Here is a 103,404-nt window from a genome sequence, read left to right on the forward strand (position 1 = left end):
CCATTTCGGCAAATAGGGCGTTTTCTGATAAGAACCCATAACCTGGGTGAATTGCTTCAGCACCCGTTAATAGGGCTGCCGTCACAACATTTTTCATGTTTAGGTAAGAATCAGCAGGCTTTGGGCCACCAACACAGATGGCCTCGTCTGCTACTTGAACGTGCAAAGAATCCTTATCAGCCGTTGAATAAATTGCAACCGTTTGGATGCCCATTTCCTTCAACGTCCGGATAATCCGCACGGCGATTTCGCCACGATTGGCTACCAATACTTTTTTAAACATCTTAATCTCCAACAATAAATGTCAATTCAGCGGTTGTTGCCTTCTTACCATTCACCCAGGCAATTCCTTTTCCTGAACCAACAGGGCCACGCAAGCGATCCAAAACGACTTCTAAGCGCAATTGGTCCCCAGGACGAACCATTTGACGGTAACGGGCCTTCTTGATGCCACCAAAGTAAGCTGTCTTACCCTTGAACTCAGGCATTGAAAGCAAAGCAACGGCACCAGCTTGGGCCAATGCTTCAACGGTCAAAGCCCCTGGGAAAGTTGGGTTACCAGGGAAGTGTCCTTGGAAGATTTCTTCGTTAATTGAAATGTTCTTGATGGCCACGCAGCGCTCACCAGGTACTAATTCCTCAACCGTGTCCAACATCAACATTGGGTAACGATGTGGAAGAATTTCTTGAATTTCCTTTGTGTTCAATTGGGTCATAGCTCTTCTCCTTTTAGCTGTCTATGTATATCCAAGCAGCGCTTGGACAAGACGATCGGCCGAAATAGCCGTCTAATCTCTTAATCAGTTGTGACACGGTAAAGTGGCTTATCAAAGTCAACCACTTCTTCGTTATCAACCAAAACTTCAGCAATGGTACCAGAAACGTCTGACTTGATTTCAGTCATCAACTTCATGGCTTCAATGATGGCAACTGTTTCGCCCTTTTCGACGTGGTCGCCAACATTCTTAAAGTTTGGTTCACCTGGCTTTGGTTGGAGATAAACCGTTCCGACCATTGGTGCCTTGATTTCTTTTCCAGCGGCTGCTGGTGCAGCTACTTCAGGTGCAGCGGCCTGAGCTGCTGGCGCTTGGTTCACAACAGGTTGTGCTGCGGGTGCACTTGGCGCTACTGGCGCTGGTGTGTTACCGCCTTGAACCTGTTCGTTCTTAGACAAGTGCAATGAAAATTCACCATCTTGGATGTAAACATCGCGCAGGGTAGACTTTTCCAAGTCTGCCATCAATTCACGAATTTCTTTGACATTTAAATTCATTATTGAACTTCCCTCTTACCACTTCTTGAAGACAACAGCTGCGTTATGACCACCAAAACCGTAGTTAGCAGACAAAACATATTCAGGAGCCGTATTCTTGTTCGTTTCGTTAACCAAGTTCACCAACTTTGTGTGCTCATCTGGTTCATCAAAGCCAACGTTAACTGGCAATTGACCACGGTCGATGGCACCAACAGAAGCAACGGCTTCGATGGCACCAGCGGCACCCAAAAGGTGACCAGTCATGCCCTTAGTTGATGAAACCAAGACAGAGTTTGGACCAAAGACAGAAGCAACAGCTTCGGCTTCACCTGAATCGTTTGCACCGGTAGCAGTACCGTGGGCGTTCAAATAAGTAACGTCTTCTGGCTTGATATCAGCATCCTTCAAGGCTGCCTTCATTGCCCGAGCAGCTCCTTCACCGTCAGGGGCAGGAGAAGTCATGTGGTAAGCATCTGATGATGCACCGTATCCGACAACTTCGGCCAAGATGTTGGCACCACGAGCTTCGGCGTGTTCCAAAGACTCCAAGACAAGGATTCCTGAACCTTCGCCCAAGACGAAACCATGACGGTTCTTGTCAAATGGCTTTGATGCTTGTGCAGGGTCTTCTTCCTTTGACAAAGCAGTCAAAGCGGCGAAACCAGCAATTCCGATTTCGTTAACAGTGGCTTCTGAACCACCAGTCAACATCACGTCTTCACGACCTGATTGGATGCGCCAGAAGGCTTCACCAATGGCGTTCGTAGCTGAGGCACAAGCCGTTACAACTGTGAAGTTCACGCCACGAGCGCCAAAGCGCAATGAAACGTTTCCTGAAACCATGTTCGGAATTGATTCAGGGACGAACAATGGTGAAACGCGTTGTGGTCCCTTTTCGTGCATCTTAATCACTTGTTCTTGGATAGTTGTCAAACCACCAATTCCGTTTCCCAAGATCACACCAAAGCGTTCTGAGTTAGCAACCTTTGACTTTGCTTCTGAACCTTCGTCAGGCAACAAACCTGCTTGGTCCAAGGCTTGGTAAGAAGCATCGATGGCATACTGTGAGAACAAATCCAACTTACGTGCATCACGCTTTCCTACGCGCAAAGCTGGATCAAAACCGTCAACTTGTCCGGCAACTGAAATACCAGTTTCAGTTGCATCAAACTTCGTGATTGGCTTAATTCCTAATTTTTCATCAAAAAGGCCATCCAAGAAGGTCTTTGTATCGTTTCCTAATGGGGTAACAGCCCCCATCCCAGTAATTACGACTCGTGTCATTGCCGCTTCCTTTCTAATCTAAGTAACTTAAAATGAACGATGTTTATTAAATATAAAGGCCACCGTCAACGGTAATTGTTTGTCCAGTCATGTAGTCATTGCCGGCTAAGAATAGCGCAACATCGGCCACATCGTCGATTGAACCAAACCGTGACAAAGGAATCTCATTCAAAATGGCTTCACGCGCCTTGTCTGACAAAGCATCCGTCATATCTGAAACAATCATCCCAGGGGCGATGGCGTTTACGCGGATATTGCGCTTCGCCCCTTCCTTAGCCAAAGACTTTGTCAACCCAATGATACCAGCCTTTGAAGCGGCATAATTGGCTTGACCAACATTACCCATTTGGCCAACAACAGAAGCCATGTTCAAAATCACACCGTGCTTTTGTCGAATCATCTTCTTGAAGACGGGTTGTGTCACATTGAACGTTCCATTCAAGTTTGTGTTCACAACCTGGGCAAAATCAGCTGGGCTCATCCCCATCACTAACTGGTCCTTGGTAATCCCGGCATTGTTCACCAAGATATCAATGCCTTCAAAGCCTTCTTGCTTGTACAAGTCTTTGAAAGTTGCTTCCACTGTTTCGGCATCGGCAACGTCAAATTGCAACGTCATTGGCTTTTGCTTGAAGGAGCTGATGACTTCTTCTTTAATAGCAGAACGACCATGCAAGATAACGCGGGCACCCGCATTATCAAAGGCGTGAGCAACGGCTAAGCCGATTCCTCGTGATGACCCAGTTACCAAAACAGTTTGATTAGTAAAGTCCATGGATTCTTATCCTTTCTCTGCGTTGATGGCATCAACGACTTTTTGATAGGAAGCAAAGTCCGTCACCGTGTACTTGGTAACATCCTTTGGCGCAATTTTCTTCGCAAATTTGACGAGAGTGGCAGCAGGACCGATTTCAACCAAAGTATCAACTCCGGCATCCACCATCTCCTGCAAGCATTGTGCAAAGTAGGTTGGCGAAACAATCTGCTTCGTCAAGGTATCCTTGACGGTCTCAGCTGTAAAGGCTTGCTTCGTCGTATTGGAATAAACAGGGTAAGTCCCCACACCAAATTTTTCTCCTGCCAAGCGTGTTGCCATCTTTTCAGAGGCTTCGTTTAGCAATGGCGTGTGGAAGGCACCAACAACTGGCAACTCGACCTGCTTCTTCACACCGGCTTCTGTCAATGCCTCAACGGCCTGGTCAACATCGGCTTTGACACCGCCGATAACCAATTGTGAAAAGGTATTAAAATTAGCTGGGTAAACTTTTAGGCCATTTTTTTGCAAACCTTCAACAACCTCAACAATCATGTCTTGGTTATCATCCAAAACCGCAACCATCTTGCCGGGGTTCTTGTCGCCAACCTCCTGCATGTATTGACCGCGGTCTTTAACCAAGGCGATTGCTTGTTCAAAGGTCAGAATGCCATTGGCAATCAAGGCTGGATATTCACCTAACGAAAGGCCCAAACCAGCAACCACATCGGTTAAGCCGGCATCCTTTAATGAAGCAGCTAAGGCTGCATCCATTGCCACGATGGCCGGTTGTGCGTACTGTGTTTGTCGAATTTTTTCTTCGTCTTGGTCTAACTCATTTAAGTCATAACCCAAGATGGCAGAAGCCTTGTCGATATAAGCCTTGTAGCCTGGCAAGTTTTCATAGAGGTCTGTCCCCATGCCCGCTTGCTGTGATCCCTGACCGTTGAATAGCAGTCCTACTTTCATTAGAAACCTCGCTTATTTTGCCTTGTTTTCAATGCCCATGATGTCCGTTGCTTGTGCCCAAATTTCAGCCAAAATTTCAGCAACAGGCTTTTCATCATTGACCATTCCTGAAATTTGACCAGCCATGAAGGCCCCACCGTTCTTGTCACCATCGACAACGGCGGCACGCAAGGTTCCTGATTCAAGCTTTTCAACTGTTTCGTAATCAGGCTCTGGCTTACCGATTTCTTCCACTTCGCGCTTCACGTATTCCTTGGCCATCTTATTCTTCAAGACACGGACACGTGAACCAACAATGTTACCAGTGATAATTGTATCAATATCACGGGCCTTCAAGACCTTCGCCTTGTAGTTTGGGTGAACTTCAGATTCAGTAGCAGTCAAGAAACGAGTTCCCATTTGGACCCCTGAGGCACCCAAGGCAAAGGCAGCGGCAACACCGCGGCCATCACCGATTCCACCAGCGGCAATAACGGGAATATCAACGGCATCAACAACTTGTGGTACCAAGGCCATTGTTGTCATTTGACCAATGTGGCCACCTGATTCCATTCCTTCAGCAACCACGGCATCAACACCCTTACGTTGCATCATCTTGGCCATTGAAACGGATGGTACAACAGGGATAACCGTTACGCCTGCAGCATGCAATTCTTCTAAGAATGGTGATGGATCACCAGCGCCAGTTGCCACAACCTTCACGCCTTCTTCCAAAATCACATCAAAGACTTCACGAATGTGACGAGACATCAACATCACGTTGACACCAAAAGGCTTGTCCGTTAATTCCTTAGCACGACGAACTTCACGACGAACGTCGTCACCGTGCCAGTAACCAGTTCCGATAAAACCAAGTCCACCAGCTTCAGATACAGCGGCAGCTAAGGCACCTGTACCGGCCCAAGTCATCCCACCTTCAACGATTGGGTACTTCATCCCTAATTTATCAAAAATGGGGTTGTCAATTTTAAATGTCATAATCTCTGCCTCTTTATTTTATCTATCTGTATGTATGCGGTTAAAAACCGCCTGATGCTTACTTCTTGTCAAGTTGGTCCTTGATCTTGTTAACCAAGTCTTGAACAGTCTTAACTTCTTCAGTTTCTTCCAACTTGATGTCGAAGTCGTCTTCGACACGGTTCAAAACTTCGAACAAGTCCAATGAATCGGCATCGATGTCATCAGTCATGTTAGTAGTCAATGAAACTTCTGAATCTTCCAAATCGAATTGGTCGATCAAAATTTCCTTAACCTTGTCAAAAATTTCTTCGTTAGTCATGAGCATGCTCTCCTATATAGATGTTCGTATTGCAATACGTTGGATTTTTACGGTGCAGTCTACTACACCGCAATTCTGATTTTTATTGTTTAATTATAGTTGCCAAATTTGGACGCCAATCGCCAGACCGCCGCCAAAGCCGACAAAGGCAATCTTCATGCCAGGCTTAATCTGACCACTGCGACGCAATTCATCGAGCAAGATGGCCGTCGAACCGGCAGACGTGTTGCCATATTCTTCCATGTTGGTTGGGAACTTGTCCATTGGTTGGCCAAAGTTCTTCGCCATGGATTCCACAATGCGCTTGTTTGCCTGATGTGCCAAATAAAAGTCCACATCGTCGGCTTCAAGTCCTGCTTTTTCCAAAGCCTTCTTCATAACCTTCGGCACTTCACGCGTAGCAAAGCTATAGACGCTTCGACCGTCTTGGTGGAAGTATGGATCGAGTGGTGAAATTTCACCAGCAAAGGCATTCTTGTTGGCAAAACGGCCAGTCAAGATTGCTTGACCTCGGTCCCCAAATGACTGCAATTCTTCTGCAATCAAGCCAACGGGTTCGTCCGTCTTCTCAAGCAAAACACCACCGGCACCATCGCCGAATAAGACAGAAACCGTCCGGTCTTTCCAGTCAACGAGCTTTGACAGCACTTCTGCCCCAATAAACATCCCCTTCTGGTAACGACCAGATGAAAGGAAGGATGAGGCAACGGACATTCCGTAAACAAAGCCGGAACAAGCCGCATTTAAATCAAAGGCAAAAGCATTTGGTGCTTCAATATTTCCTTGAACAATCGCAGCTGTATGGGGTGAAAGGGCATCGGGTGACATGGTCCCCACGATAATAAAGTCCAAATCAGCGACATCCCACCCCGATTGTTCCAATAACTTTTTGGCAACACTAGTTGCCAAGTCTGATGTATTTTCAGTTGTCACAACATGGCGTTGGTGGATACCGGTTCGTGGGTAAATCCACTCATCACTGGTATCCATCAATTCCGTTAAGTCATCATTTGTCACCACTCGTTCTGGCACTTGCATCGCCGTGGTGACAATCTTAATGTTTTCCATAATTTTTCACAATCCCGTTCGCCTAACTATCAATTAAGGCCTTCAAATAAGCTTGTAAGTTATGTACCGCCCGTTCCATCGCCAATGCCTCTTCACTGGACATATCGTCCAACAAAGCCTTAGTCACCTTAAAATGAAACGCTTGGTGCGCCCGGTATAAGATTCGCCCCTGATGGGTCAAACCTAATTTCACCACCCGCTTATCTTCCTTTGACCGGCGGCGCTCGACATATCCCTTATCAACCAAGCGATCGATGGCCGTGGTCATCGCACTTGGACTCAGGTGAACAGCCTTAGCCACCTGCGAGGCAGTCTTTTCCTCGTACATGGAGATAGCGTAAATCGTGTGCACTTCTTTGACCGTCAAGGCCGAAAAAGGGCTCTGTTTGAGTTCGTACTCTTCTACCCAAACAACATTGGCAAACATCTCCATCAAATCATGATTGATTTGCTTGACGTTGACCTGCTGGTTAGCCAGCTCAGTTTTGCTCATCAGGCGCCACCACGAACATTAGTTCCGCGCTGGTTGCGACCTTATCATTGACCTTAGCCGTGACCGTAACGGTCCCCATGTTCTCTCGAACCTTGCCAAATGTAGCATGTAACTTCAAAACATCACCAGGAACAACCATCTTCTTAAACTTGGCATTATTGATTCCTGTCATGTAGGCTGTCTTCCCCTTAAACTGAGGTGATGACAAAATCAAAATCGACGCTGCTTGCGCCAATGACTCGATAATCAACACACCAGGCATTACTGGGTTACCAGGAAAATGTCCTTGGAAGAATTGCTCATTAATCGTCACATTTTTCACAGCAACGATTGATTCGTCAGGAACCATTTCTTCAACGTAGTCCATATAGATGATTGGGTAACGGTTTGGAATGAGGTCCATAATTTCAGTCGTAGTCAGTACTGGCATTAGGGTTTCCTTTCTAAATGGCCGAGAATGGCCCTAGTTAACTTTGATTCACAATAAAAATAGTCTAACAGTTAATACTTCGATAGTCAAACTATCAGCGTTTCTCAACTCATTTTAACACTTTCTACCTATATTAATTATTAAAAAATCAGCCCGCTTCTGGCCCTGCAATTAATAGCTTAGATTCAGATTGAAAAGCTTAGAAAAATCAACCTAATAGCCTCAAACGTCTAAAACAATCAAACGATTTTGCCACTCCGTCATAAAATCATGACTAAACCATTCCTTGACCCGACGAGTCCGGTAGCCAACCGAAGCGTTATAAAAGGTCGTTTGCTGAATGGGCAACGCCTGAACATGGAGATGCAAGTGACCAGAAATCGCAGCCTGAACCTGATTGGCTACCGCTAAATCACCAACGGCCTGACTACCTAAAAAGGACCTCAGCACATCAAGCCGCTCCATGCGAAATGGCATTTGATCAATAAAGGCCTGTTCCTGGGCAAAATGGTTAATTAAGATTGGGGTTTTCCCCATCTTCTTTGCCTCTTTAATGTCTTGTTCCATCTGATTTAAGTTAATAGCCAATCTTTCAGGATCAGTCATCGGTTGCTCAATCCGTCGATCGTACCAAAATTCACGCTTAAACCGAGTGATTTTTTCAACACTATGCTGGTTTTGGTCAAAGCTATAATCATACCAGCCATTATTGCCAATTAAGCGAGCCGAACCAATATCCAGCGTTTTATGATGAAAATAAAGGTCATCCACCGGACTTTCGAGTTCCTGGTAACTGACTCCCGCCCCCATTTCATGATTGCCCGCCAAAAATCGGACCGCCGTCGCCGACCCTAACCGTCGCTGCAGATTGCGAGCAAAGTCTAATGTTTTGTCAAAGCGATTAAACAGATCACCGGCGATGACATAAACCGCAATCTGATTTTTTTGCAGGTAGGCGGCTTGTTGCTCCAGCGCCCACTCTGTTTCAACCTTATTTAAATCCAAATGATTATCTGACGAAATGGCAACTTGCATCTTTGTCCTCTTGTTCTTCTTGTTCGTATAACCCAGTCTACCACGAGAGGACGAGCAAGGTCGGTTGCTGGTAGCTGATTTTATAATTAATCAATCAAAAAATGCACAAAAAAGAACGCCGAAGCGTTCTTCCTTTATATAAATGATTATACGTTTGCAAAGTGCAACAAAGTACGGATCATGTTTGAAGTGAAACCGTATTCGTTGTCGTACCATGAAACAGTCTTAACCAATTGCTTGTCACCGGCTTCGACGATTTGCGTTTGAGTAGCATCGAAAGTAGCACCGTGTGTGTCACCAATGATGTCTGATGAAACGATTTCGTCTTCGTTGTAGCCAAATGAGTCAGATGAAGCTGCCTTCATAGCTGCGTTGATTTCGTCTGCTGAAACCTTCTTTGACAAAACTGAAGTCAATTCAGTAACAGAACCATCAACAACGGCAACACGTTGTGCGTGACCGTCAACCTTACCCTTCAATTCTGGAACAACAAGGCCGATAGCCTTAGCAGCACCAGTTGAGTGAGGGATAGTGTTTACAGAAGCAGTACGGTTTGAACGGAACTTCTTTGACTTAGGTCCATCCAAAATCATTTGAGTTGAAGTAAAGGCGTGGATAGTAGTCATCGTTGCCACTTCAACACCGAATTGGTCTTGCAATACACGAGCCATTGGAGCCAATGACTGTGTAGTACATGAACCAGCTGAAACAATCTTGTCGTCAGCCTTCAAGATGTCTTGGTTTACACCATAAACAACAGTTGGTACATCACCAGCTGGAGCTGAGATCAAAACCTTCTTAGCACCTGCGTCCAAGTGGGCTTGTGACTTTTCGGCTGAAGTATAGAAACCAGTAGCTTCCAATACATATTCAACGCCATCGTTCTTAACCCAAGGAATGTTCTTTGCATCGCGTTCTGCATAAACAGTGTAGTGCTTACCGTTAACCACGATACCAGTTTCATCAGCAGAAACTTCAGCATCCAAAGTTCCATGAGTTGAGTCATACTTCAACAAGTATGCCAACATTGATGGGCTAGTCAAATCGTTGATGGCTGCAACTTCAACATCAGCTGCTGAGTCGCCAAGTTCCAAGATACGACGGAATGCCAAACGACCAATCCGACCGAATCCATTAATACCAATCTTCACAGTCATGTGTGTAGACCTCCAATTAATTTTTTGACTTATGTCAACAAGGACATTATAACACAAAGGCTAGAAACCAGTGCAAGTCTTCACTAGAAATTGTTTGGAAAATTAACCATACCATTTACTGATTTTGTCGGATAACTGAAAAGAAACTGTCTTTTTTATTCATTAGAATTCTTGCTATAATATTCCTATTATTTAAATTCACGGAGAGACGATTATGAATAAATATTTTACTACCAAGACCATCACGACTTTGGCCGTGATTACTGCTTTAAACCTCGCCCTTTCTTATGTGGTGCGCATTCCAACGCCAGGTGGCTACGTCAACTTAGTCGAAGCCGGCATTTTCTTAGTGGCGCTCCTGGGTAGCGCACGTTCTGGGATGATTGTCGGTGGTTTGTCAGGCTTGCTCTTGGATCTTTTAGCTGGCTACGCAGCCTGGGCTCCCTTCTCTTTGGTCATTCACGGCTTGGAAGGTTACTTGGCCGGGTTAATTGGTGCTAAAAAATCAGTGATGAGCCAAACAATTGCCGTTATCGTGGCTTCCTTTGTCATGGTTGTCGGCTACTTCTTTGCCACAGCCTTCCTTTCACACAGCTGGGCCACCGGCTTTGCTTCAATCGTCGGTAACATCGCTCAATGTGCCTTTGGTCTAATCATTGCTCTAGTCGTTCGTCCTGCTTTGTCGAAGCGTGTGACCTTAAACTAATAGCAAAACAAAAAAATAACAAAATAAAAAGCCTTGACCAACTGATGCGAAACCCAAGTTTAGGATAACGAAACTGTGGGGCCATCTGCTAACGTTGGTCGGGGCTTTTTTCTTTACCCTTTATCTTTACAGGTTCTTTTGATTTATTGAAGTCATGAGCTAAACATGTAAAGAAAACGACAATTTGGTATAGTTTAAATTTCATTTCCAAAAGAAACTGTGAGATAATCGTATTAAGCTTTCAACTTAGGAGGAATCTAGAAAATGACAGCATACGATTACGACGTTTTGTACCTTGGGGCCGGCCACGGTGCCTTTGATGGTGCACCGCTTTTGGCTCAAGCCGGTAAAAAAGTCGCCTTTGTCGAAAAAGAAAAGGTCGGCGGAACCTGCCCAAACTGGGGTTGCAACGCCAAAGTTATCCTGGAAAACGCAGTTTCCTTACAACGTGAACTACGTGCTTCAAATGGCATTGTTTCAGGGAGCGGCGACATTGACTGGACCAAGAACATGGCCCGCAAAAAGGAAATCATCGCCATTTTCCCAAACGCCATCCAAGGTGGTATGGAAGAATTAGGCATCAAGTTTTACTTTGGTGCTGGCCACTTAAAAGACGCTCACACCGTGACAATCGGTGATCAAACCGTTACGGCCGAAAACATCGTAATTGCCACTGGTATGCACTCTAACCGCCTGGACATCCCCGGTGCTGAGTACCTCCATGATTCCAAGGACTTCTTGTCACTAGACCAAGCACCTGACAAGATGGTCATTATTGGGGCGGGCTATATCGGCCTCGAAACGGCTTCAATGATGAACGCCGCTGGTGCTGACGTAACCGTTATTCTTCGTTCAGACCGCGCCTTGCCTGAATTTAACCAACGCTATAGTGACGCTTTAGTGCAAACCCTTGAAAAGCAAGGCATTACATTCGTCAAGAATAGTCAAACTGAAAGTGTCGAACAAGTTACTTCCGGTTTTGCCGTCAAGACATCAACCGGTACCTATGAAGCCGATTACGTCATGGATGCTACCGGTCGCACACCAAATACGGCCGACCTTGGTCTGGAAGATTTGGGAATCGAATTCGACAAGGCCGGGATTGCGGTTAACGAATACCTCCAAACAGCCGTGCCGAATATTTATGCAACCGGTGACGTAGTGAAGAAGGATCAACCGAAGTTGACCCCAACGGCAACATTTGAGTCCCAATATGTTGCCAAGCGCCTCTTAGGCCAAGATGACAAAGCCATCAACTACCCAGCCATCGGGACAACGGTCTTCACCACGCCTCGTTTGGCCCAGGCGGGCGTGACGCTCGATGAAGCCGCCGCCCACCCTGATAAATATGATGTCGTTGAAAAGGACGTCATGGATGATTGGTACCGCATGGTCGACTATGAAAAGGAAGGCCACCTGTCATTAATTTATGACAAGGAAAAGCACTTGGTTGGTGCAATCGAAATTTCAGAACATGCCGAGGACATCATCAACGCTCTCTTGCCTGCCATTGAATTCGCCTACACACCAGCACAACTGAGCCGCTTGGTCACGATTTTCCCAACAATCGGTTATTCTGCCATCGGCGACCTCCTTTAAAATCAGAACTGATTTTTTAAGTCCAAAGGAAACATTCCTTCGGGCTTTTTTTAAAATAAATTTGTCGAAAGTCGACAGATAGTTTATACTTTCATTAGTCATTAATTGGTTCAGAGAAGCCAGATGATTAACTTACGCTTAATTTTTAACACAATAAGACTATTCTCTGGACTTTTTTAGAGAATAGTCTTTTTTCTTGCCCATGAAGGAGAGTAACCATGGAAAAACCACTGATGATTGCCTTGGACTTTGACGACTTAGCCGCCGTCACAGCTTTTTTGGATCGTTTTCCTGACCCCAGCCAATTAACCGTCAAGGTCGGGATGGAGCTCTTCTACCAAGCTGGGCCAGCCATTATCACTGATTTGAAAAAGCGCGGTTGCGACATTTTCTTGGACCTCAAGCTCTTTGATATCCCCAACACCGTCCGCCAGGCAATGGCTCAAATTGGCCAACTCGGTGTTGACTACGTAACCGTTCATTCACTGGGTGGGTCTGCCATGCTAAAGGCCGCTAAGGAAGGCCTGGAAATCGGTGCAACAAAGGCCGGTGTCCACGTACCCGCCCTCCTGGCAGTGACAGAACTGACTTCTATTTCTGACGAAGTCCTCAAAAACGAACAGCACGCAGCCCTGCCAATGCAAGACCAAGTCCTGGCCTTAGCCCAAATGGCAGACCAGGCCGGGTGCGATGGCGTTATCTGCTCCGCCTTGGAGTTGATCACACTCAACGCCCATTTGCGTCCTGATTTCCTCTTCGTCGTCCCTGGTATTCGCATGCAAGAAGATCAAACGGGTGACCAAGTTCGTGTTGCCAGTCCCGACCAAGCAGCCGCAGATGGCGCCAAGGCCATCGTTGTCGGTCGGCCAATTACCAAGGCGAACGACCCGGTTGCTGCCTGGCGCCGCTACCAAAGTGCTTGGCAAGGCTGATTTTTACCAATCAAAACATTAAAAGAAAAAATGAAAGGTTTTACCCATGACAGTTTCAACTGAAGCAATCCTCCAAGACTTAATCGATCACAAAATCGTCCAATTAAAGGTCGACGACACCTTTACCTTCGCCTCTGGCATCCAATCACCAATTTATACCGACTTGCGCCAAACGATTTCTTATCCCAAAACACGGCGTGCCATCACAAAGGCCTTGGCCGCGTTGATTAAGGAACAGTACCCACAAGTGTCAGTGATTGCCGGCGTTGCTACCGCCGGGATTCCCCAAGCAGCCTTAGTTGCCGCCGAATTAGACTTACCAATGGTTTACGTTCGTTCCAAGCCAAAGGACCATGGTACCGGTCGCCAAGTCGAAGGGGTTATCCAAGCAGATGACCAAGTGGTCTTGATTGATGACCTGATTTCAACCGGCGGCTCCGTCCTTGGTGCTGCGAAGGCTGTTAAAAACGAAGGCTTCAACGTGGCTGGTGTGGTTTCCATCTTCTCGTATGGTTTCCCCGATGCTGACAAGAACTTCCAAGAGGCCGGTTTTGCCTTTGCCCCACTTTTGACTTATACCGGCCTCATTAAGCTATTGGCCGACCAACAGGTGATTAGTAATGAAGACCATGCCCGCCTAGCCAAGTGGCACCAAGACCCATGGGCTTGGCCACTGAAGTAAGGCCTTATTGTTCGGTGGCTAACGATTCCACCATTCTTAATCTGTTTTTTCATCTCAAGTGTTTCCTCAAACAAACAAAAAAAGGTGGTTGCTCACGCAACCACCTTTTTTACTGATTTTTATTCAATTCCGGAACCAGGTTCAATGACTTCTGGCAAGACCGAAACGGTCACAATGCCATTCTTCTCAGCAGAAAGAATCATTCCTTCTGATAGTTCGCCAGCCATCTTCCGTGGTGCCATATTGGCCACAATCGCCACTGTCTTGCCTAACAAGACTTCAGGCTCTGGATACCATTGACGAATTCCCGACAAAATCTGACGCGGCTTGTCAGAACCGTCATCCAAAGTGAACTTAATCAACTTCTTTGACTTTTCCACAAATTCAGCAGCTGTAATCTTTGCCGCCAAAATTTCGACCTTATCAAAATCGTCGTATTCAATCAAATCCTTATGTTGGATTTCTTCGCTCACTTCTTGCTCCTTTGCACCTTGCTTAGCGGCTTCCTTGACTGCCCGACCCTTGCCCTTGGTGTCCTTTGAAACCAATGAGGCAATGTAGGCAACTTCTTCTTCCACATCCAAACGAGGGAAGATTGGTTCACCCTTGGCAACCACCTTCGTACCTGCTGGTACTTGATCGATAGCAAGATTAACCAATGAGACGCCCTTTTCAGGATATTCCAATCCCAATTGGGCAAACATTTGCTGTGGTGCTTCCGTCATGACCGGTTGCAACATCGCTGCAACCGCACGGAGTGCTCCCGCCAAGTGAGCCAAAACAGATTGTAACGCTGCCTTGGCGTTTTCGTCCTCACCTGACTTCTTGGCCAAAACCCAAGGTTCTGTTTCATCGATATACTTGTTGGCACGACGGACAACACCCCAAACAGCTTCAAGGGCGTCGGCTGTATGAACAGAACCCAAGTGTTGGTTGTATTCTGTAATCTGCTTTTCAACAACCAGGTCCAAGTCCTCATCAAAATCAGTCTTGCCGGTCGTAAAGGCTGGAATCACGCCATCTTCATATTTGTTAATCATGGCCACTGTTCGATTCAAGAGGTTGCCCAAGTCGTTAGCCAAATCAAAGTTCACGCGTGACACAAAGTCCTCAGGTGAGAAGACACCATCGTTGCCAAATGGCATCGAGCGCAACAAGTAGTAACGAACAGCATCCAAGCCATAACGGGCTGTTAAGTCTTCAGGATAAATCACGTTTCCCTTTGACTTAGACATCTTACCATCCTTCATCACAAGCCAACCGTGGCCAATGATTTCCTTTGGCAATTCCAAACCAAGCGCATGCAACATAATTGGCCAGTAAATAATGTGGAAACGAACAATTTCCTTTCCAACCAATTGTACGTTGGCCGGCCAAAACTTCTTCAAAAGTGAATCGTCAGCTGAATCGTAACCCAAGGCGGTAATATAGTTGGCCAAGGCGTCAATCCAAACATAAATCACGTGGCATTCATCACCAGGGACGGGAACACCCCAGTTAGAAGAAGTTCGCGTTACGGCCAAGTCTTCCAAGCCCGGCAAAATGAAGTTTTGCAACATTTCATTCATTCGTGCATGTGGTTGGACAAAATCAGGATGTGACTTGTAGTAGTCAACCAACCAGTCGGCATACTTAGACATCTTGAAGAAGTATGACTCTTCTTGAATCTTTTCAACTTCATGACCTGAAGGTGCCTTACCACCAATCATCTTGCCATTTTCGTCACGGTAAACTTCAGCCAATTGTGATTCCGTGAAATACTCTTCATCGGAAACAGAATACCAACCTTCGTATTGGCCCTTGTAGATGTCACCCTGGTCCAACAATTGCTGGAAAATCTTCTGGACAGCCTTTTCGTGCCCTTCATCAGTCGTTCGAATAAACTTGTCATATGAAATGCCCATCAATGACCACAGGTCCTTGATATCCTTAATCATCTTGTCTAAGTATTCGATTTCGCTTGTACCGGCTTCGTTCGCCTTCTTTTGAATCTTTTCCCCGTGTTCATCGGTTCCAGTCAAAAAGAAGACGTCTTCATCTAAAAGACGATGGTAACGAGCAGCGGCATCCGCCAAAACTGTTGTATAAGTATTTCCCAATTGCAGCTTTCCTGATGGATAGTAAATTGGGGTTGTGATATAAAATGTTTTCTTGTCTGACATATGAGTCCTTTCTGGCCAAATGATGGCCGATACCATGGTTTCATTATAGCAAAAGCCAGCAAGCCCGACCAGGTCGTCCTACCAGCGTCCCGGTAGACTTTCCAGTAAACCATTTTATAAAAATCAGCAATAAAAGCCGAACAATCGCTTTTAACCGACTATTTTGAAAGTAAACCAATTTTGTCTTTTTTGGCAAAATCAGTTCCATTCTGTTGACAAAGTTTTCTTGTCCCGTTACACTGATAAAAAGAAATCGGAGAAGATTAATGTTAGCTAAAAACTTAACTAACAACCCAAACATGACTGCGGTAAAGTGTTACTTACCGCTTTTTTAGGGTGGGTCTATCTGATTTACAGACGTAAAAACCGCCCTTGGTGTACACTAGGGGCGGTTTTATTTTGCACTGTTTTACCTAATTGAGGAGAAGAAGTAAGATGAATAAGAAAGTTTTGATTTTACTGGCCGGGATTATCGTGGTCATCGGCGCTATCTTTGGTTTTGCCCAGCTAAATCAACCAAAAAAAGACGAAACCATTAAGCAAGGAACTTTAACTGTTGGTCTCGAAGGAACCTATGCACCATTTTCTTACCACGATGATTCTGGTAAATTGGTCGGCTACGAAGTCGACATGGCCAAGGCCATCGGTAAGAAATTAAACATGAAGGTCACTTTTGTTCAAACAAAGTGGGATTCTTTGATTGCCGGTCTTGGTTCAGACCGTTACGATGCCGTGATTAACAACATCGGTATCCGTCCCGACCGCGAAAAGAATTACCGAATGTCAGAACCTTACCTCTACTCAAAGTCAGTCTTGATCAAGCGTAGCGGTGAAACTGATTTGAACTCATTGGCTGATATCAAGGGCAAGACGATGGCCCAATCATTGACATCCAACTACGGTCAAGTTGCCCAACAAAAGGGTGCTAACATCAAGGCCGTTGCCGGTATCGTTGAAGCCATGAACTTGATTACAACTAACCGTGCTGATGGTTCTTTGAATGACCAAGGTGCCTTTGCTGCTTGGAAGAAGGCTAATCCAGACGCCGATTTGACCACAGTTGATATTTCAAAGGATATCCAATCTGTACCAACCGGTGTTTTGATGAACAAGAAAAACGCCGCTTTGCAAAAGGACATGAATAAGGCCATCTCTGAATTGAAGAAGGATGGCACTTTGACAAAGCTTTCAAAGAAATACTTTGGAATGGACTTGAGCCACGACTAATTAATAGAAGTAAAGAGGAACTCTTTCATGACAGATTTTATCAATCTGGCAATCAAATACTTGCCAAGACTGTTAGTGGCGGCTTTTCAATACACCCTGCCGTTGACGGCCATTTCCTTCTTCTTTGGGATTATCTTTGCCATCACCACTGCATTGATTCGCGTTGCTAAGGCACCGCAGAACGAGTGGGCTGATGCCGCTTTGAAAATTTTAAAGGGTGTTGCCGCTACCTATGTCTGGTTTTTCCGTTCAACGCCAATGTTGGTCCAATTGTTCATTGTTTTCTACGGTTTGCCAAACGCCCACATTGCCCTATTCCAATCAGCCTGGGTTTCGGCCATCACTGTCTTTTCTCTGAACACCGGTGCCTATGCTTCCGAATCCATTCGGGCAGCCATTTCATCGGTTTCCGAGGTGCAAAAACAGGCAGCCGAATCGCTCGGGATGACAACCACACAGGTTTACCTCTACGTTGTCCTGCCACAGGCGGCCCGCATTTCAATTCCGCCTTTGTCCAATTCGCTGATTTCCCTGTTAAAGGACACGTCGCTAGCTTCCGTGATTACAATTGTGGAAATGTTTTACCTGTCCCAACAAATTGCCGCGACGAACTATAAGGTCCTTTCGATGTACATCCTCGTAGCCATGGTCTATGCCCTCTTTACGTCGATTCTCTCGATTGGTCAACACTACCTAGAAAAGTACACATCGAGGTTTGCCCAATGATTAAAGTTGAAAATTTAAGCAAAAAGTACCCCGATAAAAATGCCCTGGATGACATTTCAGTTGCCTTCCCAGCTGAGGAAACGACCGCTATTGTTGGCCCTTCTGGTTCTGGAAAATCAACCCTCTTGCACTCGCTCAATTTGCTTGAACGACCAACGAGCGGACGATTGATTGTCGATAAGCTTGACCTGGATCTCGATAAAACGCTAACTAAGGCGCAGATACTTGATGTCCGCAAGCACTTCGGGATGGTCTTTCAGGAAAAAGCCCTCTTTACTCATTTAACAGTTCTCAAAAATTTGACTGAGGGACCAATTAAAGTTAAAAAAATCAGCCAAGATCAAGCCTTGAAAAAGGCCCACGACCTGCTCAAGCAGTTTAATATGGAGGAGTTAGCCAACCGCTACCCCTATCAGTTATCCGGCGGTCAGCAACAACGAGTGGCCATCTTAAGAGCGCTGGCAATGGAGCCCCAATATCTCCTTTTAGATGAGCCCACTTCCGCTTTGGACCCCGAGCTGGAAGCTCAAGTCCTTCGTGTGTTACGCGAATTAGCCCAAAAAGAAACCTCCATGATTATCGTCACCCACAACATGGCATTCGCCCAACAAGTAGCCGATAAAATCGTCTTTATCGACAATGGTCACGTTGGCTATGATGGCAAGACAGAAGATTTCTTCCATTCAAGTGATCCACGAATTAAACAATTCTTAGGAGCAATGACTTTCTAATGACAAAAAAACGTTCTTATAAGCGGCGGCCCAACCGGCCCAAGCACTTTGGTTCGGCCGTCACAGCCTTAATTTTGGTTGTGGCGGTTTTGTCGTTTTTACCAGGTAAAAACGGCCACAATCAAAGTTACCAAAAAACGAACACAACAACCGCAAGCCAAAGTCTCAACCGGTTAAAGACCGCTCCCCGGCCAGCCGCCACAACTAATTCCGACCAAGACCTCTTAAAGATTAAATGGGACGGCACGCTTGACGGCGACATCGTCCACATTAACCAAAATCAGGCCACCTTTACCAGCCAGGAATTGCAACAAACCTTCCCAGCTCAAAGCGGTAACAAGTTACGGCCAACCAACGGTTTAGCCTTGTCCGCTCTTGATTCGCTCGGTCGGTCTGGCCAAGCAAACTTTGTCGCTACCAAAGCCAGCATGGATGCAGTCACTAAGCGGCCCGCCCGCATTCCCGAAAGTGTTCGTCCTTCCGGTTGGTACATCAATGACCACTTTACGGGAAGTGCCTGGGTTGGCGGTTATCATAAAAATCCACAAGTGAACCTTGGTGGCAGCAAACAAGCTCTTTGGAACAAATCTCATATTGTTGGCTACCAATTCTTCGGAATGGCCACCATGGTGACCGAAAATATGACAACGGGAACTCGGGTCGAAAACGCCTATCCCGGGCAGTTGGTGCCAGAGGATGACATCCGCAATGCCCTGAAAACCAACCCTAATATCAGCATTCGCGGCCAGGTCACGCCGCTATACAATGGCACTGACCGCCTGCCACAAGGTGTCCACTATATGGCCAAATCAGTTGAAGACAACGGCAAGACTTTGAACCTGAACTACTGGATTTTTAATGTCGAGCCTGGTGTTACCATCAACTACCAAACCGGCGATGCCCAGGTGAACTAATCAATATTCGAATCACTACAAAAAGACCGTTAACCATGGTAACATGGCAACGGCCTTTTTTTCGGTTATTTGGACAAGAAAAAACAGCTAACAATGTTAGCTGTTTGCTCTCATGAATGCCCTCGGTGGGAGTCGAACCCACACGGTGTTGCCACCACTGGATTTTGAGTCCAGCGCGTCTGCCAATTCCGCCACAAGGGCAATGCTGTATTTCACAACTATATTAGTATATCAACGGCAGACAAATTTGTCAACAAAAATCTTCATTTTCTTTGATTAATTTTATTGATGTTTTTCCTGGGATTCGGCTTGCTTCCCAGCAACCGCTTCCTCGTGACTCATTTGCCGTAACACATGGTCCACGTGATGCTCGGCATTATTGAGCAGGGTTAAGATATGGGAATCGTTCAGTTGATAGTAAACAGATCGCCCCACTTTTTCAACCGTCACGACCTGTGCTTCTCGCAGCATTTGTAGCTGATGGGAAACGGCAGACTGCTCCATTGAGAGCTGATCCACGATTTCAGACACCGAACAGGGTTTATCGCGCAACAAAGCCAGAATCGCCAAGCGCCTTTCCGACCCCAGCAACTTGAAAATTATACTCAATTCATGTTGGACATCTTTTTTCATATCCCTATTATAACAAGGAAAGTAAATGTGTCACTGTTCCAGCGTCAAATAAAATATAAATTCCTAAAGTCACATAAATCAGCAATTGCATTAAGTCACCATACCGTTCGAAAAGATTTTGAACCTTCTGCACCTTTGCCAATCGATAAGCCAAGAAAATGCAAATTGTCAAAATTGCTGTAAACATCAAAAAGATGATTGGCAATACGACCCAATTAGCTAATGAAAAATAAGGAATGTAAAGCGCTAAGTTATCGGCCCCACAGCCGGCGATTGTCATCAAAACCACTGTCCAAACAATTCGTTGATTGGGCGTTTCTTGAACCTTATTAACAAAAGCTTTTCCTTCCTCTCCTTCCTCAACTGAGAAGTAATTTTTCAAACCAATAACAATCGGCGCCACACCCAAAAATCCTAAAAGCCATTCGGCTGGTAGCTGTTTGAGTGCTCCACCAATCAGTAAGGCAACGCCAACTAACAGAGCATTTCCGAGGTAAGCACCGAGAATTATTGGCTGCACATGCGACTTTTGACGAAAAGTGGCAAACAGTAAGACCAAGATTACGAAATAGTCAGAGGTCGTGCCTAAATATGAAAAAAATCCTGTTATTAATGTTGTGATCATTAACCGCTCCTTTTTATATGAATAAATTTTCATTTATAGTTTGTTTAGTATAGCATGAAAATTTATTCATGTATAGAGCACAAAAAAACTGATAGCCGTGAGCTACCAGTTTATTGAGTAAATTAATCCTTAACAATCAAAACAGAAATCTTAGCATTTCGGGCGATGTAGGCAGCCTGTGAACCAATTGATTCAAAGAAGCCTTCATGTGAATGAGCTCCAACAACGAGTAAATCAGCCCCAACCTGTGGTGCGATTTCATCGTTTAAGATTTCACCAGCCTTGATTCCGTCATCGAAGACAACCTTCACGTTTTTCAAACCTTGTGAAAACGCATAATCACGATACTTAGCCAGATTGTTTTCCAATTCTTGACGCTTTTCCTTAATAAAGTCTAAGTGCAAAGCGGAAATCGTTGACAAGTCACCCATTTCCAAAATCGTCGCAATAATTAATTGCGAGTCATCTTCACGGGCCTGGTGAATCGCGTTTGACAAGGCATGGTAGCCCTGTTCTGATTCATCAACACCAACAAGAATTGTCTTAAATTGCTTTGGTTCTACATCTAATTTTAATTCAGCCATTATTTGCCTCCAGTGAATGTTAGAACATCGTTACTACTTCGTTTATTGTTACTGATTTATCCGAAGTACTGTGGGAAGAATTGGTCAAGAACCAACCAAATATTAATGGCAGTCCAAGACAGCAAAACAAATCCAACCAGTCCAAGTAATCCACTTACTGTTAGCAAATTCACCCATAATCTTCTTTGAAGAAGTAAAGTAGATTAATGGTGCCATTGAGAATGGCAAGGCAATTGACAAGAAGACCTGTGTGGCAGTAATCAGGTTATCTAACTGGGCTTCGTTACCACCGTAAATAATGGTAATAGCCAAAACTGGAACCAAAGCGATTCCACGGGTAATCACACGACGGAGCCACATTGGCACACGCAAGTGCAAGAAGCCTTCCATGATAATTTCACCAGTCAAAGTACCAGTGATCGTTGAGTTTTGTCCAGAAGCCAGCAAGGCAAGGGCAAACAACGTTGACAAGATTGGTGATGCAATCGCACCGGCAATCTTTGAGTCACCCAAGGCGTTGTACATTGCCTTAAATGAATCCAATTCAGTTGCGTGACCGAAGAACAAAGCGGCACCAACAACCAAAAGCAAAGTGTTAACCACGAAAGCCAATGTCAACTGGATATTTGAATCCCAAGTCATCAACTTCACGGCGTCATGAACTTCTTCAGGGTTTTCGTGATCAACCTTACGTGTTTGTGAGATTGATGAATGCAAGTACAAGTTGTGTGGCATAACCGTGGCACCAATGATACCAGCAGTCAAAACCAACGGACTTTGCAAGCCCTTAAGTGATTCAGGTGAAATCACCTTTATTTGTGGCACATAGCCGTAGAACAATGATGCCCAGTCAGGCTTTGACAAGATGGTCAAGTAAATGAAGACAACCAAGATAGTCATAATCAAAGTCATAACAATCGCTTCAATCTTACGGAAACCAAACTTCATCAAGCCCAAGAGCAAGATAACATCAAAGGCCGTCAAGAACACCGTGACCAAAAGTGGCCAACCAAAGAGCAAGTTCAAGGCAATGGCACCACCGACAACTTCGGCGATATCCGTTGCAATCAGGGCTAACTCCGTCATAATCCAGAGTGAATAGCGACCAAACTTGTTCGTCCGGTTTCCAGTTGCCTGAGCCAAATCTTCTTGCTTCACAATACCCAACTTACCAGCCATGTACTGCAAAAGCATCGCAATCAGTGAAGAAATCAAAACAATTGACAGCAACAAGTAGTGGTAAGAAGCACCACCGGCTACTGACGTTACCCAGTTACCTGGATCCATGTAACCAACGGCAACCAAGGCCCCAGGTCCTGAGAAAGCCATCAAACGCCGCCAGAAAGGGGCGCCCTTTGGCACTTCAATCGTGCCGTTTACTTCTTCCAAACTCTTATCGCCCGTGTGTTCGATAAGAGAATGGCTCTTCTTTACGGGATTATCCATAATATTTCTCCTTCGGAATTCTCCTTAGGGACGAAGCAATCAAATTCTCACTCGAAAAAAATGACCAAAGCAAAAAGGGCAGTCTGCCACCCTGACCTCGTTGAATTTTAGGCAGACTGATCCATCTACCTTGTGTTGTTTTTTTCAAGTGCTAAATAATTTTCATAAAGGATTTCATTCAACTTGGTTGTTGAAAGCTTATGAAAGCTACTTAACTCAATGACTTCTTCCTAAGTCTATAGTAAATATTACACCTGACAATTCTAAGGTCAAGTGATATTTTTGTAATGTTGCAAACCTATTGCAACATTTTTGACCAAAAGGCTGTTATACCAAGGCTTAAAGAATCATAAATAATTTAAAATTCACTTAATCTTTTTATGGTTTCTCCTGCTTTTTCACGATAAAAACAGGAATTATTCTAAATTAAATCAGAACAGTTGTCGTTTTTCCTAACCAAACCACTGACCCATTTGTTCCAAAACTAGCCAAATATTAATCACAGTTAGAACAATAAAGCAGAGCCAGCCAATGACGGTCACGCTCTTTTTATTCACAAACTGACCCATAATTTTCTTTGAGGAAGTGAAATACAGCAATGGTGCCATTGAAAAGGGTAGCACAACGGAGAGAAAAACTTGTGTGCCGGTAATCAAGGTATCCAAATCATGCTCGTTACCACCATACAAAACAGCAATGGCAATCACAGGTATGAGAGCGACGCCACGCGTAATCACACGCCGCAACCACATCGGAATCTTAAAGTGTAAGAAACCTTCCATGATGATTTCACCGGCCAAAGTTCCAGTAATTGTTGAATTTTGCCCGGACGCCAGCAGCGCAACAGCAAAAAGCGTTGAGAGAAATGGCGATGCAATCGCACCCGCCATTTGCTGATTTTGCAAAGCCAAATACATGCCTTTGAATGATGCCAATTCATTAGCATGGCCATAAAAGAGAGCCGCGCCAACGATTAAAAGCAAAGCATTGACAATAAAGGCTAAGGTCAACTGGCCGTTTGAATCCCAGGCCATCCACTTGATGGCCTCTTTCACTTCAGCGGGATTTTCCTTATCAACTTGACGAGTCTGAACAATTGATGAATGCAAGTATAGGTTGTGTGGTGTCACCGTGGCACCAATAATGCCAGCTGTTAAGAACAGCGGACTTGATAATCCATGAATTGCCTGTGTCGAAACCACTTCTTTTTGTGGTAGCAATCCACCAAATACGCCTGCCAAATCAGGTTTTGACAAGAAAACCAAATATAAGCAAACCAATAAAATTGTTAAAATCAGGGTCATGACAATCGCTTCAATTTTACGAAAGCCGAACTTCATCAGCCCTAGCAATAAGATGACATCAAAGGCCGTCATAATCACGGTCAGCAAGAGCGGCCAGTCAAAGAGCAGGTTTAAGGCAATTGCCCCACCGACTACTTCGGCAATATCTGTTGCGATCAAGGCCAGTTCTGTAATGAACCAGAGAAAATACCGTGTCGCTTTCTTCGTTCTTTTAGCCGTTGCCTGTGCTAAATCTTCTTGGGTTACAATCCCTAATTTACCAGCTAAATACTGTAACAGCATGCCAATGGCAGCTGACAGCATCACGACTGACATCAAGAGATAGTGGTAAGATGCCCCACCCTGAACGGATGTCACCCAATTGCCAGGGTCCATATAGCCGACAGCGATTAATGCGCCCGGCCCTGAAAATGCGAGGAGGCGGCGCCAGAACGAACCGGACTTTGGAACGGCAATTGTACCGTTCACCTGTTCCAGGCTTTTATTCTGAGTACCGCCTTGCATGAGCAATGCGCCATGTGGCTGATTATCTGCGGTTTGTTGTACCATCATGATAATGATTCTCCTTTGGAAAGTTAGATTCCTCAGGAAGTTGTCAAACGAATTAAGTTGTCTTGAAAATCATCACTCTCTTTTCGACGCCAGTAATAATCACGCAAAAAAATGCCGAAAAAGGCCCGCAATTTTGTGGCCGAAAAGGATGCAAGTGCTAAATAATTTTCATAACGTCCGCCAAGCACAAACTTGAAGTCTTATGAAAGCTAGTTAACCCGATTGGTCTTCCTAAGTTCTCGTTAATCATACACTGATGAGCGCTCAGGTCAAGTCCAAACTGATTTTTACGCCAAGTGGTCATTAAATTTTTAAAAGAAAAACGCCATGAAATTAGTCATCCTGGCGTTTTATCTCTTTTATTAAATTTTGTCTTGAACGAAGGTTTTATCAGCCAATTTTTTTCGAATGGCCCCTTTAAATGACATTACAATTTTCTTCGTGTTCTGCTGCTTCTAACTGAATTGTGACGTGTTGAATGGCAAAATCAGCCTTCAAATCGTCTTCAATTCGAGTTAAAAATTCCTGACCGTGATCATCATCAAAAACGTTATCATCAACGGATAAATGGACCGTCAACGCCGTTTCGGTGGTTGAAAGTGGCCAGATATGCAAGTCGTGCATCGCCAACACCCCTGCTTGATTAACCAAATACTCGCTGATGGCGACTTCATCAACCGCCTCCGGCACCGCGTTAATCGCTAAGTTGACGGTTTCACGCATGACCGGCCAAGCAGAAGCCAAGATAATCACCCCAATAATGAGCGACACGATTGGGTCAATCATTTGCCAACCAGTTAAATCAATCAACCAACCGGCTAGGATAACGCCAATCGAAACGCCAGCATCCGATAGCAGGTGTAGATAGGCCGTTTTTGCATTTAAGTCTTGACCGTGCTGGTGGCCGTGCTCATCGGGCGTACCCGAAGCCTTAAACAAAAGGGCTGTCGATAAGTTCACCACAATTCCGATTGCCGCCACGATAGTGATAATTGTTCCATTTGTATGAACTTGTCCCGGAGTTATTAAGTCCCGAACGCCTTCGATAAAAATCGTTCCGACCGCGAAGAGCAGCAAAATCATATTAAAAATCGAAGCTAAAATCGATACATTATGCCAGCCATAAGTCTTCTTCTTAGTCGCCTTAATCGCAAACACGAGAACGGCTAACCAGGCAATGACCAGTGCCAACACATCAGAAAGATTGTGAAAGGCGTCGGCAAACAAGGCCGTCGAATGGGCAATTTTGGCAAAGACCAATTCACTTAAAACAAAGACTAAGTTGACAGTAATCCCGATAATGTAGGGCTTTTGTGACAGCTGTTGAGGTGCTGCATGCCCATGATTGTGTTCGTGTATTTTCTGTTGACTCGGTGTTCTTGGTGCATGAACGGCGGCATGTTGCCGGTTGTCTCCTTGATCATTCGTCATAAAAATTCCTCCTGAAAAACATATTAATCTTTTTTCATATAAAATACAAATAAAAAACCTTAGTCTTAAAAACTAAGGTTTAAAATAACGAATTCATCTTCAATTAGCTGCAGGGGTAACCACCAGTTCCTCAAAGAACTGACCAGCATCACCGACGATTTGGTCAACTTGACTTGGAACTGGTATTGCAGTCAAATTAACCGCCATTAGCTTCGCAGCTGGATTGGCGTAGGCCAAGAGTCCAGCAAAGGGGTAGACCCGAAAAGACGTCCCAACAACGACGACCAAATCAGCCTGTCTAACCCAGGAAATGGCTTCTTCAACATGCTTTGGCTGCTCCCCATAGAAGGTAATATCCGGCCTGATTTTTGCGTGATCAGATGGCCGATACAGACTTTCTTGGTATTCGGCTAATGTCGCCTTGGCGCCATCTTTGGGGACATACAAGTTGTAGAGTGAGCCATGAAAGCGAATCAAGCGGTCTTGTTTGGCACCAGCGGTAACATCCAAATCATCAATATTTTGAGTGATAATGCGGCCACGGCCCGCTTTAGTAAAGGCTGCCATCTTTTCATGAATGACGTTTGGCTTGGCAGCTGGAAAATAAAGATTTTCCTGCATAAACTGATACTGAATTTCTGGAATTTCAGCAAAGGCTTGGTCAGACAAAAGGTACTCCGGCGCCAGGTTCAATCCCTGATAAACACCATTTTTTGACCGATAGTCTGGAATCCCTGACAGGGTCGAAACCCCTGCTCCGGTCATAAAAACAATCGATTTTGCTTGATCAAAATTTTCTTGAATTGCTGGGCTAACAAGCATTGTCTCCCCCTCCTTCAATCACAATGTTACTGACGCAAAATATATGGCAAGGCCAACTTTGTTAGCAGTTCCTTAACAGAAGTTTGGTATAGTTCGGTGAAAAACTTTGGTCGATCAGCCTCATCCTTTGGTGGTGTTACCACAAAAGTATTTTGGTGGTCTTGCTTGCCAACACCGACAAAAGCCGTTTCCTTCGTTTGGAAATCAGTCATTTCGGAATGGAAGACTTCATAAAGGTTGGCCACTGGTCCATCCAACTGGCGCTGTGACAAAACAGGCGTCAAAGTCACGTACTGGTTGGCATTGACCGTTGGTAATTCCAATTCAGTCAAACTTTCATCCAATCCCGTAAACAAGCGCACCATCTGCTTACGAATTTGTCGAGAATCCTTCAAATTAGCCGCCAAAATTGGTGCAACTAATTTTTCAGCCTGAGCAGTGGCCCGGGGATAATCCTCTTTTAGTGTTGCGAGAGTGTCCGCTGCCAAATCAGACAAGCCGGCCTTATCAGCCACCGCCAAAAAGACTTGTGCATCCAAGACCGTTAGCAAACGGAAAAGGTCCTCACCATCAACGTTAGCTGCTTCGACTGACAATTCGTCCTTAACACCGGCTAAGAAAGCAGTCACTGTATCAGCCGTCAAAAATCCCTGCTTTGCCAATTCTTGATAAGTGATGGCATGCAGAACAGTCCGATGCAAGCGGGTTGCAATCGTGATTAACTGTTGGTCCAGGTCCTCATCTTTAAAGGTCAGAGCAAAATAAATTTGTGGTGTGATGCCATTCAAGGTCAGAACTAATTGCAAGAGTTCATTGCCCAGAACAAAATCAGCTTCCGTCTGGTCGGGCACCTCAATCAACAGACGGTCTGCTAAAGCAGACTGTTCGGCACGGTCCATTCGGAGCATTCCATCTTGGCTCTGCCCAATTCGTGTCATCACGGTACCAGGATAGACCTGATTTGCCTGCTCTAAGAGCTCATTTAACTTCGGATTCATGGTGACGCAGTTCTCCTAATAACTTTTTTGCATTTTCTTCGTTAATTGCTGGTGACTTGGTTAATTTCTTAGCCAATGGCACAATCTCGTCTGTCGTTGCTCCGACTGAAATAGCCAGTAAACGAGCTTGCATCCGCATGTGCCCAGCCTGAATGCCCTCGCCAGCAATCGCTTTTAGGGCAGCTAAGTTCGAGCTAAGGCCAACAGACAAAACAATCTTCTTCATTTCATCCAATGTTGGATTGCCCAACAAGGCCAAATTATCTTGTGCCTTCGTCAGACCAGCGATGGCCCCGCCGACGCGACCGAGGTTCAATGGCAGAGAAAACTCTCCCTCCAAAAATTCATGATCGTCGCTCACCCGCCAATTGGTCAATGCTTGATACTGACCACTTCGACTAGCATAGGCATGTCCCGCGGCTTCAACCGCGCGCCAATCATTTCCCAAGGCCAAAACAACGGCGGATAAGCCGTTAAAGATTCCTTTATTTTCTGTCACTGCTCGGTCCGGGTCAACCTTGGCAAAATCAGCTAAGTCAACAATCCGCTGTGCGGCATCAAAGCCACCCAAGGCAGTGACAGGCACGCGGCCAGTGACGCTCACAACACTTTGATGACCTGCATTGGTCAAAATCGCCCCTAAAATTTGGTCATCAAAGGGTTCAAAAATCAATCGAATACTCTCCAAAATGGTGTTGACGGCGTTGGCCCCCATCGACTGGCTCGTATCTACTAAAATATCCAGGCTTGCCCGGTGACCACTAACATGACGGAGATTAATGCTCCGTAAACCACCACCACGCCGATAGAGACTGGGCTTTGCCGCTTCAGCCGCTTGAAAAATTTCGTATTTGTTAGCTGCTATAAAGGACTGCAGCTGCTCAAAATCAATGTGTTCAAAGAGAATTTGACCACCCAGAATTGCCTGACTGGTACCAGCACTTTTGAAGCCACCGCCCATCTTAAAGAGGCGGGCACCGTTATTGGCCGCCGCAATCACGGATGGTTCCTCGGTGACCATCGGTACCTGATAAGACTGGTTATCCAAGACTAAATGCCGAACCATTCCCTCTGGCAAGGCAAAATCAGTCAAGTAATTCTCAACTAAATCCTGGTGTGCGACCTCTTGGTCTTTTACGAACCGCGCCATCAATTCTTCTGGCAAGTTCAATAAGTCGAGTCGTTCTTCTGGCGTTAATTCGTAAAATTTTTTAGTCATTGATTTGCTCTTTTTCCTCAAACAGGCTTTCGATTAGGCCTTCACGAACACCAGATTCTGAGAAGATTACCTGGGGGGCGTTTAACACACTAATCAGGTTCAATACCGGCAATAGGCCCGATATGATAATATCGGCCCGGTTTTTCTCCAGTCCGGCGAGGTGCTCGCGCTCAGTTCGAGACATCTGAGCGATTTGATGAAAAATTTTGCCAACCTGGTTGGCAGGCATCATGAAACCGTGGAGGGCTTTTGGATGATAAACCAATTCCTTTTCTTCAGCCATCTTTGCCAATGACCGATTGGCCCCACCTAAAAGAATAACCGGTAGGTTTTGACAGTCATCGATAAAGTGCAACTTGCGATAAGCAACCTGAATGTCGGCATTCGCCTGCTGAATGTCAGCTTCATCAATGACATCAGCCAAATGATAGCGCTCCGAAAGATTGACAGCGCCAAAGGGAACCGAAACCTCAGCTAACGCTTGGCCATTTTTGAAGGGGATTAATTCAACCGATGCGCCACCCGTGTCTAAAATGACACCATTAAGCACATCTGGCAGTGCTTCTCGAACGCCAAGAAAATCATAGTGAGCCTCTTCTTGACCGGTCAAGACTCGGAAGCTGATTTCCGCTTCGTCTTTAACCCGCTCCAAAAATTCCGCTTGATTTTTGGCAGAGCGAACGGCAGCCGTTGTGATGGCATAGACCTCACTAACTTCGTAGTCCTCAATTTTTTGTCGATACTTTTGCAAGACTTTAATGGTCCGAGCCATAGGCTCCTCTTGTAAAATCAGATTCCGTCCCATGTTTTGCGAAAGTCTTGTGTCTTCTTTGACACGCAAAATTTCTGTATACGTTTCATTTGTGTGCAACTCCTCAATGACTAAACGTGTTGAATTGCTGCCCAAGTCGATAATGGCAATTTTTCTATCTTGCATATCAGACCCCAATCGTTTGATTATTAATCAGTATAACACGAATAATCAGAAAGAAAAAAGCCAGCCAAGGCGTTTTCATCGCCTAAAGCTGACTTTATCGTTCAAAGATTTATTGAACTAATTTTTCATTAATTTGTGCTAATGCATAAGCTGCTGAACGCAACTGATCTGATGGCACATCACTAGCAAACTGAGAACCAGTCTCCTTATACTTCAGGCCAAGTTGAGACCTTAAGAGGTTCGTGATTCGCTGCTTTTCTGTATCAGGTACCATCTGGTAAGAAACACCTTCGTACATGACTCCCTGACCTTGCAGATGATCAGAAACTTGGTTCTTCACAGCGCCACGGTACTTCTGGGCGATTTTAACAATGTCGTTAAAGGACAAATCAGTCTGAGCATTCTTTGAAATTGCCTTAACGAAACTTGGATCAACCAATGTCTTGATATTCACTGCCTTCTTTAGCATTGCTTCCAATACCAAGCGTTGACGCTGTTGACGACCATAATCACCCTGCGGATCATCATAGCGCATCCGTGAAAAGGCCAAGGCGGCATCACCGTCCATCACTGTCTTACTTGCTGACCAAGTCACACCGTTATCGGTTGACTTCTCGTAAGAAGTAGAACCCTTGTGGAAACGATACAAATCAGGACCGTAATCATGAGCCGTTTCTTGACTGTATTGGAAGGAAAGTGGGGATTTAACTGAAACACCACCAACCTTCTTAACCAAGGTTTCCAAGCCCTTCATATTAACTAGCGCATAAGTATCAATTGGCACGTTTAAGTAATTTTGAACGGCCTTCATGGAAGCACCAACGCCATCCAGACTATAAGCAGCATTTAACTTCTGTGGGAAGGTATCCTCATCACCTGGAATTGCCGTCATAATATCACGCGGAATTGAAACCATCGTGACCTTATTTTCCGTTGGGTTAACGGTGGCTACCATCATTGAATCACTCAAACCTGTTCGATCACGATCAAGTTCTCCAGTATCAGTTCCCAAAATCAAAATTGAGAATGACTTGCCCTGGGCAATCAAACTTGAGACATCTCGGGTCTTTGAAATTTTAGCCGATTTTTGAATTGAATCAATGGAACCTTTATATTCACTATAAAGATAGGCACCCCAGCCAATCACACCAACCACAATGGCAAGCAGGATATATAAAATCCAACGCTTCACACGACTTTTCTTTTTCTTTACCTGGCGAACCTCGTCAAATCGCTGTTGCCGTGAGAATTCATTATTATTTTGATCTGCCATAAGAACTTCGACACTCCATCTTTTCTGCCGTATTTGCGCATTTAATAGCTGCGCTCTCATGTTTCCTTATCTTACCACAAATGTAGTTGAATCAATAGAATATGGAACTATCTGTCTACTTATCGTCCACATTTAACTTTTTCCTAAACAAAAAAACACCTACATACTAATGTAAGTGTTTTAGTTTAAATTAAGATTAATTGCTAGAATTAGCCAGCGATACCAACGATAGTACCGTCAACGATTCCAAAGCCAACCTTTGTGAAGCTAGCGTTCATCAACCAGTTACGGTGAGCTGGTGCAGCAATCATACCAGTTTCGTTGTACCATGCATCAACAACTTGGCTTGGAGCCCAGTCGATGGCAACAACTTCAGGTCCAGCAACTTGTTGCATGTGACCAGTTGGCAAACCACCGTTAGCAACAGCGTTTTCAGCACGTGATTGTGCACGAGCAGCCAATGAAGCATCGTATGATACAGGTGCCAAACCGGCAGCTGCACGCTTAGCATTCATGGCGTTGATGATTGTTTGAACTGAACCGCTAGCACCAGCTGAGTAAGTGCTGTAGTCAGTTGATGAAGTAGTTGTAGCAGCTTGTGCTTGAGTGTTTGTAGTTGTAGTAGCTTGTGTTTGAGTAGTTGCTGCAGAAGCAGTAGCAGCGGATGCTGCAGCAGTACCAGCAGCTTCTGTTTGAGCAGTTGCTGTTGTCGTGTTAGCTGCTGCGGCTGCAGCAGTACCAGCGGCTGTACCATCAGTCTTGATGACGTCGCCAACATAAATCAAGTTAACGTTCTTAATGTTGTTCTTTGAAGCCAAGTCATCAACAGTAGTGTTGTTGTTGGCAGCGATTTGTGACAAGGTATCCCCTGCCTTAACAGTAATATCGTTGGCTGAAGCAACTGCTCCGGCACCTGCAAATGCAGCTGCACCAGCCACCGTCGCTAAAATCGTTTTGGTAATATTATTCTTCATGAGAGACATCTCCATTTTTTCTGCTTATGTTTTGATTAGTAAGTGCTTAACTTACGCTTAATCTATATATTCATTTTAGTCATTGGTTATTGCTGGCCTCTTTCTGTAATATTACACCGATATTACATTTGACTCTTTTGAATTACAAAGAACCCTGAAAGAGCAACGAACCGTAGGTAAAACCTGCCCCGAAACCGGTCAAGAGCACCTTTTTGTTTGCTAAATCCGTACTTTCTCGTAGTTGGTCAAAGGCCATCGCAATCCCCGCAGAGGACGAATTACCATACGTTTCGACGTTCGTGACGAACTTTGCCATTGGTTGATTCAAGGCCTCAGCTACCTTTTCAATCATCCTCAGGTTTGCTTGGTGCAAAATCACATAGTCCACATCATCGATTGTTAGATTTTGATCCGCCAAAAATTCTTGAATATGGTTAGGAATCAAAGTCGTGACCTCCTGATAGACCATCCGCCCCTCCTGAAAGAAAGCATCGATCTTTGGATAGTTATCGGCACTCAAGGATGTCAAAGGCTCAATCCGACCGGAATGAACCACATCAGCATCCCCTATCGTGTGCAAGTCAGTCGCCACAACTTCGCCTTGTTTGCTAGGGGCTAACAAAACGGCTCCAGCACCATCGCCAAAGAAAACAGTACTCGTTCGGTCACGAAAGTCCATCATCTTCGAATTCACTTCGGCAGCAATCACCAAGCTATACCGGTATTGCCCGGTCTTCATAAAGTTATCGGCCGTCGTCAAGCCAAAAACAAAACCAGCGCAAGCAGTTGACAAATCAAAACCAAAAGCCTTCTTAGCTCCTAAATTTCGTTGCACCAATGCAGCCGTTGATGGTGCTAGACCATCCGGCGTAAAGGTAGTCACGATAATAAAGTCAACTTCTTCAGCCGAAACACCAGCTTCGTTTAGCGCTTGTTGGGCCGCCTTTGTTGCCAAATCAGATGTGTTTTCCCCTTGCAAAGAAACATGCCGTTCCTGTATTCCAGTGTGACTGACAATCCACTCGTCCGAAGTATCAATCACTTTCGCCAAGTCATCATTTGTCACAACATCTTCTGGCACATAATGACCACTGGCGATTATTTTACTTCCAAACATATTATTACCTATATAAATAAAACTAATCCATCTTGGAACTTCGTCAATATGTGTAATTCGTCTTACTAATTTACACGGCTCATATTAACCTAACATAAAATCCCCACCAAAGGTGAGGATTTTTATTACTATTCGGTTATTTTACCCTTGCGCTTGTAAATCAGCAATGCGCTTTTGAGTCGAAGCAAGCTTCTCTTCCCAATCAGCCAGCTTTTCACGTTCGGCAGCGACAACCTTTTCGGGTGCTGAGCTGACAAACTTTTCGTTTGAAAGCTTGCCAGTCGCACGGGCAACTTCCTTTTGGAACTTGTCAGCTTCGCCTTGCAAGCGGCTGATTTCCGCTTCAATATCAATCAAACCAGCCAATGGTACGTAAACTTCCGCGCCAGTAATGACTTGTGACATTGCTAATTGCGGCACAGTCACGTCCGTATCAATCGTTAATGATTCTGGCTTCACAAATCGGTCAATGTAGTCCGCATTCTCGTTAAAGATTGACTTCAATGCTGAATCCGTGACCTTGATAATGACGTTGATTGGCTTTGACATTGGTGCCTTTGCTTCGGCACGGATGTTTCGAACGGCCACAATCAAATCTTGCAAAGACTTGAAAGATGAAGCAGCTTCAGCATTGGCCAAAGATTCTTGGTAAACGGGGTAGGATTGAATCCCGAGGTGTTCGTTCTTGCCCTTTTGCTGTGGCATTTCTTGCCAAATAGCCTCGGAGACAAACGGCATGATTGGTTGGAGCAAACGCAGTGTTTGATCCAAAACATAGGCCAAAGTCTGCTGAACAGCTGTCTTATCACCATCACCATTCAACGATTCCTTGGTCATTTCAACGTACCAATCGGCCAAATCAGACCAGATGAAGTTGTACAAATCACGGCCAGCTTCACCGAATTCAAACTTCTCGAAGTTTTCAGAAACTTCCTTAACCGTTTCGTTCAAGCGGTCCAAGATCCATTGATCAGCCAGTGTCTGTTGGTCCTTAGCTGGCACTTCAGCCTTTGTGTCGTCATCAAGGTTCATGATGACGTAACGAGCAACGTTCCAAATCTTGTTAATGAAATTCCAGGCCGCATCCATCTTTTCATAAGTAAAGCGAACATCTTGGCCAGGTGTTGAACCCGTTGCCAAGAACCAACGCAAGGCATCAGCACCATACTTTTCAATCACGTCCATTGGGTCAACACCGTTTCCCAATGACTTTGACATCTTGCGGCCTTCGCCATCACGAATCAAGCCGTGAATCAAAACGTTCTTAAATGGTCGTTGCCCAGTAAACTCTTTTCCTTGGAACATCATCCGGGCAACCCAGAAGAAGATAATATCATAACCAGTTACCAAGGTATTCGTTGGATAGTACTTGGCATAGTCGCCATCCAAGTCATTTGGCCAGCCCATTGTTGAAAATGGCCAAAGGGCTGAAGAGAACCAAGTATCCAAAACATCTGGATCACGTTCCCAGTCATCGCCAGGCGCTTCTGTCCCAACGTACATTTCTTCTTGGTCCGTACCCTTGTTCTTGTACCAGGCCGGGATTTGGTGCCCCCACCAGAGCTGACGAGAAATAACCCAGTCACGGATGTTTTCCATCCAACGAGTAAAGGTGTCTTCAAAACGACCAGGAACGAAGTTCACCTTTTCGTCAGCATTTTGCTGCATGGCCAAAATTTGCTCAGCCAATGGCTCCATTTTAACGAACCATTGTGTTGAAAGACGTGATTCGATTTGAACTCCTGTCCGTTCAGAATGACCAACTGAGTGAACCAGTGGTTCTACTTCAAGCATGAATCCTTGTTCTTGCAAATCAGCGACCATGGCCTTGCGGCCTGCGAAACGATCAAGGCCAACATACTTGCCAGCGTTTTCGTTCAAATGAGCGTCTTCCGTCATCGTGTTGATGCGTTCCAAATCATGACGGTTTCCAACTTGGAAGTCGTTTGGATCATGGGCTGGCGTAATCTTAACCATTCCAGTTCCAAAGTCTTTTTCAACATATTCATCGGCAATGATTGGAATCTCACGGTTAACAAGCGGCACCTTAACCGTCTTACCAATCAAGTCCTTGTATCGTTCGTCTGATGGATGAACAGCAACGGCAACGTCTCCAAACATCGTTTCTGGACGAGTCGTGGCAATTTCGATGTAGTCCTTCCCGTTCAAGGTTGTGCCATCCGTAAATGGATACTTGACGTGGTAGAAAGCGCCTTCATCATCTTGGTAAATCACTTCAATATCGGACAAAGCCGTTCGAGCCTGTGGGTCCCAGTTGATGATGTATTCACCACGGTAAATCAGGCCCTTGTTGTACAAGTCGATAAAGACCTTGTTAACCGCCTGGTTTAATCCTTCATCCAATGTAAAACGTTCGCGACTGTAATCCAATGACAGGCCCATCTTGCCCCATTGTTGTTTGATGGTCGAGGCATATTCATTCTTCCAATCCCAAACTTGTTCGACAAACTTTTCACGGCCCAAATCATAGCGAGAAACACCTTGTTCACGCAAACGTTGCTCAACCTTCGCTTGGGTAGCGATACCAGCATGATCCATTCCTGGCAACCACAAGGTATCAAATCCTTGCATCCGCTTCTGCCGAATCAACATATCCTGCAAGGTCGTGTCCCAGGCATGACCAAGGTGCAACTTACCGGTAACGTTTGGCGGTGGAATAACCACTGAGTAAGGCTCTGGCTCTTGGCCCTGAATGGCCTGATTTGCTTCTGGTGCAAACAAATCATTATCCAACCAGTCTTGGTAACGGCCAGCCTCAACGGCTGTTGGATCGTACTTGGTTGACATTTCAACTTCACGCATAGCAAATCTCCTTTAATCGTAATGTGGCCCGGGGTCCAAAATAAAAAGCGCCCTAATCTTTCGATTAGGACGCTTACACGTGGTACCACCTAAATTGCTATCGACAACTTTGATAGCCACTCATTCATTAACATTTTTAAGGCCAAAGCAACCTTCCACATTAACAGTCCTAGTTTTCACCACCCACTAGGTCTCTAATAGCTGCGCTTGTGTACTCCTCATTGGCTTCCCTTAGTGTACAAAGGACCATGAAAATAGTCAAGCTAATTTTGTACTAAAAACCCGGGGCTCGCCCGGGTTGAAAATTTTAGTGATTTGTTTGTGTCGTGTTTTGGTTGGTATTTGTATTGGTGTTTTGATTTGTATTGGTGTTCTGATTTGTCTGAGTATTTTGGGTATTCTGTGTTGATGATTGTTGCTGCTTATCAATAATAGATTGTGACATTGCTGCTCGTGATGATGAGTCGGCAGCAGCCTTCGCATTAGCAGCATCTTGTGCAGCCTTTGATGATGCAGCAGCTGCAGAAGATTGTGCAGCTGCTAATGCAGCAGCATTTGAGGCAGCCGTGTTGTTAGTCGAGCTTGAAGACGTTGTTGTATCATCTGTATCGTCTGAATCAGATGATGAAGAGTCCCCAAAGTCATAAGTATGCTTCTTAGATGATGAATAGGAGATATCAGGTGTTGGCGAATCACTTGACTTCTTAGATGAAGCCGCCCCAATCATGTAAAAGGCCACCCCACCAACAATCAAGACAAGAATTAACCAAAACCACCATTGCTTGTAAAATCGACGCTGACGACCATCCGTCTTTCGTCGTTGAGAACGAGATAACATAAATAGACCTTCCTTTATTCAGTAACCATTTTCAGTAAAAACCGCTTATTAAGCTAAACATTCTTGGATTAAATTGAAATATAACAGCTGAAGTCATCAGGCTGCCCTTGGTTATACTTATCACTAACACCAATCATTTAAAAAATGATGTTTTCCGTGTCAACCTCTCACTAGCTAAACTAGCTTCACTTTCTTATTTTAGCAGGCTTTTGTGAAAAGAGCCAATTTTCAATAAAAGAAAAAGCACCCTGTCGGGTGCTTTTTAAACAAATTTTTACCAAACAAAGATTCCAACCATTGCTGCAGAGAATAGCGAAACCAAAATTCCAGACAACAACAAGTAAACAACGTTTTTAGCGATTACTTCGTTCTTTTCCTTGTTAACCAAGCCCTTGAAGGCCCCGATAATCATACCGATTGTTGACAAGTTGGCAAATGACGTCAAGAAGACCGTCAAAACTGCCTTGTAGTGTGGTGCATAATGAGCAATTTCACCAGTTACCTTACCCATAACAACGAATTCATTGGTAACCAACTTCGTTCCCATGAATTGTGCCAAATCGAAGGCCGTTTGGTTGCCGAAGCCCATTAACCAGGCAAATGGGAACATCACAATCCCCAAGATGTGTTCCAATGACAACCAAGGGTTTACCCAAGCCAAAATCTTGTCGACAAGAGCAGCCAAGGCAACGAAGGCAATCACGTTGGCAGCGATGATCAAGATCAACTTACCAGCGCCCAAAATTGAATCGCCCAAGAATGAGAAGAATGGTTCACGTGCTGGCTTTTCAGCCTTTTCGATTTCTTCTTGTGCTAATTCTTGAGAACCAGATTCAGCATTTTCTGCTGCAGGAGCAGCAGTTCCGATTGTCGCAATGGTATCTTCTTCCTCAGTTACTTCAACCGGGTTCAAGATTGATGTCACAATCAAAGCGTTGATCACGTTGATTGGCACAGCAGTCAAGATATACTGTGCAGGCATCATTTGCATATAAGAACCAAGGATTGATGCCGTCACACAAGACATTGACATCATAGCCAACGTCAAGTTACGTGAAGCCTTCATCTGGTTCAATTGAATACCGGAAACCGCGAGCGCTTCTGTGTTTCCCAAGAACATCATTTCAACTGAGAAAAATGATTCGAACTTAGGTTGACCAGAAAGCTTTGACAAACCACGACCAACCCACTTAATAATAAATGGCAAGACCCCGATATAAGTCAAAATGTCGAACAATGGCACAACCAAGAGGATTGGCAACAACGCTGAAACAACAAAGTTTGATGGCAAAGCCATTCCGGTTGGCTTCAAAGCAAAGTCGATTCCAGCACTGGCAGCAGAAATCAAGCTGTCAAAGCCAGAAGCGGCTCCCTTGACAATGGTCCGACCCAATGGGAAGCCTGTCAAAAGCCAAGCTAAGACCAAATTGGTGACAACCATGATTGAAACCGACTTCCAGTTAATAGCAGAACGGTTTTTTGAGAACAAGACGGCCAAGGCGATAAACACCAAAAGACCGATGATGTTGATGAACAAATACATGATGTGATACTCCCTTAAATTTAAAAATCACGGTTTCTTCAAACATATCAATTATAGCACGCAAAGGCCCTTTCTGCCCCGTTCCAAAGCGATTTAATTTTCATTTAAAGCGAACGTTTCCTTGAAATCAACTGTTACGTTCGCCTTTTTCAGGCGTATACTAGATTAGTTACAAACCGGTGCGTTGCTTCCGTCACGGCACCTAAAAAACAACAAGGAGAAAACAATGATGGAGAATGTAAAGAACAAGACGAGCTTCTGGCTGATTTTTAAGGAGACAATGTCTCCTAGAAGAATCATCCAAGATCTAGCTAGCCTCAGTAAGATGACCAAGGCACTCTTATTATTAATGATTGCTGCCCAAGTCGCCACCTTTTTAATCGGTGAGAGTTTTAATGGGATGGCCTGGTTGACCGTCTCAACTGGGGTTAGTTCGCTAATCAACCTTGCTCTAGTCGACCAGGGGAAGCAAAGCAATTATTTCTGGGGGTTAATTGGTACAGCAACATGGATGATTGTCGCCCTTTTTTCAAGAACTTATGGTGACTTCACCTCCCAGGGATTTGCCTTTATCATGCAGTTCATTGGCATTGCGGCATGGGCTCGCTATCGCGGTAGTGCCGAAAAGGAACTTCCTTCCCGTAAACTAACGCTGCATACCGCCCTCATCACCACTTTAATCACCATTCTTTCCTATATCACGGTTGTTGCTTTTTCAAAGCATTTTAACGGCCTACAAATTTACCTGGATTCGGCTGTCCTTCCATTAAATATCGTAGGACAAATCCTCATGACATATGGTTTCCGTTCTCAGTGGATTGCCTGGCTGGTTTCAGACGTCATCCAAGTCGTCGTCTGGTACCGCAATATCTTTTTGATTCACGACGCCTATGCCAGTTCCATGTTTGTCTTGCAGGTCATTATCTTAATTAACGCCCTCTATGGTACCTGGTATTGGTACAAGAAGGCTAAACCCGGTAAGCCTTCCTTATAAAATCAGTTTTCAAAATCACGCACGCAAAAAGACGGCGATTGCTTCCATGCAACCACCGTCTTTTTAATTTACCCACTACTGCCCCAGCTGGACTCGAACCAGCGACCCTCGCATTAACAGTGCGGCGTTCTACCAACTGAACTACGGAGCAATTAATTACCATACATTTATAATACATAACGTTTCATAATTAGTCAAGGATTTTATGAGATATTTTTAATTTAATATTCATCAATTGGTGATAGTCATTCTGAACAACTAAGCTTGCTCATCTTTTTATTCTAAGTTATAAAATAAAAAAAGTGTTGGTTGCCAAGTGACAACCAACACTGATTTGGCTAGGACTGCCCCAGCTGGACTCGAACCAGCGACCCTCGCATTAACAGTGCGGCGTTCTACCAACTGAACTACGGAGCAATTAATTACCATACGTTTATAATACATAACGTCTAATAATTAGTCAAGCCTTTTATTAAAAATATTTAATCTTTAGAACCATTATCGGTGCAAACGTCATTCTAATGCGCAACAACCTTTTCAAATTGAGTTTGAATCGAGTCTGCTGACTTCTGCAACTTAGCCAATTCTTCTTCCGTCAAATCCAATTGTGAGTAGGAAACAACCCCCTCACGACCAACAATAGCAGGATAAGAAAGATAAGAGGCGAATTCAGGACGCTTGTGAGAAACTGGCATTTCCGTCTTTGCATCCTGGATGACTGTCTTGGCCAAACGAATGGCAGCCGTCGCAATCCCATATGAAGTATAACCCTTACCATCGAAAACAGTGTAGCCTCCGACCACAGAGTCTTCTTCGATAGCAGCCAAATCAATCCCTTGTTCTGCCGCCAATTTAGTAATTGGTTGACCCTTCAAAGACACCGTCGACCAAGCCGTAAACTGTGAATTTCCGTGTTCACCAAGATTGTAGCCCGCAACTGAACGAGGATCAACATTGAAGGCCGAACCAACTGCCCGGTGCATCCGCGCTGTGTCCAAAAGTGTTCCTGTTCCGAGCACCTTTTCCTTCGGATAGCCAGTTTCTGCCTGGTAAACAGCGGCAATCGCGTCACAAGGATTCGTAATCACGACCAAGACCCCTGAAAAATCAGTCGCCTTCAACTTGGCTGAAACTTCCTTCACCTGCTCAACGTTGTGTGGCAATTCAATAAAGCGATCATGTTCGACGTTATCGTATTGCAATTCAATCTTACCAATGGCTGAAATAATGACGTCTGCATCCCCCAACGCTTGGTAGTCATTGACAGTCACAGAAAAACTATTGTTCAAGTTCGTTTTTGCATCTTCAAAATCCAAGGCGTCCGCTTGGACTTTCTTTTCATTTTTATCAATAAAGACGTATTCATCCGCCACGCCTTCAGCAACTAGGCCATGAGCCACCGTTGAACCCACATGACCCATTCCAATAATTCCAATTTTTCGCATCGACATTTCCCCTTTTCTGTTGTTGTGCCAATGATAATCATTCAAAACACGACCGTCAAGGGTTTTATGAGAAAATTTTAATTTAAAGTCCGATTAGGTCGATGACTGCAAACGAAATAACACCAACAACAACCGTCAGCAGGAGGTTTTTACTGACCACAGCCGTCGCCACCGTTGGTAAAGAGGCCCACAGATTTGACCAATTGACACTTGGAAGGTGTCCCAGATGCTGCACAAATAAGCTTTCAAACCAAATCCCAGCCATAATAGTGATGGGGACAAAACTTAAAAATTCAAGGACCCCTTCTGGTAAATCAAACTTTTTCAGCATGACAAAGGGAAATATCCGCGATACCCAGGTCACGAGACCACAAGTAATAATTGTGAATAAAATATAGTTAGTCAAAGACACGTTTCATCACCATCCCAAATAAACTGCCACAAATCGTCACCAGTAAGACAACAAAGTTCTTTGGTACAAAAATCAAAAATAGGTAAATCAGTACCAACACAAAGATGACCACGGTTACTTGCAAAACCAATTTGATGGTCTTATCCGAACTGATTTGCGCCATTAATAGTCCAATAAACATGGCCGTAATGGCAAAATCTAAGCCAAATTTTCCAGGATCGCTCACCAGACCACCCAAGACGGCACCCAAAAAGGTGCCTAATAACCAACTCGCATACGAGACCAAGTTAACCGTGTTAAACCAGGGAAAGCTAAGCCGATTTTGGCTAACATTGACCTTACTCATCCCCAGAGCAAAACTTTCGTCCGTGACAAAGGTCCCCAGCCAAATATTACGCCAGAGCGAATAGCGGTTGAAATAGGGTGCTAGCGTCATACTCATCAAAATCATCCGCGCGTTGACCAGAAAAACGGCAAAGTCAATCGCCGCTATCGAACTCTGGGACCCAACCATCGTGACCAAAACAAACTGGGCCGAACCACCGTAATCAATTGCTGAAATCAGCACGATCAACCAGGTACTCAGCCCCGCCGCTTTCGCCACGATGCCAAAGGCCATACTAATGCCAATGTAACCAAAGACGGTCGGCAGGGCATCTCGCCAGCCGGCCTGAGCTGTTAAAGTATCATCCATCCCACTCCCCCTTTTTCATTATTTTTTAATCTTTTTCTCTAGAAAATTATTATAAGGGAGATTTCAAACACAATCCAGACCAATGCATTTAGACAAAATAAAAACCCACTTAGCAGAAATACCGCTCTTCGTGGATTTCGCAACGTGGGTTAAAGGGTGCTAAACAGTTCAGGCAGGCACCCGTCTTATATTCTTGATAAGTTAATTCTTGACCGCAGCGCCCACAGAGAACCGCCGGATTGGTCGCATCTTTTGCCATCGGCACAAAGTGGTGGTCTCGTAATGTATCGTGGCATTGGTAGCAAGCAAAATATTCTTCGCATTGGGCACAACGCAGACCGGCAATATCAACATCCGAGTGATAATGAACACAGGTCCCGGTGGTACCAATGTCAATGCCAACCATCGCCACTTGTTTAGCTCCAAAGAACCGCTTAGTCATGTTTTTGCCATTCATTATCAAAGGCTGACTGCAATAATGCCACCTGGTCTTGGTATGGTGACAAGAGTTCCATCAGTTCTGCTGCCGTCATTTCCTCCGTCACTTGACCAACTGCCAAATTCAAGCGGAGATTGACAGGTAAACGGTTGACCTTCACCCCCTGCAAAACCAGTGAGAAGGCCAAATCACCCTGAAAACCACCATGACCACCAAAGAAAACGGTCGCAACTGGCAACCCTCGCCACTCGGCGTAAAGGGTATCAATGGCGTTCTTCAAAACAGCTGGATAGCCCCAATTGTATTGAGGGGCCACAAATACCACCCCATCATAACTTTTAATTTGTTTCGACCAATCAATCGTTGACTGATTTTGATAATGACCTTCAGATGGTAGTTCGGGCTCATCCAAAAATGGCAAAGCAACGGTGGCTAGGTCGACCACCTCGGCCTCCATCTCTTGGTTACTTAACAAAGGAGCTAACCAATAGGCTAAGCGCCGACTAACACTCTTTGTTCGATTACTTCCGACAATCACAGCAATTTTTTTCATTTTTTCTCCAGTAATTTGAGGGCCTTTTGAAAAATAAACAGGTCCATTTACGAGATCAACAAAGTCGATTACAAAAGAGCTCTCGCGGCTTTTTGTCTTGGTGCTTATTATAAACTTTTGAATCCGCACAAAAAATAAATTTTAAATTCACTGTTGACTCATATTTTTTTAATGCTATACTCATAACCAAGATAACAACTGCAGTGATTGGATGAGTAATCCGCAAGCGATTCTACAGAAAACCGTGATTTGATGAGACACGGTGGATTGGCTACGGATGAAAATGGTCCAGGAGCGGTTCATAGTGCGGCGAGTCCTCTGCGATAAGCTGGCTACGGCTAACAACCGTTATCATGTTGCGATATAGCCCCCATTGGTGTATCGACTAAGGCTGGTCATTAGACCGGCGAAGTAGAGTGGTACAGCGTTCACATGCGCCTCTAGGTTCAGATTTAAAAATCTAAACCTGGGGGCGCTTTTTAGTGTCTAGAAAAAGGAGAAAAGACATGACAGAAACAGCAGTAGCAACATTGACCAAGACCCCCGTACATTTCGATATCGTCGGCTCATTCCTCCGACCAGCCCGCCTGAAGCAGGCCCAACAAGACTTAGCCGATGGCAAAATCAGCCAAGCAGACCTAACCAAAATTCAAGATGAAGAAATCAAGGATTTGGTCGACAAGGAAATTAAGGCTGGCCTCCACTACGTTTCAGATGGTGAATTCCGTCGTCACTGGTGGCACTTGGATACTTTCTGGGGCTTTGAGGGCATCAAAAAGACGAATATCGCCCATGGCTACCTTTTCCATGATGTCGAGACACGAGCCGAATCAGCCCAAGTCGACGGCAAGATTCGCTTTACAAAGGACCATCCTGATTTGAAGGCCTTCTTGTACTTGAAGGAAATCACGAAAGATTTGGATGTTATCCCCCGTCAAAGCATCCCCTCTCCAGCTCAGGCCTATGCTGAGTTGGTTCGCGGTGAGGAAAACATTGCTGCTTTGAAGGAGTTTTACCCAAATCATGAGGACCTCGTTCATGATTTGACCACTGCCTACCATGACCTTTACCTTGCGCTCTATGAAGCTGGTTGTCGCGACATCAAGTTAGATGACTGTACTTGGGGTATGCTCTCCGATACTGATTTCTGGGCAGAACAAAATGTCGACCAAAAGGGAATCGATGAACTCCAAGCAGAATATTTGAAGATCAATAACCTGTCATTGGAAAACTTGCCTGAAGACCTCCGTGTCAGCACACACGTTTGCCGCGGCAACTACGCTTCAACTTGGGCCGCAACTGGTGGCTATGACGCTGTTGCCGACACCCTCTTTGCCAAGGAAAACGTTGAATCCTTCTACTTGGAATTTGATGATGACCGCTCTGGTGACTTTGCACCATTGGCAAAGGTTCCAGCCGGCAAGGAAGTTGTTTTGGGCTTGGTAACTTCAAAGAAGCCTGAACTTGAAGACCCTCAAGTGTTGATTGACCGAGTTAAGGAAGCTAGCCAATACGTTCCTTTGGAAAACTTGGCTTTGAGTACACAGTGTGGTTTCGCTTCGACTGAAGAAGGCAATCACCTAACAGAAGATGAACAATGGGCCAAGATTAAATTAGTTGTCGACACGGCCGAAAAAATTTGGGGATAGGCGGACACTAATTCATGAAACAATGGCAGAAATGGACGGCAGCGGCCGCCCTAGTAGTGGTTATCGGTGGAGGGCTGGCAACCTTTAATCATTTCAAGACGAACGCCTCCAAGGAAGACTCGGTTTTGAATTATTCTTTAGATAGCGATATCCAAACGCTTGATATCTCAAAGAGTTCAGACCAGTACTCCACTACCATCTTGGGTAACACCGAATCAAACTTGCTGCGGCTGAATGCCAAGGGCGAACCAGTTCCTGATTTAGCAAAATCCTACAGCGTTTCGAGCGACGGTCTCACCTACACCGTCCAGTTACGGTCTGACTTGAAATGGTCAGATGGCTCCGCCCTGACGGCCAAGGACTTCGTCTACTCCTGGCAACGGTTAGCCGATCCAAAGACCGGTTCCCAATATTCCTATCTAACTTCCGGTGTGCAAAATGCCGATGATATCATGGCTGGTAAAAAGCCGGTATCTTCATTGGGGGTCACGGCAAAGGGTAACACGTTGACCTTTAAGCTTGAAAAGCCAATGCAGCAATTCAAGTACCTACTGAGTTTCGCTCAGTTGATGCCACAGAAGGAATCCTACGTCAAGGACCAAGGTTCTCATTACGGTACCACCGCGAAAAATCAGATTTACTCCGGCCCCTATAAGCTAGAGGGTTGGAATGGCACCAATGAGTCCTTCAAGATGGTCAAGAACCCCGATTACTGGGACGCTAAAGACGTCAAAACCAAGCAGGTGAACTGGCAAGTCATCAAGAATCCAGAAAGTGCCGTCAAACTTTATCAACAAGGTAAGATTGATCGTGCCAAGATTTACGGGACACCGGAAATTTACGAAGCCAATAAGAATAATAAGGCGGCAACCACGACCCCGCTGGCCGTTTCTTCCTACCTCGAATACAACCAAGCCAAGAATCCATTCTTAGCAAACGAGAAAATTCGTCAGGCACTAAACCTGGCAACCAATCGCCAAGCACTGGCTGACCAGGCCAGTGGTGGTACTCGTTACGCCGCAACAGGCCTGGTGCCAAAGAACTTGGTGAAGGCCACAAACGGCCAGGACTTGGCAAGCTATGTTAACCCTGGTTACAAATATGATCCAACGCAAGCCAAGAAGCTCTTTAAGGAAGGTCTTCAAGAAGTAAACAAGGGCAAGATGAATGTCACGATTGAGACCGATGCCGATGCAGTCGTTTCCAAGAGTACTGTTGATTACCTTAAGCAGGCTTGGGAATCAACCTTCGGTTCCGACATTTCTGTCACGGAAAAGATTGTCCCAATCAAGCAGCGGATGCAAGATGCCCAGAATGGTAACTTCGATATCACCTTAACCAACTGGACTGGTGATTACCAAGATGGTGTCAGCTACTACAACATGTTCAAGACGCCAACAACCGGTACTAATAGTGGCCAATTCAAGAATGATGCCTTTACGGCCGCTGTGAATCAAGCGGAAAATCAGGATGCCAATAAGCCGGCAGCCCGGGACGCTGATTTCAAGAAGGCTGAAGCCGCTTTGAAGGACCAAGCAAACTTGAACCCATTGTATTCATGGAAGCGCATTATCTTGAACCGACCAAATGTGAAGGGTGTGGTCTTAAACCCAACCGGTCTGCAATTAGACTTGACTCATGCTTACCGCGACTAACCCTTGGCACATTCTTTAACCAATTCATTCTAGGAGCAACATTATTAAAAGAGCAGAACAAAACCAATCAATGAACACCAACCAGCTGATTGCACTGTCACTAGGTGGGGTGATTGGGACCGGGATTTTTATGAGTCCCGGTTATTTCATTAAAAGTGCCGGCGCCATCGGAACGGTAATCGCCTATCTGATTGGAGCCGTCCTCGTTTGTCTGGTGATGCAATGTCTCAGTGAATTGTCCGTCCACCAGCCAACTACCGGTGCCTTCCACGATTACGCCAACCAGTATATCAATCCTGGGGTCGGCTTCGTTGTCGCCTGGCTTTACTGGCTCACCTGGACAATTGCATTAGGATCTAACCTGTTAACGATGGGCGTCTTAATGCAACGTTGGTTCCCGCAAGAACCAATATGGGTCTGGTGCCTTTTCTTCGGCCTCATCATGTTTATCTTAAACATTGGTAACCTTTCTTGGTTCTCCAAGAGTGAATCTATCACCTCTTGGGTTAAAACCTTTGCCCTCCTCTTCTTTATCATCATTGGCTTTTTAATGGTCACAAGGTTAATTCCTGGCCACCATATTCAAACCGCTGCTAATTTTGGCGAACTAACCAAAAACGGTTGGTTCCCACACGGCATCGGTCCGATTTTGGCCACCGTTTTGACCGCTAATTTCGCCTATTCTGGGGCTGAAATGATTGGTGTGGCCGCCGGTGAAACCAAGAATCCTGAAAAGGCCATTCCAAAGGCCAGCCGCAGAACCCTCGTGTTGCTGATCACGCTCTTTATTGGTGCCATCTTAATCATGGGTGCCCTCTTGGCGCCTTCTGATAACGCCCTGGCAACAAGTCCCTTTGTGGCTATTTTGGGCCAAGCCGGCATTCCTGGCGCTGCTGATATCATGAACGCGATTTTAATTATCACGCTGTTCTCAGCTTCCAACGCCGGTGTCTTTGCCGCCTCACGGATGATTTGGTCACTAGCCGATAAGGGTGAAATTTCACCAAAATTCGGTAAATTAAGTCGCCACGGCCTCCCGGTTTACGGCTTAATCCTGACGATGGCCGGCGGTGCCTTGTCACTTCTTTCCAGTGTTTACGCTGCGCAAACGCTCTATTTAGCCCTCAACGCTCTTTCAGCCTTTGCCGTTGTCGCGGTCTGGATTGTGATTGCCTGGGCGCAATTAAACTTCCGTCAGCAGTATCAAAAAGAGCATGATCTCAAGGACCTGAAATATAAGGCGCCCCTGTATCCGTTAACACCGATTATCGTGATTGTCGTTTGCCTCGCCTCCATTATTGGCATTGGCTTTGACCCCAACCAACGGATTGCCTTGATTATCGGCGTTCCCTTTTCACTCTTTTTGTACGGTTACTACCAAATTTTTCAAACTAAAAATAAAGGACAAAATCACCATGAATTTTCACGATTGGGCCAAACAACAGAAGACGATTTTATTTGATAGTTCCATGGGACTGGGGCTCAGTAACCAGGGCTTCGATACGAACAATCCCCTTTGGACGGCGAAAGCACTGATTACCGACCCCGACAAAGTTTACCAAGTCCACCTCGACTTTTTTAATGCCGGATCGAACATCACCACGACTGATTCCTACCAAGCATCAACTGCTGGTTTTGCCAAGCAAGGACTAGGAAAAGACGAGGCTGAAAAGTTAATCAAGCAATCCGTTGCCTTGGCCGAAAAAGCTAGCTTTGACAGTACCGGTCAACAAGATAAATGGGTGGCCGGCAATATCGGTCCCTATGGTGCCTACCTCGCCAACGGTGCCGAGTATACTGGTGACTACGGTGACATTACGGATGACGGTTTAAAGGCCTTTCATGAAGACCGGCTGAAATGGTTAGTTGAGGCTGGAAGCGACCTGATTGCCATCCAAACCGTTCCCAGCTTTGCCGAAATCAAAGTTCTTTGCCAACTGTTAAATCAGTACCCGGATGTTGACGTTCTCTTTACCTGCTCCTTAAAGGACAACCAGCACATTAGCGATGGAACTGATTTGCGCGAAGTACAGGCCGTGTTGGAAGCACAGGAAAACGTCATCGCTTACGGCTTCAACTGCTTTAAGCCTGAATTCACGGAAGATGCGCTAGATTATGTGTCGGCAACTGCCAAGACTGAGAAAGCCATCGCAGTCGCTCCCAACGCTGGCGCCGACTATGACCCCGTCACGAAGACGTGGGGCGAGCCAAACGAAAAAATCTTTTCGGAGAAAGCACCAAGCTGGCGCCACCACGGCGCTTCTTGGATTAGTGGTTGCTGCGAGATGATTCCCGCAGAGTTGAAGAAAGTTCGCACCGTCCTCTTTGAAAAATAATTGCCTTTGAGAAAGCCCGTTCGACTGAGCGGGCTTTTTTGACCCCAATCTTGTATAATCTAAATACTATAATTTTGGAGAAAAACAATGCAACTTTATTTTTTATGCACTGGTAACTCATCCCGTAGCCAGTTTGCGGAGGCTTACGCTCGCCACTATGCACCGGCCGATTGGTCAATCAAGAGCGCCGGGACAAATCCACATGGCGTCCACCCCAAGACCATCGAGGTGTTAAATCAGGAAGGCTTTGATACCAGTCGTCTAACATCAGATGCCATTGATGATGATTTTTTAAACTTAACTGACTACGTCGTAACACTTTGCGGTGATGCCCGAGATCATTGTCCAATAACACCGGATTCCGTTCAAAGAGTTCATTTTCCCTTGGCTGACCCTGCTGGGGTAACTGGTTCCGATGAAGAAATTACTACTTTTTTCAAAACAACCGCTGCCGACATTAAACAGTTAATGAAAACCTTTATCACTGATATACAAAAAAACGCCTAAGGACAACTCCTTAGGCGTTTTTACTAACTAAAATTAATTTATTCGTGATGGTGATCATCGCGGCGTTGAGGATATCCATCCTCATCACGACGACGTTTCCGATCAATTGGACTCACCTGATCATCGAGTTGAGGGTTCCAGCGGTCCATCTTTGGCATCTGATTTTTAACTTCCAGTTGCCGAAGCTTTGAAACGGTTTTGTGCTCAATAAAGAGCGGAACAACCTCTTCAACCGTGTCACTCAAGCGCAAACGGTAGAAGTAACGCAGATGAACAGAATGGGATTGCAACCAAATTCGACCACCGATTAAGAAGCGGTCCCATGATGAAATCTTGGAAACAGCCTTTAGGTCGGTGTAGTAGTTATTGGTAATCACATACTTAAAGTCACCAATACTCCGGTTCTTATCCAGTCCGTAGCGAATCTTTTGTGGTTCCAATACACCCTGCTTAACCAAAACCTTGGCAATTTGGTGAATGTAGTATTCAACCTGTGGATCAACTTTGAAACCAAGATTCAAAACAACTCGAACCATATTTTGGCTACCCATCAAATCAACCGAATAGCTCTTTTCGTATGGGTTAATGGATTCACGAATCGTGACGAACCAGTAAACCTTGGCCCGCTTTGGCCGAGCGCCCAATAGCGAGTAGATAACTGATTTCTTAATTTGATAATCATCATGAACGTTGACGATATAAACCAGGTTCTTGGCCATCAGTGGCTCTTCCGCGTCATTGGATAACTGCATCAACTGACGACGGTAGTCCTTCAAGGACAGATAATCGTTGTTATAAGACAATGCTTCGCGGCGCTTGTTTCCATAGAACCAGAAAACCATCACTGACAAAATCAGCAACATCAAGATCACCGTGAAGTAGCCACCGTGAATGAACTTACCAAGACTAGCAATCAAGAAAAGGGTTTCCAGCAAGCCGAATGGAACAGCAAACAGAATCGCCAAACTTGTACGCGTCTTAAAGCGAATAAACTCGAACAATAGCGTCGTCGTCATCAGCATTGTGACCGTGATGGCCAAGCCGTAAGCTGATTCCATATTATGCGATGTCTGGAAAAGCAAAACAACGACCACACCGGCGACAAAGAGCATCCAGTTGACAATCGAAATATACATCTGACCACGGAAGTCGTTTGGATAAGTAATCCGCAACCGAGGCATAATCTTCAACGAGATGGCCTCTGATACCAGCGTAAAGGCCCCCGTAATCAAAGCCTGTGAAGCAATGACGGCTGCAATGGTACTCAAGATAACGCCGACCAGTCGCCACTGATTAGGCAAGATATCAAAGAAGAGGTTCAAGTTTGAACCACTGGCATTATGCATGATTACCCACGCACCTTGACCCATATAGTTCAGAACCAATGTGGTATAAACGAATGGCCAACTTAAATAAATGTTGCGCTTACCAACGTGCCCCATATCCGAATACAATGCTTCGGCACCGGTTGTGGCCAAGAAGATATTTCCTAAAATAAAAATACCTAAGCGGTTATCCGGGCTAAACAGGGTCTGCACGGCGTAAACAGGCGAAAGGGCCTTTAAAATTTCAGGATACTGAATGACTTGCAAGAGACCAAAGAAGCCGATGAAAGAAAACCAAATCAGCATCATCGGACCAAACATCCGGCCAATCTTGGTTGTTCCCTTTCGCTGCAGAGTAAAGACAATCAACAAAATCGTCAACACCACTGGCACAACGAAATCAATCCCTGTCGGGAACACCAGAGAGCCAAACTTCTGCCCCTCTAACCCTTCCACGGCAGACGTGACGGTCACAGCAGGCGTCAAAGCCCCATCGGCCAGTAGGGCTGCCCCACCGACCATAGCTGGGATGATGAGCCACTTCATGTTACGATTGCGAACCTTACTATACAGGGAGAAGATACCACCTTCACCGTGGTTATCCGCCTGCAAGGCGATTAAGACATACTTAATCGTCGTAATTAGCATCAAAGTCCAAAAAACAAGGGAAATTGATCCAATTACCAGGTTCTTCATATTGTCGGTATGTGCATTACCGGCAATAATGGCATTCATAGTATATAGAGGAGACGTTCCAATATCACCATAGACAATGCCTAAGGCGATCAGGAAGCCACCATACTTTAACCGCTTCTTTGCTGAATCAGTCATTTCTTCTCTCCTATAAAATCAGTCGTTGATGGTCACTTTCTGCAAGACTTTTGAGCGCCTCAAAGAACTAATCTAATTTAGATAAAAGTATTTTTCAATCTATTTTTCTTGGTTTTTAAATCAGTTTTCCAACATCAAGAGCTCTTTTGTTGCGCAACTTTTTTTCCACCAATCAAAGGAGAGTTTAACTCGCTTAGAGAGAATATACAAGGAAAAATATTGCTTTTCGTTAGTTCTTTTTTACCAATATTTTACTTTTATTTCAACAAATGCTACTTTAAAAGTGAAGTGTTAGAACTTCTTAGAGAAAACGCGGTACTTATAGGAGAGAAAACAAGATGAAACATATTAAAATTATTGCGGGTGTGACAGCAGCCGCTGTGGTTGTTGGCGGAAGTTTGGCCTATGCTGATGGCCATTCTGGTCATGCACAGCATAAAAACAGCACTGACCAAGCTAAGGTAGTAAAGGTCAAAGACGGACAAACGACTAGTAGTAACGGTAGCTCCTCAACTGATTCGTCATCAGGCTCAGATTCAGATTCCTCAAAAAAGATTGAATTAGTGAAACAGGCAATTATCAACCATGGTTTTGCCATCACGCCAAAAACTTATAATGGCCTTGGAATTGATCAAGCAATGGACCAGCCAGGTGCACCTCAAGATTTGGTTCATGACTATGTTCAGATGCTTTATTTTACAGATGGTAATGCCGTCCGTACTACTGGATTGGGTACGTATATTGGTGAAACAACTGAGCATTACTCTGTGACCTCACAGACTCTAAACCTTGAACTTCCTAGCAATGTCCAATACAAAATTCCCTACCATATCGATCATGGCACCGTCGTTTTTGATAGTTGGAATCAGTCATTTGACAATCAAAACACCTTTAATTTCGAATTAACTTCCAATCCAGATGCCAAAAGTTTAATTGATAGTAAACCTATGCAAGATGGTCACGATACTGGCAACACAAATACCAATAATAATTCTTCTTCCGATAATAGCAATTCGAGTGATTCAGACAACAATAATTCAAGCGCCACCGATTCAAACAACTCCGACAACAACGTAAGCAACTCAAATGATAACAACGACAGCAATAACGGCAATTCTGATGACAGTAACGATTCCAATACTGGCCAGAGCACTGACGATAACAATTCCAATAGCGACAACAATAGTACATCGAACTCGGACAGTAGCCAGTCGAGCTCATCCAGCGATGACGACACCAATAATAACTAAATCAATCCAACCAGAGTAGTTTAGGTGAACAAATCGCCTCTATCTACTCCACCAGCACAATAAAAGACATCACCTAATCCATGGATTAGGTGATGTCTTTTTCGCTATTAACAGCAATCGTGATTAATCATTATCGAAATTATCCCGGGCAGCTTGGGCCCAAACTTCATCAATCATGTTGTTCAGTCCACGCTGGTCGCCGGCGATGCTTTTTTGAACAGCCAAATTCACATCCGATGCAAAGGCGGCTGGTGACTTAATGTGATGAGCCACAGAAAAAGTCATCAACACAGCAAAACAAGCTGAAGCCACAGCAGCAATAATTTTTGATTTTTTCTTTGGATCGAACATCAGCGCTGTCCTTTTGTCTTGCTTTAAGCTAATTTTTTGTCAAACCACTTCGCGATTAGTGACAGACCATAGTTTAACAAGAAGTATACCACCGTCAAGACCACAAGAACAGGAATAATGTAATTCGTATTCTGAGCATAAACAATTTGGCCTCGGTAAGTCATTTCAGCTAACACGATTCCGGACGCCAAACTCGTATCCTTCACTAAAGAAATCAGCTGCGAAATAATTGGCGGAATCATCTTCTTATAAGCCTGTGGCAAGACAATATACCACATCGTCTGCATGTTGGACAAACCGTTTGCTCGCGCGCCCTCAAATTGGCCGCGGTCAACCGCTTCCAGCCCACCACGAACAATTTCAGCCAACATAGCTGACTCAAAGAACGTCATTGCGGCCACAGTCGCCCAAAAAATTGGCAAATGAATGCCTAATTGTGGCAAGGCAAAGTAAGTAAAGAAGATAATCAACAACAGTGGCAAATTACGGACAATGTTGTTTAACGTGCCAACAAATGATGAAAAGAATGGAATCTTTTCAAATTGAATAATCCCCACAATGGAACCAAACAAAAGACTCAGGACAACCGAAATGGCTGAAACGCCAACGGTAATGCCTAAGCCACCAAGCAGATAGCCCATGTTAGCTGAGGTAAAAGCATTAAAAAAATCAGACATCACTTCTCCTCCTTAGGCGTCCTTTTTCAACTTGGTTTCCAAGTGCTGGACATAGTAACTCAGTGGCATCGTAATCACCAAATAGAAGACACCAATAATGATATACGTCGTAAAGGTATCAAAAGACGAAGCCGCCACTAAGTTACCCTGGTACATTAAATCCAACCCACCAACAAAGGCTAAAATGGAAGAATTTTTGACCAGGTTGATAAACTGATTTCCCAATGAAGGAATCGCGACCTTAAAGGCCTGGGGTAAAATAATCACCCGCATGGCTTGGTTAAAGGTCAAACCGTTTGCACGAGCCCCCTCCATCTGACCAGCTTCAATTGAAAGAATCCCGGCACGAACGGATTCGGCGATAAAGGCGGACGTATACAGCGTCAGCCCGACCGTTCCGGCGGTAAAGCCAGTCATCTTAATCACCTTCGCTACTGCCAAATACAAGAAGAGCGTGATAATTAAGAGCGGAATATTTCGAAAAACCTGGACGTAGATATTGCCGATGATGCGACCGGTCTTCGAAGATGAAACCTGCATAATGGCAAACAGCGTTCCCAAAACCAGTGACCCGATTAAAGCAATGATGCTCGCTAAAAGCGTGTGTCCAAATCCTTGGACAAACACTGAAAAATATTGATTCAAAAGGCTCATTTATTTACCTCCAAATCATGCCAATCCAAGCCAGGAACGTTATGGAACCATTTTTCAACCAAACGGTTGTATGTACCATTTTCCTGCAAGGTCTTCAAAGCACGGTTAGCCTGCTTTGTCATTGGCTTTTGATTATGGTCAAAGGCCATTCCATATGGTGCTTTGGTAAAGACCCCACCAACAAGGTGATAGTCTGGATTTTCGGTTGCTAAACCGTAAAGAATGGCATTATCCGTTGACAGTGCCTGTCCCTGTCCTGATTTCAAAGCCTGCATCGCAGAAGCATAGTCCTGCAAGGCAATAATTTTAGCCTTTGGCGCATACTTCTTCGTTTCTTGGGCGGCGGTCGTTCCGACAACAACCAACACCGTGTACTTCGGATCGTTCATATCCTTGACAGATTGAATGCCTGAGTCCTTTTTAACCAATAATGACTGGCCGGCGTTAAAGTAGACGTTCGTAAAGTCAACAATTTTCGCTCTTTCCGGCGTAATCGTCATCGTCGAAATCAGTCCATCGATGTTCGTATTTTTCAGCAACTGAATTCGTGAAGCGGAGGAAACTGGCACAAAGGCTGCTGAAAGTTTCGTATTGGTTTGTTTAGCGATTTGGGCGGTCATCGCCTTTGCCAAATCAATTTCAAAACCGGCCGGTTGGGCAGTTTTCGTATCCATTAGGCCAAAAAGTTTCGTATCAGCCTTAACTCCCCAGGTAATCTGCCCCTTTTTTTCAACCCGGGCCAGGGTATCTTGGTGCGTTTTGTTTTTATCAATCGTCACGCTGGCCCAAAAAGCCCCTAGCAAAATCAGGGCAGCCAAAATCAGCGAGGCAATGATTCCAAAACGGCGTTGTCTAATCTTTTCCATACGCTTTGTCTAACTAAGTTAATCTAGCTAGACCCTTCCTTCCATTTTAGTGATGTTCAACCTGGCTCAAGAACTTCTTGGCCCGTGGTTCTGTTGGATTCTCAAAGAAAGCTTCCGTTGAACTATCTTCTAAGATTCGGCCATCTGCCATAAAGATCACCCGGTCGGCGACCGCCTTGGCGAAGCTCATTTCATGAGTCACCACCAGCAAAGTCATATCCGAATCGCGCGCAATATCGCGCATGACATCCAACACATCCCCAATCATTTCGGGATCCAAGGCAGAAGTTGGCTCATCAAACAGCAAAGCCTTTGGCTTCATTGCCAATGAGCGAGCAATCGCTACTCGTTGCTTTTGTCCCCCGGATAGAGCAGAAGGCATGCTGTTCGCCTTATCGGCTAAGCCAACCTGTTCCAACAATTCCATGGCAATTCGCTTGTTTTCAGCTTCATCGCGGTGCAAAACCAAGCGCGGTGCCAACATAATATTTTCCAAAACCGTCTTATTGTTATATAGATTAAAGTGCTGGAAAACCATCCCGACGTTCTTACGAATTTTATTAATATCCGTCTTGGGGTCATGCAGGTCAAACCCATCAACCAACAACTGTCCCTCTTCGATTTCTTCCAAACCGTTGATTGTGCGAATCAAGGTTGACTTGCCGGAACCAGAAGGACCAATCAGGACCACCGTTTCACCCGCGTCAATTTTCAAGTTCACATCATGCAAGGCGTGAAAATCCCCGTAGTACTTTTGTACATCTTTGAATTCAATCATTGACATCGCTTTTCTCCTCGACAAAAAAGTAGCCTTTTCCTAACTGCAGGAAAAGGCGTTAAGATTAATACGTACATTTTACCATTTATAGCCCCCCTACGTTAGGTATTTTAACTAAAAAACTTGAAATCAATCGGCTTCTACTGGTTAATTGTCATGTAGCCGAACTAAGGAACACTGATTTGTCCAAAAGAAAAAACCGTTCAACGAAAAGAGTGAACAGTTTTCTTCATATATAATAGGCAAACAATTATGCCAACTTGTGATCAAACCACTTGGCGATCAGTGACAAACCGTAGTTCAACAAGAAGTAAACCAGGGTCATCACAACCAAAACGGGCACGATGAAATTCGTATTTTGCGCGTAGATAATTTGGCCACGGTAAGTCAATTCCGCAAGAACAATTCCGGATGCCAAACTCGTATCCTTCACTAAGGAAATCAGTTGCGAGATAATTGGCGGAATCATCTTCTTGTAGGCCTGTGGCAAAACAATGTGCCACATCGTCTGCATATTCGACAACCCATTGGCGCGCGCACCTTCAAACTGGCCGATATCAACAGCTTCCAAACCACCACGGACAATTTCAGCCAACATTGCTGACTGGAAAACCGTCATGGCCACGACCGTTGCCCAAAAAATTGGCAAGTGCAGGCCTAATTGTGGCAAGGCAAAGTAAGTAAAGAAAATAATTAACAACAACGGCAAGTTACGGACGATGTTGTTGATTGTTCCAACGAAACTTGAGAAGTAAGGAATCTTTTCAAAGAAAACAATTCCAATAATGGAACCAAAAATCAGACTCAAAATAACCGAGATGATTGAGACCCCAACGGTAATTCCTAGACCGCCCATCAGGTAGCCGAGGTTTGCCTCTGTAAAGGCACTAAAAAATCCTGACATTCTGCGGCCTCCTTATGCGTTCTTCTTCAATTTATGTTCAAGATGCTGGATGTAGTAACTTAATGGCAAGGTAATGATCAGGTAGAAAAGGCCAATGATAATATACGTTGTAAAGGTATCAAAGGAGTTCGCTGCTACGATGTTTCCTTGGTACATCAAGTCCAAACCACCAACAAAGGCCAAAATTGATGAATTTTTTACCAGGTTAATAAACTGATTTCCCAATGAAGGAATCGCCACCTTGAAGGCCTGAGGTAAAATAATCACCCGCATTGCCTGACCAAACGTCAACCCGTTTGCTCGTGCCCCTTCCATCTGGCCGGCTTCAATTGAAAGAATTCCAGCTCGAACGGATTCGGCAATAAAGGCTGAGGTATACAGCGTCAAGGCAATTGTTCCAGCCGTAAATCCTGTCATCTTAATCACCTTCGCTACCGCCAGGTAGAAGAAGAGCGTGATAATCAGCAAAGGAATGTTTCGGAAAACCTGGACATAGATATTACCGATTGTGCGGGCCGTCCTTGAATTCGTGACCTGCATAATCGCAAAAATTGTTCCTAAAATCAGTGATCCCACCAAGGCAAAGATACTAGCCAACAGGGTGTGACCAAATCCTTGGAGGAAGACCGAGAAATTTTGTTCAAACAAACTCATTCGTGCACCTCCAAATCATGCCAATCCAAACCTGGTACCTGGCCGAACCACTTCTTGATCAATTGGTTGTAGACACCATTCTTCTTCATGGTGTTAATTGCCTGATTGACTTGGTCAACCATTGGCTTTTGATCATGGTCAAAGGCTGCCCCGTAAGGACCGTTGGTCAACGTACCACCAACAACCTGGTAGTCTGGATTTTCTGTCGCCAAACCATACAAAATAGCGTTATCAGTTGAGATCGCTTGTCCCTGACCAGCCTTCAATGCCTGCATGGCTGAAGCATAGTCTTGCAAGGCAATCGTCTTGGCCTTCGGTGCAAACTTCTTAATATTTTGGGCTGCAGTTGTTCCGACAACCACCAAAACAGTCTTACTTGGGTCATTCAAATCATTCACTGATTTGATACCCGAGTCCTTCTTAACTAACAATGACTGACCCGCTGGAAAATATGGTTGACTGAAATCAACAATCTTTGCCCGTTCTGGAGTAATCGTCATAACACCGAAGACCCCATCAATGTTAGTGTTCTTCAGCAACTGAATCTTGGAAGCAGTTGAAACCGTCACGAAGGATGGTGTCAACTTTTCACCGATTTGCTTACCAATTTGCTTGGTCACAGCCTTGGCCATGTCAACATCGAACCCTTCGGACTGACCAGTCTTCGTGTCCATCAAACCAAACAGCTTGGTATCAGCCTTAGTCCCCCAAACAATTTTCCCACTCTTCTTTACTCGAGTGAGGGTATCTTGGTGCTTAGCATTATGTGCAACCGTTTGTTGCGCCCAGAATAGACCAAGAACAATGGCCAAGGCTAAAATAATGGTCGCGATTAAGCCAAAGCGCCGCTTCTTTGCTTTTTCCATAAAGCAATTCCCCTTTCCCGTCTTCTTAGTGGTGTTCCACCTGGCTTAAGAACTTCTTCGCCCGCGGTTCTCGAGGATTTTCAAAGAAACTAGCTGTCGAATTATCTTCCAAAATGCGACCGTCGGCCATAAAAATAACCCGATCAGCCACTGCCTTGGCAAAGCCCATTTCGTGCGTCACAACCAACAAAGTCATGGATGAATCTTTGGCGATGTCACGCATAACATCCAAAACATCCCCAATCATTTCGGGGTCCAATGCAGAAGTTGGTTCATCGAACAAGAGTGCCTTTGGCTTCATTGCCAAAGACCGGGCAATGGCGATTCGCTGCTTTTGGCCACCTGATAAGGCCGATGGCATGTTGTTTGCCTTATCAGCCAAACCAACTTTTTCCAGCAATTCCATTGCGATTCGCTTGTTTTCGGCCTCTTCGCGGCCCAAAACTAAACGCGGTGCCAACATGATGTTCTCCAACGCCGTCTTGTTGTTATACAAATTAAAGTGTTGGAAGACCATCCCGACATCTCGACGGATCTTATTAATGTCGGTTTTGGGGTCGTGGAGGTCTTGACCATCCACAATCAACTGCCCGTCTTCGATTTCTTCTAAACCGTTGACGGTTCGAATCAAGGTCGACTTTCCTGACCCAGAAGGGCCAATTAAGACAACAGTCTCACCCGCATCAATTTTTAAATTGACGTCATGAAGGGCATGAAAGTCACCATAGTACTTTTGTACATTTTTGAATTCGATCATTGACATCGTTTTTCTCCTTGCAACATTTATTCTAGTCGACCGTAACTGGGCCAAGCTTATTTCCATCTTACGGGTCAACGTCCTAAAATCTGACAAACTTTGTCAGCTAACATAACAAAATAATGAAAAAAGTTTAAGTTTTTTCTTATATTGACCGTCTAAAAGCTAACAAAAAGAGCAAAAGAAGACAAACGTTCTGCTTTTGCTCTAAAATAATTTACTCGCATTTCAACCTTGTTATTAAACCCGATGACCCGTCTCCAATGTCTCTTCCATTTTTTCAACTAATGGTTCGACAGGAAAACGATTTTTAAGGAAATCAAAAATGGCTAAGATGATTGGTCGAACAACCAAGAAGAAAATCGGTACAGCAACAAAGAATGTTTTCACCCAATTCATCAAGTAACCAGGCAGAAATTGCGGATACAGCTTGCGGTATATTTCAGTTAACCAGATCATCATGATGGAAACATTGAGCATAATCACGGTTAATGGAACAGTGTACTTTTCGGATAAATGATTTTTAATAAATTTTGGATAATGCTTATGAAGCTGCATAGTAATCGGCAGAGTCACAAAAGTTCGCAGGCAATAAATAAAGACTACGATAATGGGGTACATGAGCCAAACGCGCTCAAGCTTTCTTTCGGAAAAACCAAAACGAATAACAGTATTATATGTGGACATGATGGCAACCATCACGATTGGAAAAACCCAAGCAAGGGTATTAGGGTGGTACAAAAGCTTATGTAAAAATTTTGATAACGATTTCATCTAATAGTTTTCCTTTCATCGATTATATTTTTCCACCAAAAAATCAGCTAGGGTGACCCGCTGGCAACCCTAGCTGATTCAACAGCAGGAAATGTCAAAGTACTTATATTTCAACCATAACAGAAAACCTGATATTTGTCTAAATTTGTTAATATTTCTACCTTATCACAACAAATTATAAATTAAAAAAAGCAATTCAGGGTTTGAATTGCTTTCTCAAAGTTGTATTCATTTATGTTATGCCGGCAGGCTTTAGCTTTAACGCTGATTTTTACCAATCATTCGAACATTCGCAAACTTATCGGTTGGAAAGACCAAAACCAGCAAAATTAGCAAGGACACGATATCGTTCAGCAATCCATTAGAGCCAATAATATCCGACAAGATATCAATAGCAAAAACGACCCAAACTAAGACAGCATTCAATCCGGTGTCTCGAATGCGTCGAACTTCCAGCGATAACGATGGAATTATAATAGCCAAAAACACCAATCCTGAAACAACTAGCCAGACGATGAGGCCACCAGATAAGGTCGTTAACCAATGCCAGATATTTAATTTTTCATCAGCTGGTGCCAGGCCAGCAAAAATGGTGGCAACTACCCAGAGAAGTGCCAGAACACTACCGAGTAAAACCATCCACCAATATTCAGCTCTAGTTGCAGTGCCGGTAAAATTAAAATAGTTTTTCCAAAAGCTTTTGAAAGAAGCGCCCATGGTCATTTATATTGTTCTCCTTCTCTGTTCCTGTTGATGTCCATTGTACGCAAGCTTGGAAAGGCATGCAAGGTGGAATAGAGTTGGGAAAAGGATTTTTGATTCCGACCTTTTTCTGCTCACTGCTTTAACGAGAGGCGCTTTCCCTGTGCTTTCGCCTGCGCTTCGGTCATCGTGATGATGTTGGCCTTATTAGTACGAGCTGGCATTGAATCGGTACTATACCAGTAGACATCTGATTTTCCGCCACCGGTGACATAAACTGTTCTATCGGATTCACCGCTATTGCCTTGATCAGACTGAGTAAGTTGCGCAGCAGGCGCTGTAGACTGTTCTGTCGGGGTGATCGATTGTGCTACTGAAGCATCTGATTGCGTTGCAGGAGCTGCACTTTGCTCCTGCTTTTTTGTCGTTGATGCTTTTGACTTACTTTTCTTTGTTGCAGCACTTGTACCGGACTTTGCAACCGTATTTGTCGCTCGCCCACTAGCATAATCAATCGTTCCGTTTGGTGTCACATTATCCAGGACAACATGGGTGATACCATTGCCATCAGTTGATTCCTTCCCTGAACCAAGCTGGATTGTAAGTGTCTTACCCGAGCTATCTAAGCCAACATAATCCAACTTGACTTGGCGAGGAATCAATTCATCCCCTTGATAAATTGGCGTTACTTGATAGTCTAGCCAGTAATTAGGATGGTTAGCCAGCCAAGAATCAAGACGATTTTCATAGAAAAGCATGGAATCTTGATTACTATCGTTCATCCCCTTATAATTACCAGCATTCATCCAAGCCGTTTCTGGTACTAAGTTTTTGGGTTCATCATTCAAACCACTAAATTGGTATCCAACTAAATGACCTCGGTTCATTACCCAAGCCTGTTTGGTTCCATCACCATAATAAAACTTAAAATTGTGCCACCCAACTGGATTGTACTTTAATTTTGCTGCTCGTTTAACTCTTGGTTCATCCTTATCCTGCAATTGAATATGAGAATAAGTTGCTCGACCCAATCGATCCAAGTCGCCCATGACCATTTGCCGCTTGCCGGCAAAGGCTAAAAGGCCACCATCTGTTTGCTGCTTTTGATCAACATTGGTACTGGCACTTTGCGCAGTCGAAGCACTACTTGAAGCATCAGAAGACTTTTTAGACTTCGATGTCGTTGTAACTGATTTTTTCGCCCTTGGCTTGTCGTCCGCCTGTGATTGATCGGCAGGTGTCGTTACCCCGGCAATCATAAAAAATACCAGCGTTGCAACTAGCAGCCACTTACCTCGCTTTTGCAGCTTTACCCCTGCCCGCTTATTTTTCACCCATTCGACCATTAGCCAAATCAGGAACACCAAAAATAACATTATGAAAAAATCATTCATTGTTTCTCCCTCGCTCTTAGCGTTTTTTTTGCGCACGTTGTTCAAGTTTATGGAAGAAAATACTAAATTTATTATTACCTTTTTAGTAACTCAAAAAGCTGTTAAAATAACTCTCTCTAGTACCTCTACCTGCACTTAATCCAAAAAAATATACATTTTCTATTCTACAGTATTTTTTTTCTAATGTGTATCAGTGTATAAATATTCAAAGAGACTGCAATAAAAAGTAATTTTATATCGACGAAATCATAACAAAATTTTCAACCAATATTTTCTCTGGTACTATTTGATTAATTAAACTTGATAAATCGGTTTTATACTTTAGTGACGAAGGTTCTGACATATTTCTCCGCCGCGCCATAATCAACAAAAGCTCATTTTCAACTCTCACATTGCAATTCAAGCCAGTGCTAAACTCTCCACAACAGCTTGATTAATAAAGGAAAAAACAATGAAATTCAATAAAACCATCCCCGAATTATCCGTCTTTAGCCTTGAACAATCAAAACGCTTTTATCTCGATACTTTAAAATTTAAAGTTGAGTATGAACGACCAGATGAACATTTTGTTTTCTTAAGTAAGGATGGTAACCAGGTCATGCTGGAAGAAATTCACGATAACGGTTGGAACACCGCTGAACTCACTTATCCTCTGGGACGTGGTATCAATTTATCATTTGAAATTCCAACAATTGATGATTTTTATCATGCAATTATTAGCAGTGGTGTGCCTTTATTCCGTGAGCTAATGATTAGCCGATACGAAGGTGTTGACGGTTTGATTGTCCAAAAAGAATTTTTGATTCAAGATCCAAATGGCTATTTGCTGAGATTTACGGATTAAAAAAGGCTGGCACTCCAACGATCAGCATATGTTAAGCCGTTTTAAGTTATACTGTTTGTAATATCACACCCAGTAACTTTCAGAATCTCGCAATACTGATTTTAAAAAATCAGCCTTTATTCTGATTTCAACTCTAAACAATGGCAATACGAGATTAAACAGGAGAAATTATGTTTACAGGAAAAAATGTAAAATTATCGCATTACCACGAAGGTGATGGCAACGATTTCGCCAACTGGCAATGGGATGAGAACTTTATTAACCCATTGTCTGATGACGTCATTCATCCCTTTACAGCAGAGGACTGGGAAAAAATTTTTCGCAATTCTTCTAGAAGTGACGAAAATGTTGAGTTTACCGTTCGCAAAGTCGATGATGACAGCTTAATTGGGTTTGTCAGTCTATCAAATATCAGTATTCGTAACCACTCTTGTGAACTAGGTATCGGTTTTCCAAGAGAACAAGACCGGTCTAAAGGCTATGGTCAAGAAACACTGTCCTTGATATTGAACTATGGTTTCAATAACCTGAACATGCACAAAATAAAATTATCGGTCTTCCCTTTCAATACCGGAGCTGTGAAAGCTTATACTAAGGCTGGTTTCGTCAAAGAAGGTACTTCAAAAAATGAAGTCTTCTATGATGGTAAATGGGTTGATTTTGACCACTACGCTATTTTTCAAGAGGACTGGTTGGCTGGTAGTAAATCAAAAGAATGAATAGCATAGATTAAAGAGTCCGCCCCCTATTCAAGTTGCAGACCCTTTAATATCCTTTTTCAACTAGCGTACCTCATGAGTTATACTATTTTTTACGGCAAAGCAAAGGAGACTTAATATGGCCATTACATTCGGTAAACCAAATGAAAATGATTTAGATAAAATTATGGATATTGAACATTCAGGTTTTTCTGAGGCTGAAGCAGCTACTAGGGAAAGCATGTTAGCACGCATAAAAATTATTCCGGATACTTTTATTGTTGCCTATGATGAACAAGGAAATCCTGCAGGTTATATTGTTGGTCCAGCGTCGACAGAACGCTATATTTCAGACGAACTATTTGAAACTTCAGTTCCTAATTCAGCGCAAGCACCTTATCAAACTATTCTGAGTTTGGTAGTATCGCCAGAAAAACAAAAAATGGTCATTGCAGGTCAGCTGTTGCAACAATTGGCTGTCCTTTCTAAACAACAAGGGCGTCAGTTAATAACCCTCACGTGTTTAGAAAAATTAGTTCCTTTTTATGAAAGAAACGGTTACCAAGTCGATGGTATTTCTGATTCTCAGCATGCTGGTGAAACTTGGTATAACATGACTAGAAAGCTTTAATTACCATTATCATCAAATATAATTTCATATTTTAATAATAGTAAATGTTCAATAGAAAAAGCTTACGATATCAAATCGTAAGCTTTTTTGTCGTTTACCTGTACTTTTTTGTCCCAAAAAAGTACCATTTTGATTAATTTTCTTTGACTTCTCTTGATTTTCCTTGAGTACTAAAGTGGTACTTTTCAAGGTTTCTGACTGCTAATGCCTACTGTTGTAGGCTTCTATGGAGAAGAAGGGACTCCAGTTAATCACTGGTGTAATGGGCTTTGTCACTAATATTGTACCTTTTTCTGTACTTTTGCCCTTGCTAACTGATTAATCCAGTCAAAAACTCCCCTGTTTGCTCCTTGGCTTTTTTCGTTATCTCTGCATAGATATTTAAGGTTATATTGGCGTCAGCATGGCCCAAATAACTCTGTACCTGCTTCACGCTTGCGCCTTGCTCCAGGGCTAACGTGGCCCAAGTGTGGCGGAGGCCGTGCATTGCTACCCCATTGGCTACATTGTACTGATCGCTAACTTCATGTAACCATTTATTAGGCCTTAATGATTGCAACGGCTTCCCATTGTTGTTAAATACAAAATCAGTCGGCTCATTGCGTTGGCTCAAGTTATACCAGTGTGAGAGCACCCTAAGCATATCAGTAGCAACTTTGATTGTTCTGGTACTTGTCATGCTCTTAGTGCCCTTAATGTAAGTGCCACCATGCAAGCCACGGCCTAGCGCTTGTTCTATGTTGATATAACCGCCATCAAAGTCAACGTGTTGCCACTGCAAGGCTAGAACTTCCTCTGTCCTCATACCAGTAAAGGCCACCAGCCTCAAAAGCGTGTAAGCCTGCCGATTAATCTGACAATATTGACTATCTAGCACCCCAATAAAGTTACGGAACTCATCCCCATCCATGGCCTTCTTTGTTGGTTGGCTTTTTCGTTCCCTTGGCATATCAACCTTAGTAAACGGGTCAACCTCAATCATATCCATCTTTACAGCTAACTTAGTAAGTTGATTGAGGTAACCAACCACCTTTTTATATCTTAGAAGTTTAGCCTGCATTGTGTTAAGATAACCCTGTAATTTGATTGGCTCTATCTGATTAACAAGCACACCCCCCCAAACTGGTAAGATGTGCAGATCAAAATAGTTCAATACTTTGGCTAAGGTACTCTCTTCTACCGTATTCTGGTAGCCATCTAGCCAAATTTGATAAAGCTCCCGAACGGTTAGCACGTTCTTGGGGGCTTTTTTATTGTATTTACTATTACCATTTTCAAACAGAACTTTTTCATTATAAAACCATGCTTGAGCTGTTCGCTTGCTTGAAAAACCTCGTTTCTGTACGCGTGCTTTGGTCTTGTCATAGTTAGTCCCGAGCATTCCCGACACTTCCCACGACTTACCTTTTTTACTTTCAACCTCTTTTAATTTCATTTGTTCGCCTCTCTGATAGTTCTAGCTCCTTCAAAGATTAAGCAAAATGAAAAAGGCGTGATAGTTCTTGATTACTCTTGACTACCACGCCTCTTATTTTGCCACCGTTTTTACTTTTGCACAATGTAATAGCTTAAGTATTCCTATTTAATTTGTTCCGCTAATTTTCCAAAAATGTTCCGCTATAAAAACGCTGTAATCCTTGTGGCTCTAAGGATTGTTTCGATGTTCCAAATGTTCCAGGTCGTTTTTTCCTTTATATGCGTATATACTTTATATACCTATATATACAACTAATAAATTATATGGAACAAATGGAACAAACACAGTTAATACCTAGAGACTCTAGGAGTGACGCATTTACACCATTGGAACACTAGCGGAACAAACTTTATCTATTAGTTTCCTTGAACGCTTGGTATAACTAGCTTTATAGCTGTTTTTTTATTTTTTGTTGTATCGGAACACTTTGCGGAACAAATCAGCAAAATACTATTCCTTTGTATACTTTTTCAGGTCCAAGCCAAGCCAGCTTGCTTGTGGGTTTTCGGTATCGCCCTCTGGATGGTTTCTTGTTTTAGCCCCAATATATCCCAGCAATTCGAGTTTTTTATTAAATTGCCGTTCTTTTATTTTGCTTTGTTGTTTATTGTCAACTAACCAATCTCTAAATCGTGCATATGCTGTCCCTTTCTTTATTCCACCGTCTGCCCCTTCAGGAAGCGGCGTTTTGGCCTCGGATAAAAACAACGTTACTAAGTCCTGTTCAATTGCCCAAGCTTCAGTTAGTTCTTTAATTTCATCATTAACAGTTAGATGGCCAATGTCTCTAGCTTGTTTAAAGGCCTCAATACACTCAATGGCAAAGCTCCCAATTTCTTTAACAGCTTTAGACTCGGACCATTTTTTTGAACGTTTCTCGGCCTCTTGCGGGTTATCTCGCACCTTTGGAGCTACCACAGGTACAAGGTGAATACGTTGAGCCAGTGCCGAACTCATAGCGATTTTAGGACGGCTATTAGTTGCAAAAATTAATTTTGCGTATAATTCGACACTGATAGCGTTTGTTCCTTTTCCTTCAACTTCCACCACGTCGCCCCCCGTTATGGTTTTAAGGGCGTCTGGCGTACTAATAACCGTGTCGGGAATGTCCAAATGGATATTCGCCAACTTCCCAATGAGGTCAACCGTTCCAAATCGTGAACTTTTGCCATTGCTACCTGTCAGGGTATCGATGTCTTTAGCTACCAAGTTGGCTTTTCCAATAAGCGGGAGTATGATACGGCTAATAAAGTAACTTTTGCCTGTTCCTCCTATTTCATCGAGAATAATTGTCAGCGTATTAAATGTGTGTTGCTCTGGTATGAAAGCATAACCAACAATCTCTTTTACGTATTCCCATGATGGGCCAAAAATGTATTTACCCCAAACGTTAATATTGGTAGTTGTTCCTTCTGGCCTTGCTTCATAGTCATGACCATTTACTAAATAATCAGTAGGAACATTTACCCCTAGCATTTCGCCCGACTTTAACAAATATGTGCCGTTTTTAAAGGCCACTCTGTCCGTTTTCTGCTTAATAAATGGATTGTATTGTAATTGTGCTTTAATAATGACAGTCTTGGCTGTGTCTTCCATTCGCTTCACACTATAAAAATCCACTTCTTTCAGGTAGTCCATCGCATACCGTTTGGCATTCAATAACGCCCGTTCTTTTTTGGTATCTTCCCAATTCACGCCATTATAGCTGTAATAATTAAAGTCATTACCAAATGGGACAACCTTGATCGGATGTTTTTTTAAAATTGTTTCTGCCAGTAGTAAATGATTAATATTTTTAGGTTTGCCATCACCGTCAACAATTAGCCATTTTGGTTGCTTTTCAATTTTTGCCATTAATTCCCCCTAGTCTTCCATCTCAAAACACAACTCGCCCACCTTATTAGTAATATCAATGGACAAACTCGAGATATTTTTTAATATCTTGTCGCTGTCGTATTCATCCACTTGTTTATTTTTAATTGCAACTGCTAACAGCTTGGAAATGGCGTTAATTTCTGATGATAAACCTGATATAATTTCAAGGTCTAATTTATATACCGTTGTTACTTCTTGTTTTTTCATGATAAAATTACAGTTAAATAGCCACTAAAAAGGCGTTTAATCCAAGTCATTCCCATACTGTCGCCAAACTTTCAGGGGATGTCTTTTTTTGTGCCTTTGTCATGGATTAACTAACTTCCTTTCTGTTACTTTCGTGCCCTGTCTTGTTTGCCGAGTGTATAACCGACTTGTACACCACCTAAACCAATGAGGGTAAAGGTGGCAAGCGTGATTAAAATATTGATTATTTGCATGTCATCCCCTTAGTTCCAGTTTTCAATGGCTTGGTCAATCTCGTCCCTGTCGTATACAGTTCGGTAACTGGTAATATGTGCCTTAACTTTCCCTGTGGCAATGAGATGCTTCCTGAAGGTGTTCACTGCACACCCTGCGTACTTAGCCCCATCCTTCAATGTTAACCACCTAGGCCACTCTGTGACCGTCTGTACTGTTTGCTCCATTGCTATACCTCCTCTAGTAGCCAGTCGTTCAACTTGTCGAACGTCCGTTCTTGTGCCGTGTCTACCTTACGATTGATAATTCGTGAGATAGTCACGCTATTAACTCCCGTCTTTTCTGCTAACTGCCCATAGTTCAGGCGTTCTCGTGCCTGCTTAATCGTTAGGGCGTCAACAAAGCTTTTTGTTAATGCTTTCATACCGCGCTCCTTTCCATGCATAATATGCATATGTTCATCAACAATAATATTATGCACTTTTTACATTGTCAAGAGGATTTGTTTGCATTTACTGCATAAGTTGTTAAAATCTAACTATATTAAGTCTTACAAAGGGTGCGCATATGGAACAAAATAGGATTAAACAATTAAGACAAGAGCAAAAGATTAGCTTAACTAAGCTTGCCTCCATTGTTGGCATATCACAGCCCACTCTTTCGAGGTATGAAAGTGGGTACATTAAAAACGGTAAGCATGAAGTATGGCAAAAACTCGCTGATTTTTTTGGTGTGCCTGTTGGCTATGTACAGGGGGTTAGTGAGTACAAGAGTCCTTTTAATAATGTTTTTTCTGCCCACAATGAAAACATTGAAGTTCCGACAATCAACGAACAAGAGTTATCAAACATAATTGATTACAAAAATAATATTGGGAATGAAGAATTTAATAAAGAGTGGCAAAGTCGCCAAACAGACATCAAATCAAATAATGTTGGTCCTATTCTTGATTTAGTCTCTAAAATTGAAAGTAGTAACTTAGAAGAAAATATTGACTATAACCAGTCTATTACTAAGTCGGATTTGCGTTCCTTAGTGTTAGATATAATAACCGACATCGTTTTATTAGCTGATGAAGATAGGTTACAAATATTGTTAGACATAAGGAATTTAACTAAAGAGCAAATTTTAAACACAATAAAAGCAACACACAAAGCTAACAATAATTTGCCAACTGACGGACGTAACGGTATACCTAAATAATGAGCTCAATAAGCACAAAAATAGCCCTACTCGATTGAGTAAGGCTTAATGATATACAGCAATCAAACACCGATATCGGGGATGGTAAAAGTTCACATGAAGGAAAAATATTATGATAACAAGACTAGAGCTAAGAGATAATTTATCCACTGCCATTAAAAAACTCGAATCACAGTATAAGTATTACAAAAAAATTTCATCAATTTTGAGTATGCTGAATATTACATTATCTTCTAGCATACCGATTATCATTTCATTATCCGAAAAAAATGTTCACTTGCTTATTATTGTTTCAGTATTTTCAGCTATTATCACACTAATTCAAACAACTAAGTCAACATTCAAAATTGAAGATAAAAAGAATTTAATGGGAACAGCTCTAATTACAATCAAAAAGGAACAATTACTTTTCGATATTCACGCTTCCCCTTATGATCAAACGGACGATGAAGATGTAAAAACATTAGTTAAAAATATTATTAATTCGTCTGAACAATCACTTGACGACTTTTTTGATTCTGTGAAATAGTCATAGGAATGTTCACAACAGCCACATTATAAATATTAAAGGAGAAAAAACATGATTGCACTTATTGGATTAGCACTCGTATTTATTGGTATCATTGTTCTTATTTTTGGTAGCATTGCACCACTGCTTAGGCTTTACTTCGGTGATAAAAGTGTCATCACTCAAATCATCTGGGGTTCTTTAATTTTCATTTTAGGCGCTATTATCCTTCTTATGAACGCCATTCATATGAGTTAATATAAGACGTTCTAAACGATTAACCTAAAGCCAATAAAAAAGTAATATACACCTAAGGGATAGGCTATTGTTCCTAAACTTAAATGTTTGCGTTGGTGCGCCATGCAATAGCCGTTATTCCTGTTATTAAATATCTGTGGGCCTGCATAATTGCGGGTCCTTTTTTATGTGGGGATGATTAACAACCGCACTTAGATGTGATGTTGTGAAGTGCTTTCCCCTTTCGCCAATCGTGGCGAATGTGTCAGCTTTTAGTTTTTGAGAATTCTGATTGAGGATAAAGTAGACCGATCTACAAAAATGAAGTACTTTAATACACTAACAAACCGCACAGAATATAAAAAATAACACTGACCATGATTTTAAATGTCCCACGGGACTATCTCTCCCTGAAGGCTTGTTAGGGCGTTATAATTTCCGTTTTCAATAATTACATGCGCCTTCCGATTACTATATGTGCTTTTATTAGCCAATGAATAAACCAAGAAACCGATAACACCAGGTACAAAACTTAATAAAATCCACGATGATCCAGAACAAAACAATACTATGATAATTGTTGATAGACTAAAAATAATACCTGAAAAATTCGCTTTAAATGCATCCAAAAAGGTAATTTTATTATGTTTTTTAGGAGTTGTTCGGAATTTAGCTGACACACCAAATAATGATAAAAATGCTGCCTTCACAGTAATATAATACATGCCACCATATAAAAAAGCAGCTAAACATTCGTACTTAATTACTTTCCACAAAGTCCAACCAGATAACTTTTGAAACCATCCATCTGCAATAGATTGTGAGAAATAAACAATCAGTGTTGGAATTAAAAAAAATGTTTGCATTCCCGTATGCACGTGCGCTAATGGGAAAACAATCGAGCTCAACGTTAATGAGAGATATTCCAAAGCAAACAGGATATCAGATAAAACAAAGGATAACAAATCTAACTTTTGGGTTTTGGATAACACTTTGGTTTGCCAAATCTTCTTACCGTATAATTTCATAAATTCAAAATTTGCTGAACTGAACTTAGCTGATCGTGTCATTAAAGCCGCCTGATTAATAGGAAAAGCTTCGTTACCATAAATTTGATGGACAAATTGTATGTTAAATCCTTTAAATAACGCTTCAACACTAAAACATAGGTCTTCAGCAACGGCTTGTGGAATTTGCCCAACGGCTTCAAAACATTCTTTTGAAACAATTGTACCGTGTCCCAATTCAATATCAACACAATCACCCTTGGATACTTGGATAACCTCACCATTGTTATCCTTTGATAAAGTCCCTGAAAACATCGATCGAACAGTATTTTGAACTGGCCAAAAAGAGTTTCCTGACGAAGAGAAAAGAGATTGAAATTCATTTAGATTCTGACCAGAAATGTGATTAGCTTGCACAATCCCAAGCTGGCGTTGCTCATGTTGTTGGGCAAACTGAAAAAATTTTAATGTTTTTTCAACAAATTCCTTTTCTAAAAGCTCATCAGCATCTAAAATAACAAAATAGTCATAATCATCATGGAGCTCGTGACATAAGAAATGATTCAAATTACCAGCCTTAGCGTATCGATTATTTACATCATGAATTAACTGAACATTTGAATGTAACTGTACGTATCGTCTCACTTTATTAATGTAGTAATTATCTGTCGAGTTATCTAAGATAACAGATTGACAATTAGTATACGTCTGCTGAAAACATTGGTCTGCAGCATAAGGTAGGAAGTCGTTATATGTTGTATATAACAATAAAACCTTGGGGTAAAAATTATCCTGTAACGCTGTACTTAATACGTTATTTTCATATGCTATTACATCTTGTTTTTCACGCTGATAAACCACTGGAAAAACAAAGTGAAGAATGCCAAAGTAAAAAAATATACCCACAAACAGCTGATTAAGAATGATTAACATTGAGTAATACGGGTGTCCGGCATAATAAGTTGGCAGCACTCCATATCGAAAGGTAAAGTATTCAAATATAACCATTGTAATTATCCAAATAGATAAAATCATTTTGTAGGTATACGGTTTCGAGCGTTTATTTTGATACTTCCATACTGAAGAGAGTATTTTAGTATTTCCTTGTAACGATGCTTTTCTCATGATAAAAAATCTCTTTTTATTATTAATAATACTTTACAGCTACAGATACCCTTTATTTACTTGGCACCTATGAGTAATGTTGTATAGCCCCCGTAATCATTTTTATATCGCCTCCTCTATCCGCTTTTATTAAAGACAACTCGCACATACTATATACTTTACATATACTACATGTTCAAAATTTTTTGTTTAGATTAAATACAAGTAACGTTTATTACTGTGGGAAATTTATAATAAAACTCTTAACTTCGTTAGCCTCTTATCCTTATCCACCAAAACATAGGCCCTGAATTTAAAGTATTACCTGACCCGACTTTATGACGGAACAGGTTTTTTAATTTTTCGCAGAAAGTTGTGAAGGAGTCAGCAATACACAGACCACTTTAATTAAAGTGCTCAAAACAGGGATGTGTTTAGCGCCCATTTTTGCGCCTTGTCCTTTTCCAATATTTTAGCAATAAAAAGACAAATGCTGTTCATATTCAAACCTAAAAAATCGACAAAAACCGAACAATTGAACCAAAACACACCAAGTTAAACCACACACCCAACACCCTGTAAACGCCACTGCTGAGCCATTTTCGCCAAAAGTTGCGAAAGTTGTCCACCTTTGGACACCCCCCCTACCTAAATTTTTTGAAAATTGGCTTTTATGTAAAATGACGATATGTGAGCGCTCTCTTGATTGGCCGCGTATGGGGGGGCTTGTTCGAATTCTAGCCAGTTTGCTTGCAAATGGCTATGAAGACAAATAAAAAAAGCCGTGGTGGGCTTCTGAGAGCTACCTAGTGGCTTGTATTCTTTCTGTTTGTTTGATTGACCTGGCCAACCGTCTCAAGTCTCTGTTAATTCTTTCAATCTCGGCCGTTGGTGCTGTGATGTTGTAAAACTCGCCAAATGGCTTTTTGTTTTTGTAGTGGTCTTTTTCCATCTCGATGATTTCGGGCGCTAGATCCTTGGTGTAGTTATCCAAGGTATCAACCAACTCAACCCAAAAATTAAAGTTCTCACGGCCGTACCTTCCCATATTCTCTTGGTGAGTTTCAGCATACTCAAGCATAGCGTGTGCCTTGCCCTTAAAGTAATGTTCTAATAGCCGTGTTGGTGTCACTCTAATCATCCCCCATAAGTGCTTTTAAGACTATTGTACAGCACACCAAACCAACAAAAAAAGACGACCCGAAGGCCGTCACAGAGCTAGAACATGCTTATTTTTTCTGTACCTTTTTCTGTACTTTTGCTTGATTTCTCTTGATTACCAAAAAATCAAAATCGCTTAACACTGGGATTTGTGACCCCTCTTGACTGCTCTTGATGAGCAAAATGGAGAAGAAGGGATTCGAACCCTCGCACGCTTTAACACGTCTACACCCTTAGCAAGGGCGCCTCTTCAGCCTCTTGAGTACTTCTCCGTAACAGATAATATCATAACAGATAATATTTGTTACGGCAAGCACTTTTAACGATTCTCGATTGCCATCACGGACAAATTGAAGTTGTCCCACAATCCTTGATCGTCATTCTTAAAGTCTTCAATCAAAGAGCTGCCCCTTGGCTTGATAGTTGCGGAAAGCTCATGATAGACATCATAAAGCTCCAACTCCTTCTGATCGTTCCACTTAACCGTGTAAAAAGTACCATCCATCCGGTAGTCCAAAATTTCTTCCAAACCACGCAAAAGAGTCCGCTCAATCATTTCTTCTTCCGTGACCGCTTCACCCCGGGCATTCAAAATCGCCACTTGGTCCTTTACCTGTTGATAATCATCAGCAACTTCCATGTTATCCATTTTGTGGCCGCCTTTCATTACTCTTTTTTGCTGTTCTATATTATAATTGAATATATCTATTATACTAAGGTGATTTGAATGACACAACTCGTGACAACAGAAGAAATGCAGGAACTAGACCAATACACAATGACAGACATCGGTTTGTCAGAAGATGTTTTGATTGAACGTGCCGCTTTAGCCGCCTTGGACGTCCTTGGCGCCGGTGCCTATGACCTCTCCAACGTCTTGGTCTTAGTTGGCTTGGGCAATAACGGTGCCGATGGAATTGCCCTCGCGCGCTTGTTGCACCAGCTGCACATCCCTGTTTCATTACAGTTTGTCGGTAATGCTAACAAGGCTAAGCCTGCCGTCAAGCACCAACTACAAATCGCTGAAGCCTGTGGCGTTCCCCGTTCTGAAAAATCAGACTTCAAGCAAGCTTCATTGATCATCGACGCCATCTTTGGTACCGGATTAAACAAAGATTTGCCAGATGGCCTGCAAAAGATGGTCAAAGCAGCCAACCACATCGAAAGTACCGTTGTCGCCCTCGACCTGCCAACTGGCGTAAATGGCTCCACCGGGCAAATTATGGGTGCTGCCCTGAAGGCCAAGACGACGATTTCCTTTGGCTTCATCAAAGCTGGTGTTACCAAAAATCCAGGCAAAAAATCGGCCGGACAAGTCCTGGTCAAAGATATCGGGATTGTCGTCCCAGAGGACTTCCAGTTTTCCATTAAAGAACAATAACAATGCGACAAAAAAGCCAAACCCTTCGGGGTTTGGTTTTTTTTGTCGCATTTGATTACTGCTTATTTATGATAAGTCGAACCCGCTGAAATCATCATTGCTCGATAAATCTGCTCAACCAACACCAAACGCATCAGCTGGTGTGGCAGCGTCAACCGTCCAAAGGAAAGTAAGAGGTTGGCGCGCTTTTTAATGGCGGGGTCCAGCCCCAGGGATCCACCAATAATGAAGGTTAGGGTGCCATGACCCGTATTTTTGGCAGCTTCTAATTTCTGCGCAAAGTCTTCCGAGGCTAGCTCCTTCCCCTCAATCGCTAAAACAACGACAAAGTCCCGCTCACCAATTTTACCTTGGATTCGTTCCGCTTCCTTTGCCATAATTTGTTGATTTTCAGCTGCCGATGCTTTTTCAGGTGTCTTTTCATCCGGCACCTCAACCATTTCCACGGTACCAAAGCGATTCAGCCGCTTCGCATACTCCGCAATCCCCTTTTTCAGGTAATCTTCTTTTAATTTTCCAACCGTTAATATTTTAATTTTCATTTTAGTTTCACCACTTGTTTTGGTCTAAAAACAAAACTTGCTTCCTTTCATTCAACTTATCCACTCTTTTATCCACTAATCCCCAGACTTATACCCGTCAAATCAGTTCATATAGACCAATTTATGTCGAATTATCCCCAAACGCACCACTTATCCACAGGTTTTGGGGGTAACTTTTCCAAAAAGAGAAAGGCGATAAGACTGGGATTTTTGAAAACTTATCCCAATTTTTCCCCATTCCCCTTTTTACGAACAAAAGAGCACATCTGTTCCCCTGCCAATTTTGTGAACATTCGTCTTTTCACCGCATAGTCCAAAGTTGTCCTTGTGATAAAGCGCTAATTAACGCCTTTTCCGTCTTAAAAAGGCGAATTTAAGAACTCTTTTGGGCCTCGACTATTCATTTTACCGCAAATCAACCGAACAGACATTCTAAAATTGGTATAGTCGCTAATTTTAATGCTTAAATGACATCTTTTAAATCAGTTTTAAGGCCGATTCACTTGCTTAAATTGATCCACGGGTGCAAAAAGAAAAGTTAACAAAAAAGCGGATAACTAGGAACATAATTCCAAGTTATCCGCCTTCATTTTTAAGACGCCTCACGCGCCTTCAGAGCCTTCAAATAGGCTTCAAGGGTTAGATGATGCTTCGTCATATACTTCGCGTTTGTGACCCCAACATACCGGAAGTGCCAGGACTCATAATCAATCCCAGTCTCTTTAATTGATACCTTATCCTTTGGATAACGAAGAATGAAACCATAGTCAGGTGCGTGGTCAATTAACCAGCGCTGCGAAGCGAACTGGTCCATCTCGCCCGTTAGGCCTGGATACTTCGCTAAAGCATCATTTCCAGCTAAATCAATGGCCAAACCAGTTTGGTGTTCGGATGAACCAGGTGTTTGCACAACCTTCTTAGTTTCGGCCAACGCCTTTTCCTCCGATTCACCATTCTTTTCGTTGTTTGCTAAGACGTTCGCAAAGACTTCCTTTTGATATTCAATCGACCGGTAGCCTGAAACTAAGGTGGTATCATAACCAGCTGCCTTGGCACCAGCCATAAAATCAATCACGCTTTGCTGGATCTTTTGGTTAACAACCTTGTCCCCAACCTTAGCCTGGGTAAAATTGATTTCCTGATTTTCAGGATGTTGCTTATTGATTAACATCAGGTCCCAGTCAGTGCTTTTCACACCCTTTGGCAGGCTAGTTGTCGTTGCCTTTGTCTGTGACTGGCTCGTTTTCTGGCCCTGACTTTGCCCATGTGATCCAAGTACCAACCAGACTACCACCGCCAGTAAAATCAGGCCAGCAAGCACCGCTATGATTCGTTTTTTATTTGTCATCAGTGAACCTCCCACGGCCTTACGATACAAAAAAAGACTGGAATAAATTCCAGTCTTTTGTTTTATGATGGTCAGTCAGGGGCTCGAACCCTGGACCCACGGATTAAGAGTCCGTTGCTCTACCAACTGAGCTAACTAACCATGGATGTCTTTCACAACAAAAGATATCATACCATATATAGCGACAGTCGGCAAGCTTTTTTGCCAAAAAAGTGGAATTTTCTAATTTAATTTTCTTCCGCTAGCTTAGCTTGGGCCAAATAGAAGCAGCCAATGATACCAGCATTATCACCAGTCGAAACGGGGACAATGTAGTCATCAAAATCAGGTGTTGCCAAATAGTTACGGAACTTATCTGCAAAGGCCTTCCGAACCATTGGTAACAAATTTTCACGATGTGGAACCCCACCACCAAAGATAATCTTATCGGGGCGGAGGATGACCGTAAAGTCAACAGCCGCCTGAGCCAAGTAGTCGGCCTCGATTTCCCAAGCGATATGGTCGTCTGGCAATTCCTTAGCCGTCATTCCCCAACGTTCAGCCATAGCTGGTCCAGCTGCTAACCCTTCCAAACAGTGGTCCTGATGGAATGGGCAATGACCCTTGTAATCATCCTTTGGATGCTTTTGAATCATAATGTGACCAGCCTCAGGGTGACCGCAGCCTGTCAAAAAGTGGCCACGGTTGATGATGCCAGCCCCAACACCAGTTCCAATCGTGAGGTAAACCATTGACTGATTTTCCTTCACAGCTCCCGTCTTATACTCCGCCCAGGCGGCGCCATTAACGTCGGTCGTCCAATAGTAAGGAATGTCACGCCAGGCCTTCATTCGACCCAAGAAATCGTAACCTGACCAGCCACGCTTTGGCGTATCCAAAACACGGCCATAAGTCTTGGACTCCGGATTAATATCAATGGGACCAAACATCGCAATCCCTATTGCCTTGATATCCTCAAACTGATCAAAATAGGCAATCACCGCATCAAGCGTCTTTTCACCGTCTTCAGTCGGAATCGACTGACGGTCAACAATCTTCATATCCTCATCACAGACAGCTAAAACAAACTTCGTACCGCCGCCTTCAATTGCTCCTAATAGTGCCATGGCGAACATCCTTTCCGCTTTGTTTTGAACCGGAGGTTGATTTTATTCAACACGTTTCTTTATCTTTATTGTAAACGCTTACAGACAAACAAACAACACTTTTTTGCTTTTTCATTAATTATATTGCAAAATCGCACTAAAAAAAGGCCTTTTTGGCCTTTTAAACTTTATTTGCGGTCATCATAGCCGTTTGGATGCTTTTCTTTCCAATTCCAAGCAGTTTTGATGATGTCCTTCACGTTATCAAACTTTGGTTGCCAGCCCAAAACTTCTCGAGCTTGCGTTGAATCCGCCACCAAAATATCAGGGTCACCAGGACGGCGAGGGCCAACCTTGGCCTCAATGTTGACACCAGTTGCTTCACGGGCTGCTTCAACCATTTCCTTAACAGAGAAGCCCGTCGCTGATCCCAAGTTAAATTGAGCTGATTTGTTACCCTTAGCCAAGTAATCCAAGGCCAAAATGTGAGCATCTGCCAAATCAACAACATGGACGTAATCACGGACATTGAAACCATCTGGCGTGTTATAGTCATCCCCAAACATTTCGATGTAATCACGTTGACCAGCTGCTGCTTGCAAGATGATTGGCACCAAATGTGTTTCTGGGCCATGGTCCTCACCAATTGAACCATCATCAATTGCACCGGCCACGTTAAAGTAGCGCAAGGCCACCCACTTGATGTCATAAGCTGAATCGGCCCAAGCCATCATCTTTTCCATCATCAACTTTGATTCCCCATAAGGGTTGATGGGGTTTTGTGGGTCAGTTTCCTTAATCGGAATGTTGACTGGGTTACCGTAAGTGGCAGCCGTTGATGAGAAGACAATCTTCTTCACATCAAAGTCCTTCATCACTTCAAGCAAAGTCACCATTCCTGCGGTGTTGTTATCAAAGTACATCAATGGTTCGGCAACGGATTCAGGCACAATTGAGAAGGCTGCAAAGTGAACAACGGCATCGATGTTCTCTTTTTCAAAAACTTCAGACAAAGCCTTCTTGTCGCGAATATCGACTTGGTAGAACTTGGCTTCTGGTGCCACCGCTGCTCGGTGTCCCTTGACCAAATTATCAACAACAACAACATCCTGGCCTTGGTCTAACAACCGACGCACCATGTGCGAACCGATATAGCCAGCGCCACCTAATACTAATACAGACATCTACTTTTCCTCACTTTTTTGTCCGGGTCGATCCATCCAGGTAATCACGGCTTCTGCCGAAATGCCATCTTCTTTGACGACCCGGTGTCTTGATTTATTATCTGCTAAAATTGCTTGCGATTCAACTCGGTGACCGTAATGGACTTCGTTTTCATAACGAATGGTCAAATTAGTCGCCTCATGGTCTTTCAAGAACTCAAAGGGCAACACATCCAGCATCCACTCCAAGTATTTGGAATTGTTAACGTGGCGGTTCCCGTCAATGTCTAAGAAGCGCACTTGATAAGGGCGCCTAACTTGAACATCTTCATCCTTGATTTTATCAACCTTGACCATCTTGTCTAAACGACGGACCTCTTGCCCACCATAAGGAACCACAAGATCCTCTGGCAAACGCTTCATTCGCCTAGTCTCTAGGTCAATCAAAGCCCAAAGGGAATCAATGTCAATAATGACCTCACCATTTGCGTCCTTAAAGTAAAAACCACGCATGGCGAAGTAAGAAGACCATTCCCCGGCCTTGGTCTCAATCGTAATTTTCTCACCTAATTTGGGCCGACGGATAATCTTTAAATCGTATTGTAAAATGACCCAACCCAAACCGCGCTTATCAGTTTCAGTATAGCCAACGTTCAAGTGCTCCCCTTGAAGCCGTGAGCACAAGATGGCCAGATTCAAGACCATTGGTAATGAAAGCTTTCGTGTCAAATCAACCTGATAGTACTCAACAGGTCGTGTAATTGAAAAAATATCAGCCATGATCTTCCTCGATTTGATGATAAATTTTATAAACCTCTTGCCGGTTTAATCCCCGGTCCTTGGCCACCTGCTTGATGGCTTGATTGGGCTTTTGCCCGGCCGTCACTAACTCTGCCACCGCTTGATCAACAGGAAGGTCAGCTGTTTCAGCCAAGACCTGTGCATCCTCTTGCTGTGGTTCGGCCATTTCTTTTAGGTCTTCAGCGCTAGCGCCTGCAACCATCAAGACAAATTCCCCACGGGCCTGATTTTCAGCCAGCCAGTCCGCCAACTCTTTCGTAGTCCCGCGCAAGAATTCCTCGTACCGCTTTGTTAATTCCCGGGCCAAGACGACTCGGCGATTGGGGCCACAAACCGTTAGCAAGTTTTCCATCGTCGCCTTCAGGCGATGAGGGGCCTCATAAAAAATCAGCGTCTCTGGTCGACGAGCAAGATCCGCCAAAGCGGCCTGCTGCTCACCCTTTTTTCGTGGTAAGAAACCATGAAAATAGAAAGGCTGCGGCACTAGGCCAGAAGCAATCAGGGCCGTAATGCCGGCTGAAGCACCTGGCACGGGCACAACTGGAATTCCAGCAGCAATTGCTTGAGCCACTAACTCTTTCCCCGGGTCTGAGATGGAGGGCAAGCCCGCATCTGAAACCTGGGCAACCGACTGTCCTGCCAAAAGGTCTTGAACAATTAGTGGCGCCTTTTCCTGCCAGTTATGTTCATGAAGGGCAGTCTTTTTAGTATGGATATCGAAGTAATTCAATAATAGCTGTGTGTGTCTTGTATCCTCGGCAGCAATCACATCAACGGTCGACAGCACTTCGATTGCTCGATTTGACATATCCTGAAGGTTACCGATTGGTGTGGCAACGAGATACAGCGTCCCCGTTTTTTGTTCTGCAAAACTTTTTTGTACCTGCATATCATCCTATCCCAAGGCTATTGTGATTTCGAGCCCTAGCTTTTCTAACCGACTTTGCCAAGAAATATTAACGTTTTTCAATTGGTCGGTTTGCAAAATCAGCTTTCCCACCGCTAACAGCTGTTCAGGTCGATAGCGTTTAACCATTTCCTTATAAAAACCAAGCAACTGCGGAAAAGCCAATTGGTTTTGGTCAACATAAGAATAAACGGCTAAATCGCGACCGAGCGACTGGAGCCATGCCAAAACCTGATTTTCCTGGTCCTTAGCAGTCACCAAGGGCAAAAGCTGTCCCTGTAGGTAAGCCATTAAGGCGACATCCTGCGTCATTGCCAGCTCAAACCACTTGAAAACCTTCGTCTGGGCCTCCTTGGTAAAGGCCTCCTTCGCAACCTGGCTATCCAGGTTGACTTGGTCGGAAGCCTGTAGGTTCACCAACTGGGCGCGCGACCGAATCGTTGCCAAGACATCGCTGGCTTTGTTTGCTAAAAGCAAAATCAATTGCGGTCCCGCCGGCTCCTCGATAAACTTCAACAAGGAATTGGCCGCGGCTGTTGTTAACGTATCCGCCTGGTCAATCACGAAAATTTTCCGCTGTCCTTCCAGGGCGGTTGTCGTCAGCTCTGGGACCAGGGCCCTGATTTGCGCAATTTTAATCGCTGCTCCCGGTTTTTCGGGTAAAACGGTCACAAAATCAGGATGGTCAAAGGCTGCCAAACGTTGCTTCGTCAACTCATCTTGGCCAAGAACAAAGGAAGCCAACGACTTCGCCAAGGCAATTTTTTCAGCATTTCCAACACCAGCTAACAAATAAAGGTGTGAAAGTCGGTCCTCTGCGACCGCTTGCTCAAAATGGCGGTAATTAGCCGGGTAGGCCGCTTCTGCCATTGCCTGGAAGTCTTGGTCAACAAGAGCCGGTTCGGCGGTATTTTGGGCTGTTTGACCCTTGTTACTGTTTTTTTTAGCCATTAAAAATTAGAACTGGTAGAAATCATCAATTGTCTGCGTGAAGACAGTGGCACCACCCACTTCGACTTCAACTGGGAAAGCACCTGTCCGCTCTCCCTCAACGCTAATTGGTGGTACCATAAATTGCTTCCGCTTTTGTGAAATATCCTTAATAATTTGCAGTACTTCCTCGACCCGGTCCTCATCAATAGCAATGATGAAAGTCGTGTTACCTGACCGTAAGAAGCCACCGGATGTGGCGAGACGGGTTGCTTGAATCTTAGCCTTGACGAAGGCGTTGGCTAACTTTGTTGCATCTTTATCTTGAACAATGGCATTGACTAATTTCATCTTTTTACCTCCAATAGGTCGCTAGGACCTGCTTGACTTCTTCAATTACAGCTTGAACATCTTGGTTGGCGTTGACCAGCTTGATTCGTTCGGGACTTTTTTCCACCAATTCCAAATAAGTTTGACGGACCGTCTGATGGAAAGAAAGTTCCTCTTCATCCAGTCGGTCAATCTTGCCCTTTCGATTGGCAAAAATCCGCTCCAGCCCAACCTCAACCGGCAAATCCAAGTAAATCGTTAGGTCTGGTAGTTGTCCCTGCGTGGCAAAGGCATTTAATTCAGCAATCCGGTCAACCCCAAGACTACGCCCACCACCTTGGTAGGCCAGTGACGAATCAAGGTATCGGTCTGACAAAACGACCTTCCCCGCAGCAATGGCCGGCTGGACGGTTTGGACAAGGTGCTCACGCCGAGAAGCGGCATAAAGCAGTGCCTCCGTCCACGGATCCATCGCTGGCTTCGTTTTTTCTTGGAGAAGCGTTCGAATTCCTTCGGCCACTGGTGTCCCACCGGGTTCTCTGGTTACTAAGACATCCGCCTGAGCTAATTTTGCTAAGTACGGACGCACCGCCTCAATCACCGTGGTTTTTCCTGCGCCTTCTGGACCCTCAAATGATAAAAAATGCATCTCGCTCATGGGAAGCTCCTATTCCTGTGGCTGTTGGTAAATCAACGGTTGCTTCGCTACCGCTTTGCGGCGCCGAGCCTCATTGTAAAGATACGAAAACTTCGCCTTATCGACTGCCGTTTGGGCCTGAATCATATGCCCGTTGACCCGCGAATCAACCAATGCCGTTTCGGATTCTTGCGCTTGGTGATATTCTAACCGCGCTTGATTAATTTGACTTAAAAGCAATTCGTCAAACTCTTCTTTAAGAAAACCTGTATTCACTTTTTTCTTTTTATTAAACATTAGAGCTCATTTCTGCCTTCGATGGACTTAATCAAGGTCAGTTGGTCCGCATAATCGATATCAGCTCCAACCGCTAAGCCAGTAGCTAGTCGAGTCACTTTAATATTGGCTGGCTTCAAAAGCCGGGCCAAATACATCGCAGTGGCTTCACCATCGGTATTGGCGTTTGTCCCAACAATGACTTCTTGAATCTGTTCATCCTTTGAAAGGCGTTTAATTAAAGATGGCAGATTAATATCCTCTGGCCCCGTTCCGGCACTGGGAGAAATCACGCCATTTAAGACATGATACAGTCCGTGGTATTCCCCCGTCTGCTCCATTGCCATCACATCCTTTGGATTTTGTAAAACCAAAACCGTACTCTGATCACGGCTGGGATCGGAACAAATGGCACAGGGATTTTCATCCTTTGTTGTTATATTACCGCAAATTTCACAAAATGTAACTGATTCTTTCGCCGTTGCCAAGGCGTTTGCAAAGGATTTAACATCCTCTTGGTCCATCCCCAATGTGTAAAAGGCTAACCGGCTGGCAGTTTTTGCCCCAATCCCCGGTAACTTCGAATATGAATCGATTAATTTTGCAATTGGTTCTGGATATTGCATGTCCTATTTTCCTTCATCATCTGTTTTGGTCACAACGACCAAATCGTCCCCAAAGAGGTCCTTGGCTTCTTGTACTAAATCAGGACCCTGGTTAACATTTTCTTGGTCCGCCACCTCAGTCACTGCAGCCACCTGGTCGTGGTTAGCTTCTAAGACAGTTGGGGTCAAGTCAGCGAGCGAAATCTCGATTTTTTGTCCCGACCGCAAGGCTGCCACGTAAGCAGCCCGGTCATTTTGCCATTCGTCTTTGCTCCGTAAGACCAAGGTTTCGGGCAACTGATTTTCCCGCAATGCTGCTGCCAAATTAGCCAGCAAATCGGTATTCTGTAAACTGGCGTCCATAATGGCTGGAAAATCAAAAGCCAAAATCAAGGCCTGGTCAGAAGAGGCCATTGGTTCAACCGTCTGCAAGACCGCCTGGTCTTTGACTGCAAAGCCCTTGACTAAGTCAGGCCAGATGTTTTGTGCCTGTGTCAGCCGTTCACGCTTTGCTTGAGACAAGACCGCTTGAACGGGCTCTTGACCGGTATAAACTGTTGGTAATGCTCGAGAAACTGGTTCTTTGGCTTGGCTGACTTGTTCTTGAGTGTCCGCTGCGCTTTGCGTTGGCTCTGCTACTGGCCGGCTTACCTCAGGTTCAACTGGTGAACCCGGTTCTTCACCGGCAAAATCGGCATCCGCCATTAAATCAGCGTTCTGATCTGGCCTTGTGCTTGGTACTGCGTTCTGCTGAACCGGTTGGTCAACAGCTGCGGTATTAGCCGGTCGGACTTGTACTCTTTCCGCAACCTTGGCACCACTCGCTGTCGCTTGCTTCGTTTCCACAGGCTCAGCAGTAGCTGGCTTATCCTGAACGGATGCATTTGCCTGAGCAGTTGGTTTGCCTTGTTTCTCATTTGCGCCATTCATCAGCGGTGTTTGAGTCGACTGACCCTTTGAGGTTGGCTGGTTTTTTTCTTGGTCTGAAAGCGTCAACTTGACCGTTAAGATTTCAAGGTAAATATCGCTTTGCTGTGAGGCCGCCAATTGGGTTTTAACATCGTCGATAACAACGAGCATTTGCTGCAACTGGTCTTGAGAGATTTTGCTTTTAAAGGCCTTTAACTCTTCTACCTTGCTGGTTGCCTTGACCAAATCCGGTGCTAAATCAACCAGCATCACATCCCGCAGGGTAGCCATCAAATCAGCTAGGAAGCGATTAGCATCCTTTCCTGCCAACAAAATCGCAGACAAAGTGGCCAAAGCGGCCGCTGTATCCCGGTCTAATACCTGATTTAAGTAAGTCAGTAATTGATCGATTTTGACCGAACCGGTGACTGTTAGCGCGTTTTCGAGCGTAATTTTTTCGGGACCATAGGCAATCACCTGGTCCAAAATGGACAAAGCATCGCGCATTCCACCTTCTGCGGCAGTTGCCACAACATCTAAGGCCTGGTCTTCATATGCCTGATTTTCCTGGTGTAGGATTTCAATCATGCGGTTCTTAATCGTTTCGTTTGAAAGGCGCTTAAACTCGAAGCGCTGTGTCCGCGACAGGATGGTAGCGGGCATTTTTTGCACTTCAGTTGTCGCCAAAATAAACTTTACCTGAGCCGGTGGCTCCTCTAAAGTCTTTAAAAGCGCATTAAAGGCCCCCGTCGATAACATGTGGGCCTCATCAATAATATAAATTTTAAACGGTGCTTCAATCGGCGCGTAATTAGCCGAATCTCGAATGGAGCGGATTTCATCAACCCCGTTGTTTGAAGCCGCATCAATTTCAATAATGTCAGGGTGGGACTCATTTGCCTGGTCTTGGCCAATGCCGTTGACTTCACGAGCAAAAATCTTAGCCGCTGAGGTCTTTCCGGTCCCTCGCGGACCCGAGAATAGGTAGGCGTGACCCGTTTGCTTCTGCTCGATGGCGTTCTCGAGCGTCTTGGTAATCACTTCCTGGCCGACCATTTGCTCAAAAGTCCTTGGCCGGTACACCCGGTAAAGTGCTTGATATGCCATGGTGGTCCCCTCCCTTACAAAAAAAGCCGCCGTTTGGCGGTTTTACTATGTATACAAGCACAAGGTTAATCAATCTTAGAGCTGCTACATTTCTGTCCTGACTCGGTTCGAAAGGCAACCCTTGCCTGCACTGTTATTATAGCGAAATATCAGGTTTTTAGCAAGCGTTTTCCAGAAGAAAAATCAGCCTGGAAACCTGATGATTACTCACTTTCGGTCAACTTTTTCAATTCCTTTGCCGCTCGCTTTTTTGCCTTTTGCTTTTGGCGAATTTCTTGAAAAAAGTCCTTCAATAAAGCCTTGGATTGATCAGCCTTCACACCGACATAAGTTTTGACTTGATGGTTTAACCGCTCGTCCTCAAAGACATTATAGAGAGACGAGACAGCCCCCGCTTTTTGATCTTGAGCACCATAATAGACCAGTGGAATCCGAGCATTAATAATGGCCCCCGCGCACATCAGGCAGGGTTCTAACGTCACAAAGAGTGCCGTATTTTCCAGTCGCCAAGTACCGAGCTCCTGATTTGCCTGGTTAATCGCCAATAATTCAGCATGACTACTGGCCTCTTGATCAATTTCTCGCCGGTTGGAACCGGTCGCAATCACTTGCCCGTCTTTGACAATCACGGCGCCAATTGGCACTTCGCCAATTTCACCGGCCCGCTTCGCTTCCGCTAAAGCAATATCCATAAAATAAGCCACTTGATCAGAGCTTAAAGTTGGGATTTCAGCCATTGACTGCCTCCAAGACATAGTAGCCCTTATTTTTACCGACAATCGAAACGTCATCGAAAACAGCTTTGAGATTCTTTTGAGCTGATGGTGCGCCCTGCTTTTTTTGCAAAACGGCTAGTAGCTTCCCACCCGGTAATAGATGATTTTTGGCTTCCTGAAGCATCGCTGTCACTACCGGCTTACCAGCTCGAATTGGCGGATTGACCAAAATTAAGGCATATTGGTCCTGAATGCCTTCGTAAATATTGGATTGAAAAATCTTCACCTGGCTGCCCACCCCGTTTTTGTTGGCATTCTTTTGGGCCAAATCAAGAGCGCGCTGATTAACATCAACCATGTCAACATTCTTATTCAGCGCCTTGGCAATAGCAATCCCCACTGGACCGTAACCAGTTCCCAAATCCAAGACCCGACCAGCTGGAAAATCAGTTTCCGCTGCGACAGAAAGCATCGTCCGTGTCCCAAAATCCACCGTTCTCTTAGAAAAAACGCCGGCATCCGTCGTGAAATGCAAATTATTGCCTAAAAGTTCAAAATCAAAATCCTGATAGTCATGGGCTGCATCTGGTTGCGCCGTGAAGTATTGTTCACCTGAAATTTTTTCCGTCATTGCGTTGTTATCCTCTGCTCTTATTTTACTAAAATATGTACAAAAAAAGAGCCCCTAAAGGCCCTTTTTCTAAGATTACTTCAAAGTAACTGAAGCACCGGCAGCTTCCAAAGCTTCCTTCAATTCGTTAGCATCGGCTTCGGCAACGCCTTCCTTAATAACAGAAGGTGCGTTGTCAACCATGTCCTTAGCTTCCTTCAAGCCAAGACCAGTTGCTTCACGAACTGCCTTGATAACCTTAACCTTAGCAGTACCTGCTGAAGTCAATTCTACGTCGAAGTCTGACTTAGCAGCTGCGCCGTCGGCACCAGCAGCACCAGCAGCGGCTACAGGAGCAGCAGCTGAAACGTCAAATTCTTCTTCGATAGCTGAAACCAAGTCAGCCAAGTCCAAAATTGTTGCATCCTTCAATGATGCGATAATCGCGTCTTTATCAAAAGCCATGATTAATTCCTCCAATTAGTTTTTAAATAGTTTGTAATTTATAGTTATGCTTATTCAGCAGCTGGGGCAGCTTCTTCAGCTTCCTTCTTTTCCTGCAATGCCTTAACAGCATAAGCGAAGGAACGGATTGGGAACTGGAATTCGGCCATCAACTGACCAAGCAAACCTTCGTGAGAAGGCAATGAAGCGTACTTGTTGATTTCATCAATACCAGCAATACTTCCGTCAACAACACCACCCTTAATAACGAGCTTGTCATTTCCGTCAGCAAACTTCTTCAAAATGCGGGCTGGGGCAACAGCGTCGTCGTTTGAGAAGGCAACGGCTGATGGGCCAGCAAACAAATCGTTCAATTCTTCGAAACCGGCTTCCTTAGCAGCACGTTCCAAAACCTTGTTCTTGATAACTTCCAAGACAACGCCTTCTTCACGCAACTGTGAACGCAAGTCAGTTGATTCGGCAACAGTCAAACCACGAGGGTTGACAACAACAGCGGCTGAAGCGGCCTTAAATTGATCGGCAACTTCTGAGACCTTCTGTGCTTTGATTGCAATAGCTTGTTCACTCATATGAAATTCTCCTTTCAAAGATTTTTTTGCAAAAGAAACCCGCCTGCAAAAGACAGACGGGTAAAGTTAATTGATAACTTCCTCGGCAGGATATTAAGGTGCAAGCACCACCTGAGTCTTAGGCAAAATTGATTTTATTTACTTATTTATCTTAGCAGTTTTCAGCTAGGCTGTCAATTAAAGAGAAGCCAAGTCCAAAGTAACTGCAGGACTCATTGTTGAAGACAAAGCAACGTTTGAAACGTAAGTTCCCTTAACAGCTGCAGGACGAGCCTTCAAAACAGTGTCAGCAATTGACTTGATGTTTTCAGCCAACTTTGCATCGTCAAATGATACACGACCAACAGTAACAGCAACGTTTCCGTCACGGTCAGTACGATAAGTCACTTGACCACCCTTAGCATCTGAAACAGCCTTGGTAACATCCATGGTTACAGTTCCAGTCTTAGGGTTTGGCATCAATCCCTTAGGACCCAATGCACGACCAACACGACCAACTTGTGCCATCATGTCAGGAGTTGCCACAGCAACGTCAAAGTCTAACCAGCCATCTTGGATGCGTTGTACCAAGTCAGCAGCACCAACAACGTCAGCACCAGCAGCTTCGGCTTCCTTTGCCTTGTCGCCTTGAGCAAAGACAACAACAGTCTTGTCCTTACCAGAACCGTTAGGCAAAACAACAGCACCACGGAGTTGTTGGTCAGCTTGACGAGTGTCAACGTTCAACTTGAAAGTAACTTCAACTGATGCGTCGAACTTTGCGTATGAAACTTCCTTCAACAAAGAAATTCCGTCTGCCAATGCGTAAGCCTTTTCAGCTTCAACCTTAGCAGCAGCTTCTAAATACTTCTTACCATGCTTTTGTGTCATTATTCTGCGTCCTCCTTGATTGCTGTTCCTTCAACAGTCAAGTCCACACCGTCGACCGTAACACCCATTGAACGGGCTGTTCCTTCGATCATCTTCATGGCTGCTGTTACGTCGTTGGCATTCAAATCTGCCATCTTGTTTTCAGCAATTGCACGAATTTGGTCCAAGGTTACGTTACCGGCCTTAGTACGGTTAGGTTCACCAGAACCCTTACCAACAATCTTCCGCAATTGGTCAGCTGCTGGTGGAGTCTTAGTAACGAATTCGAATGAACGATCATCGAAAACTGAGATTTCGACAGGGATTGTTGAACCAGCTTGGTCAGCAGTCCGTGCGTTAAATTCCTTAGTGAACTGTGCGATGTTAATACCGGCTTGTCCCAAGGCAGGTCCAACTGGTGGAGCTGGAGTTGCTTTGGCAGCGGCAATTTGCAGTTTCACAACATTGATAACTTTTTTAGCCACGATATATTTCCTCCTCGTGTTGTGGTAGAACGTAGCTTTAGTGCTACTTCCACGCATGTCTTTGACATACCAGAGTAGTATAACAAAAAAAGCGCCCCAAGTAAAGGACGTTTTTTCTGAAATCCCGTTAACAAAGGCATTTGTAACTGGTCTAAACTTTAATTAAAAGTTTGTATCGATATCATTGAAGCCAAGTTCAGTTGGTGTTTCGCGACCAAAGACTTCAACCGTTGCTTCAACTTCTTGCTTTTCATTGTCAATGGCACGGACAATTCCTTCCATCCCGTTGAATGGACCAGCAACAATCTTGATTGTTTGGCCAACTTCGATGTCCAAGTCAACAGTTGCTTGACCAGTCATACCCATTCGCTTCATCAGCAATTCGACTTCTTCAGGTAACAAAGAATTAGGCTTTGATCCAGCTCCGTGAGAGCCCAAGAATCCAGTAACGCCTGGCGTGTTACGAACAACGTACCAAGCTTCATCGGTCATGTTGCCATCTTGTGGAGTGGCCATTTCGACCAAAACATAACCAGGAAAATCGTTTTCGATAGAAGTCTTTACTTCACCGTCTTGAACAGTCGAAACCTCTTGTTCCGGCACCAAAATACGGAAAATTTGGTTGGCCATCCCCATCGTTTGTGTTCGTGATTCCAAGTTTGCTTGGACCTTGTGTTCGTAACCTGAATATGTGTGGACAACGAACCAAGCTTTTTCGATTTCTTCAGTCATGGTTATTTTGGGCGAACGCCCTTCCTCCTTGAATTGCAAATAAAAAAGAGTCTGCTGACTCTTTTAACTGCCTTTAGTATACTATATTCCGACTTATCGTGCCAAGAACAAATTAACACCTTGTTGCAGGAGCCAATCTGATGCACCGATAATGATGGCGAAAACGATTGAGATGCTAATCACAGCAACCGTTTCCTTTGTCGTTTGTTCCATTGACAGCCAAGAAACTTTGCGCATTTCTGCAGCGACATTTTTAAAGTATGTAATCATGGTTTACTACCTCACTTTGTTTCTCGGTGGAGCGTATGCTTTCCGCAATGGGGACAAAACTTTTTCACGCTCAAGCGCTCAACCCGTCCCTTTGCCAGGGTGACGGTGTAATTTCTTGATCCACAGACCTCACAGGCCAATGATGCTTTTTGACTTGGCATAAAGTTACCTCACTAACTAGCATCATAGCATCTTTAGGCCTGATTTTCAACATTCACTCGTAGAGTCGCCGTAAATAAGCCTGTTTCAATCGATATTGAACCCTGGTAACTTGGTGATTCGATTCATGTGGTTGCAATAGGATTTGCCCATCGCCAATCAGAAAACCGATAATTTTTGCCACTTCACTGTTACGACAGTTTAAAACTTCCACTAGTGTCTCGCGGGCAATACATTGTTGTTCTGGCGTTCCCGTTGGTTCAGTAACCACTACCGGCAAGTCTTGGCCGGCATCGAAATGCGTCATCGAGCGGTTAAACATTTCCTGTTTCGTATTTTGTTTACGAATATAGTCAATGGCTCGGTTACGTAAAGAAGCCATTAAGTAAGTTGAAAATTTCGCTCTCGCCGTGTATACATTATAGCGTTTTAAACAATTTAACAGAGCTTCTAGAGCATCGGCTTCCCAGTCATCTGCTCGGCAAACATTCGTCAAATAATTACCGTAAACTAACCAAACCATCCCCACATGACGATGATAAAGCGTGGCAAAGGCCTCTTCATCACCCTGTTGTGCTAAGAGCACCTCGTAACTCCCTTCCCTCAACTGCATTTTTTCCATTAAAAAAGCCTCCTTTTTCAGGGGGCTTTGTGAACACAAGGGCCCTTAGAGAGGGTGCCTTGAGCTATATCCTTGATAAATTAATAAACTAGCAGCCACGCTGGCATTCAACGACTGAACGTGACCAATCATCGGAATCGTTAACATACCGTCAACCTGTTTTTTCAGCAAGGGTGAAATCCCCTTCCCTTCATTTCCAATGACCAGCGCCGTAGCACCTTTGGCGTCCCATGTTCGATAATCTTGTCCGGCCATGTCGGTACCAAAAATCCAAACGCCACGTTCTTTCAATGTCTTGACCGTTTGCACCAAGTTTGTCACACGACAAACCGGTACGTGTTCGATTGCACCAGTTGAACTTTTGGCCACCGTCCCAGTCAGCTGAACTGCCCGACGTTTGGGAATGATAACACCGTGGACACCCGCTGCATCAGCCGTTCGCAAGATGGAGCCAAGGTTATGGGGATCTTCGATTTCATCCAAAATCAAAAAGAAAGGGTCCTCATTTTTGCTCTTGGCCTTATCAAACAGGTCGTCTAAGCTGGCATAAGTAAAGGCGGCTACTGACAAAACCAAGCCCTGATGGTTGCCACCGTCGGCTAACTCATCCAATTTTGCTTTAGGCGCTTGTTGAATAACAATCCCCTGTTGCTTGGCTAATTGACTAACTTCCCGCTCTACTTTTGGCTGTAATCCAGGTTGCAACCAAAGCTTATTAATCGCTGTTTTCTGTTTTAAGGCCTCAACAACGGCGTGGTGACCGTAAATAAAGGCTGGTGCTTGCTCATTAGACATTGTTCGTTCTCCCGCTTTCAACTTGGTCGAAAATCCATTCCATAATTGTCTGTAAACGCTCTTCTTGCTTAGACAAGTATAAGTAACCAATCATCGCTTCCACACCAGTCGAAATCCGGTATGCCACAACGTTGGTATTTTTAGCCTTGGTATATGATTTGGCATTGCGACCACGCTTAAAGTAAATTAATTCATTTTCCTTCAACAGCTGATCATTTTCCATCAATTGATACAAGGCGGCGTGTGCTTTGGCTGAAACGTAGTGCCGCGACTTTTTCTGTAAGTCGTTCACCTTTGTTAAGCCCATGGCGACCAGGTGATTGCGGACCGTTAATTCATAGATTGCATCACCAATATAGGCTAAAGACAGCCCATTCATTTGTTCATAGTCGAGTTGTTCCATTCAAAATCCTTTTCAATTTTGGTCCAACTAGGCTAACTACACCTAGACAGTACCAAGTTTGTTATGGCCCAGCAAGCAATCAGGCTAATGTTGTCCTGATTTGACAAAATTGGGGCCTAAATAACATCTCTTTTAAAAGACAAAACACTCGTTTCAGCCGAAAATTCACTGGCCGATAACGAATGATTGACTTAGCGCTTATTCTTTTGTTGACGCATTCCTTGCACCATGCGAATTGTCCACATTGACAAAAAACCAACAATAATCGCCGCAATCAGATGAATCGCAATTTCACCTTGTTTTTGAATTGGCCAAAATAAGAGTGAAATAATCATCAAAACAGTCGCCGTAATCATCGCCTGTTTCCATTGTGACCAAGTGGTCACCTGGTATTGGTTATGTGGAATCGATTGCGGGAACAAACGAAATTGGATTTGTTCACCAATTGGACTAAATGCAGCGGCATAGAGAATCGCGAAAAAATAAACAAACCAATTTTGATTATAAGCCTCGTTACCGGTTTCAATGCGGACGAACAGCAAGATTAACAAGAGCACCACCGGAATGACCGCCATTGCCCAAAGTTGTTTTTTATTCAGCTTTTGGATCCAATCAATCCAGTCAATTTTTACTTTTTTCATGCTTGCCTCGTTTTTAAATCTACTCTTAGTCTACCGTACTCAGAGACTTTGGACAATAAAAAAACCAGCTTTCGCTGGTTTTCCCATGATTCTTTTATTCTTGACCGTCAATCGTTTGGGCGACTTGGTCCAAAGATTGAATATCTTTTTCTTCTGGCTGGTCAACAACTTCACCAACAACTTCTGGCTTAATCTTCCGATATTCAGCCATTCCAGTACCGGCAGGAATAATCTTACCAATGATAACATTTTCCTTCAGACCGACAAGTGGATCGTTCTTGCCACGGATAGCAGCATCCGTCAAGACACGAGTTGTTTCTTGGAATGAGGCGGCTGACAAGAATGAATTTGTCTCCAAGGCAGCCTTTGTGATTCCAAGCAAGACAGGACGAGCCGTTGCAGGAACCTTACCAGCAAACAAAGCTGGTTCGTTAGCACGCTTGAAATCAGCGATATCCATCAAAGTTCCAGGCAACAAATCAGTTTGACCCGGATCCATAACACGTACCTTACGCAACATCTGACGAATCATCACTTCGATGTGCTTATCAGAAACTTCGATACCCTGCAAACGATAAACCTTTTGGATTTCTGACAACATATATGATTCAGCAGTCAACGTATCTGTTACGGCCAACAATTCCTTCGGGTCAATTGGTCCTTCGTTGATAGCATCACCACGGTTAATCATGTCGCCTTCACCAAAGCGCATCCGAGCAGCCAAAGGCAATGTGTAGGTGCGAGTATCAGTCTCACCTTCAATTGTGACTTCCTTGGTGCGTTCAGCTGGATTTTCCTCAATGGTCGTAACCTTACCAGTTACTTCAGAAATTTCAGCACGTCCCTTAGGGATACGAGCTTCAACAATTTCTTGCACACGAGGCAAACCTTGCGTGATATCGTTTCCACCGGCAACTCCACCCGTGTGGAAGTTACGCATGGTCAACTGCGTACCAGGTTCCCCGATTGATTGAGCGGCAACAGTACCAACGGCTTCACCAACTTCGACTTCTTCACCAGTAGCCAAGTTACGTCCGTAATCCAAGACAGAAACACCGTGCTCTGTCGTTGATGTAAAGACAGAACGGATAGTGACTTCTTCGATACCTGCAGCATCAATCTTCTTCGCTGCAGTTTCATCAATCATTTCATTGCGAGCGACAATCTTTTCACCTGTTTCAGGATCAAAGACAGTCTTCATAGCGTAACGACCAAGAATTCGGTCATACAATGGTTCAACCACTGAGCTACCATCAACAATGGCCTTAACAGCAACACCACGGTCAGAACCGTTGTCGTATTCACGAACGATAACGTCCTGAGCAACATCAACCAAACGACGAGTCAAGTAACCTGAGTTGGCCGTCTTCAAGGCCGTATCAGACATACCCTTACGAGCACCGTGGGTTGAAATAAACATTTCCATAACCGTCAAACCATCACGGAAGTTTGATGTAACTGGCAATTCGATAATCTTACCACCAGGTCCGGCCATCAAACCACGCATTCCGGCCAACTGAACGAAGTTCGAGATGTTACCACGAGCACCTGAATCCTGCATCATGTAGATTGGGTTACGAGTGTCGAAAGTAGCCATCAATTCGTCTTGGATAACATCCTTGGCCTTTGACCAGATATCAATAACACGTTGGTAACGTTCTGAATCTGTAATCAAACCACGACGGAATTGCTTTGTTACTTGTTCAACTTCAGCGTGCGCATCAGCCAAAATCTTTGGCTTGTCAGCCAATTCCGTAACATCGGTCATGGCAACTGTCAAACCAGATTGGGTTGAAATGTCATAACCCAAGTCCTTCATGCGGTCCAAAAGCAATGACGTTTCCGTCACCTTGTAACGCTTGTAGACTTCCGCAATGATGTCAGACAAGAAGCCCTTCTTGAATGGCTTAATGATTTCACGATCTGCTAAGAATTCGTGAATATTCTCCCCTGGTTCCATAAAGAAGTCATCAGAAACTCCTTGGAAGTTATCATCAGATGGTTCGTTGATGAATGGGAATTCAACTGGCAAGATTTCGTTAAAAATCAGCTTACCAACTGAGGTTACCATAATCTTCGACCGTTGGTCGTCAGTAAATGGCTTCTTTTCTGAGAATGAAGAAGTCTGGATACCAACACGAGTTTGATAGTGAACTAACTTGTTAGCAAAGGCGATACGCGCTTCATCAACAGATGAGAAGATCATGCCTTCACCTTCACGACCAGCTTCTTCAGTCGTCAAGTAGTAGTTACCAATCACCATATCCTGTGAAGGAGCGACGATTGGCTTTCCATCCTTTGGTGCCAAGATGTGGCCAGCGGCCAACATCAGCAAACGAGCTTCCGCTTGCGCTTCATCAGACAAAGGCACGTGAATGGCCATCTGATCACCATCGAAATCGGCGTTATACGCTTCACAGATCAATGGGTGCAAACGCATCGCCTTTCCTGAAACCAAGACCGGTTCAAAGGCCTGAATTCCAAGACGGTGCAATGTAGGTGCTCGGTTCAAAAGAACTGGGTGTTCCTTGATAACGTCTTCCAAAACGTCCATGACGTCTTCGTCGGCCTTATCAATCTTACGCTTAGCTGATTTCACATTGCCAGCAAGGCCACGCTTCGTCAATTCGCGCATGATAAATGGACGGAACAATTCGATTGCCATTGGACGTGGCAATCCCATTTGGTTCATCTTCAAGAATGGACCAACATCGATAACAGAACGTCCTGAGTAATCAACACGCTTACCCAACAAGTTCTGACGGAAACGTCCTTGCTTTCCCTTCAACATGTGAGACAAAGACTTCAAAGGACGGTTACCAGGACCAGAAACAGGACGGCCACGACGACCGTTATCCATCAAGGCATCAACGGCTTCTTGCAACATCCGCTTTTCGTTTTGAACAATGATGCCTGGGGCATGCAAGTCAAACAAACGCTTCAAACGGTTGTTACGGTTGATAACACGACGATACAAATCGTTCAAATCAGAAGTGGCAAAACGGCCACCTTCCAATTGAACCATCGGACGCAAGTCAGGTGGGATAACTGGAATAACATCCATGACCATCCACTCTGGCTTGTTGTCTGATTGCAAGAAGGCCTCAATAATGTCCAAACGACGAACCGCACGAACACGCTTTTGACCAGTTGCTTCTTGCAATTCATGCTTCAAAGCATCGGCTTCGCCAGCCAAATCAACATTGGCCAACAATTCCTTCACAGCTTCGGCACCCATGCCGGCCTTAAAGTTTGCACCGAATTCCTTCTTGTAGTCACGGTACTCACGTTCAGTCAGCAACTGCTTCTTTTCAACAGGAGCATCCCCTGGTTCAACAACGACATAAGAAGCGAAGTAGATAACTTCTTCCAATGATCGAGGTGACATATCCAAGACCAATCCCATTCGTGATGGAATTCCCTTGAAGTACCAGATGTGGGTAACTGGGGCAGCTAATTCAATGTGACCCATGCGTTCGCGACGAACCTTGGCAGAAGTAACTTCAACACCACAGCGGTCACAGACGATTCCCTTATAACGGATCCGCTTGTACTTTCCACAAGCACATTCGTAATCCTTTGTTGGGCCAAAGATTCGTTCATCGAACAAACCATCTTTTTCAGGCTTAAGAGTACGATAGTTAATCGTTTCTGGCTTCTTGACTTCTCCATGAGACCAGTCATGAATTTGATCAGGTGAGGCCAGACCGATTTGCATACTCTCGAATTTATTAACATCGATTGCCATCTATTCGGTCACCTTTCTTTTAATTATTCTTGTTCATCAGTAGAGTTTTGACCAGCGTCTTCTTCTACCTTATCAAAGGCTACCTTAACTTCTTCGTCATCGCGGTTAAGCAAATCAGGGTTCGTACGAGCCAACTTTTCCAAAGCATCAACTGGCAAGACTGAATCGTCTTCGTCCATCTGCTTCAATTGAACGGCTTCACCTTCGTGGTCCAAGACACGCATGTCAAGACCCAAGGCTTGCAATTCCTTCACCAAGACACGGAATGATTCCGGCACACCTGGCTTAGGGATGGCATCGCCCTTAATGATTGATTCATAAACCTTGACACGACCCGCAACGTCATCTGACTTGTAAGTCAAGATTTCTTGCAAGGTGTAGGCAGCACCGTAGGCTTCCAAAGCCCAAACTTCCATTTCTCCGAAACGCTGTCCACCGAACTGAGCTTTTCCACCCAATGGCTGTTGCGTAACAAGAGAGTAAGGGCCGATTGAACGGGCGTGAATCTTATCGTCGACCATGTGGGCCAACTTCATATAGTGCATCACACCAACGGCAACGCGCTTGTCAAAGGCTTCACCAGTTTGTCCGTCATAAACAACAGACTTACCATCTCGTGGCAAACCAGCTTCGGCCAATGCTTCTTCGATTTCATCATCTGAAGCACCATCGAAGACAGGGGAAGCAACGTGGATACCTAACTTCTTAGCGGCAAATCCTAAGTGCAATTCCAAAACCTGTCCAATGTTCATACGTGATGGCACACCCATGGGTGACAACAAGATGTCGATTGGTGTTCCATCTGGCAAGTATGGCATGTCTTCTTCAGGAACAACGACTGAAACAGTACCCTTGTTTCCGTGACGACCGGCCATCTTGTCACCGACTTGAATCTTACGCTTCTGAGCGATGTAAACACGAACCATCATGTTGACACCAGGAGCCAATTCATCACCATTTTCAGGTGTGTAAATCCGAACGGATTGCACAACCCCGCCACCACCGTGTGGTACCTTCAAAGAAGTATCGCGAACTTCACGAGCCTTTTCTCCGAAGATGGCGTGCAACAAACGTTCTTCGGCTGACAAATCAGTCACACCCTTTGGTGTTACCTTACCAACCAGGATGTCGCCATCCTTAACCTCGGCACCAACACGGATAATTCCGTTTTCGTCCAAGTCCTTCAACTGTTCTTCACCAGTATTAGGAATTTCACGTGTAATTTCTTCAGGGCCAAGCTTTGTATCGCGGGCCTCTGAATCGTATTCTTCAATGTGAATTGATGTATAGACGTCTTCACGAACCAAACGTTCGTTCAAGACAATGGCATCTTCGAAGTTATAACCGTGCCAAGTCATAAAGGCAATGACTGGGTTTTGTCCAAGGGCCAATTCACCCTTTTCCATTGATGGACCATCGGCCAAGACCTGGTCACCATCGATTTGTTCCCCAACCTTCACGATTGGCTTTTGGTTATAGTTCTTACCACCGTTTGAACGGCGGAACTTCATCAATTCGTAGGTATCCAATTGACCATCTTCGCGACGGACACGGATTTCCTTGGCATCAACGTATTCAACTTCACCTGGCGCAGTTGAGATAATCGCAGCACCTGAATCGTGAGCAGCCTTATATTCAACACCGGTACCAACGATTGGGGCGTGTGGGTCGAGCAAAGGCACGGCCTGACGCTGCATGTTGGCACCCATCAAAGCACGGTTCGAATCATCGTTTTCCAAGAAAGGAATAACTGATGTTCCAACAGAAACAACCTGCTTTGGCGAAACGTCGACATAGTCAATCTTTTCGATTGGCGTTTCGATGTTTTCTTCACCAAAACGAGCCATGGCTGTCTTATGAACGAATGAACCATCGTCTTCCAACTCCGTGTTGGCTTGGGCAACGATATAGTTATCTTCTTCATCGGCCGTCAAGTAATCAATCTTTTCGGTAACCTTGTGAGTTCCCCAATCAACACGACGGTATGGCGTTTCAATAAAGCCATACTTGTTGATGCGACCATAAGTGGCCAAAGAGTTGATCAAACCGATATTAGGACCTTCGGGCGTTTCAATTGGGTCAATTCGGCCATAGTGCGTGTAGTGAACATCTCGAACTTCAACACCGGCACGGTCACGAGTCAATCCACCAGGACCAAGGGCCGACAGACGACGCTTGTGGTTCATTTCACCCAACGGGTTTGTCTGATCCATGAACTGTGACAACTGTGATGAACCGAAGAATTCCTTCACCGCTGCAACAACTGGACGAATGTTAATCAATTGTTGTGGCGTAACAGTCGCAGCATCCTGGATTGACATCCGTTCGCGGACAACTCGTTCCATTCGTGTCAAACCAATGCGGAACTGATTTTGCAACAATTCCCCAACGGAACGAATACGACGGTTTCCCAAGTGATCGATATCATCAACCTGGCCAACACCTTCTTGCAAGTTCATGAAGTAGTTCATTCCTGCCAAGATATCAGCTGGACGAACATTATGTTCGTCTTCAGGCAAGTGACCATTACCAATCAAAAGCAAAGTCTTGTCTGGATTTTCAGGTGATTCAATCTTAATTTTTTGCAAGACAACTTCGTCTTGCAAGACAGCATCACCAGATGGTGTGTAAGTAACTGTCTTAAAGTCTTCCCGATCCAAGAATGGTGCCAACTTAGCCATCACAGCCTTATCAACAATTGTTCCCTTTTCGGCAATAATTTCACCAGAATCAGGGTCGGCCAATGTTTCGGCCAAAGTCTGATTCAACAAACGATTCTTCAATGATAACTTCTTGTTAATCTTGTAGCGACCAACAGGTGCCAAATCGTAACGCTTTGGATCGAAGAAACGAGCAACCAACAAAGCACGTGATGAGTCAGCCGTCTTTGGTTCACCCGGACGCAAGCGTTCGTAGATGTCCTTCAATGACTCTTCAACACGAGAATCAGACATGTTCTTGTGAACATCCTTTTCCAAAGTCATGTTCAAAGCGTCATAGCCGTCTGAGAAGATATCAATGATATCAGAATCTGAACCGAAACCAAGGGCACGGACCAATTCCGTCATCAACAACTTACGTGTCCGGTCAATACGAACGTTAGCAATTCCCTTTGCATCCGTTTCGTATTCCAACCAAGCGCCACGGTTTGGGATAACTGTTGTCCCGAAGTGTGGACGGCCGTTCTTGTCAGCTTCTTGGTTGTAGTAGATTCCAGGTGAGCGAACCAACTGTGAAACGATTACTCGTTCGGCACCGTTGATGATGAACGTTCCTTGTTCCGTCATCAATGGGAAGTCACCAAAGAAGACGTCTTGTGACTTGATTTCGCCAGTTTCATGGTTCGTCAAACGCAACGTCACGTGCAATGGTGCTGAGTAGTTCGCATCGTGTTCACGAGCTTCATCGATGTTGTACTTTGGTTCCATCAATTGATAGTCCACGTACTCCAAAGACAAGTTACCCTGGAAGTCTTCGATTGGCATGATGTCGTTAAACATCTCCTTGATTCCTTCATCTAAGAACCATTGGTAGGATGCCAGTTGTACCTCGATCAAATTTGGAAGATCCAACACTTCTTTAATGCTGGCGTATGATCGGCGGGTACGATATTTACCATAATTTACTAAATGTCCTGCCACAGTATCACCTCGTCTGTTATTCACTGTTTACTAGGGAAAAATATTACAATTTGATCACAATTTGCGAAATCAAGCCCTTATTTCGGCCACAAAGGCACAAAAAAAGCAAGCCACGTTTCTGTTGCCAAGAGCGGGCATTGCCTGATATAAGGGCGTTGAGTGGACAAGAGATCACCAACTGCCATATTTATTTACAGTGTTTCTGATTACTATTGTACCGATTATCAAAGAAAAAAGCAAGGCCAAATCCCGCTATCCACCAGGTTCCGCCTTGCCTTTAATTTGAATTCACATCGTTATGATTTTCCCATGTCCCACTGGGCCAAGAAAGAATCTTTATCCGCCAAATCCGGCAAATACTGTTCATTAAAGTCTTGCAGATTCTTTTCGGGTTTTAAATCAGTAAAGAGTTCTGGATACAAACTCTTGGCCATATACTCTATTAAGACATAGTCCTTCATCGTTCGCATCAAATGATTATCTAAAGCATACAACTGGCCACTTTGAACGGCTTTGAGCTGGCTAAAGCCAGGCCGTTGCGCTACTAATTTGGCCAAGCTTTGTTGCGTTTGCTTTGGACTAATGCCATAACCAACCTTCAAGGAAACCGAGCGTGGATCGGCATAGTTGGTACCATCGATAAAGATCACGTCTGGGTCCTGTGCAAACAAGAACTCTGGATTGACATCCCCCATGGTCTTGATTTGATCACGGTAGATATTATCTGCACCCGCCGCCTTGGCCAACGTGCCCATCAGCATCCCATCACCGTAGGCCTTACCATATTCGGCAAAAGAAGCCCCCGAGGACCGCTGTTCCACATAAACCCGCTTCTTTTCTTTCACCAACTTCAGCCGTTGCGCCACATTCGTGATGTGGCGTTGATAATTCTGATTAAGCGCCTTAGCGCGGTTTTGTGTATCAAAGATCTGACCAAGAATGGTTGTTGACTGATAATGGGCGGCTGGGCTTAGGTCCGTATAGTCAATGAAGACAACCGGAATTCCCAACTCGTCCAAGTGCTTAATATTTGCTTCACCAATGCCATCGTATTGGTAGTTCGCCAAGATGACGACGTCGGGGTTCAAAGCAATCAACTTTTCAATATCGAAACTGCCCTTCAATGTTGAACCAACGTCTTGGACTTTGTCAAAGCCTGCAGACCGTTCCTTCAAGAGATTGTACAAAACACCGGAATAATTGGCCGTATCAAAGGTCGATGTTGCCACCACCTTTTCAAAGGCATCCGGGCCGGCAACCGATAACAAGTTTTGATAATAATAAGGGTAGTAAGCTCGCGTAACCTTTTTAGGCACCCGCACCTTCCGGCCACGAACATCCTCAATCACTCGCGTCGCCACCGTCATTGTTTCCCGTTGACGGTCTTCCAACCCTTCCAACGCCTTAATACCTGCAATTCCAAGGAAGAAGCCGGCGACAACAATACTCCAAGAGAGGGCTTTTTTGATTTTCATCGTGCCCCCTCCTCAATCGGTCGTAACGGAATAATGGCCAAGTGCTGATCAGCCGTTTCCTTCATTTCTAATTCAACGCCATACAAGGCCTCTAACCGGTCCTTTTGCAAGGCCTGGTCTGGATCACCCGCGGAAATCAGCTGACCAGCCTGCATCAGATAAAGGCTATCTGAAAAGCGGGCAGCCAGGGTCAAATCGTGGATAACAATGATGCCCACAATCTGATGGCGGTGAACATAGCGTTGTAGCGTTTGCAAGTACTGTAACTGCTTTTTAATATCCAAAGCGGAAGTCGGTTCATCAGCGATAATGACCGTTGGTTGTCGGACCAAGGCCTGGGCCAAAACTACTAATTGTTGTTGACCACCAGAAAGGTCAGCAAACTGTTGGTCGGCCAAATCGCTAATTCCTAATTCATCCATGACCGCTTCAATCGCTGCTAGCTGATCATCGTTCACCCGAAAGGACAAGTCACCGTACAGCCCCAACAAAATAAATTCAAAAACCGTAAAATATTGGTCGGCCGTGACCTTTTGCGGGATATAGGAAATTTTATCGTCTTTGGTAAAGGTTACCTGGCCCTCTTTTTTCTCAAAACCCAATAGCGCCTTGAGAAAAACGCTTTTACCAGAACCGTTGACACCAATAATGGTCGATAAGTGCCCATCTTCGAAGCGACAATTCACATCCTTTAGGATTGACTTCGCTTTCTTTTGAACCGTAAGGTTCTCAACTAAAATCGTCATGAGCGCTGCCCCTTTCGAATAGCCACCAGGCACATGAATGGCACGCCGACCAAACTAGTGATGATACCAACCGGAATAATCGTACCGGGGATTAAAGCTTTGGAAACGATGGCCGCTAGTAGCAAAACCACAATCCCCATAATGGCCGATCCGATAATCGTAAACCGGGCATCGTTACCGACAAGCATTTTGACAAAGTGTGGTGCAATCAAACCGATAAAGCCAATCGTGCCAACAAAGGAAATGGCCACAGCTGTTACCAGCGCCGAAGCAAAGAAAATTAAAAGACGTGTTCTTTTGACGTTGACACCCATCGACTGGGCACTCTCGTCCGACAGCTGCAACAGGTTCATTTCCCAACTTTGTCGATAAATCAGTACCAGCACAATGTAGAGGACAACAAAGACCACTAAGACGCTATCCCAGGAAGACCGCGATAGGTCACCTAGGCTCCAGGTTGTCATTCGTTGGGCATTCCGTTCACTCGCAAAATACTTGGATAATTCCTGCAAGGAGGTAAAAAACAAATTAATCGCAGTCCCCACCAAGATAATCGTGTTCATGCTTACCTGACCCGCCGAAAAAATCAGCAAGATGACCGCACTCCCCAAAAAACAGAAAAAAATAGCACTCGCCTGAACGTTCGCTTGGCCAAAGACAAACGGGAAGCCCGATAGAATACTCAGCGAAGCGCCAAAACTAGCGGCCGATGACAGCCCCAAAGTAAAGGGGGTGGCGATTGGATTTTTCAGCATATTCTGCATGCATAATCCAGCTAATCCCAAGGACGCACCAACTAAAGCTGCAGTCAACGTTCGAGTTAAGCGCATCTTGAGGACAACGCCCGCCAATTCCGGCTGCTGGCTCGCTACATTCGTCCCCAGAAAGGACAACGCGCCAAAACCATGATAGATATCAACTATCACTAAAGAGAAGGCCAAAAGGCCCATCAGGAGGAGTAACAAAACTTTGCGGCGATTCTTTTCTTGATATGCCATCGTTAGGTCCCTTTCTGTTCGAAAACGGTGGTATGTCATGGATCCATGAACTTTGTTAAGACTTTTACTAAGTATCCACTATACGGAAAGTGGCCATTTCTGTCAATCAAAGTCAAGAACAACTTCTTTAAAAAGACGCAAAAATTGTTATCGAAAACGTGTTACATCAGCGCCTAAAACCGATTTAAATAAATGGCAGATTCTATAATTAATTCGAACGATAATTGAAAAACAAAAAACCCAAAGAATTCTTTACAATGGTAGTTGCTAGACAAACCATGAGGAGAAATTCTTTGAGCTATTCA

Annotated in this window: 106 protein-coding genes, 5 tRNA genes, 1 other RNA gene, 1 pseudogene and 1 other annotated feature (1 of these 114 cut by a window edge); of the genes and pseudogenes, 22 read left to right on the forward strand and 91 right to left on the reverse strand. The window is 44.2% G+C overall.

Features of this window, described 5'->3' with window-relative positions; translation table 11 throughout:
* The 13 genes from AABI08_RS04105 to gap all read right to left on the reverse strand — a co-directional run.
* On the reverse strand, positions 1-283 hold the beginning of the coding sequence (locus tag AABI08_RS04105; protein ID WP_338343630.1) for an acetyl-CoA carboxylase biotin carboxylase subunit. It extends 1,100 nt beyond the left edge of the window; 283 of the gene's 1,383 nt are visible here — the first part of the coding sequence; it begins with the start codon at positions 281-283; the stop codon falls past the left edge of the window.
* A 1-nt stretch (position 284) separates the two neighbouring features.
* Positions 285-716, reverse strand: a complete 432-nt coding sequence (gene fabZ / locus AABI08_RS04110) for a 3-hydroxyacyl-ACP dehydratase FabZ (protein ID WP_047974611.1) — start codon at positions 714-716, stop codon at positions 285-287.
* An 80-nt stretch (positions 717-796) separates the two neighbouring features.
* Positions 797-1,273: an acetyl-CoA carboxylase biotin carboxyl carrier protein gene (accB, locus tag AABI08_RS04115; RefSeq protein ID WP_203618879.1), complete on the reverse strand. Its 477-nt coding sequence runs from the start codon at positions 1,271-1,273 to the stop codon at positions 797-799.
* Positions 1,274-1,288: 15 nt separating this feature from the next.
* A complete protein-coding gene (gene fabF / locus AABI08_RS04120) occupies positions 1,289-2,539 on the reverse strand; it encodes a beta-ketoacyl-ACP synthase II (RefSeq protein WP_047974609.1) in 1,251 nt (416 codons plus the stop codon).
* Between the two features lie 46 nt (positions 2,540-2,585).
* A complete protein-coding gene (locus AABI08_RS04125) occupies positions 2,586-3,314 on the reverse strand; it encodes a beta-ketoacyl-ACP reductase (protein WP_338343631.1) in 729 nt (242 codons plus the stop codon).
* A gap of 6 nt (positions 3,315-3,320) precedes the next feature.
* The gene (locus AABI08_RS04130) at positions 3,321-4,262 is read right to left on the reverse strand and encodes an ACP S-malonyltransferase (RefSeq protein ID WP_338343632.1); all 942 of its coding nucleotides are present in this window, start codon (positions 4,260-4,262) and stop codon (positions 3,321-3,323) included.
* A gap of 12 nt (positions 4,263-4,274) precedes the next feature.
* The gene (locus tag AABI08_RS04135; RefSeq protein ID WP_338343633.1) at positions 4,275-5,240 is read right to left on the reverse strand and encodes a DUF561 domain-containing protein; all 966 of its coding nucleotides are present in this window, start codon (positions 5,238-5,240) and stop codon (positions 4,275-4,277) included.
* Between the two features lie 58 nt (positions 5,241-5,298).
* Positions 5,299-5,541, reverse strand: coding sequence for an acyl carrier protein (locus AABI08_RS04140; protein WP_047974605.1), 243 nt, complete (start codon positions 5,539-5,541; stop codon positions 5,299-5,301).
* 93 nt (positions 5,542-5,634) lie between these two features.
* Positions 5,635-6,609 (reverse strand): beta-ketoacyl-ACP synthase III, encoded by a 975-nt coding sequence (locus AABI08_RS04145; protein ID WP_338343634.1) that lies wholly within the window; start codon positions 6,607-6,609, stop codon positions 5,635-5,637.
* 22 nt (positions 6,610-6,631) lie between these two features.
* Complete coding sequence (locus tag AABI08_RS04150; protein WP_338343635.1) at positions 6,632-7,102, reverse strand: MarR family winged helix-turn-helix transcriptional regulator; 471 nt, start codon at positions 7,100-7,102, stop codon at positions 6,632-6,634.
* Entirely contained in the window at positions 7,089-7,532 is a 444-nt protein-coding gene (fabZ, locus tag AABI08_RS04155) for a 3-hydroxyacyl-ACP dehydratase FabZ (RefSeq protein WP_338343636.1), read from the reverse strand. Before fabZ (AABI08_RS04155) ends, AABI08_RS04150 begins: the two co-directional genes overlap by 14 nt.
* Before the next feature lie 222 nt (positions 7,533-7,754).
* Entirely contained in the window at positions 7,755-8,567 is an 813-nt protein-coding gene (locus AABI08_RS04160; protein WP_338343637.1) for a metallophosphoesterase, read from the reverse strand.
* 146 nt (positions 8,568-8,713) lie between these two features.
* Positions 8,714-9,724 carry a type I glyceraldehyde-3-phosphate dehydrogenase gene (gene gap, locus AABI08_RS04165; RefSeq protein WP_047974598.1) on the reverse strand — a complete coding sequence of 337 codons (1,011 nt, stop codon included), beginning with the start codon at positions 9,722-9,724 and terminating at the stop codon, positions 8,714-8,716.
* Positions 9,725-9,938: 214 nt separating this feature from the next.
* On the opposite strand from gap, the gene AABI08_RS04170 reads away from it, so the two are divergent.
* From AABI08_RS04170 to pyrE, 4 genes are all read left to right on the forward strand, one after another.
* A complete protein-coding gene (locus AABI08_RS04170) occupies positions 9,939-10,430 on the forward strand; it encodes an ECF transporter S component (protein ID WP_338343638.1) in 492 nt (163 codons plus the stop codon).
* 264 nt (positions 10,431-10,694) lie between these two features.
* A complete protein-coding gene (locus AABI08_RS04175) occupies positions 10,695-12,029 on the forward strand; it encodes a dihydrolipoyl dehydrogenase family protein (protein ID WP_338344342.1) in 1,335 nt (444 codons plus the stop codon).
* 218 nt (positions 12,030-12,247) lie between these two features.
* Positions 12,248-12,961 (forward strand): orotidine-5'-phosphate decarboxylase, encoded by a 714-nt coding sequence (gene pyrF, locus AABI08_RS04180; protein ID WP_338343640.1) that lies wholly within the window; start codon positions 12,248-12,250, stop codon positions 12,959-12,961.
* A gap of 46 nt (positions 12,962-13,007) precedes the next feature.
* Positions 13,008-13,643, forward strand: a complete 636-nt coding sequence (gene pyrE, locus AABI08_RS04185; protein WP_338343641.1) for an orotate phosphoribosyltransferase — start codon at positions 13,008-13,010, stop codon at positions 13,641-13,643.
* Positions 13,644-13,762: 119 nt separating this feature from the next.
* On the opposite strand, the gene metG is transcribed toward pyrE, so the two are convergent.
* On the reverse strand, positions 13,763-15,805 hold the full coding sequence (gene metG, locus AABI08_RS04190) for a methionine--tRNA ligase (protein WP_338343642.1): 2,043 nt from the start codon (positions 15,803-15,805) through the stop codon (positions 13,763-13,765).
* 435 nt (positions 15,806-16,240) lie between these two features.
* On the opposite strand from metG, the gene AABI08_RS04195 reads away from it, so the two are divergent.
* Genes AABI08_RS04195 through AABI08_RS04210 form a run of 4 tightly spaced genes read left to right on the forward strand, consistent with a single transcriptional unit; the run spans position 16,241 to position 19,403 of the window.
* Entirely contained in the window at positions 16,241-17,032 is a 792-nt protein-coding gene (locus AABI08_RS04195) for a transporter substrate-binding domain-containing protein (RefSeq protein ID WP_338343643.1), read from the forward strand.
* A 27-nt stretch (positions 17,033-17,059) separates the two neighbouring features.
* Positions 17,060-17,758 carry an amino acid ABC transporter permease gene (locus tag AABI08_RS04200; protein ID WP_338343644.1) on the forward strand — a complete coding sequence of 233 codons (699 nt, stop codon included), beginning with the start codon at positions 17,060-17,062 and terminating at the stop codon, positions 17,756-17,758.
* Positions 17,755-18,489 carry an amino acid ABC transporter ATP-binding protein gene (locus AABI08_RS04205; protein ID WP_338343645.1) on the forward strand — a complete coding sequence of 245 codons (735 nt, stop codon included), beginning with the start codon at positions 17,755-17,757 and terminating at the stop codon, positions 18,487-18,489. Before AABI08_RS04200 ends, AABI08_RS04205 begins: the two co-directional genes overlap by 4 nt.
* Positions 18,489-19,403, forward strand: a complete 915-nt coding sequence (locus AABI08_RS04210; protein WP_338343646.1) for a DNA/RNA non-specific endonuclease — start codon at positions 18,489-18,491, stop codon at positions 19,401-19,403. The genes AABI08_RS04205 and AABI08_RS04210 overlap by 1 nt, the downstream gene beginning before the upstream one ends.
* 117 nt (positions 19,404-19,520) lie before the next feature.
* Here AABI08_RS04210 and AABI08_RS04215 read toward each other — a convergent pair.
* The 17 genes and pseudogenes from AABI08_RS04215 to AABI08_RS04295 all read right to left on the reverse strand — a co-directional run bounded on the left by AABI08_RS04215 (position 19,521) and on the right by AABI08_RS04295 (position 38,522).
* Positions 19,521-19,604 (reverse strand) — tRNA-Leu (locus AABI08_RS04215).
* An 81-nt stretch (positions 19,605-19,685) separates the two neighbouring features.
* Positions 19,686-20,036, reverse strand: a complete 351-nt coding sequence (locus tag AABI08_RS04220) for an ArsR/SmtB family transcription factor (RefSeq protein WP_338343647.1) — start codon at positions 20,034-20,036, stop codon at positions 19,686-19,688.
* A 7-nt stretch (positions 20,037-20,043) separates the two neighbouring features.
* Complete coding sequence (locus tag AABI08_RS04225) at positions 20,044-20,661, reverse strand: cadmium resistance transporter (RefSeq protein WP_338343648.1); 618 nt, start codon at positions 20,659-20,661, stop codon at positions 20,044-20,046.
* A gap of 122 nt (positions 20,662-20,783) precedes the next feature.
* Positions 20,784-21,245 (reverse strand): universal stress protein, encoded by a 462-nt coding sequence (locus tag AABI08_RS04230; RefSeq protein WP_338343649.1) that lies wholly within the window; start codon positions 21,243-21,245, stop codon positions 20,784-20,786.
* A 56-nt stretch (positions 21,246-21,301) separates the two neighbouring features.
* Positions 21,302-22,691 (reverse strand): annotated as a pseudogene (locus AABI08_RS04235) (Nramp family divalent metal transporter).
* A 452-nt stretch (positions 22,692-23,143) separates the two neighbouring features.
* Positions 23,144-24,544, reverse strand: coding sequence for an Nramp family divalent metal transporter (locus AABI08_RS04240; RefSeq protein ID WP_421823469.1), 1,401 nt, complete (start codon positions 24,542-24,544; stop codon positions 23,144-23,146).
* A 420-nt stretch (positions 24,545-24,964) separates the two neighbouring features.
* Positions 24,965-25,978, reverse strand: coding sequence for a cation diffusion facilitator family transporter (locus tag AABI08_RS04245; RefSeq protein WP_338343651.1), 1,014 nt, complete (start codon positions 25,976-25,978; stop codon positions 24,965-24,967).
* A 99-nt stretch (positions 25,979-26,077) separates the two neighbouring features.
* The gene (locus AABI08_RS04250; RefSeq protein WP_338343652.1) at positions 26,078-26,800 is read right to left on the reverse strand and encodes an NAD-dependent protein deacylase; all 723 of its coding nucleotides are present in this window, start codon (positions 26,798-26,800) and stop codon (positions 26,078-26,080) included.
* Between the two features lie 26 nt (positions 26,801-26,826).
* Positions 26,827-27,798, reverse strand: a complete 972-nt coding sequence (locus AABI08_RS04255; RefSeq protein ID WP_338343653.1) for a nitrate ABC transporter ATPase — start codon at positions 27,796-27,798, stop codon at positions 26,827-26,829.
* Positions 27,779-29,017: a hydroxymethylglutaryl-CoA reductase gene (locus AABI08_RS04260; protein WP_338343654.1), complete on the reverse strand. Its 1,239-nt coding sequence runs from the start codon at positions 29,015-29,017 to the stop codon at positions 27,779-27,781. Before AABI08_RS04260 ends, AABI08_RS04255 begins: the two co-directional genes overlap by 20 nt.
* Positions 29,010-29,954 carry a Ppx/GppA phosphatase family protein gene (locus tag AABI08_RS04265; protein WP_338343655.1) on the reverse strand — a complete coding sequence of 315 codons (945 nt, stop codon included), beginning with the start codon at positions 29,952-29,954 and terminating at the stop codon, positions 29,010-29,012. The genes AABI08_RS04260 and AABI08_RS04265 overlap by 8 nt, the downstream gene beginning before the upstream one ends.
* 109 nt (positions 29,955-30,063) lie before the next feature.
* Positions 30,064-31,227 (reverse strand): LCP family glycopolymer transferase, encoded by a 1,164-nt coding sequence (locus tag AABI08_RS04270; RefSeq protein ID WP_338343656.1) that lies wholly within the window; start codon positions 31,225-31,227, stop codon positions 30,064-30,066.
* 209 nt (positions 31,228-31,436) lie between these two features.
* On the reverse strand, positions 31,437-32,201 hold the full coding sequence (locus AABI08_RS04275; RefSeq protein WP_338343657.1) for a CAP domain-containing protein: 765 nt from the start codon (positions 32,199-32,201) through the stop codon (positions 31,437-31,439).
* 142 nt (positions 32,202-32,343) lie between these two features.
* Positions 32,344-33,318 carry a beta-ketoacyl-ACP synthase III gene (locus AABI08_RS04280; protein ID WP_338343658.1) on the reverse strand — a complete coding sequence of 325 codons (975 nt, stop codon included), beginning with the start codon at positions 33,316-33,318 and terminating at the stop codon, positions 32,344-32,346.
* 141 nt (positions 33,319-33,459) lie between these two features.
* A complete protein-coding gene (locus AABI08_RS04285; RefSeq protein WP_338343659.1) occupies positions 33,460-36,141 on the reverse strand; it encodes a valine--tRNA ligase in 2,682 nt (893 codons plus the stop codon).
* 307 nt (positions 36,142-36,448) lie between these two features.
* Complete coding sequence (locus tag AABI08_RS04290; RefSeq protein ID WP_338343660.1) at positions 36,449-36,979, reverse strand: hypothetical protein; 531 nt, start codon at positions 36,977-36,979, stop codon at positions 36,449-36,451.
* 274 nt (positions 36,980-37,253) lie between these two features.
* Positions 37,254-38,522 carry a NupC/NupG family nucleoside CNT transporter gene (locus tag AABI08_RS04295; protein ID WP_338343661.1) on the reverse strand — a complete coding sequence of 423 codons (1,269 nt, stop codon included), beginning with the start codon at positions 38,520-38,522 and terminating at the stop codon, positions 37,254-37,256.
* A 226-nt stretch (positions 38,523-38,748) separates the two neighbouring features.
* Here AABI08_RS04295 and pnuC point away from each other — a divergent pair, with 226 nt between their 5' ends.
* On the forward strand, positions 38,749-39,516 hold the full coding sequence (pnuC, locus tag AABI08_RS04300) for a nicotinamide riboside transporter PnuC (RefSeq protein WP_338343662.1): 768 nt from the start codon (positions 38,749-38,751) through the stop codon (positions 39,514-39,516).
* A 78-nt stretch (positions 39,517-39,594) separates the two neighbouring features.
* Here the strand turns inward: pnuC and AABI08_RS04305 are convergent.
* The 7 genes from AABI08_RS04305 to AABI08_RS04335 form a co-directional block, all read right to left on the reverse strand.
* A tRNA-Asn gene (locus AABI08_RS04305) sits at positions 39,595-39,667 on the reverse strand.
* Positions 39,668-39,860: 193 nt separating this feature from the next.
* Positions 39,861-39,933 (reverse strand) — tRNA-Asn (locus AABI08_RS04310).
* Positions 39,934-40,034: 101 nt separating this feature from the next.
* A complete protein-coding gene (locus AABI08_RS04315; RefSeq protein WP_338343663.1) occupies positions 40,035-40,961 on the reverse strand; it encodes an L-lactate dehydrogenase in 927 nt (308 codons plus the stop codon).
* Positions 40,962-41,043: 82 nt separating this feature from the next.
* The gene (locus AABI08_RS04320; protein ID WP_338343664.1) at positions 41,044-41,373 is read right to left on the reverse strand and encodes an AzlD domain-containing protein; all 330 of its coding nucleotides are present in this window, start codon (positions 41,371-41,373) and stop codon (positions 41,044-41,046) included.
* Positions 41,360-42,067 (reverse strand): AzlC family ABC transporter permease, encoded by a 708-nt coding sequence (locus tag AABI08_RS04325; RefSeq protein WP_338343665.1) that lies wholly within the window; start codon positions 42,065-42,067, stop codon positions 41,360-41,362. Before AABI08_RS04325 ends, AABI08_RS04320 begins: the two co-directional genes overlap by 14 nt.
* A gap of 109 nt (positions 42,068-42,176) precedes the next feature.
* The gene (locus AABI08_RS04330) at positions 42,177-42,509 is read right to left on the reverse strand and encodes a CHY zinc finger protein (protein ID WP_338344351.1); all 333 of its coding nucleotides are present in this window, start codon (positions 42,507-42,509) and stop codon (positions 42,177-42,179) included.
* Positions 42,502-43,059, reverse strand: a complete 558-nt coding sequence (locus AABI08_RS04335; protein WP_338343667.1) for an NADPH-dependent FMN reductase — start codon at positions 43,057-43,059, stop codon at positions 42,502-42,504. Before AABI08_RS04335 ends, AABI08_RS04330 begins: the two co-directional genes overlap by 8 nt.
* 506 nt (positions 43,060-43,565) lie before the next feature.
* On the opposite strand from AABI08_RS04335, the gene AABI08_RS04340 reads away from it, so the two are divergent.
* The 5 genes from AABI08_RS04340 to AABI08_RS04360 all read left to right on the forward strand — a co-directional run bounded on the left by AABI08_RS04340 (position 43,566) and on the right by AABI08_RS04360 (position 49,206).
* A complete protein-coding gene (locus AABI08_RS04340; protein ID WP_338343668.1) occupies positions 43,566-44,708 on the forward strand; it encodes a 5-methyltetrahydropteroyltriglutamate--homocysteine S-methyltransferase in 1,143 nt (380 codons plus the stop codon).
* A gap of 14 nt (positions 44,709-44,722) precedes the next feature.
* Positions 44,723-46,363 (forward strand): peptide ABC transporter substrate-binding protein, encoded by a 1,641-nt coding sequence (locus AABI08_RS04345; protein ID WP_338343669.1) that lies wholly within the window; start codon positions 44,723-44,725, stop codon positions 46,361-46,363.
* 70 nt (positions 46,364-46,433) lie between these two features.
* A complete protein-coding gene (locus AABI08_RS04350) occupies positions 46,434-47,825 on the forward strand; it encodes an amino acid permease (RefSeq protein WP_338343670.1) in 1,392 nt (463 codons plus the stop codon).
* Positions 47,779-48,699, forward strand: coding sequence for a homocysteine S-methyltransferase (mmuM, locus tag AABI08_RS04355; RefSeq protein ID WP_338343671.1), 921 nt, complete (start codon positions 47,779-47,781; stop codon positions 48,697-48,699). Before AABI08_RS04350 ends, mmuM begins: the two co-directional genes overlap by 47 nt.
* A gap of 87 nt (positions 48,700-48,786) precedes the next feature.
* Positions 48,787-49,206: an arsenate reductase ArsC gene (locus AABI08_RS04360; protein WP_338343672.1), complete on the forward strand. Its 420-nt coding sequence runs from the start codon at positions 48,787-48,789 to the stop codon at positions 49,204-49,206.
* A gap of 38 nt (positions 49,207-49,244) precedes the next feature.
* Here AABI08_RS04360 and AABI08_RS04365 read toward each other — a convergent pair whose 3' ends face one another.
* Positions 49,245-51,362 (reverse strand): KUP/HAK/KT family potassium transporter, encoded by a 2,118-nt coding sequence (locus AABI08_RS04365; RefSeq protein ID WP_338343673.1) that lies wholly within the window; start codon positions 51,360-51,362, stop codon positions 49,245-49,247.
* A gap of 338 nt (positions 51,363-51,700) precedes the next feature.
* Here AABI08_RS04365 and AABI08_RS04370 point away from each other — a divergent pair, with 338 nt between their 5' ends.
* Entirely contained in the window at positions 51,701-52,612 is a 912-nt protein-coding gene (locus tag AABI08_RS04370) for a hypothetical protein (RefSeq protein ID WP_338343674.1), read from the forward strand.
* A gap of 123 nt (positions 52,613-52,735) precedes the next feature.
* Here the strand turns inward: AABI08_RS04370 and AABI08_RS04375 are convergent, their stop codons facing one another.
* From AABI08_RS04375 to AABI08_RS04430, 12 genes are all read right to left on the reverse strand, one after another.
* Positions 52,736-52,963: a hypothetical protein gene (locus tag AABI08_RS04375; protein WP_338343675.1), complete on the reverse strand. Its 228-nt coding sequence runs from the start codon at positions 52,961-52,963 to the stop codon at positions 52,736-52,738.
* Positions 52,964-52,986: 23 nt separating this feature from the next.
* Positions 52,987-53,640 (reverse strand): amino acid ABC transporter permease, encoded by a 654-nt coding sequence (locus AABI08_RS04380; protein WP_338343676.1) that lies wholly within the window; start codon positions 53,638-53,640, stop codon positions 52,987-52,989.
* Between the two features lie 12 nt (positions 53,641-53,652).
* On the reverse strand, positions 53,653-54,294 hold the full coding sequence (locus tag AABI08_RS04385; RefSeq protein ID WP_338343677.1) for an amino acid ABC transporter permease: 642 nt from the start codon (positions 54,292-54,294) through the stop codon (positions 53,653-53,655).
* Positions 54,291-55,160, reverse strand: a complete 870-nt coding sequence (locus AABI08_RS04390; RefSeq protein WP_338343678.1) for a transporter substrate-binding domain-containing protein — start codon at positions 55,158-55,160, stop codon at positions 54,291-54,293. Before AABI08_RS04390 ends, AABI08_RS04385 begins: the two co-directional genes overlap by 4 nt.
* Before the next feature lie 46 nt (positions 55,161-55,206).
* Positions 55,207-55,944 carry an amino acid ABC transporter ATP-binding protein gene (locus AABI08_RS04395; protein WP_338343679.1) on the reverse strand — a complete coding sequence of 246 codons (738 nt, stop codon included), beginning with the start codon at positions 55,942-55,944 and terminating at the stop codon, positions 55,207-55,209.
* Positions 55,945-56,188: 244 nt separating this feature from the next.
* Positions 56,189-56,842 (reverse strand): amino acid ABC transporter permease, encoded by a 654-nt coding sequence (locus AABI08_RS04400; RefSeq protein ID WP_252773396.1) that lies wholly within the window; start codon positions 56,840-56,842, stop codon positions 56,189-56,191.
* Positions 56,843-56,854: 12 nt separating this feature from the next.
* Positions 56,855-57,496: an amino acid ABC transporter permease gene (locus AABI08_RS04405; protein WP_338343680.1), complete on the reverse strand. Its 642-nt coding sequence runs from the start codon at positions 57,494-57,496 to the stop codon at positions 56,855-56,857.
* Positions 57,493-58,362, reverse strand: a complete 870-nt coding sequence (locus AABI08_RS04410) for a transporter substrate-binding domain-containing protein (protein ID WP_047974558.1) — start codon at positions 58,360-58,362, stop codon at positions 57,493-57,495. Before AABI08_RS04410 ends, AABI08_RS04405 begins: the two co-directional genes overlap by 4 nt.
* A gap of 25 nt (positions 58,363-58,387) precedes the next feature.
* Positions 58,388-59,125 carry an amino acid ABC transporter ATP-binding protein gene (locus tag AABI08_RS04415; RefSeq protein WP_338343681.1) on the reverse strand — a complete coding sequence of 246 codons (738 nt, stop codon included), beginning with the start codon at positions 59,123-59,125 and terminating at the stop codon, positions 58,388-58,390.
* Positions 59,126-59,359: 234 nt separating this feature from the next.
* Positions 59,360-59,893, reverse strand: coding sequence for a hypothetical protein (locus AABI08_RS04420; protein WP_338343682.1), 534 nt, complete (start codon positions 59,891-59,893; stop codon positions 59,360-59,362).
* A gap of 258 nt (positions 59,894-60,151) precedes the next feature.
* Complete coding sequence (locus AABI08_RS04425; RefSeq protein WP_338344358.1) at positions 60,152-60,616, reverse strand: DUF805 domain-containing protein; 465 nt, start codon at positions 60,614-60,616, stop codon at positions 60,152-60,154.
* 113 nt (positions 60,617-60,729) lie between these two features.
* Positions 60,730-61,989, reverse strand: coding sequence for a DNA/RNA non-specific endonuclease (locus tag AABI08_RS04430; RefSeq protein WP_338343684.1), 1,260 nt, complete (start codon positions 61,987-61,989; stop codon positions 60,730-60,732).
* A gap of 451 nt (positions 61,990-62,440) precedes the next feature.
* Here AABI08_RS04430 and AABI08_RS04435 point away from each other — a divergent pair, with 451 nt between their 5' ends.
* From AABI08_RS04435 to AABI08_RS04445, 3 genes are all read left to right on the forward strand, one after another.
* Complete coding sequence (locus tag AABI08_RS04435) at positions 62,441-62,833, forward strand: bleomycin resistance protein (RefSeq protein ID WP_338343685.1); 393 nt, start codon at positions 62,441-62,443, stop codon at positions 62,831-62,833.
* A 170-nt stretch (positions 62,834-63,003) separates the two neighbouring features.
* On the forward strand, positions 63,004-63,552 hold the full coding sequence (locus tag AABI08_RS04440; RefSeq protein ID WP_338343686.1) for a GNAT family N-acetyltransferase: 549 nt from the start codon (positions 63,004-63,006) through the stop codon (positions 63,550-63,552).
* 118 nt (positions 63,553-63,670) lie between these two features.
* Positions 63,671-64,162 carry a GNAT family N-acetyltransferase gene (locus AABI08_RS04445; RefSeq protein ID WP_338343687.1) on the forward strand — a complete coding sequence of 164 codons (492 nt, stop codon included), beginning with the start codon at positions 63,671-63,673 and terminating at the stop codon, positions 64,160-64,162.
* 310 nt (positions 64,163-64,472) lie between these two features.
* Here AABI08_RS04445 and AABI08_RS04450 read toward each other — a convergent pair whose 3' ends face one another.
* From AABI08_RS04450 to AABI08_RS04465, 4 genes are all read right to left on the reverse strand, one after another.
* Positions 64,473-65,597 (reverse strand): tyrosine-type recombinase/integrase, encoded by a 1,125-nt coding sequence (locus AABI08_RS04450; RefSeq protein ID WP_338343688.1) that lies wholly within the window; start codon positions 65,595-65,597, stop codon positions 64,473-64,475.
* A gap of 492 nt (positions 65,598-66,089) precedes the next feature.
* Complete coding sequence (locus tag AABI08_RS04455) at positions 66,090-67,493, reverse strand: DUF5906 domain-containing protein (protein WP_338343689.1); 1,404 nt, start codon at positions 67,491-67,493, stop codon at positions 66,090-66,092.
* A gap of 9 nt (positions 67,494-67,502) precedes the next feature.
* Positions 67,503-67,721 (reverse strand): hypothetical protein, encoded by a 219-nt coding sequence (locus AABI08_RS04460; protein ID WP_338343690.1) that lies wholly within the window; start codon positions 67,719-67,721, stop codon positions 67,503-67,505.
* A 442-nt stretch (positions 67,722-68,163) separates the two neighbouring features.
* The gene (locus tag AABI08_RS04465) at positions 68,164-68,358 is read right to left on the reverse strand and encodes a helix-turn-helix domain-containing protein (RefSeq protein WP_338343692.1); all 195 of its coding nucleotides are present in this window, start codon (positions 68,356-68,358) and stop codon (positions 68,164-68,166) included.
* 143 nt (positions 68,359-68,501) lie between these two features.
* On the opposite strand from AABI08_RS04465, the gene AABI08_RS04470 reads away from it, so the two are divergent.
* The 3 genes from AABI08_RS04470 (at position 68,502) to AABI08_RS04480 (ending at position 69,903) form a co-directional block, all read left to right on the forward strand.
* Positions 68,502-69,137: a helix-turn-helix domain-containing protein gene (locus tag AABI08_RS04470; protein WP_338343693.1), complete on the forward strand. Its 636-nt coding sequence runs from the start codon at positions 68,502-68,504 to the stop codon at positions 69,135-69,137.
* Positions 69,138-69,249: 112 nt separating this feature from the next.
* Positions 69,250-69,666: a DUF4231 domain-containing protein gene (locus AABI08_RS04475; RefSeq protein ID WP_338343694.1), complete on the forward strand. Its 417-nt coding sequence runs from the start codon at positions 69,250-69,252 to the stop codon at positions 69,664-69,666.
* A 51-nt stretch (positions 69,667-69,717) separates the two neighbouring features.
* Complete coding sequence (locus tag AABI08_RS04480; protein ID WP_338343695.1) at positions 69,718-69,903, forward strand: hypothetical protein; 186 nt, start codon at positions 69,718-69,720, stop codon at positions 69,901-69,903.
* A gap of 362 nt (positions 69,904-70,265) precedes the next feature.
* Here the strand turns inward: AABI08_RS04480 and AABI08_RS04485 are convergent, their stop codons facing one another.
* The 4 genes from AABI08_RS04485 to AABI08_RS04500 form a co-directional block, all read right to left on the reverse strand.
* Positions 70,266-72,014, reverse strand: a complete 1,749-nt coding sequence (locus tag AABI08_RS04485; RefSeq protein WP_338343696.1) for a glycosyltransferase family 2 protein — start codon at positions 72,012-72,014, stop codon at positions 70,266-70,268.
* Positions 72,015-72,795: 781 nt separating this feature from the next.
* A complete protein-coding gene (locus tag AABI08_RS04490; RefSeq protein WP_338343697.1) occupies positions 72,796-73,134 on the reverse strand; it encodes a hypothetical protein in 339 nt (112 codons plus the stop codon).
* A 204-nt stretch (positions 73,135-73,338) separates the two neighbouring features.
* Positions 73,339-73,426, reverse strand: a tRNA-Ser gene (locus AABI08_RS04495).
* 47 nt (positions 73,427-73,473) lie between these two features.
* Positions 73,474-73,803 carry a hypothetical protein gene (locus tag AABI08_RS04500; RefSeq protein WP_338343698.1) on the reverse strand — a complete coding sequence of 110 codons (330 nt, stop codon included), beginning with the start codon at positions 73,801-73,803 and terminating at the stop codon, positions 73,474-73,476.
* 78 nt (positions 73,804-73,881) lie between these two features.
* On the opposite strand from AABI08_RS04500, the gene AABI08_RS04505 reads away from it, so the two are divergent.
* Positions 73,882-74,535 (forward strand): NAD(P)H-hydrate epimerase, encoded by a 654-nt coding sequence (locus AABI08_RS04505; protein WP_338343699.1) that lies wholly within the window; start codon positions 73,882-73,884, stop codon positions 74,533-74,535.
* Between the two features lie 62 nt (positions 74,536-74,597).
* Here AABI08_RS04505 and rlmH read toward each other — a convergent pair whose 3' ends face one another.
* From rlmH to AABI08_RS04665, 32 genes are all read right to left on the reverse strand, one after another.
* Positions 74,598-75,077 (reverse strand): 23S rRNA (pseudouridine(1915)-N(3))-methyltransferase RlmH, encoded by a 480-nt coding sequence (gene rlmH / locus AABI08_RS04510; RefSeq protein ID WP_338343700.1) that lies wholly within the window; start codon positions 75,075-75,077, stop codon positions 74,598-74,600.
* A gap of 592 nt (positions 75,078-75,669) precedes the next feature.
* Entirely contained in the window at positions 75,670-76,425 is a 756-nt protein-coding gene (locus AABI08_RS04515; RefSeq protein ID WP_338343701.1) for a M15 family metallopeptidase, read from the reverse strand.
* A gap of 68 nt (positions 76,426-76,493) precedes the next feature.
* Positions 76,494-76,566 (reverse strand) — tRNA-Lys (locus AABI08_RS04520).
* A gap of 86 nt (positions 76,567-76,652) precedes the next feature.
* Entirely contained in the window at positions 76,653-77,531 is an 879-nt protein-coding gene (locus AABI08_RS04525; RefSeq protein WP_338343702.1) for an ROK family protein, read from the reverse strand.
* 167 nt (positions 77,532-77,698) lie between these two features.
* Entirely contained in the window at positions 77,699-78,694 is a 996-nt protein-coding gene (gene galE, locus AABI08_RS04530) for a UDP-glucose 4-epimerase GalE (RefSeq protein ID WP_338343703.1), read from the reverse strand.
* A complete protein-coding gene (locus AABI08_RS04535) occupies positions 78,695-79,453 on the reverse strand; it encodes an acyl-[acyl-carrier-protein] thioesterase (protein WP_338343704.1) in 759 nt (252 codons plus the stop codon).
* On the reverse strand, positions 79,446-80,363 hold the full coding sequence (rsmI, locus tag AABI08_RS04540) for a 16S rRNA (cytidine(1402)-2'-O)-methyltransferase (RefSeq protein WP_338343705.1): 918 nt from the start codon (positions 80,361-80,363) through the stop codon (positions 79,446-79,448). The genes AABI08_RS04535 and rsmI overlap by 8 nt, the downstream gene beginning before the upstream one ends.
* 6 nt (positions 80,364-80,369) lie before the next feature.
* The gene (locus AABI08_RS04545; protein WP_338343706.1) at positions 80,370-81,332 is read right to left on the reverse strand and encodes a DNA polymerase III subunit delta; all 963 of its coding nucleotides are present in this window, start codon (positions 81,330-81,332) and stop codon (positions 80,370-80,372) included.
* Between the two features lie 6 nt (positions 81,333-81,338).
* Positions 81,339-81,662 carry a cyclic-di-AMP receptor gene (locus AABI08_RS04550; RefSeq protein WP_047974788.1) on the reverse strand — a complete coding sequence of 108 codons (324 nt, stop codon included), beginning with the start codon at positions 81,660-81,662 and terminating at the stop codon, positions 81,339-81,341.
* A gap of 4 nt (positions 81,663-81,666) precedes the next feature.
* Positions 81,667-82,299: a dTMP kinase gene (gene tmk / locus AABI08_RS04555; RefSeq protein ID WP_338343707.1), complete on the reverse strand. Its 633-nt coding sequence runs from the start codon at positions 82,297-82,299 to the stop codon at positions 81,667-81,669.
* 9 nt (positions 82,300-82,308) lie between these two features.
* A complete protein-coding gene (locus tag AABI08_RS04560; RefSeq protein ID WP_338343708.1) occupies positions 82,309-82,575 on the reverse strand; it encodes a YaaL family protein in 267 nt (88 codons plus the stop codon).
* Complete coding sequence (gene recR, locus AABI08_RS04565; RefSeq protein ID WP_047974791.1) at positions 82,575-83,180, reverse strand: recombination mediator RecR; 606 nt, start codon at positions 83,178-83,180, stop codon at positions 82,575-82,577. Before recR ends, AABI08_RS04560 begins: the two co-directional genes overlap by 1 nt.
* A 3-nt stretch (positions 83,181-83,183) precedes the next feature.
* On the reverse strand, positions 83,184-85,175 hold the full coding sequence (gene dnaX / locus AABI08_RS04570; RefSeq protein ID WP_338343709.1) for a DNA polymerase III subunit gamma/tau: 1,992 nt from the start codon (positions 85,173-85,175) through the stop codon (positions 83,184-83,186).
* Between the two features lie 46 nt (positions 85,176-85,221).
* Positions 85,222-85,308: signal recognition particle sRNA small type (gene ffs / locus AABI08_RS04575), an RNA gene on the reverse strand.
* Positions 85,309-85,378: 70 nt separating this feature from the next.
* On the reverse strand, positions 85,379-85,912 hold the full coding sequence (gene tadA / locus AABI08_RS04580; RefSeq protein ID WP_338343710.1) for a tRNA adenosine(34) deaminase TadA: 534 nt from the start codon (positions 85,910-85,912) through the stop codon (positions 85,379-85,381).
* Entirely contained in the window at positions 85,905-86,522 is a 618-nt protein-coding gene (locus AABI08_RS04585) for a class I SAM-dependent methyltransferase (RefSeq protein ID WP_338343711.1), read from the reverse strand. The genes tadA and AABI08_RS04585 overlap by 8 nt, the downstream gene beginning before the upstream one ends.
* 75 nt (positions 86,523-86,597) lie before the next feature.
* The gene (gene rplL / locus AABI08_RS04590; protein ID WP_047974795.1) at positions 86,598-86,966 is read right to left on the reverse strand and encodes a 50S ribosomal protein L7/L12; all 369 of its coding nucleotides are present in this window, start codon (positions 86,964-86,966) and stop codon (positions 86,598-86,600) included.
* A 50-nt stretch (positions 86,967-87,016) separates the two neighbouring features.
* Complete coding sequence (gene rplJ / locus AABI08_RS04595) at positions 87,017-87,535, reverse strand: 50S ribosomal protein L10 (protein ID WP_338343712.1); 519 nt, start codon at positions 87,533-87,535, stop codon at positions 87,017-87,019.
* 22 nt (positions 87,536-87,557) lie between these two features.
* Positions 87,558-87,676: a sequence feature (ribosomal protein L10 leader region), on the reverse strand.
* A 36-nt stretch (positions 87,677-87,712) separates the two neighbouring features.
* Positions 87,713-88,405 carry a 50S ribosomal protein L1 gene (gene rplA, locus AABI08_RS04600; RefSeq protein ID WP_168778869.1) on the reverse strand — a complete coding sequence of 231 codons (693 nt, stop codon included), beginning with the start codon at positions 88,403-88,405 and terminating at the stop codon, positions 87,713-87,715.
* The gene (gene rplK, locus AABI08_RS04605; protein WP_047974798.1) at positions 88,405-88,869 is read right to left on the reverse strand and encodes a 50S ribosomal protein L11; all 465 of its coding nucleotides are present in this window, start codon (positions 88,867-88,869) and stop codon (positions 88,405-88,407) included. The genes rplA and rplK overlap by 1 nt, the downstream gene beginning before the upstream one ends.
* 162 nt (positions 88,870-89,031) lie before the next feature.
* Entirely contained in the window at positions 89,032-89,601 is a 570-nt protein-coding gene (gene nusG / locus AABI08_RS04610; protein WP_047974799.1) for a transcription termination/antitermination protein NusG, read from the reverse strand.
* 93 nt (positions 89,602-89,694) lie between these two features.
* On the reverse strand, positions 89,695-89,871 hold the full coding sequence (gene secE, locus AABI08_RS04615; protein WP_059394065.1) for a preprotein translocase subunit SecE: 177 nt from the start codon (positions 89,869-89,871) through the stop codon (positions 89,695-89,697).
* A gap of 11 nt (positions 89,872-89,882) precedes the next feature.
* The gene (rpmG, locus tag AABI08_RS04620) at positions 89,883-90,032 is read right to left on the reverse strand and encodes a 50S ribosomal protein L33 (RefSeq protein WP_083994448.1); all 150 of its coding nucleotides are present in this window, start codon (positions 90,030-90,032) and stop codon (positions 89,883-89,885) included.
* A 53-nt stretch (positions 90,033-90,085) separates the two neighbouring features.
* On the reverse strand, positions 90,086-90,652 hold the full coding sequence (locus AABI08_RS04625) for an RNA polymerase sigma factor (RefSeq protein ID WP_338343713.1): 567 nt from the start codon (positions 90,650-90,652) through the stop codon (positions 90,086-90,088).
* Positions 90,653-90,697: 45 nt separating this feature from the next.
* Positions 90,698-91,447: a 23S rRNA (guanosine(2251)-2'-O)-methyltransferase RlmB gene (gene rlmB, locus AABI08_RS04630; protein WP_047974802.1), complete on the reverse strand. Its 750-nt coding sequence runs from the start codon at positions 91,445-91,447 to the stop codon at positions 90,698-90,700.
* Positions 91,440-91,850 (reverse strand): Mini-ribonuclease 3, encoded by a 411-nt coding sequence (locus AABI08_RS04635; protein WP_338343714.1) that lies wholly within the window; start codon positions 91,848-91,850, stop codon positions 91,440-91,442. The genes rlmB and AABI08_RS04635 overlap by 8 nt, the downstream gene beginning before the upstream one ends.
* 191 nt (positions 91,851-92,041) lie before the next feature.
* Positions 92,042-92,491, reverse strand: a complete 450-nt coding sequence (locus AABI08_RS04640) for a hypothetical protein (RefSeq protein WP_338343715.1) — start codon at positions 92,489-92,491, stop codon at positions 92,042-92,044.
* Between the two features lie 94 nt (positions 92,492-92,585).
* Positions 92,586-96,239, reverse strand: a complete 3,654-nt coding sequence (gene rpoC, locus AABI08_RS04645; protein ID WP_338343716.1) for a DNA-directed RNA polymerase subunit beta' — start codon at positions 96,237-96,239, stop codon at positions 92,586-92,588.
* A gap of 23 nt (positions 96,240-96,262) precedes the next feature.
* Positions 96,263-99,880, reverse strand: a complete 3,618-nt coding sequence (gene rpoB, locus AABI08_RS04650) for a DNA-directed RNA polymerase subunit beta (RefSeq protein ID WP_338344364.1) — start codon at positions 99,878-99,880, stop codon at positions 96,263-96,265.
* Between the two features lie 296 nt (positions 99,881-100,176).
* On the reverse strand, positions 100,177-101,355 hold the full coding sequence (locus tag AABI08_RS04655; RefSeq protein ID WP_338343718.1) for an ABC transporter substrate-binding protein: 1,179 nt from the start codon (positions 101,353-101,355) through the stop codon (positions 100,177-100,179).
* On the reverse strand, positions 101,352-102,101 hold the full coding sequence (locus AABI08_RS04660; protein WP_338343719.1) for an ABC transporter ATP-binding protein: 750 nt from the start codon (positions 102,099-102,101) through the stop codon (positions 101,352-101,354). The genes AABI08_RS04655 and AABI08_RS04660 overlap by 4 nt, the downstream gene beginning before the upstream one ends.
* Positions 102,098-103,099 carry a FecCD family ABC transporter permease gene (locus AABI08_RS04665; RefSeq protein WP_338344365.1) on the reverse strand — a complete coding sequence of 334 codons (1,002 nt, stop codon included), beginning with the start codon at positions 103,097-103,099 and terminating at the stop codon, positions 102,098-102,100. The genes AABI08_RS04660 and AABI08_RS04665 overlap by 4 nt, the downstream gene beginning before the upstream one ends.
* Positions 103,100-103,404 lie beyond the last annotated feature (305 nt).

The sequence above is a fragment of the Fructobacillus evanidus genome (assembly GCF_963580165.1).
In the GTDB taxonomy this organism is placed as follows: domain Bacteria; phylum Bacillota; class Bacilli; order Lactobacillales; family Lactobacillaceae; genus Fructobacillus; species Fructobacillus evanidus.

Coding starts and splice junctions, on each gene's coding strand:
- AABI08_RS04515 (WP_338343701.1), bottom strand. CDS start 76,425: ATGACAAATAAAAAACGAATCATAGCGGTGCTTGCTGGCCTGATTTTA.
- AABI08_RS04315 (WP_338343663.1), bottom strand. CDS start 40,961: ATGCGAAAAATTGGAATTATTGGAATGGGTCATGTGGGTTCAACGGTG.
- AABI08_RS04500 (WP_338343698.1), bottom strand. CDS start 73,803: ATGGATAACATGGAAGTTGCTGATGATTATCAACAGGTAAAGGACCAA.
- AABI08_RS04210 (WP_338343646.1), top strand. CDS start 18,489: ATGACAAAAAAACGTTCTTATAAGCGGCGGCCCAACCGGCCCAAGCAC.
- dnaX (WP_338343709.1), bottom strand. CDS start 85,175: ATGGCATATCAAGCACTTTACCGGGTGTACCGGCCAAGGACTTTTGAG.
- AABI08_RS04660 (WP_338343719.1), bottom strand. CDS start 102,101: ATGACGATTTTAGTTGAGAACCTTACGGTTCAAAAGAAAGCGAAGTCA.
- AABI08_RS04195 (WP_338343643.1), top strand. CDS start 16,241: ATGAATAAGAAAGTTTTGATTTTACTGGCCGGGATTATCGTGGTCATC.
- pyrF (WP_338343640.1), top strand. CDS start 12,248: ATGGAAAAACCACTGATGATTGCCTTGGACTTTGACGACTTAGCCGCC.
- AABI08_RS04160 (WP_338343637.1), bottom strand. CDS start 8,567: ATGCAAGTTGCCATTTCGTCAGATAATCATTTGGATTTAAATAAGGTT.
- AABI08_RS04285 (WP_338343659.1), bottom strand. CDS start 36,141: ATGCGTGAAGTTGAAATGTCAACCAAGTACGATCCAACAGCCGTTGAG.
- AABI08_RS04390 (WP_338343678.1), bottom strand. CDS start 55,160: ATGGAAAAGATTAGACAACGCCGTTTTGGAATCATTGCCTCGCTGATT.
- AABI08_RS04145 (WP_338343634.1), bottom strand. CDS start 6,609: ATGGAAAACATTAAGATTGTCACCACGGCGATGCAAGTGCCAGAACGA.
- AABI08_RS04405 (WP_338343680.1), bottom strand. CDS start 57,496: ATGAGTTTGTTTGAACAAAATTTCTCGGTCTTCCTCCAAGGATTTGGT.
- AABI08_RS04415 (WP_338343681.1), bottom strand. CDS start 59,125: ATGTCAATGATCGAATTCAAAAATGTACAAAAGTACTATGGTGACTTT.
- AABI08_RS04505 (WP_338343699.1), top strand. CDS start 73,882: ATGACACAACTCGTGACAACAGAAGAAATGCAGGAACTAGACCAATAC.
- AABI08_RS04330 (WP_338344351.1), bottom strand. CDS start 42,509: ATGACTAAGCGGTTCTTTGGAGCTAAACAAGTGGCGATGGTTGGCATT.
- AABI08_RS04525 (WP_338343702.1), bottom strand. CDS start 77,531: ATGGCACTATTAGGAGCAATTGAAGGCGGCGGTACGAAGTTTGTTTTA.
- metG (WP_338343642.1), bottom strand. CDS start 15,805: ATGTCAGACAAGAAAACATTTTATATCACAACCCCAATTTACTATCCA.
- AABI08_RS04335 (WP_338343667.1), bottom strand. CDS start 43,059: ATGAAAAAAATTGCTGTGATTGTCGGAAGTAATCGAACAAAGAGTGTT.
- fabF (WP_047974609.1), bottom strand. CDS start 2,539: ATGACACGAGTCGTAATTACTGGGATGGGGGCTGTTACCCCATTAGGA.
- AABI08_RS04290 (WP_338343660.1), bottom strand. CDS start 36,979: ATGTTATCTCGTTCTCAACGACGAAAGACGGATGGTCGTCAGCGTCGA.
- AABI08_RS04175 (WP_338344342.1), top strand. CDS start 10,695: ATGACAGCATACGATTACGACGTTTTGTACCTTGGGGCCGGCCACGGT.
- AABI08_RS04665 (WP_338344365.1), bottom strand. CDS start 103,099: ATGGCATATCAAGAAAAGAATCGCCGCAAAGTTTTGTTACTCCTCCTG.
- AABI08_RS04140 (WP_047974605.1), bottom strand. CDS start 5,541: ATGACTAACGAAGAAATTTTTGACAAGGTTAAGGAAATTTTGATCGAC.
- AABI08_RS04150 (WP_338343635.1), bottom strand. CDS start 7,102: ATGAGCAAAACTGAGCTGGCTAACCAGCAGGTCAACGTCAAGCAAATC.
- rlmB (WP_047974802.1), bottom strand. CDS start 91,447: ATGTCTAATGAGCAAGCACCAGCCTTTATTTACGGTCACCACGCCGTT.
- AABI08_RS04270 (WP_338343656.1), bottom strand. CDS start 31,227: ATGGCAGATCAAAATAATAATGAATTCTCACGGCAACAGCGATTTGAC.
- AABI08_RS04450 (WP_338343688.1), bottom strand. CDS start 65,597: ATGAAATTAAAAGAGGTTGAAAGTAAAAAAGGTAAGTCGTGGGAAGTG.
- AABI08_RS04455 (WP_338343689.1), bottom strand. CDS start 67,493: ATGGCAAAAATTGAAAAGCAACCAAAATGGCTAATTGTTGACGGTGAT.
- AABI08_RS04360 (WP_338343672.1), top strand. CDS start 48,787: ATGCAACTTTATTTTTTATGCACTGGTAACTCATCCCGTAGCCAGTTT.
- fabZ (WP_047974611.1), bottom strand. CDS start 716: ATGACCCAATTGAACACAAAGGAAATTCAAGAAATTCTTCCACATCGT.
- AABI08_RS04545 (WP_338343706.1), bottom strand. CDS start 81,332: ATGGCTAAAAAAAACAGTAACAAGGGTCAAACAGCCCAAAATACCGCC.
- AABI08_RS04370 (WP_338343674.1), top strand. CDS start 51,701: ATGAAACATATTAAAATTATTGCGGGTGTGACAGCAGCCGCTGTGGTT.
- AABI08_RS04485 (WP_338343696.1), bottom strand. CDS start 72,014: ATGAGAAAAGCATCGTTACAAGGAAATACTAAAATACTCTCTTCAGTA.
- AABI08_RS04340 (WP_338343668.1), top strand. CDS start 43,566: ATGACAGAAACAGCAGTAGCAACATTGACCAAGACCCCCGTACATTTC.
- AABI08_RS04560 (WP_338343708.1), bottom strand. CDS start 82,575: ATGTTTAATAAAAAGAAAAAAGTGAATACAGGTTTTCTTAAAGAAGAG.
- AABI08_RS04425 (WP_338344358.1), bottom strand. CDS start 60,616: ATGACCATGGGCGCTTCTTTCAAAAGCTTTTGGAAAAACTATTTTAAT.
- AABI08_RS04490 (WP_338343697.1), bottom strand. CDS start 73,134: ATGATTAGAGTGACACCAACACGGCTATTAGAACATTACTTTAAGGGC.
- AABI08_RS04445 (WP_338343687.1), top strand. CDS start 63,671: ATGGCCATTACATTCGGTAAACCAAATGAAAATGATTTAGATAAAATT.
- AABI08_RS04255 (WP_338343653.1), bottom strand. CDS start 27,798: ATGAATCCGAAGTTAAATGAGCTCTTAGAGCAGGCAAATCAGGTCTAT.
- AABI08_RS04345 (WP_338343669.1), top strand. CDS start 44,723: ATGAAACAATGGCAGAAATGGACGGCAGCGGCCGCCCTAGTAGTGGTT.
- rplJ (WP_338343712.1), bottom strand. CDS start 87,535: ATGAGTGAACAAGCTATTGCAATCAAAGCACAGAAGGTCTCAGAAGTT.
- AABI08_RS04135 (WP_338343633.1), bottom strand. CDS start 5,240: ATGACATTTAAAATTGACAACCCCATTTTTGATAAATTAGGGATGAAG.
- AABI08_RS04230 (WP_338343649.1), bottom strand. CDS start 21,245: ATGGCTGAATTAAAATTAGATGTAGAACCAAAGCAATTTAAGACAATT.
- AABI08_RS04125 (WP_338343631.1), bottom strand. CDS start 3,314: ATGGACTTTACTAATCAAACTGTTTTGGTAACTGGGTCATCACGAGGA.
- AABI08_RS04635 (WP_338343714.1), bottom strand. CDS start 91,850: ATGGAACAACTCGACTATGAACAAATGAATGGGCTGTCTTTAGCCTAT.
- recR (WP_047974791.1), bottom strand. CDS start 83,180: ATGCAATATCCAGAACCAATTGCAAAATTAATCGATTCATATTCGAAG.
- galE (WP_338343703.1), bottom strand. CDS start 78,694: ATGTCTGTATTAGTATTAGGTGGCGCTGGCTATATCGGTTCGCACATG.
- AABI08_RS04380 (WP_338343676.1), bottom strand. CDS start 53,640: ATGTCTGATTTTTTTAATGCTTTTACCTCAGCTAACATGGGCTATCTG.
- AABI08_RS04550 (WP_047974788.1), bottom strand. CDS start 81,662: ATGAAATTAGTCAATGCCATTGTTCAAGATAAAGATGCAACAAAGTTA.
- AABI08_RS04460 (WP_338343690.1), bottom strand. CDS start 67,721: ATGAAAAAACAAGAAGTAACAACGGTATATAAATTAGACCTTGAAATT.
- AABI08_RS04205 (WP_338343645.1), top strand. CDS start 17,755: ATGATTAAAGTTGAAAATTTAAGCAAAAAGTACCCCGATAAAAATGCC.
- AABI08_RS04465 (WP_338343692.1), bottom strand. CDS start 68,358: ATGAAAGCATTAACAAAAAGCTTTGTTGACGCCCTAACGATTAAGCAG.
- pnuC (WP_338343662.1), top strand. CDS start 38,749: ATGATGGAGAATGTAAAGAACAAGACGAGCTTCTGGCTGATTTTTAAG.
- rpmG (WP_083994448.1), bottom strand. CDS start 90,032: ATGCCAAGTCAAAAAGCATCATTGGCCTGTGAGGTCTGTGGATCAAGA.
- AABI08_RS04440 (WP_338343686.1), top strand. CDS start 63,004: ATGTTTACAGGAAAAAATGTAAAATTATCGCATTACCACGAAGGTGAT.
- AABI08_RS04245 (WP_338343651.1), bottom strand. CDS start 25,978: ATGACGAATGATCAAGGAGACAACCGGCAACATGCCGCCGTTCATGCA.
- AABI08_RS04475 (WP_338343694.1), top strand. CDS start 69,250: ATGATAACAAGACTAGAGCTAAGAGATAATTTATCCACTGCCATTAAA.
- AABI08_RS04220 (WP_338343647.1), bottom strand. CDS start 20,036: ATGAAAAAAGATGTCCAACATGAATTGAGTATAATTTTCAAGTTGCTG.
- mmuM (WP_338343671.1), top strand. CDS start 47,779: ATGAATTTTCACGATTGGGCCAAACAACAGAAGACGATTTTATTTGAT.
- AABI08_RS04395 (WP_338343679.1), bottom strand. CDS start 55,944: ATGTCAATGATTGAATTCAAAGATGTACAAAAGTACTACGGGGATTTT.
- AABI08_RS04240 (WP_421823469.1), bottom strand. CDS start 24,544: ATGGTACAACAAACCGCAGATAATCAGCCACATGGCGCATTGCTCATG.
- AABI08_RS04170 (WP_338343638.1), top strand. CDS start 9,939: ATGAATAAATATTTTACTACCAAGACCATCACGACTTTGGCCGTGATT.
- rlmH (WP_338343700.1), bottom strand. CDS start 75,077: ATGAAAATTAAAATATTAACGGTTGGAAAATTAAAAGAAGATTACCTG.
- AABI08_RS04435 (WP_338343685.1), top strand. CDS start 62,441: ATGAAATTCAATAAAACCATCCCCGAATTATCCGTCTTTAGCCTTGAA.
- AABI08_RS04480 (WP_338343695.1), top strand. CDS start 69,718: ATGATTGCACTTATTGGATTAGCACTCGTATTTATTGGTATCATTGTT.
- secE (WP_059394065.1), bottom strand. CDS start 89,871: ATGATTACATACTTTAAAAATGTCGCTGCAGAAATGCGCAAAGTTTCT.
- AABI08_RS04275 (WP_338343657.1), bottom strand. CDS start 32,201: ATGAAGAATAATATTACCAAAACGATTTTAGCGACGGTGGCTGGTGCA.
- AABI08_RS04350 (WP_338343670.1), top strand. CDS start 46,434: ATGAACACCAACCAGCTGATTGCACTGTCACTAGGTGGGGTGATTGGG.
- AABI08_RS04410 (WP_047974558.1), bottom strand. CDS start 58,362: ATGGAAAAAGCAAAGAAGCGGCGCTTTGGCTTAATCGCGACCATTATT.
- AABI08_RS04260 (WP_338343654.1), bottom strand. CDS start 29,017: ATGACTAAAAAATTTTACGAATTAACGCCAGAAGAACGACTCGACTTA.
- AABI08_RS04585 (WP_338343711.1), bottom strand. CDS start 86,522: ATGACGGAAAAAATTTCAGGTGAACAATACTTCACGGCGCAACCAGAT.
- AABI08_RS04400 (WP_252773396.1), bottom strand. CDS start 56,842: ATGTCAGGATTTTTTAGTGCCTTTACAGAGGCAAACCTCGGCTACCTG.
- rpoC (WP_338343716.1), bottom strand. CDS start 96,239: ATGGCAATCGATGTTAATAAATTCGAGAGTATGCAAATCGGTCTGGCC.
- tmk (WP_338343707.1), bottom strand. CDS start 82,299: ATGAGCGAGATGCATTTTTTATCATTTGAGGGTCCAGAAGGCGCAGGA.
- AABI08_RS04200 (WP_338343644.1), top strand. CDS start 17,060: ATGACAGATTTTATCAATCTGGCAATCAAATACTTGCCAAGACTGTTA.
- fabZ (WP_338343636.1), bottom strand. CDS start 7,532: ATGCCAGTACTGACTACGACTGAAATTATGGACCTCATTCCAAACCGT.
- AABI08_RS04535 (WP_338343704.1), bottom strand. CDS start 79,453: ATGGCTGATATTTTTTCAATTACACGACCTGTTGAGTACTATCAGGTT.
- AABI08_RS04130 (WP_338343632.1), bottom strand. CDS start 4,262: ATGAAAGTAGGACTGCTATTCAACGGTCAGGGATCACAGCAAGCGGGC.
- AABI08_RS04365 (WP_338343673.1), bottom strand. CDS start 51,362: ATGACTGATTCAGCAAAGAAGCGGTTAAAGTATGGTGGCTTCCTGATC.
- AABI08_RS04470 (WP_338343693.1), top strand. CDS start 68,502: ATGGAACAAAATAGGATTAAACAATTAAGACAAGAGCAAAAGATTAGC.
- accB (WP_203618879.1), bottom strand. CDS start 1,273: ATGAATTTAAATGTCAAAGAAATTCGTGAATTGATGGCAGACTTGGAA.
- AABI08_RS04625 (WP_338343713.1), bottom strand. CDS start 90,652: ATGGAAAAAATGCAGTTGAGGGAAGGGAGTTACGAGGTGCTCTTAGCA.
- AABI08_RS04655 (WP_338343718.1), bottom strand. CDS start 101,355: ATGAAAATCAAAAAAGCCCTCTCTTGGAGTATTGTTGTCGCCGGCTTC.
- AABI08_RS04280 (WP_338343658.1), bottom strand. CDS start 33,318: ATGTTTGGAAGTAAAATAATCGCCAGTGGTCATTATGTGCCAGAAGAT.
- AABI08_RS04295 (WP_338343661.1), bottom strand. CDS start 38,522: ATGTATTTGTTCATCAACATCATCGGTCTTTTGGTGTTTATCGCCTTG.
- AABI08_RS04385 (WP_338343677.1), bottom strand. CDS start 54,294: ATGAGCCTTTTGAATCAATATTTTTCAGTGTTTGTCCAAGGATTTGGA.
- AABI08_RS04250 (WP_338343652.1), bottom strand. CDS start 26,800: ATGCTTGTTAGCCCAGCAATTCAAGAAAATTTTGATCAAGCAAAATCG.
- AABI08_RS04325 (WP_338343665.1), bottom strand. CDS start 42,067: ATGGATGATACTTTAACAGCTCAGGCCGGCTGGCGAGATGCCCTGCCG.
- nusG (WP_047974799.1), bottom strand. CDS start 89,601: ATGACTGAAGAAATCGAAAAAGCTTGGTTCGTTGTCCACACATATTCA.
- rplA (WP_168778869.1), bottom strand. CDS start 88,405: ATGACACAAAAGCATGGTAAGAAGTATTTAGAAGCTGCTGCTAAGGTT.
- rplL (WP_047974795.1), bottom strand. CDS start 86,966: ATGGCTTTTGATAAAGACGCGATTATCGCATCATTGAAGGATGCAACA.
- AABI08_RS04640 (WP_338343715.1), bottom strand. CDS start 92,491: ATGAAAAAAGTAAAAATTGACTGGATTGATTGGATCCAAAAGCTGAAT.
- pyrE (WP_338343641.1), top strand. CDS start 13,008: ATGACAGTTTCAACTGAAGCAATCCTCCAAGACTTAATCGATCACAAA.
- AABI08_RS04265 (WP_338343655.1), bottom strand. CDS start 29,954: ATGCAAGATAGAAAAATTGCCATTATCGACTTGGGCAGCAATTCAACA.
- gap (WP_047974598.1), bottom strand. CDS start 9,724: ATGACTGTGAAGATTGGTATTAATGGATTCGGTCGGATTGGTCGTTTG.
- AABI08_RS04430 (WP_338343684.1), bottom strand. CDS start 61,989: ATGAATGATTTTTTCATAATGTTATTTTTGGTGTTCCTGATTTGGCTA.
- AABI08_RS04375 (WP_338343675.1), bottom strand. CDS start 52,963: ATGTTCGATCCAAAGAAAAAATCAAAAATTATTGCTGCTGTGGCTTCA.
- rsmI (WP_338343705.1), bottom strand. CDS start 80,363: ATGCAGGTACAAAAAAGTTTTGCAGAACAAAAAACGGGGACGCTGTAT.
- tadA (WP_338343710.1), bottom strand. CDS start 85,912: ATGGCTGAAATCCCAACTTTAAGCTCTGATCAAGTGGCTTATTTTATG.
- AABI08_RS04420 (WP_338343682.1), bottom strand. CDS start 59,893: ATGAAATCGTTATCAAAATTTTTACATAAGCTTTTGTACCACCCTAAT.
- AABI08_RS04225 (WP_338343648.1), bottom strand. CDS start 20,661: ATGATCACAACATTAATAACAGGATTTTTTTCATATTTAGGCACGACC.